The following is a 112,182-nucleotide window of genomic DNA, read 5'->3' as shown; positions in this document are numbered from 1 at the left end:
AGGGGGTGGCGGGCCAGGACCGCGTCCACCTCCGGCGCCGACGCCGCCGCCAGCCGCCGCGAGACCGGCAGGGAGTCGTCGCCCAGGGCCCGCGCCGCCTTCAGGACCGTGGTGCGGGCCCGGCCCCTCGGCACGCCGGCCGCCGCCCGCTCGTAGAGTTCCGCGCCCTCCTCCAGCACCGAGCCCACGTCGATGCCGGCCGGGATCTTGACGCGCGCGCGGTGCTGCCAGGTGGTGACCGGGTCGCTCCAGGCCTCCACCGTGTACGTCCAGCGGCCCGGCGCGTCCGGGGTCACGTCGGCGCCCCACTGGTCGGTGCCGGGGGCGAGTTCACGCATCGGCGTCCAGGGACCGCGGCGGCCCTTGGGGCCGCGCAGGACGACATTGGCCGCGACGGCGTCGTGCCCCTCACGGAACACGGTCGCCGTCACTTGGAACGTTTCCCCCGCGACAGCCTTGGCCGGGCGTCTGCCGCCCTCCACCGCCGGCCGCACCTCGCGGACCGGAATGCGGCCGATGACAGGGGTCGTGCTCATGGGTCTCACCTTCGTCGTGTTCCTCGCCCGGCCCGGAGCCCGGTCGGACCCGCGGTGCGTCACCGCGCGTCCGCCGGGCCCGCCGCCCGGCTCGTCGTGTTGTCCGCCGGGCCCGTCGCCCGGCTTCCGTTCCGGCATCCGGAACGGGACCGCTTCCTACCGCGCCGCCGCGGAGGGCCGGACCGTCGGCCGGGGCCGTACGTCCTGTTCCTGGAGGTAGGCGGCAGGAGTCGTCGAGCGCAGATAGCGTTCCGCCGCGTCCGCGGCCTCCCGCGCGCAGCGCTTTCCCATGAGCACGCACAACGTGTAGCCCGAGTCCTCGAAAGTGCCCCGCGCCGCGCGGTCCGCGGGGGACGCGAGCATGACGCGCTCCCACACCCGGTACCGCCGCAACTGCCGGGCGACCTCTGTCTTGGCCGGTAGCAGCATGACGCAGTTCACCTTCCGGTGGCTCGATGAATGTTTCACTCATGGTGCACGCGCCGACACCCAGCGTCTTGTTGGATCTTCAATCACCTCGGGAGTGCGCTCGTGTTGCACGAATGGACTAACGCCCGCACTGTGGGAGGTGACTCAGAAGCGATCAGCGCTCACCCTCCGTATTTTCGGCCCGTGAAGGCGTGCGGAGCGGGAGCCTCGCCGGTGAGGAGCCAACGACGATGAAGACCGCAGTTCCCTGCTACTACCACCTCGACGTGGACGTCAGTCCCGAGCGGGTCGGACAGGTCAGGCGCATCCTGGCCGCCCACCTGAGGTACTGGGACCTCGAGACACTGGTCGAACCGGTCTGCCGCGGCGCCGGGATGCTGCTCGAGGCCATCGACGAGCACGCCACGGACAAGCTCATCTCGATCGAGATGTGGTGGAACGGCCAGCACCTGATCACGGCCGTCGGGGGTGACGACCGCGAACTGCGCCCGGACCCCGACCTGCGCGCCTGCCTGGAACACATCGCCGCGATGAGCGACGGCTGGGGCTGCTGCGCCACCGGCACCGGCGGCAAGGTCATCTGGTTCTCGCAGCGGGCCCGCACCGGCGAGCGCGTCCCGCTGGTGCCGACCGCGCCCGAGCCGAGCCTGCGCGAGGTGCTGCAAGTGCCCCGCGACCTGCCCGTGGCCGCCCTGGCCGGCGCGCCGGGTGCGCACAACGGCGTTCTGGAGGAAGCCCGGTGACCTCACGGCCGTACCGGAAGGCAGGGGTGCCCGCCTGGAGCGGGCACCCCTACCCGTTGGGCGCCGACTTCGACGGACAGGGCACCAACTTCGCACTGTTCAGCGAGGTCGCCGAGCGGGTCGAACTGGTGCTCGTCGACGACGACGGCACCACCAGCGCGGTGCAGCTGACCGAGGTCGACGGCTTCGTCTGGCACGGCTATCTTCCGGGCGTCGGGCCGGGGCAGCGCTACGGATACCGGGTGCACGGCCCCTGGGACCCGGCCGCCGGGCACCGGTGCAACCCGGCGAAGCTGCTCCTCGACCCGTACGCGCGCGCCGTCGACGGCCAGGCCGACAACCACCCCTCGCTCTTCGAGCGTGCCGAGGACCGCCCCGACCCGGCGGACAGCGCCGGGCACACCCTGCTCGGCGTGGTCACCGACCCGGCGTTCGACTGGGGCGACGACCGGCCGCCCCGGCGGTCGTACGCCGACACGGTGATCTACGAGACCCATGTCCGCGGTCTGACCCGCACCCACCCCGGCGTCCCGCGCGCCCTGCGCGGCACCTACGCGGGACTGGCGCACCCGGCGGTCACCGGACATCTCACCTCGCTGGGCGTGACCGCGGTCGAACTGATGCCGGTGCACCAGTTCGTCCAGGACGGCGTCCTCAAGGACCGGGGCCTGTCCAACTACTGGGGCTACAACACCATCGGGTACTTCGCCCCGCACCACGCCTACGCCGCCCACGGCACCCGGGGCGGCCAGGTCACCGAGTTCAAGACGATGGTGAAGGCGCTGCACGCCGCCGGTCTCGAGGTGATCCTCGACGTCGTCTACAACCACACCGCCGAGGGCAACGAGAAGGGACCCACGCTCTCCTTCCGGGGCATCGACAACTCCTCCTACTACCGCCTGGTGGACGGCGACTGGTCCCACTACTACGACACCACGGGCACCGGCAACAGCCTGCTCATGCGGCACCCGTACGTCCTTCAGCTGATCATGGACTCGCTGCGGTACTGGGTGACCGAGATGCATGTCGACGGCTTCCGCTTCGACCTCGCGGCCACCCTGGCCCGGCAGTTCCACGAGGTGGACCGGCTGTCGGCGTTCTTCGACCTGATCCAGCAGGACCCGGTGATCAGCCGGGTCAAGCTCATCGCCGAGCCCTGGGACGTGGGGGAGGGCGGCTACCAGGTGGGCAACTTCCCGTCCCTGTGGTCGGAGTGGAACGGCAGATACCGCGACGCCGTACGGGACTTCTGGCGGGCCGAACCCCACTCGCTCGCCGAGTTCGCCTCCCGGCTGACCGGCTCCTCCGACCTCTACGCCCACAGCAGACGCCGGCCGCGCGCCAGCGTCAACTTCGTCACCGCGCACGACGGTTTCACCCTGCGCGACCTCGTCTCCTACAACGACAAGCACAACCAGGCCAACGGCGAGGGGAACCGGGACGGCGAGAGCCACAACCGGTCCTGGAACTGCGGGGCGGAGGGCGACACCGACGACCCGGCGATCCTCGCCCTCCGTGCCCGCCAGCAGCGCAACCTCCTCGCCACGCTGCTGCTCTCGCAGGGCATTCCGATGATCGGCCACGGCGACGAACTCGGCCGCACCCAGCGCGGCAACAACAACGCCTACTGCCAGGACAACGCCGTCTCCTGGATCGACTGGCGGCTCACCGACGGACAGCGGGAGCTGACGGAGTTCTGCCGGCGGCTGCTCGCCCTGCGCGCCGCCCATCCCGTGCTGCGCCGCCGCCGGTTCTTCCGCGGCGAGACCGTGACGCATGCCGGGCAGCCGCTGCCCGACCTGGTCTGGCTGCTGCCGGACGCCCGCGAGATGAGGGCCCGGGACTGGCACCGCGCCGACGCGCACAGCGTCGGGGTGTTCCTCAACGGCGACGCCATCGCCGAACCCGACCCGACGGGCCGGCCGGTCGTCGACGACTCGTTCCTGCTGCTGTTCAACAGCTACTGGGAGCCCGTCGTCTTCCGGCTGCCCGGCGCCGCGTACGGGGAGCGCTGGACGGTGTGCGCCGACACCGCCGAGCCGGAGGGCGGCCGCGACGAGACCGAGTACAAGGCGGGCGGCGAGGTGACGGTGGAGGCACGCAGCCTGATCGTGCTGTCCCGGCCGGCGCGCCGCTCGGAGTGAGAGCGGCGGTCAGGGTTCCCGGCGTGAGGTGACCGTGAACTGGGCGCCGTCGGGATCCCGCAGCACCGCCTCGTCCTCGGTCTCCTCCAGCACACTGCCGCCGTGCTTCTCCGCGGACCGCGCGCAGGCCGCGACGTCCGCGACGGCGAAGTGGACCTGCCAGTGCGGCCGGATCGTCGGGTCCGGGGCCGCCTCCAGCGCGCCCGACACGATCCGGGCGACGACATCACCCCGGCTGCGCAGCACCACCTCGCCGCCCTCGTAGTGGACCTCGCAGCAGCCCGGGCGGTCGGAGGCCCAGTCGAGGACCTCGCCGTAGAAGATCGCGGAGTCGAAGGCGTCGCGGGTGTGCAGCCGGATGAAGGCGGGCGCGTCCTGCCGCCAGGCCTCCCAGTTGCCGATCAGCTCGCCCTCCCAGACGCCGAAGGTGGCACCCTCCCGGTCGGCCAGCAGCGCCGCCCGGCCCGGCGGCAGCGAGATCGGCCCCACCGCCACGGTCCCGCCGCGCTCGCGGGTCCGGGACGCGGCCTCGTCCGCGCCGGGCACGGCGAAGTACGGCGTCCAGGCGACCGCCATCTGCCACATCGCGGCGACGGCGGCGACCCCGGCCACCGGCACGTTGCCGGCCAGGGCGGTGCGGAAGTGGTCGCCGAGCCTCCCCTTGCGCCAGGTCCAGCCCAGCACGGCGCCGTAGAACTCCTGGGTGGCCTCCAGATCGCGGCTGGTCAGACTCACCCAGCAGGGCGCGCCGAACACGGAGTGCGTGGAGACGGACTGCCGCGCGCGTCGCGCGGCGGAGGCGGATTCCGGGTGCTGGTTCATGGCGCTCGCGTTCCTGGTCTCTCGGTCGGCGGCCGGGCGTCTTCCCCCAGTGTCCGGCCGTGACCGGGCCGGGCGCCTGCCGAGTCACCCGGTGGCACGATGGAGGGGTGTCCCGAGTACCGCAAGGCCCTGACGACCAAACGGCCCGGATCTTCGAACTCGAGCGGGAAGTCGACCAGCTGAAGGAGGCGGTCGCCTCCCACGCCGTGGTGGACCAGGCGATCGGCGTCATCGTGGCCCTCGGGCGAGTACCGCCGGACGAGGGCTGGGTGATCCTCAAGGAGGTCTCCCAGCACACGAACATCAAACTGCGCCATGTCTCGGAACTGATCCTCATCTGGGGGCGCAGCGGTGACATTCCCGACGAGATCCGTGCGCTGCTGGAGATCCTGCTGGACCGGCACGGTCCCACGCAGATCCCGGGCGCACCCCCGTTGGAGTGAGTCCGGCGGGGTCAGGGGGCGGCTTCCGCACGCAGCCGGGCGCAGCAGCCGCTGAGCAGGCGGGAGACGTGCATCTGCGAGATGCCGAGCTGATCGGCGATGCGGCTCTGTGTCATGCCCTGGAAGAACCGCAGGTAGAGGATGGTGCGCTCGCGTTCCGGGAGCGCCCGCAGGCTCGGGGTCACGGCCACCCGGTCCACGACGGTGTCGTAGCCGGGGTCGGGGCCGCCGAGCGCGTCGGTCAGGGCGTAGCCGTCGGTGCCCGGCATCTCCGCCTCCAGTGACAGCGCGGAGAAGCACTCCAGCGCCTCCATGCCGGTGCGCACCTCGTCCTCGTCGAGCTGCGCGTACGCGGCGATCTCGGCGACGGTCGGGGCCCGGCCGGGTGTCGTCTGGGAGAGTTCCTTCATGGCGTGCCGCACCCGGTTGCGCAGGTCCTGGACCCGGCGCGGGACGTGCAGGGTCCACATGTGGTCGCGGAAGTGGCGCTTGATCTCCCCGGTGATCGTCGGCACCGCGTACGCCTCGAAGGCGCGGCCGCGGGCGGGGTCGTAGTGGTCCACGGCCTTGACCAGTCCCAGCGCGGCGACCTGGTACAGGTCCTCGAGGGTCTCCCCGCGGCCGCGGAAGCGGACGGCGAGCCGCTCGGACATGGGCAGCCACAGCCGGATCAGCTCGTCCCGCAGGGCCTGCCGCTCCGGACCGTCGGGCAGTCCGCCCAGCCGCACGAACGCCTGAGCGGTGTCCGGGGCGTCGTCGTGGGGGTGCTGCTTCGCTCTGACGGTGGTCGGCATGGTGCGCGCCTCCCGAGGGGGTGGGCCGGGCACCGTGGGACGGACGCGCGTTCGGACATGAGGCCGATCGTCCGGGGCGGCCCACTCGGACTGTCCCACGGGACGTGCCTCCGGTCCGAAGCACTTTCTAGCGGATGCCCGCTAAGCGAGGTTTAAAACAATTAGGTGCTTTGCCTGATTCATTTTGACTCGCCCTTGGGTCCATTACCTCTGAGTCAGAGGTAATCTCCCGGTGTGGAGGAGCAGGAGACCTTTCCCGAAGAGCTGGCCGACGCGCTCGTCGGCGTCCAGCGGCTGCTCAGGCGCCGACTGCGCGCCGGGCTGACCGTGCCCCGGCTGCGCGGCGCCGAGGTCGAGCTGCTGCGGCTCGTCGAGACCCGGCCCGGCATCGGTGTCTCGGACGCCGCCAAGGAGCTGTACCTCGCGGGCAACTCCGTCTCGACCCTGGTCAACCACCTGGTCAGGGACGGCTACCTGGTCCGCGGGACCGACCCAGCCGACCGGCGTGCCGTCCGGCTGCTGCTCACCGAGGCGGCCGAGACCCGGCTGCGCGCCTGGAAGGAGCGGCGCGCCGCACTCGTCGGCCGGCACGTGGCCCGGCTCGACGCCGCGGACCGCCAGGCCCTGCACGCCGCGCTTCCCGCACTGCGCGCACTCGCCGTCAGCCTGCACGAGGAGGCCGAGGAGACATGACCGACGCCATCGCCTGTACCGGACTCGCCTACGCCTTCGGCGACACGCGGGCCGTCGACGGGCTCGACCTGACCGTCCGCGAGGGCGAGGTCTTCGGCCTGCTCGGCCCCAACGGGGCCGGCAAGACCACCGCCATCCGCTGCGTCACCACCCTGCTCCCCGTGCCGCCCGGCATGGTCGCCGTCCTCGGCCACGACGCCGCCCGCGACCGCATGGCCGTCCGCCGGCTGCTCGGCTACGTCCCGCAGCAGCTCTCCGCCGACCAGGGCCTCACCGGCCGGGAGAACGTCTCCCTGTTCGCCCGCGTCTTCGACGTGCCCCGCCGAGAACGCGCCGCACGCGTCGCCCAGGCGCTGGCCGCCGTCGACCTCACCGACGCCGCCGACCGGCTCGCCGGCACCTACTCCGGCGGAATGGTCCGCCGCCTCGAACTCGCCCAGGCCCTGGTCAGCGCACCCCGGCTGCTGATCCTCGACGAGCCGACCATCGGCCTCGACCCGATCGCCCGCACCGGCGTCTGGGAGCACATCACCGCCGTACGCGAGGCCACCGGCATGACCGTCCTGGTGACCACGCACTACATGGACGAGGCCGACCAGTACTGCGACCGGGTCGGTCTGATGCACCGCGGCCGCATCCGCGCCCTCGGCACCCCCGTCGAACTCCGGCAGGGGCTCGGCGAGCGCCGGGGCGCGTCGGCCACGGACCCGCTGCCGAGCCTGGAGGACGTCTTCCGGGACGTCGCCGGCAGCGGCCTCGACGACACCTCAGGAGACTTCCGTGATGTCCGAAGCACCCGCCGCACCGCCCAGCGCGTCGGCTGACCGCGCCCACGCGCAGGGCATCGACCTGCTGCTGCGGCCCCCGGAGCCCCGCGCCGGCTGGCGGCTGCTGCCCGCCCGCGTCGGCGCCCTCTGCGCGGTCGAACTCCAGAAGCTGCGCCACGACCGCACCGAGCTGTACACCCGGGCCGTCCAGCCCGCCCTGTGGCTGCTGATCTTCGGTCAGACCTTCACCCGGATCCGGGCGATCCCCACCGGCGGCATCCCGTACATCGACTACCTGGCGCCCGGCATCATCGCCCAGTCCGCGATGTTCATCGCCATCTTCTACGGCATCCAGATCATCTGGGAACGCGACGCCGGGGTGCTGAACAAACTGCTGGTCACGCCCACTCCCCGCTCGGCACTGATCACCGGCAAGGCGTTCGCGGCCGGGGTGAAGTCGGTGGTCCAGGCGGTCGTCGTGATCGTCATCGCCGCCGTGCTCGGGGTCGCCCTCACCTGGAACCCGCTGAGGCTGATCGGCGTCGCCGTGATCGTCGTCCTCGGCTCGGCCTTCTTCTCCTGTCTGTCGATGACCATCGCCGGCATCGTTCTCAGCCGCGACCGGCTGATGGGCTTCGGGCAGGCGATCACCATGCCGCTGTTCTTCGCCTCCAACGCCCTCTACCCGGTCGCGATCATGCCGGGCTGGCTCCAGGCGGTCAGCAGGTTCAACCCGCTCACCTACGAGGTGGACGCCCTGCGCGGGCTGCTCCTGGGCACCCCAGCGCACCTCGCGCTCGACTACGGGGTGCTGCTCGTGGCCGCCGCGCTCGGCATCGCCGCGGCCTCCTCGCTGCTGGGCCGGCTCGCCCGCTGAGCCCGCCCGGACCACCGAGCCGATCTTGCCCGGCGACGTGATGTGCGGCACGCCCGCGCACCGCCTCCCGACGGCCTCGGACGGATTCTTCCTGCGCACGGCTTGATCAACGATCAAATGGGGTGAACCCCCTGGCCACAGCGCATTCCGCTCATTTGACAGTGCACTGAGCACACGGATAGGAAGCAGCCGGTAGAAGTCGAGAGGTGGACTGTGTACGAGCCGAACGTGGTCGAGGACTGGCAGGAGTACGACGAGCATGCCGGTCTGCGGGTCCGCGTCCACCGTCTGGAGCAGCACGAGCCGCCGCGCGGACGCGACGACGCCGCCGAGGGGCTGACGTACTTCTGTCTGCGGGTGACCGTCGAGAACCGGGGCGCCGGGCACTCGACCATCCACCTCGAGGACGGCCAGATCGACGTACGGATCGGTCCCGACGGCGAGAGCGCGTTCATCGACTGGCGCAATTCGCAGTTCATCGAGGGCTTCGACGTCTATCCGCTGCGCCGCGCCACCGCCGTGATCTACGCCGCCGGGCCCGAGGCCGCGCTGGCCCAGGTCGACGTCCAGGTACAGCTGCGGGTCGACGACGACTGGGCCGATCGCCGGCTGTGGACGGGCGGCATCGGACTGCACGAGGGGTCCGTGCCCGCCGGTGCGGGCCGGGAGAGCCTGGCCGGCCAGATCAGCAACTTCCTGCGCGACCAGGCCGAGGAGGGCACCGCCTGAGGCGGTGCCCGGCCCGGCGGGTCAGTGCGGGATGCCGTCGATGATCTCGCGGGCGCCCTGACGCAGCAGCGCGACCGCCACCGACGTGCCGAGGGTCGCCGGGTCCAGCCGGCCCGCCCACTCGTGGGCGTTCAGCCGGGTCTTGCCGTCCGGGGTGAACACACATGCCCGCAGCGACAGCTCACCGCTGCGGTCCACGTGGGCGAAGCCGGCGATCGGGCTGTTGCAGTGGCCCTGGAGCACGTGCAGGAACATGCGCTCCGCCGTGGCCTCCCGGTGCGTCTTGGGGTCGCCGAGGCCGCTCACCGCGTCGATGAGGTCGTCGTCGCCCTCCCGGCACTGGAGCGCGAGGATGCCCGCGCCGATCGGCGGCATCATCGCCTCCGGCGACAGCACCTCACTGATCACGTCCTGGCGTTCGATGCGTTCGAGACCGGACACCGCGAGCAGCAGCGCGTCCGCCTCGCCCGCCGCCAGCTTCTCCAGCCGCCGGTTGGCGTTCCCGCGGAACGGCACACACTCCAGGTGCGGGTGCGTGGCGGCCAGCTGGGCGATCCGGCGCACCGAGGAGGTGCCGATCCGGGTGCCGGCCGGCAGCTCGTCGAGGGTGAGGCCGCCCGGGTGCACCAGGGCGTCGCGGATGTCGTCCCGCTTCAGGAACGCGGCGAACACCGTGCCCGCGGGCAGCGGACGGTCCGCCGGGACGTCCTTGACGCAGTGCACGGCCAGATCGGCCTCCCCGGCCAGCAGCGCCGCGTCGACCTCCTTGGTGAACGCGCCCTTGCCCTCGACCTGGGACAGGTCGCCCATCCACTTGTCGCCGGTCGTCCTCACGGGGACGACCGAGGTGCGGACACCGGGGTGCAGGACGGCCAACTCGGCGCGGACGCGCTCCACTTGGGCCAGAGCCATGGGGGAGTCGCGGGAGACGATACGAATCAGTTCCGGGACGGACATGCGGGACACGATAGACCCTCGCGCCCCGACTGCCGTGCCGCTTCCCCCTTTCGGCCGCCGGTCCCGGCATGAAACGCCGACGGAAGGGGTAAGGGCCCGCGCCCCGGCCGCTCACGGTCGCTCGCCGAGCGGCCGAGCCGCCGGGTCACCGAGTCGACGAGCGGCCGAGCGGCCGAGCCGCCGAGTCGCCGTGTCGCCGGGCACCGGTCACGGTCCCACGCGCAGGCTGTACCGGCGCTTGTCCGTCCCCCGGGCGCCGAGGCGGTCGTAGAAGCGGATCGCGCCCTCGTTCCACGCGGGCGTCTGCCACTGGACCTCGGGCAGGCCCAGGACCCGGGCCTCCTCGGTCACGGCGTCCATCAGCAGGGCGCCGAGGCCCAGGCCGCGGTGGCCCGGGGCGAGGAAGAGGCAGTCCATGTGGAGGTACTCGCGGGCGTCCCAGGTGGAGACGACGGGGGAACAGGTGGCGTAGCCGACGACCTCGCCGCCGGGCAGTTCGGCGACCAGGGCGCGCAGCCGGGGTGCCGGGTCGTCGAAGAGCAGCACCGCCAGCCGGTCGGCGAGGCCGGGGACGGGCGGGGCGGCCTTCTCGTACTCCGCGTGCTGGGCGGCGAGTTCGGCGACGCGGGGCAGATCGGCCCGCCGGGCGCGCCGGGCGCGGGCGACGGCGGTCATCGGAGCTCCCCCTCGACCGTGTCCGCGCCCCACGCGGCCAGCCGGCCGGCGAGCGGACCCGTGCCGTCGAGGACATGCCGGGAGTAGGCGTCGCGCTCGTGGGAGAGGACGGCGGCCTCCCAGACGCAGGGCGCGAGCCCCGCCCGTCCGGGCCGCAGTTCCCGCGGACGTCCGGCCGGACCGGTGAACACGGCCAGGTCCGCCATGTGCCCCTCGATCCAGGTGTGGACCAGGACGTAGTCGCCGTCGCCGCCCGCGTGCACCAGGACGACGGAGAGCCCCAGCGAGCCGCGCAGCCCGCCGAGGGCGAGGTGACCGGCGGCGATCCGCAGCGCCTCCTCGGTGTCCGGACCGGTCACCGTCCGGCCCGGCGCCTCGATCGCGTACGCCTTGACCAGGTGCCCGGCGCACTCGTGGACGCCCAACGGGCGGGTGGCCCGGGTGTGATGGCCCTCGGCGAGGGCGAGCAGCGCCTGCGCGGACACCGCCGGCGGCAGTTCGTCGTGAAGATCCATCCGGCCATCATGGGCGCCGCGTGCGCGGGCGTCCATCGAGTACCGCCCGGTCCCGGGGCGCACCCCGGGACCGGAACCGCACCGTGGATCCGGCTACGCGTCGGGGTCGAAGGCGATCCCCGACGGCTTGGCCGTCGACAGGTGGCTGGCGAAGCTGCCGTCCTTCAGACCGAAGTGGGCACTGCCGAAGTCGTACGCGGTCAACTTGTCGCGCAGGCCCGCCGGGTAGCCGTTCCAGCCGACCAGCGGCGGGTACTGCCAGGTGCCCTTGTGGTTCTCCGGCGGCTCGTCGCCCGAGTTGGCCGCCCGGAAGCAGTGCGTGCTGATGCCGTCCTTGTGGTAGACGATCTTCGCGTGGGTGCCCTCGAACCGGATCGAGGACGCCGCGTGCACGGTGAACGAGCCGTGGTTGGACGTCGAGACGTACTGGACCTGGCCGTTCTGGACCCACACCACGACGTGCTCCCAGTCGTGCCGGTGCCCGCCGATGCTGGTGCCCGCGAGCGCCTGGTCCTTCTCGAAGTACAGGCCGTACAGGTACGCGCACCAGCCGTTGTTGCACTTGTAGCGCGAGTAGCTGTTGGTGTTGTCCAGGTCGGAGGCGTCGCGGCAATTGCCGTTGAGCGCGCCGGTCGGCTTCAGACCGCCGTTGATCGTGCCGTCGGGGCCTATCGCGGCGCTGGAGTAGCAGCCGTCCGTGTCGTAGTCGAACGCCGGCTGATACGTCAGCTCCGCGGCCTCGGCGTTCTGCGGCAGCGCCGGCGGAGGGGCGGCGAACGCGGTCGCGGGAACGGCGAGGACGAGGGCGGCGGCACCGGCGAGTCCGGTGAGCCATCTCCTGCGGTGGGCCTTGAACGTGGGTGACGACACTGCGTCCTCCTCGTGATCCGGGCGCAGCCGAACGGCTGTGGGGGAAAAGGGAGTTCAGCTTCCCGGGTTTTCACTTCGGCGCCAAGGGGCGCAGGTGTGTCAATGATGAAGGTCAGCCCAATAGTTGGGCTCCGGCGCGCCGGCTCATGGGGAACTGTCCGGAAGGTCCGCGTCCGCCTGTTCGGGCGTCAGGTCCGGCCGCAGCCGCAGCCAGGACGGCTGGCGCAGCAGTCCCGCCCGGGTACGGGTGCTGTAGCGCACCTCGCCGACCAGCCGGGGCACGGTCCAGTGCGCGCCGGCCCCCGGCGGCACGGTGTCGAAGGGGCACACATCGGTTGCCGCGGCCCGCAGCAGCACGGCGAGTTCGGCGCGCTCGGCCTCGCTCCAGCCGGTGCCCACGCTGCCGACGTACCGCAGGCCGCCCGCCCCGGTGCGCTGCCCGACGAGGACGGCGCCCGGCAGCCCGGTGAGCCGGCCCCGGCCCGGCGACCAGCCGCCGACCAGCACATCGGCCACCCGCATGTTGCGGATCTTGATCCAGGCCCGGGAGCGCACCCCAGGTTCGTACGCCGAGTCCAGCCGTTTGCAGACCAGGCCCTCCAGACCGTGGGCGCGGGTCGCCTCCAGTGCCTCGCGCCCATGGCCGACGAGCGCGCCCGGAGTCGACCAGAACCCGCCCTCCAGACCCAGCCCCTCCAGCAGCGCCCGCCGCTCCGCGTACGGCAGCCGCAGCAGCGAGCGCCCGCCGAGGTGCAGCACGTCGAACAGCACCAGGTGCACGGGGACCGTCGCCGCGATCCGCGCCGCCCGGGCCGGTGCGTGGGCCAGCCCCATCCGGGACTGGAGCAACTGGAAGTCGGCGCGCCCGTGTTCGTCGGGCGCCAGCACCTCGCCGTCCAGCACGGCGGGCGTGGTGCCGAGCGCACCGCCGAGGGGCCTCAGCTCGGGGTAGGCGCCGGTGATGTCCTCCCCGGACCGGGCCCGCAGGCCGATCGTCCCGTCACCGGCGAGGTACACCACGGCCCGCTGGCCGTCCTGCTTGGTCTCGTAGGCCCAGCGGGCGTCCTGGGCGGCGGGCGGCAGCGGGCCCGCGGTGGCGAGCATGGGCGCGATCAGCGGGAGGTTCACGGGGGAGTTGTCGACACGGCCGTGCCGGGCCACGCGCGCGGGCCGGGCGTTTCCCCTGAACGGACGTGACGGGGCGCGGGCCGGCCAGTGACCCGCCGACGGCGGGGGAGGCGCCCGCACCGGCCCCGACCGGTGGGCCATGACGACGAGTCGGGCCCGGTCGCGGGCGCTCAGCGTGGTCATGGCGCGGTGCGGTGCGCATGGGTGCGGACGGTGAGGGGGCAGCGCCGGGTCGGCGCGGACCGCGGAGCCGGGCGCCGGCCCCGGACCGGGCGGCCCGGTCGTCACCACGCGCACGGCAGCTCGACCTCGATCACCGTCGGCCCGCCGACCGGGCTCGTCACCCGCACCGTCCCGTCGAGGGCGGCCACCCGGCGCCGGATGCCCGGCAGCCCGGACCCGGCGCTGTCGTCGGCGCCTCCGCGCCCCTCGTCGCGCACCCGCGCCCGCAGCCCGGTCCGGGTGCGGGCGAGCAGGACCTCCGCCCGGTCGGACCCGCTGTGCTTCGCGGCGTTCGTGAGCGCCTCGGCGATCACGAAGTAGGCGGCCGCCTCCACCGCCGCCGGTGGCCGCGGCGCGTCCGGCAGGCCGTCGGCGCGCACGGTCACCGGCAGACCTCCTCCCCGCCCGCCCCAGCGCGCCGCGAGCGCCCGTACGGCCCCGGCGAGCCCCCGGTCGGTGAGGATCGGCGGATGGATGGCGCGCACCACGTGCCGCAGCTCGGTCAGCGCCTCCTCGGCCTGGTCCTGTGCGTCGGCGAGCAGCTTCCGCGCGGTCTCCGGGTCGGTCCCGTAGGCCCGCCGGGCCAGTCCGATCCGCATCGACAGGGCCACCAGCCGGGCCTGGGTGCCGTCGTGCAGGTCCCGTTCGATGCGGCGCAGTTCGGATCCGTGCGCGGCGACCGCGTCCGCCCGGGTCGCGGTGAGCCGCTCGACCCGCCGGGCGAGCAGGGCCTTCGGGGAGGGGCGCAGCAGCGCGGCCGACCAGCGGGCCTCGGCATCGGCCAGCCGGACGATCAGTGGCAGCACGAGCGCCTCGCGGCCCAGCAGCCCGCACCACACCCCGTCGACGACGAGCCCGGCCGGCCACAACGGCACCACCAGCACCGTCAGCCATCCGTAGCCGTAGTGCGCGGCCAGCCAGCGGGCGTCGGTGAGCGTCCCGGGATCCCGTACGGCCGTCCGCAGCCGCTCCCGCACGGACCCGGTGACGGGCAGGTAGGCCTCCGGGATCTCCCGGCCCGTCCGGGCGGCCGTCAGCCGTCGTTTGGCGCCCGCGATCCGGCGGATCAGCAGGACGGTCTCGGGCAGCAGCCAGATCCCGACCACCGTCACCGCGCCCGTGGCGGTGATCAGCAGGACGGTGACGAAGAGGTACGACCCGAAGGCCATGGCCACGGCCGGCACGAGGTGGGCCGTGGCCCGCGCCGCCCGTCGCACGGTCGTGCGCAGGGAGTCGCGCATGGGGTGCCGTTCCTGTGGGTGGGGTGGGACACGGGGGCGCCGGCCGTCGGGAGCTCCCGACGGCCGGCCCGCACGGTCAGTCGTCCAGCGTGACGACGACCTTCTCCGCCGCGCCCGGCGTCATCGTCAGCCCGAAGGCGCGCTCCGCCTCCGCGAACGGCACCCGGTGGCTGATCAGCCGGGCGAACCGCTCCTGGTGCTCCACGAGTTCGGGCGTGACCTCGAAGATCTCGGTGGGGTAGCCCTGGGAGGCGACGAGCGTCAGCTCGCTGCGCAGCATGCCGCCGAGGTCGATCTCGCCCTTCTTCTGTACGGCGACCATGACCAGCTTGGCGTGCCACTTGGCGTTGGCGACCACGGTGTCGAAGACGGCCGGGGCGCCGGCGGCGTCGAGGTAGATGTCGGTGCCGGGCCGGGGCTGGCCGAGGGCGTTGGCGGCCCGGCCGTGCAGTGCGGTCAGCCGCGCGGTGACGTCCTCCGTGGCGGAGTCGACGACGGCGTCCACGCCCACGGCCAGCGCCGTCTCCAGCCGGGAGGGGATGACGTCGACGACGACCACGTGCTTCACGCCGCGCAGCTTGAACCAGATCGCCGCGCCCAGGCCGATGGGCCCGGCGCCGAAGACCACGACCCGGTCGTCGGGCCCGGCCCCGGAGCGGTTCACGGCGTGCCGGGCCACGGCCATGGGCTCGTTGAGCGAGGCCACGTCGAAGGGCACGGTGTCCGGGAAGACGGCGACGCTCTTTCCGGCCTCGGCGTTCTCGATCAGCAGGAACTCGCTCATCCCGCCGTACTTCCCGCCGCAGCCGATGATGCCGGCCGGCGCGGCCTGCGGGTTGACCACCACCCGGTCGCCGGCCTTCAGGCCGGTCACCTCGGCGCCCACCTCGACGATCTCGCCGGCGGGCTCGTGGCCGAGCGGTACGGGCACCGGTTCGCCGCCCAGATGGGCGCGGGCGGGCATACCGCCCATGCGCAGGAACGTGACGTCGGTGCCGCAGATGCCACAGGCGCGGATCCGCAGCAGGACGTCCCGGGGACCGGGGGCCGGCCGCTCCACGTCCACGACCTCGATCGTGCCGATGCCGCCGGTCCGGACGGACTTCATGGTGCTCATGCGGGGTGCCTTTCTGAGCTGATCGGAGAGCGGCGCGCGGGACGAGGTGTCCGCGGGCCCGGTGCCGGTCGGGGGGAGTGAGCCGGCGGCCGGGCCCGGGACCGCGCCGTACCCCGTCCCCACGGGTTCGGCGCCGGGGAGCCGTCTCCGCTCGAGGCGGCTCCGGTCGGTGCGGCCGCGCTCTCCGCGCCGCGTTGCTTGAGTTAGGCAAGCATATGTGGATTACTTGAGTCAAGCAAGTGATGGAATTACTTGAGTCAGGCAAGTGGAAGAGTAGGGTGGATGTCATGTCCAGGACTGCGATGCGGGCACCACGGCAACCCCGGCGTGACGGCCGACGGGCGGAGCCCGATCCCGCCGGACCGTTACCCGGCCCGACCGCCTCGCCGGCGCCGGTCCCCACGGGCGGCGCCCCGGCCGGGAGGTCGTCGCTCGCGCGCGGCGCCGGACAGCACGTCCTGGTCGTGGCCTGCGAGGGCGGGGCCGGCCGTGATCACCGAGCAGGCGCGCACGGGCAGCCCGACGTCGCCGAACTGCTCTCCACCACGCTGGAGTTGGCCGGCTACCGGGTCAGCCTCGCGGGGGCGGTGCCGCAGGCGCTGGCCGCGCTCGACGCCCACCGATTCGACCTGCTGGTCGTCGACACCACCCTGCCGGACATGGCGGGATTCGCCCACGGGGGCCGCCCGGTGATCGCCCACCGCCCGCCGGTCCTCTACCTCGCCGCGGACGACACCCTCGGCGGCCTCCTGCCCGAACTCGGCCCGGGGGAGAAGGACTACGTCACCAAACCCTTCCGGGTGGCCGAGGTCCTCACCCGGCTGCGGATGCTGCTGCGCGGCCCCGGCCGCCCCGCCCTGCGCTACGCCGACCTCGACCTCGACGACACCCTGTGCCGGGCCCGGCGCGGCGCCCGCCCGCTCGACCTCACCCCGGCCGAGTACCGCCTCCTGCACCACCTCCTGGTCCACACGCACCGCGTGCTGTCCAAGGAGCAGATCGGCCGGTACGTCTGGGGCGACTTCCGGGGCGACAATGCGATCGAGCAGCTCGTCTCCCGCCTCCGGCGCAAGGTGGACCGCGACGGGCCCGCGCTCATCCACACCCGCCGGGGCTTCGGGTACTGGCTGGGCGGTGCCGGTACCGAGGGCTGAGCGGGCCGGGTACCCCTGCCGCGCACGTGATCCAGGTCACGTCAGGCTTCTGTCAGCGAACTGACCGGAAGACGTCAGTCCGCTCTGTTTGCCTGGACTCATCGAGGCCTCGACCCCTTCCCCCGGCGCTCCGGCCCCACCGGAGCCCCCACCACCGAGGAGAGCCATGGCCGACACCCTGACCGGCCCGGTGCCCGAAGTCCCGGACGCGATCCCCGAGTTCCCCATGCCCAGGGCGGCCCGCTGCCCCTTGGACCCCCCGCCCGCCCTCCGCGACCTCCAGGAGCGGGCGCCACTGACGAAGGTGCGGCTCCGGGACGGCTCCGAGCCCTGGCTCGTGACCCGCTACGCCGACCAGCGGGCGCTCCTGGGCGACCCCCGGGTCAGCGCCGACACCGACAGCCCCGGCTACCCGAGCAAGGCCGGCCCCGAGGGCGGCGAGGGCAAGCTCAGCTTCATCATGATGGACGACCCCGAACACGCCCGGCTGCGCCGGATGGTGACGGCGCCGTTCGCCGTCAAGCGGGTGGAGGCGCTGCGTCCGGCCGTCCAGCGCATCGTGGACGACCTGATCGACGGCCTGCTGGCCGGCCCCGCACCGGTCGACCTGGTGGAGGAGTTCGCGCTCCCCGTCCCCTCGCTGGTGATCTGCGAACTGCTCGGCGTGCCCTACGACGACCACGCCTTCTTCCAGGACAACACCAGGACGATGGTCCACCGGGACGCCACCCCCGAACAGCGTGGCCGGGCCGCCCGCGAGGTGGCCGGCTATCTCTCCGCACTCATCGGCAGGCGGATCGCCGACCCCCGCGAGGACCTGCTGTCCGGCATCGCCGCACGCGTCACCGCCGGGGAGATCGACCACGGGCAGGCGACGGAGATGGCCCTGCTGCTGCTCATCGCCGGCCACGAGACCACCGCGAACATGATCGCGCTCGGCACCCTCGCCCTGCTCCGGCACCCCGACCAGCTCGCCCTGCTGCGCGAGAGCGACGACCCCGGGCTGGTCACCTCGGCTGTCGAGGAACTGCTGCGCTATCTGCACATCACCCACCTCGGCCGACGCCGCGCGGTCACCGAGGACATCGAGATCGGCGGGCGGCTCCTGCGGGCCGGCGAGGGCGTGATCATGGTCAACGAGGTCGCCAACCGCGACCCCGAGGTCTTCCCCGATCCCGACCGCCTCGACCTCACCCGCGACGCCCGCCGCCATGTCGCCTTCGGCTTCGGCGTCCACCAGTGCCTCGGCCAGCCACTGGCCCGCATGGAACTCCAGGTCGTCTACGGCACCCTCTACCGGCGCATCCCGACCCTGAGTCTGGCCTGCTCGCCGGACGACGTCCGCTTCAAGCACGACGCCTTCATCTACGGCGTCCACTCCCTGCCCGTGGCCTGGTGAATCCCATGACCCGACCCATGAGCGGTCCCACGGTGGAACTGGAATCCGACAAGTGCGTCGCCTCGGGGCAGTGCGTGGTCGCCGCCATGCAGGTCTTCGACCAGGACGACGACGGCATCGCGATCCTCCTCGACGAGCGGCCCGCGCCCGCTCTCCTCGACGACGTCCGTGAGGCCGTCGCCGTCTGCCCCGCCGCCGCGATCCGCCTGGTCGAGCGGTGAGGCGGATCGTGGTCGTCGGAGCCTCCGCCGCCGGACTCGCGGCGGCCGAGACCCTCCGGCGCGAGGGCTACGACGCCGCCCTCACCCTCGTGGGCGACGAACCCCACCTCCCGTACGACCGTCCGCCGCTGTCCAAGCAGGTGCTCGCCTCCGCCTGGGAGGAGGACCGGCTCCGGCTGCGCCGCGCCGAGGACCTCGCCGCGCTCGACCTCGATCTGCGGCTAGGCGTCGCGGCCACCGGACTCGACGCCACGGGCCGCGTGGTCCGGCTGGCCGACGGCTCCGAAGTGCCGTACGACGGGCTGATCGTGGCCACCGGGGTGCGGCCGCGCCGGCTGCCCGGGGAGGGCGCTCATGTGCTGCGCACCCTGGGCGACGCGCTCACCCTGCGGGAGCGGCTGACGCCCGGACGGCGTCTGGTCGTGGTCGGCGCCGGGTTCCTCGGCGCGGAGGCGGCGGCCGTCGCCCGGCGGCTCGGAGCCCGGGTGACGCTGCTGGAACCGGCGGCGGTACCGCTGGCCCACGCCGTCGGCGACGAGGTCGGACGGGTCCTGTCGCAGGCCCACCGCGACCGGGGCGTGGACCTGCGCTGCGGGGTCACCGTCACCGAGGTGACCGAGGACGGCGTACGGCTCGATGGCGGCGAGATCGTCGAGGCCGACGAGGTGCTCGTGGCGGTCGGCTCGGTGCCCAACACCGACTGGCTGGCCGGTGGCGGACCGCGGGTCGCGGACGGCGTGGTCTGCGACGCGTACCTGGAGGCCGCCCGGGGGGTGTACGCGGCCGGGGACGTGGCCCGCTGGTACAACCCGCTGTTCGGCACGTCGATGCGGGTCGAGCACCGCACCAACGCGGCCGAGCAGGGCATGGCGGCCGCCCGCAACCTGCTCGCCGCCCCGCACGCCCGCAGGCCGTTCGCGCCGGTGCCGTACTTCTGGTCGGACCAGTACGACCTGAGGGTCCAGGCGTACGGACACCTGCGCGGGCACGACGAGATGGCCGTCGTCGAGGGCGACCTCGCCGGGCGCCGGTTCGTGGCGGCCTACCGCACCGGCGACCGGGTGAGCGGGGCGCTCGCGGTGGGGATGCCGCCGAAGGCGATCCGGCCGTGGCGGCAGGCGATCGCGGCCGGCGCGGCCTGGGGCGAGCGGGTGCCCGTCCCCGCCGGTGAGTGAGGGTGCCGCCCCGTACTCCCGCCGCGGGTGCCGGGGTGCACGCGGACAGTAACTTACTTGAGTTACGCAACAAGATGGTAAAGTGGGTCCCATGCCCACCGAACCGCTCCCCGTGCCCTCCGTCGCCTCCCCGGAGGTGATCGAGATCGAGCGCGCCCTCACGCGCGTCACCTATCTCAGCACCCGGGCCCGCCAGCACGACCGGCTGATGGCCGTGGCCGGGGTCCCCCTGGACCGCGCCGCCGTGGCCCTGCTGCGCCAGATCGCCGACTCCGAGCCGCTGCGCCCGGGGGAGCTGGCCCAGCGCCTCGGCGTCGAGGCCTCCCATGTGACCCGCACGGTGCAGCAGCTCCAGAAGTCCGGGTACGTCACCCGGGTGCCCGACCCCGACGACGGCCGAGCCCAGCGCATCCAGCTCACCGGCGTCGGCCGCGAGGCCGTCGACCGGGTCCGGGAGGCGGGCGCCCGCGGCATGCAGCTCGCCCTCGCCGACTGGTCCCCCGAGGAGCTGGGCCGGCTCGCCACGCTCTTCCACCGGATGGTCGACGACTTCCTCTCCTACGCCGTCGAGGACGAGCCCGAGCAGCCGCCCGTCACCGCCTGACCGCGACCGCGTCCGCCGGGGACGCGAGCGGGGCCGGGTCCGGTTCGCGCAGGCCGCACAGCAGGAACCAGGCCACCACGGGAGGGGCGAGCAGGGGCAGCAGCCCGGTCCGCAGGGAGGTGGCGTCCGCCAGCGCCCCGACGGCCGGCGCCACCGCACCCCCGATGCTGACCGTCAGTCCGAGGGTGACACCGCTCGCGGTGCCCGGATGCCGGGGCAGACAGTCCTGGCCCAGCGTCACATGCAGCGAGAACGGCACGTACAGCCCGGCCGAGGCGAGCGCCGCGAAGAGGTACAGCGGCGGTCCCGGCACGAGGAGCACCCCCACGACGGCGACCAGGGTCACCCCGTACGAGTGGCGGACCACCGGGAGCCGTCCGTAGCGCTCGGCCAGCCGGCTCCCGGCCAGCGTCCCCACCGCGCCGCCCGCGTAGAGCACGCACAGCACGGCCGTACCGACCGCCTCCCCGCCGCCGGTGCGCTCCCGCACGTACAGCGGCAGGAACGCGCTCAGGCCGACGAAGACGACCGAGCGGCACACCACGGCACCCGACAGCCGCAGGAACGCCGGCCAGTCGTCCCGGCCCGCCCCCTCCGCCGCGCCGCCGCCCACGGCCTGGGCGCCGGCCGCGCGCACCGCGGCCGCGCACAGCGCCACGCCCAGCAGCGCGGGCACGCCCAGCAGGGGAGAGGCCCGCAGTCCCCAGGGCGAGACCACCGCCCACACCAGCAGCGGGGCGCAGGCGAAGCCGACGTTGCCGCCCAGCGCGAACCAGCCCATCGCCGTATGACCGCCGTCCGAGGCGGCCCGCGCCACCCGCGCGGCCTCCGGGTGATAGGCGGCGACCCCGACCCCGGACAGGGCGACCGTCGCCAGGGTGAGCGGGTAGGAGCCGCCGACCCCGGCGAGGGCGACGCCCACGCCGGCGGTGGCCGCGGCGAGCGGCAGCAGCCACGGCAGCGCCCATCGGTCGGTCAGCGCGCCGAACAGCGGCTGCGCCACCGACGACAGCAGGGAGGCCGCCAGCACGATGCCGGAGGCGGCGGCGTAGGAGTAGGCACGCTCGGCGACGAAATAGGGGACCAGTGCGGCGACGGCCCCCTGGTGGACGTCCACGCACGCGTGGCCCAGGGACAACAGGGTGATGGCTCGGTTCTTCGGCACGTCAGCGATCGTCGCGAACGGCGGCGGTGTCGCACTTCCGATAATCTGCCTGGTTGTGTCGAACATCCGCCAAGACGGCGAGCCGCCGGAGGCCGACCCTCGTCCCGCCGAGCCGGACGACGACCCCCGTCCCGAAGGGCCCGCTCTTCCCCGTGCCACCCCGTCGGGCGTCCGGTACGCCCCGCAGGCCCCCACCCGCGCCCAGGTGCTGGCGCCCGGCGAGCGGATCGACGCCCACCGGCACGACGACCACCAGATCGTGTACGCGGGCTCCGGCGTCCTGGCCGTCACCACCGACGCCGGGACCTGGTTCGCGCCCGGCACCCGTGCCCTGTGGGTGCCCGCCGGGACCGTGCACGCCCACCGCGCCTACGGCCACCTCGACCTGCACCTCGTCGGCCTGCCCGCCGACGACAACCCGCTCGGCCTGGACACCCCCACCGCCCTCGCCGTCAGTCCCCTGCTGCGGGAACTGATCCGCGCCCACACGGGCGCGCCCGAGCGGCCCGGACCCGAGCGCGCCCGCCTCCTCGCCGTCCTGCGCGACCAGCTGCGCGTCTCCCCGCGGCAGCCGATGCGGCTGCCCACGCCGTCCGACCCCCGGCTCGCGGCCGTCTGCGCGCTCGTCCACGCCGACCCGGCCGACCGGCGCACCCTCGCCGCGCTGGGCGCCGCCACCGGCACCGGGGAGCGCACCCTCAGCCGGCTCTTCCGCGCCGACCTCGGCATGACCTTCCCCCAGTGGCGCACCCAGGCCCGCCTCTTCCACGCCCTGCGGCTGCTCGCCGAGGACACCCCCGTCACCAGCGTCGCCGTGCGCTGCGGCTGGTCCACCGCCAGCGCCTTCATCGATGTCTTCCGGCACACCTTCGGGCACACCCCGGGGCAGCACCGGCGGCTCCCCCAGCAGGCCCCCCAGCGACGGCCGGAGACGGGCGAGTTGGGCGCAGACCCCGCCTCCGGACGGCCTCCTACCGTCCAGTAATGTCGGCCCCCAGGTCATCAGAGGAGGAACCGTGTCCCGGTCCGAACGCTCACCCCTGCTGCTGGCGGGCCTGCTCGCCGGTATGGGCGTCGCCCACTTCGCCGTGCCGCGCCAGTTCGACGCGATCATCCCGAAGGCCCTGCCCGGCTCGCCCCGGACCTGGACGTACGCCAGCGGCGTCGCCGAGCTGGCGCTGGCGGCCGGAGTGGCCCTGCCCCGGACCCGGAAGCCGGCCGCCCTGGCCGCCGCCGCGCTCTTCGTCGGCGTGTTCCCCGCCAACGTCAAGATGGCGCTCGACTGGCGCGACCGTCCCACCCCCCTCAAGGCGGCCGCGTTCGGCCGGCTGCCCCTCCAGGTGCCCCTCGTGCTGTGGGCCCGCGGTGTCGCGCGCGGCGCGGAAGGAAAGTAGGAACCGTCATGACGAAGGCTCTGGAGACCGGTGACCTGGTCGAGGACTTCTCCCTGCCGGACGAGACCGGCACGGCGCGCAGCCTGACGGACCTGCTCGCCGACGGGCCCGTGGTGCTCTTCTTCTACCCGGCCGCCCTCACCCCCGGCTGCACCGCCGAGGCCTGCCACTTCCGTGATCTGGCCGCCGAGTTCGCGGCCGTCGGCGCGCGGCCCGTCGGCGTCAGCGGGGACTCCGTCGACCGCCAGCAGGAGTTCGCCGGCACCCACACCCTCGGGATGACCCTGCTCTCCGACACCGACGGAAGCGTGCGGGAACGCTTCGGTGTGAAGCGGGGCTTCTCGCTGGCCCCCACCAAGCGGGTCACCTTCGTGATAGCGCAGGACCGTACCGTCCTCGAGGTCGTGCGCAGCGAACTCCGGATGAACACCCACGCCGACCGCGCCCTGGAGGCGCTGCGCGCGCACCGCTCCTGAGGACCGTGGGGCCGGCCCCACGGTCGGCCCCTCGCGGGTTGATGCCCCGGACCAAAGGGACCATTCTGGACGGCATGGAGCATGTCGTCGCTGCGGCGGTCGTCGATGCCCGGGGCATCGTGACGGGCTGGAGCGAGGGTGCCCACCTGCTGACGGGCCATCCGGCCGAGGAGGCCGTGGGGCGGGCGGCGGCCGTTCTGTTCGCCGACGACCTCCCGCCGCTCACCGCGGACCCCTGGAGCCGTCCCGTCGTGGTCCGCCACCGCGACGGCCGCCCCGTCCCCCTCGCCGTCACGGCCTGCCCGGTCCTCGGCCCCGACGGCACACCGACGTGCTGGGCCCTCACCGCCGAACGACCCGCCGCCCCGGAACCGACCCTCGCCGGCCGCGCCTTCCAGCAGGCCTCCATGTCCATGTCCGTCTTCGACCCCCGCCAGCGCTATCTGCGCCTCAACGACGCCGCCTGCAAGGTCATGGGCGTCCCCGAGGACGTCCTGCTCGGCCGCCACTTCCCCGAGACCGTGGAGGACGCCGAGCACAGCCGCGGGTTCGCCTTCCATCTGCGTCAGGTCACCGAGACCGGCCGCCCGGTCCGCTACGAGAGCTTCACCGGCGCCCCCGCCCTCAACCGGGAACACGCCTGGAGCATCGAGATGTGGCCCGTGCGCGAGGACTCCGGGGAGGTGACCGGCGTCGCCCTGGCGGCCTTCGACAGCAGCGAGCAGTACTGGGCCCGGCGGCGCCTGGCCCTGCTCAACGAGGCGGCGGCCTCCATCGGCACCACCCTCGACGTGGTGCGCACCGCCGAGGAGGTGGTCGAGCTGCTGGTGCCGCAGTTCGCCGACTTCGCGAGCGTGGACCTCCTCGACTGGGTCCTCGGCGCGGACGAACCGCCCGCCGTCCCGGACGGCCCGATCGTGCTGCGCCGCGTCGCCCACGGCTCCCGGCACGAGGGCACCCCCGAGGCGGGCGTCCGTCTCGGCGACACCGACGCCTACCCTCCGTACAGCCCGCCCGCGCGGGCCCTGCGGGAGGGACGGGCCGTGCTCAGCCAGGCGGGTGAGCCGGACTTCATGCGCTGGACCGCGGAACGCGACACCGACACCCCCGAGGGCCGCCGCCACGGCCACGGCGTCCACTCGCTGCTCGCCGTACCGCTGCGGGCGCGTGGCACCACCCTCGGTGTCCTGGTCGGCATCCGCATCGCCCACCCCGACGACTACGAGGCCGACGACGCCGTCTTCTCCGAGGAACTCGCCAGCCGCGCCGCCGTCTGCATCGACAACGCCCGCCGCTTCGCCCGCGAACGCACCACCGCGCTCGCCCTCCAGCACAGCCTGCTGCCGCGCGGGCTGCCCGGACAGGCGGCCGTGGAGGTCGCCCACCGCTATCTGCCCAGCGGCTCCACGGCCGGCATCGGCGGCGACTGGTTCGACGTCATCCCGCTCCCCGGCAGCCGGGTCGCCCTCGTCGTCGGCGACGTCGTCGGCCACGGCATCCCCTCCTCCGCGACCATGGGGCGCCTGTGCACGGCCGTGCGCACCCTCGCCGACGTGGACCTGCCACCCGACGAACTGCTCACCCACCTCGACGACCTCGTCACCCATCTGGCGGCCTACGACGACGGCGCCGACGAGGTCGCGGAACTCGGCGCCACCTGCCTGTACGCCGTCTACGACCCCGTCAGCCGCCATCTCACCCTCGCCGCCGCCGGACACCCCGCCCCGGCCGTCGTCCTGCCCGACGGCACCGCACACCTCGTCCCCATGACCCCCGGCCCCCCGCTCGGCGTCGGCGGGCTGCCCTTCGAGGCGGTCGAGCTGGAACTGCCCGAGGGTGCCGTCGTCGCCCTCTACACGGACGGCCTGATCGAGGACCGCGACCGGGACGTCGACCGCTCCACGGGCGAACTGTGCAACGCGCTCACCGCACCGGCCGCCACCCTCGACGCCCTCTGCGACACCGTCCTCAAGGCCGTCCTGCCGGAGGAGCCCAGCGACGACGTCGCCCTGCTGCTCGCCCGCACCCGCGTGCTCGGCGCGGACCAGGTCGCCGCCTGGGACGTGGAGCCGGACCCCGCCCAGGTGGCCACCGCCCGCCGGGCCGCCACCGAGCAACTCGCCGCGTGGGGCCTGGAGGAGGCCGCGTTCGTCACCGAACTCGTCGTCAGCGAACTGGTCACCAACGCCATCCGCTACGGCGAACCCCCCATCCGGCTCCGGCTGATCCGCGACCGCAGCCTCATCTGCGAGGTCTCCGACGGCAGTTCCACCTCCCCGCACCTGCGCCGCGCCCATGCCTTCGACGAGGGCGGGCGAGGCCTGCTGCTCGTCGCCCAGCTCACCCAGCGCTGGGGCAGCCGGCAGACGGACCGCGGCAAGACGATCTGGGCGGAGCAGACCCTCGAACCGCGGTGAGCTGCCCGAAGGCCCGAACGGCCGGCCGCGGCGCCGCTCGCCGGGAGCGTTCAGAACTCCTCGTGGACCTGCGGATCCCCGCCCAGCCGGGCGTGCGCCCGGTCCGCTACCACGTCCATCTGGGCCGGGCCCAGCGAAAAGCCGAAGACGTCCAGGTTGGCGCGCTGCCGTGCCGGGTCGGACGACTTGGGGACGGGGACCGCGCCCAGCTGGACGTGCCAGCGCAGCAGCACCTGGGCCGGGGTGACCCCGAGCGCCTCGGCCACCGACACCACCAGAGGGTCGGCCAGCAGCGCGGAGCCGCGGCCCAGCGGGCTCCAGCTCTCCGTGACGATGCCCCTGGCCCGGTGGAAGGCGCGCAGCTCGGCCTGCGGGAACAGCGGGTGCAGCTCGATCTGGTTGACGGAGGGGAGCACCCCCGTCTCCTTCTCCAGCCGCTCGATGTGCCCGGGCGTGAAGTTCGAGACCCCGATCGAGCGGACCAGCCCCTCCTCGCGAAGCTTGATCATGGCCCGCCAGGAGTCGACGTACCTGCCGACCCGGGGCAGCGGCCAGTGGATCAGGTACAGGTCGACGTGGTCGACGCCGAGCCGCCGCCGGGACTCCTCGAAGGAGGCCAGCGTCTCCTCGTGGCCGTGATGGCGGCCCGGCAGCTTCGTCGTGATCACGATCTCCTCGCGAGGCACCCCCGCGCGCGCCACCCCACGGCCCACCCCGGTCTCGTTGCGGTAGTTCGTCGCGGTGTCGATCAGCCGGTAGCCCAGCTCCAGCGCCCCGGCCACCGCCTCCTCCGCCTGCGCGTCGTCCATGGGCCAGGTGCCCAGCCCCAGGGCCGGGAGCCGCGTACCGTCGTTCAGCGTGTGCACCGGGATGTCGCTCACCGTGGGACCTTTCCTCGGCCGTGTCGTCCCCTCCAGCCTCAGGGATACGGTGAGGATCGAACAACCGGACGACCATCGGAGCGTGCATGACGACGGGCTGGGACACGCAGGACGGGCTGGTTCGGGCGGCGGGGATCGAGGTGCACCCGGTCGCCGGGCACATCGGTGCCGAGATCGCGGGCGTCGACCTGGCCGACGGCCTCGACGACGCCCGGGTCGCCGCGGTCAGGGCCGCCGTGCTGCACTGGAAGGTGGTGTTCTTCCGCGGGCAGCACCTCGACCACGCCGCCCATGTGGCCTTCGCCCGCAGGTTCGGCCGACCGGTCGTGCTGCGCAAGCGGGGCAGCGCCTCGCCCCCGGACTTCCCGGAGGTCGAGACGACCGCCGACCGGCTGGAACTGGGCGGGAAGTTCGGCATGGAGCACGAGGAGTGGCTCCAGCGCCGCCGGCACACCCTGCTGCGCGGCTGGCACTGCGACCACGGCGCCCGGATCGACCCGCCGGCCGCGACCGTCCTGCGCGCCGAGACCGTCCCCCCGTACGGCGGCGACACCACCTGGGCCAACCTCGCCGCCGCGTACGCGGGACTCTCCGCGCCGGTGCGGCGGTTCGTGGACGGACTGCGCGCCGAACACCGGCTCGGCGTCGGCTACCAGCCCCGCCCCGGCGACGACGCGTACGTCCGCCACCTGCTGGGCCACCAGGTGGCGTCCCTGCACCCGCTGGTGCGCGTCCACCCCGAGACCGGGGAGAAGGTGCTCTACGTCAACGGCTACTACGTCGAGCAGATCGCCGACGTCTCGCGCGCCGAGAGCCGGGCCCTGCTCGACATGCTGCTGGAGCAGGCGGTGCGGCCCGAGTACACGGTCCGCTTCCGCTGGGAGCCCGGCAGCGTGGCCTTCTGGGACAACCGGGCCACCATCCACCTCGCGCCGAGCGACAACGCCCACCTCGGCTTCCCGCGCACCATGCACCGGGTGATGCTCACCGGGGACGTGCCGGTCGGCGTGGACGGCAAGCCGTCGGAGCCACTGACGGGGACGGAGCCCGGCCGCTGGTGACGGGGACACCGGGTCCGGCCGCCGGTGACGTCAGGCGGCCCGCCGCCATCCCAGGGCCGGGCCCAGCCGCGTCGCCATGTCGGTGAGGATCTGCACGTAGTCCTCGTGCGCGAAGGTGAAGGGCAGCGCGAACGCCACCTCGTCGATCTCACGGAACGCGGCGTGCGCGGCCAGGCGTTCGGCGATCTCCTCCGAGGTGCCGACCAGGTCGGGGGCGAACAGCAGCCGCCCCGGACCCTGCGGGGACCTGGTGCGCGGCAGCCGCCGGGCGGCGAACTCCTCGTACCGCGCGCGCTGTTCGGGCGAGGCGGAGTCGGTGGGGATCACCACGAGGCCCTGGGAGACCCGAGCGGCCTCGCCGTCGGGGTGGGCGGCGCGGAAGGCGCGCACGTGCGACAGCTGGATCTCGGCGAAGTCCCGGGCGTCGTCCGGGCCTTCGGCCTTGACGACGCTGCTGGTGAGGAAGTTCATGCCGTGCTCGCCCGCCCACCGCGCGGAACTCACGCTGCCCCCGCCGTACCAGAGACGCCGGCCCAGGCCGGGGGAGTGCGGCTGCACCCGGTCGGAGAACACCTCGAAGCCCTCCACCCCGCTGAAGTCCGAGGCGGACTTGCCGCGTACGAGGTCCAGCAGCCGCCGCACCCGCTCGTACCCGAAGTCCTCGGCGTCCGCCGTGTCCGGGTACAGGGCGTCCTTGACCTGGTCGAAGTGCATCGGCGGGCCCACGCTCACCCCCGGGTTGAGCCGGCCCCCGGACAGCACGTCGACCGTCGCCAGGTCCTCCGCCAGCCGCAGCGGGTTCTCCCAGCCCAGCGGGATCACCGCGGTGCCCAGCTCGATCCGGCGGGTGCGCTGCGAGGCGGCCGCCAGCACGGCGACGGGGGAGGAGATCCCGTACTGGAGATGCCGGTGACGCACCCACGCGCTGTCGAAGCCGAGCCGCTCGCCCAGCTCGATGATCTCCAGCGTGGTCTCGTGCCCCCGGGCCGGGTCGTCCCCGTCGAACAGGCCGATCGTGAGGAAGCCCAGCTTGCGCAGGGGGCGTGAGGTGGGTGGCACGGGCTCCTCCAGCGTGGTCGTACGGCGCTTCCCGTCCGATTGTCGCAGGCCGGCTCAGACCAGCGGGATCGTGACCTCGTCCTCGACCGGCGGGTTCAGCTCCTGCGCGAGGCCGCCGGTGGCGGCGAAGCACCGCAGCCGCACGGACCGCGGGGTGACGTCCAGCCGCAGGAAGCACTTGAAGAACGGCGGGCTGTAGGTGGCGTTGCCGGGCGAGAACAGCTGCGTGTAGATCTTGCGCACCGGGAGCCGCAGCCGCCTGCGGCGCTCCGGGCGGCTCCCCGTCCCCAGCAGCCCGGCCACCAGCCGGATCCGCCGGGTGACCCTGACCTCCGGCCCCGGGACCCGGGTGGGCGGGATGCCGAGCCGCTCGGCGACGACCGCCTGTGCCTCGGCCTCGCTCAGCGCGAAGAAGCGGCGCAGACGCAGCCGGCGCCCGTAGAGCCGGCCGTAGAAGGCGAGGGAGTCGCCGCGCAGCGGGTAGCAGCGGAAGTCCCGCTCGTCGACCCCGGCGACGGAGACACGGGGGATGGTGTGCGTGGCGTGCATGAAGGCGCCCCCGCCGCCCGAGACCACGTACTGCAGGGTCCTGCCGTCCGCCAACCGCACCGGATAGCGCTGGTAGTTGTGGATGTCGCCGCCTATCGCCGCCACGTAGTGGTGCTCGGGCGCGGTCACGATGTCGTCGACGGTGCCGCCCCCTTCGATGGCGCACGGGTGGTGCTCGCCGTCGACGTACAGCGGTGAGCCGGTGACCAGGATCTTCGGCCGCGGGCCCTGGGACACCTCGCGCAGCCAGGCGCCCTGTTCGGCGTCGAGGGTGCCCAGCAGACCGGTGTCGACACCGATGATCCGCACCGGTCCGGCGTCGATCGCCCAGTACGGCCCCGGCTGTACGGCCTGTTGGGCCGTCGCCGAGCGCAACTTCCGTGCCTCGTTCAGGTGTTGCCCGTCGCCCGGGCGGGGCCGGTGCCAGAGCAGTGAGCGCAGCCAGGCCCGGGTGAACCGGCGGGGGCCGGGCTCGGCGGGCAGCGCCGGGGCGTCGTCGCAGAAGACCCGCATGAAGGCGCCGAGATCCTCGTACCAGTCGTGGTTGCCGGGTATCGCGTAGATCGGTGCCCGATAGTCCTGGTACGGCCGGAAGAACTTGCCGTCGTAGTCGTCGGCGCTGCCGACCGGATAGATGACGTCGCTCGCGAGAACGGCGAACGACGTGTCCTGACTCGCCTTCAGAAAGCCCGGTACGACGGCGTACTGGGAATCGTCGCCCTCGCCCGTGTCGCCGATCACCATGAAGGAGAAGCGCTCCGGGTCCGAGCGCCGGATCACCTTGTCCGCGGGTGCGCCGGCCGCCGCCCGCTGCGCCACCCACCGGCCGCGCGTGCGGCCCGTCGGGTCGCCGAACCAGGAGGCGAGTACACCGTTGCGGGCCGCCCACAGCATCCGGGGGTCCAGCCAGGAGATCTTCTCGACCCGGCCCGGCATCAGCTTGCGGTAGGTGCCGGGTTCGGCACCGGTCCAGCCGGCGCCCTCGGCGGTATCGCGTGAGGAGTCAGACACGGGGTGCACCGTAGCAACGGCCCACGGCGCGACGGACGTCGGGTGACCGGCGGCCTCCGGGCGGCGGCCCGGTGACGGTCCGTCAGTGCCGGCTCCACGACCGGCCGGGCGGTTCCTTCCGTGCCTTCTCGTCCCGCCCCGGCCGGGCGGGACGGTTCCACTCGCCGTCGCCGAGCACCAGCAGCGGGTCGAACATCACGACCACGCCCGCCAGCAGCAGGAAGACGGCCGGTCCGATCAGCATCGGCAGCAGCAGCGAGGTGGGGGCGTCCCCGGCCCACGAGGGCGTCGACCCGTGCACATGGACGCTGACCGCGGCCATCGCCGTGAAGTGCATCCCGGACACGGCGACACCCATCGCCATGCTGGCGCCCAGGCTCGCCAGGAACCCGCGGACCGTGACCGCCGCCCACAGCGCGGCCGTCGCCGCGGCGACCGCGATCAGTACGGAGAGGACGACCGTCGGCGGGTCGTACCGGATGCTGCCGTCGAGGTGCATCGCCGCCATGCCCAGGTAGTGCATCGCGGCGACCCCGAGACCGGTGACGACGCCCGCGAGCGCCAGCGACGCGCCGCCCGCCCCCCGGTAACCCACCAGGAACACGCCGACGGCGACGACGGCGACCGCGACCGCGAGGCTGAGCACGGTCAGACCCACGTCGTACCCGATCCGGGTCTCCTCCACCTGGAAGCCGATCATCGCGATGAAGTGCATCGTCCAGATGCCGCAGCCGATCGACGCGGCCCCCAGTGCCAGCCAGCCGGGCTTCCAGGAGCCCGTGTGGAGCAGCGACCGCACGATGCAGCGCAGCCCCAGCGCACCTCCCAGACAGGCCATCACATAGGCCGCCAGCGGGGTCGCCACCCCGTACCGGAACCCGTCCACCGTGCCTTCCATCGCCAACTCCCCCCAGAGTCATGGCCGTTCGTGGAGGACTGTCTACGGGGCGAGACCGGGCGAAGGCAAGCCTTTCCCGTATGGCGGGACTCGGCCGGGACCGGTGGCGTCCTTCCCCCAGACGAACACCTCGGTGCTCGGCCGGCGTTCCGAGAACCGGCCCGCGGCGGAGGCCTCCCGCAGCAGCCGGCGCAGATCGGCCTCGAAGCCGTCGCGGCGCGGGCCGAACAGGTGCGGGGCCGAGAACGACATCGAGAACGCCCAGGCGGCGACGTCGTCCGGGGTCCGTTCCAGGGCCTGGCCGCCCGGCACGACAAGGCGCCGCGGACCGGAGAACCCCGCCCGGGCGAGCACCTCCGCCTCACCCCCGGGGGTCCCCTGCGCCAGCACGCCCCGGCCGGCCCGGCGGACCGGTCCCAGGTAGCTCCTGACCAGGTCGTCGATCGCCGCGTAGGGCACCGCCGGGTACGGCAGGCCGTCGACGGACCGGGTCTCCGTCTTCAGGTCCGAGATGTGCACCAGGAATCCGCCGGGCTCCAGCACGGCCCGGGTGGTCGCCGCCACCAGGTCGCGGTCCATCCAGTGGAAGGACTGGGCGAAGGCCGCCACGGTGAAGGTGCCCAGTCCCCCCGGCAGTTCCTCGGCCCGGGCCCGCACCCAGCGCGCCTTCCCGTCCAGGCCTCGCTCGACGGCCTCGCGGCCGGCCTCGGCGAGCATCTCCCGGTCCGGGTCCACGCCGACGATCTCGCCGAACAGGTGCGCCAGTTCCAGGGCGACGGTTCCCGGCCCGCACCCCACGTCGAGCAGGCGCCCGCGTCCGTCGAGCCGCAGCTCGCGGGCGAGCGCGGCGGCCAGTCCGGGAGCGTAGGGAATCCGCCCGCGCCGGTAGTGGGCGGCGGTGCCCGAGAACAACGTCTCGTCCCACTCCCAGCCGGCCACCATGCCCGCCCACCGCCTTCCCGCCTCCGCGACCGTCCGGCCGTCGATGATTCCACGGACGGGGCCGGGGCGAGGTCCCGCGGGGGCGCGAGGCGTGACCGGCGTCAGCCGGTGAAGGACTCGGGGCCGAAGCGGCCGCACGCGACGAGTACCGCGAGCGTCGGACAGATCAGGTCGAGCACCACGAGCGCATCCCGGCGCCCCGGCACGGGAAGGAGAGCCGAGACGAGTTATTCGAACACGTGTTTGCATCGCGAGCGAGGTGGAAGAAGCCCCTCGTGCCCATCGCCCCGCTGCCCGAACAGCTCGTCCGTACCGCCCGCCTCACTCGTGGCGCCCCGCGCGGCGCCACGCTCACCCGGGACGGCGGGACCGTCCTCTTCCTGCGCGGCCGTGCGGGCGACGACCCGGCGGCCTGTCTGTGGGCCCTGGACGTCGACAGCGGCACCGAACGGCTCCTGGCCGCTCCCCGCGAGGGCGTCGACTCCTACGCGACCGACCGCGCCGGCCGCCTGATCGTGTTCACCACGGCCGGCGCCCTGTGGACCGCGGGCCCGGAGCCCCGCCTCCTGCCCACCCCGCGCCCGGTGTCCGACCCGCGCCCCGACCCCGCCGGCCGGCACATCGCGTACGTCCACGAGGGCGCCCTGCGGCTCATCGGCGCCGACGGCACGGCGGACCGGGCGGTCGCCGCACCGGACGGCCCCGACGAGGAGTTCGCGTGGGCGCCGCACACGCACACCACCGCACCGGACGGCCCGCACGGACACTGGTGGTCCCCGGACGGCACCCGGCTGCTCCTCGCCCGCACCGACTGGACGCCGGTGCGCCCCGCCGCCCGGCCCGGCCGGCGCCCGGCCCCCGCCGGCACCCCCAACGCCGAGGTCACCCTGTGGCTCGCCGACCTCGACGGCTCCCGGGTCCCGGTGCCCTGGGACCGGTCCGCCCACGAGTACCTCGTCGGCGCGGGCTGGGACCCGCACGGCCCCTACGCCGTCGTCCAGTCCCGGGACCAGCGCGAACTGCGCCTCCTCGGCATCGAACCGGGCGACGGCGCCGCCCGCGTCCTGCACACGCAGCGCGGCGAACCCTGGCTGCACCTCGTGCCCGGCCTGCCCGCCCGGAGCGGATCCGGCACCCCGCTCACCCACCGCGACCTGCGCGGCACCCGGCACCTCCTGGACGACGGCGTGCCCGTCACCCCGCCCGGACTCCAACTGCGGGCCGTCCTCGCCGTCGAGGGCGACGAGGTGCTGTTCACGGCCTCCGAGGAACCCACCGAGACCCAGCTGTGGACCTACCGTCCGGGGTCCGGCTCGCGCAGGCTGACCGAACGGCCGGGCGTGCACCGCGGGGCGCGCCGGGGCGGCACCCTCCTGTCCACCGGTGAGGCGACCACCGTCCGGCGGGAGGGCCGCCCCGCGCTCGCCGTCGCCTCGTACGCCGAACGCCCGTCGCTCGACGTGCGTGCCACCGTGCTCCGGCTCGGCCCGCGCGAGCTGCGTGCCCGGCTCCACCTCCCGTCCTGGCACCGCCCCGGCGGCGACCTCCTGCCCGTCCTCGTCGACCCGTACGGCGGGGCCGGCGCGCAGCGGGTCACCGCGGCGACGGACTGGCGGACCCTGGTGTCGCAGTGGTTCGCCGAGCACGGCTTCGCGGTCCTGGTCACCGACGGGCGCGGCACGCCCGGTCGCGGGCCCGACTGGGAACACGCGGTCCACGGCGACCCGTTCGGGCCCGTCCTCGACGACCAGGTCACCGCGCTGCGCGAGGCCGCCCGCCATCACCCGGCCCTGGACCTCGGCCGGGTCGCCGTCCGTGGCTGGTCCTTCGGCGGCACCCTCGCCCTGTTCGCCGTCCTGCGCCGCCCGGACGTCTTCCACGCGGCCGTCGCCGGCGCCGCGGTGACCGACCAGCGGCTTCACGAGGCCCACCGGCAGGAGCGGGTCCTCGGCCACCCGGACGAGCACCTCGGCCGGTACGCGGCGGCCTCCCCGCTCCACGAGGCGCACCGGCTGACGCGCCCCCTGCTGCTCCTGCACGGCCTCGCCGATCCGGAGGTCCCTCCCGTGCACGCCCTGCGCCTGTCCGCCGTGCTGCGGGCCGCCGGCCGGCCGCATGAACTCGTGCTGCTGCCCGGCGCCGGTCACCAGCCGGTCGGCACGGCCCTCACCGTCGACGTGCTGAACCGTCAAGTGCGTTTCCTGCAGCGGAAGTTGGCGGTGACGGCGGCCGCCTCCGGGCCCCGCGGCCAGGGCGCCTCGTAGGGCTCGGGGCGGGCCGCCGTTGGCCGGTTCCGCACCCTTCCCGCGGTGCGTGACGTGGGGCCGCGTCCGCCCGCCCGGACAGCAGGCGCACAGCTCGTCCACAGGGTTGCCGGGGGTGATGCCCTCGGTCGTGCCCGGCACCGAGGGATAACCCTTGAAGCACTCCGGTCTGGCTGACATGCATCCGTCAAGCCTGTCATTCTCCCTCCCAGCCGTCGTACCCCACACGGCGGTTGCCTTCACCCTCTTTCGGTCCCGCACAGCTCGTCCCGGACAGCACACCCGTCTGCCCGGTCTGTCACCGGCCGTACCCCGCGGCCGCAGCAGGAGGAGAACGAGTGAGACCCAACCCCCGCAAGCGGACCGCGGTCGGAGCGGCACTGCTCTCCACGGCCGCGCTGCTGGCCGTCGGAGTCCAGACCGTTCCGGCGGTCGCGAAGCCCGCAGCCCCCCACCCCAGCCCCCTGCGCACCGGCGGTCTGCCCGCCGAGGTCACGCCCGCCCAGCGCACGGCACTGATCAAGAGCGCCGAGGCGAGGACGACGACGACGGCGGACACCCTGGGCCTCGGCGCCCAGGAGAAGCTGCTCGTCAAGGACGTCGTGAAGGACAACGACGGCACCGTGCACACGCGCTACGAGCGCACCTACGCCGGTCTGCCCGTCCTCGGCGGCGACCTCGTCGTGCACACACCTCCGGCCTCGCTGGCCGTCGGCACGGTGAGCACGACCTTCAACAACAACCGCCGTACCGTCTCGGTCAAGTCCACCACCGCCACGTACGGCAAGGCGGCCGCCGAGACCAAGGCCCTGAAGGCCGCGCAGGCGCTCGACGCCCAGGACCCCGCCGCCCAGAGCGCGCGCAAGGTGATCTGGGCCGGCGAGGGCACGCCCAAGCTCGCCTGGGAGACCGTGGTGAGCGGTCTTCAGGACGACGGCACGCCGAGCAAGCTGCACGTCATCACCGACGCCACGACCGGCGCGAAGCTCTCCCAGTTCGAGGGCGTCCAGACCGGCACCGGCAACAGCCAGTACAGCGGTACCGTCACCATCGGCACCACGCTGTCCGGGTCGACGTACCAGCTGAACGACACCACGCGCGGCACGCACAAGACGTACAGCCTCAACAACGGCACGTCCGGCACGGGCACCCTGATGACGGACGCCGACGACACCTGGGGCACCGGCTCCGGCTCCAACACCCAGACCGCCGGCGTCGACGCCCACTACGGCGCCCAGGTGACGTGGGACTTCTACAAGAACACCTTCGGGCGCAGCGGCATCAAGAACGACGGCGTCGCCGCCTACTCCCGCGTCCACTACAGCACGGCGTACGTCAACGCCTTCTGGGACGACGACTGCTTCTGCATGACCTACGGCGACGGCACCAGCAGCACCCACGCGCTGACCTCGCTGGACGTCGCGGGCCACGAGATGAGCCACGGCGTCACGTCCAACACCGCGAACCTGAACTACACCGGGGAGTCGGGCGGCCTGAACGAGGCCACCTCCGACATCTTCGGCACGGGCGTGGAGTTCTACGCGGCCAACTCCTCCGACGTCGGTGACTACCTCATCGGCGAGAAGATCGACATCAACGGCGACGGCACCCCGCTGCGCTACATGGACGAGCCCGACAAGGACGGCAGCTCCGCCGACAGCTGGTACTCCGGTATCGGCAACCTCGACGTCCACTACTCCTCGGGCCCGGCGAACCACATGTTCTACCTGCTCTCCGAGGGCAGCGGCAGCAAGACCATCAACGGTGTCACCTACAACAGCCCGACCTCCGACGGTGTCGCCGTCGCGGGCATCGGCCGGGCCGCGGCGCTCCAGATCTGGTACAAGGCGCTGACGACGTACATGACGTCCAGCACCACGTACGCCCAGGCCCGCACCGCCGCGCTGAACGCCGCCTCGGCGCTCTACGGCTCCAGCTCCGCCCAGTACGCCGGTGTCGGCAACGCCTTCGCCGGCATCAACGTCGGCAGCCACATCACGGTTCCGTCGACGGGCGTCACGGTGACCAACCCGGGAAGCCAGTCCGCCACGGTCGGCACCGCCGCGAGCCTCCAGATCACCGCCAGCAGCACCAACAGCGGCTCCCTGACCTACGCCGCGACCGGTCTGCCCACCGGGCTGTCGATCAGCAGCTCCACCGGTCTGATCTCCGGTACGCCGACCACCGCCGGCTCCTACAGCACCACCGTCACGGTGACCGACTCCACCGGCGCCACCGGCACCGCCTCCTTCACCTGGACGGTCAGCTCGACGGGCGGCGGCTCCTGCACCGCGACGCAGCTGCTGGGCAACGCGGGCTTCGAGTCGGGCAACACCACCTGGACGGCGTCGAGCGGAGTCATCACCAACTCCAGCAGCCAGGCGGCCCGCACCGGCTCCTACAAGGCCTGGCTCGACGGCTACGGATCGACCCACACCGACACGCTGACGCAGTCGGTGATGATCCCGAGCGGCTGCACCAACACCACGTTCACCTTCTACCTGCACATCGACACGGCCGAGACCACCACCAGCACCCAGTACGACAAGCTGACGGTCACCGCCGGGTCGACCACCCTGGCCACGTACTCGAACCTCAACGCGGCCTCCGGCTATGTGCAGAAGTCCTTCAGCCTCGGTTCCTTCGCGGGCTCCACGGTGGCCCTGAAGTTCTCCGGCGTCGAGGACTCCTCGCTCCAGACCAGCTTCGTCGTCGACGACACCGCCGTCACGACCGGCTGATCCGCACCCCTCGAACCGGCGTCCCGCACACGGGCTCCCTCCGTGTGCGGGACGCCGTCGCGCTCAGTTCAGCGGATCCAGCGTCAGATACGCCTGGAGCGGGGAGCCGTCATGGACGAGCGACTCCTGCTGACCGACGTCGTCGAACGCGAACGCGTACGCCTTGCCGTCGGCCGTCTGCGCGTGGATCTTGCGGGCGTAGTGGTTGGTCACCGCGTCCTGGTAGAAGTTCGCCGTCGTGGTGTCCGGCTGGTTCGGGTTGACCAGGAGCGTCGACCGGTTGAATCCCGCGCACAGGGTGCGGGAGATCGGCCCGCGGACGGCGTCGTTCGGGGCGTCCAGCAGCCTGTGGCAGCCGAAGATGCTGGCCGCGTCCGGCTTCTGGAAGCTCGTCACGACGGCTCCCGAGGTGTTGGTGAAGTTCATGACCCCGCCGGAGACCCGGCCGTAGTACTTGATGCCCGGCTGGTCGGCGAACGGGGTCACGGTGAGTGTCGTCGTGGCGTACTTCTGCCAGACGCGGTTGACGTAGTCGTCCATCACGCCCGCCGGCAGGGCTCCGGTCTCCACCCCGTACAGCGGGGAGAGCGCGCGCAGCACGGTGCCGTCCGACCGGCTCTGGATGAGGTTCGCCCAGCCGCCCGGCTGTCCGCGCAGGGCGCTGAAGAACCCGTTGTAGCCACCCGGCTTGAGGCGTCCGGTGCTGACCGTGCTCCCGTCGCCGCGCTGGACGCCGACCGCGTACGGCGCGGAGAACATGTCGACCTGGGTGCTGTTCAGCCACAGACCGGAGTCGTTGAGCGTGTACTCCGACCAGTTGAACAGGATGTTCCGGTTCGGGTCGCTCGGGTTCTGCACGGCCGGCTGCACCAGTCCGCCGGTGGTGAGCTTGAAGACGAGCTTCTGGCCGTACGAGAAGTAGATCCGGCCGGAGAACTTGGGGATCCGGATGGTCGCCGACTGCCCGGCGGCCGGGCCCGGGATCGAGGCGTCGGGCGCGGGGGTCGGCGGGTTGCCTCCGGCGGGCCAGGGGTGGAACGTGCCGCCCGCGTCCGCCCAGCCCTGCCGGCCGGTCGTCAGCTGGGTGCCGAGGTTGTAGACGTAGAGGGCGTCACCGCGCCCCGAGTTGTTGGTGATCTTCAGGGGGATGGTGTCGGGGACGGCCGCCGCGGCCGGGGTGGCCGGGGGTCCGAGGGTGAGAAGCGCGCCGATCAGGGCGGCGGCTCCCATCAGTCTGAAAGTGATCCTTGCGAGCACTCTCCACCTCCGTGCGGGAAGGTCTGTGGGGTTGACCTGTGGGGTTGGTCCGCACCGTCTTGGTCCGTACCTGCTTGAGAGCGCTCTCAAAGTCGCACTGAGGTGTGTGCATGTCAATGATTCGGACAGAAGAGAGCGCCCGGGCCGCCGCCGGGCCCGGGCGCCCGTGCCGTCAGAACGTCCGCTTCAGCAGGTCAAGCAGCGCCGACCAGTGACGCTCAGCGCCCTTCTCGTCGTACGCGGCGGTGTCGGCCTGGGTGAAGCCGTGGTGGGCGCCCTCGTAGACCTCGCAGCGATGGCGTACGCCGGCCTCGGTGAGGGTGTCGGCCAGGAGCCGGATCTGCTCGGGCGGCAGGGACGCGTCGTGGTCCGCGTGGCCGAAGTACAGCTCCGCGGTGATCCGGCCGGCCACCAGATGCGGGCTGTCCGGCGCGTCGGTCGCGAGCCGCCCGCCGTGGAAGCCGGCCGCCGCCGCCACCCGCTCCGGGTGGGTGCCGGCGGTCAGCAGCGCGAGCCGGGCGCCCATGCAGTACCCGGTCAGCGCGACCGGACCGTCCGTGACCAGCGGGCTCTCCTCCAGCCACCGCAGATACGCGTCCGCGTCCCGCATGGCCCGTTCGGTGGTGAGGGACCGGATGACCGGCGTCAGGGCGCCGAAGATCTCCGGCCGGGCCGCCGGGTCGATGAACTCGGGCAACTCCACGACCGGGGCGCGCCCGTGACGGTAGAACACGTTGGGGACCAGCACCGTGTACCCGGCCTCGGCGAGCCGGTCGGCCATCGCCCGCAGATGCGGGCGCAGCCCGAACGCGTCCTGGTACAGCAGCACACCCGGACGGGGCGACCCGTCGGCGGGACGGGCGAGGTAGGCGTCCGCGACACCGTCCTCGGTGCGGATGTCCACGGCTGATCCCTGTACGGAGGTCATGGGGGTGCCTCTCTGCGCGGTTCACGGCGGGCGGTGGTTCCGCCTGGCGATGCGGTTCCGCGCCCATCGTTGCAGGTACCACGGAACCGGTCGTGAGGACCCCCGTGCCTCACTCGAACCGTGAGGCGTCCCCCGCCCCGTGCCGCACGACCTCGGCCTCGCCCTCGGAGAAGTCGATCACCGTGGTCGGCTCGGTGCCGCAGTCCCCGGAGTCGAGCACGGCGTCCACCAGATGGTCCAGCTCGTCCTTGATCTGCCAGCCCTGGGTCATCGGTTCCTCCTCGCCCGGCAGCAACAGCGTGCTGGACAGCAGCGGTTCACCGAGTTCGGCGAGCAGGGCCTGGGTGACGACATGGTCGGGGATGCGCACGCCCACCGTCTTCTTCTTCGGGTGCTGGAGCATGCGCGGCACCTCCCGGGTCGCCGGGAGGATGAAGGTGTAGCTGCCGGGCGTCGTCGCCTTGATCGCGCGGAACACGTCGTTGTCCACCCGCACGAACTGGCCGAGCTGCGCGAAGTCCTGGCACACGAGCGTGAAGTGGTGCCGGTCGTCCAGCTTGCGGATGGCCCGGATCCGGTCGATGCCGTTCTTGCTGCCCAGCCGGCAGCCCAGGGCGTAGCAGGAGTCCGTCGGGTACGCGATCAGCGCGTCGTCCCGGATGGCCTGCGCCACCTGGGAGATGGTGCGCGGCTGGGGATTGTCGGGGTGCACGTCGTAGTACTTGGCCATTGGCCGAGCTTATGCCGTGGCGGGAACCGTACGGTCCCCGGCCGCTCACGGTGTCCGCCGCTCACCCGTCTCCCAGCAGCTGCGTCCAGCTGTCCGTGAGCACCCCCAGTGCCGTCGCCGGGTCCGTCCGCCAGCCGTGCCGCATCCAGTGCCGGCCCAGCTGGTCCAGCTGGGCGAGCGCCAGGAAGCCGCGGGTGCGCCGGGAGTCCGGATCGAACCGGCCCGCCTGGTCGAGGCCGGCCTCGATGTCGTGGACCACCCCGTCGAACCACCCCTCGACCAGCTCCCGCACCTCCGGATCCACGGCGGCGGCCTCGTGCGCGGCCAGGACGTACGGCCGGATCCGGGGCCACTGCCGGGAGACGGCGGTCAGCCAGATCCCGAACCCGTCGCGCTGTCCCGCGCGGACCACCGTGACCAGGTCCGCGGCCCCCTCCCGCTCCGCCAGCAACCGGTCGAGTTCCTCGAAGAGCGCCTTCATCAGCGCCGTCCGGGAGGGGAAGTAGGCGTAGAACGTCACCCGTGTGGTGCCCGCCGCCTTGGCGATGTCGTCGACCGTCGTCCCCGCGTAGCCGCGCGCCTCGAACAGCTCCAGCGCCGTCGACAGCAGCAGCCGACGGGTCATCTCCTTCTGGGCAGCGCGCAGATGGGCCACGGCGGGTGCTCTCCCGTTCGTCTGCGAAGGGCCGCTGACCTGCGAGGTCGCGGGCGGGCGGACGGAGTCATGGTACGTCCGGGACGGCCGGGCCGCCCAGACGTCCGGGCGCCATGCCTTCGCCCGCATATCTATGCCCACGCGCGCGCCGGGGCCGCCACCGGGGTCCGCCGGACCGCTCCGGCCCACGGGCCTCGGACCTTTCGGCCCGGTGAGGTAACGTCCCCGACCGAAATGACTGGTTCGGCCCGCGGGGGCCGGAGGGACGAGGAGAGCACGCGCATGACCGGCCGGGACGACGGGAACCGCGACACCGAGGTGACGGGCGCCGACCCGACGTGGGCGCGGGAACTCCTCGACCACCTGCGCCCCAGCAGGTCGGACCTCCGCAGGATCACCGACTGGCTGGCACGCACGCTCGACGCGACCGTGTGCCTGGTCGACGACACCGGCACCCCGCTCGCCGGAACGCAGCAGCCGCTCGACCAGGGCCCGGCCGCCGACATCCTCTCCGGCCGCATCGCCTCCGCCGCCTGGGAGGGCGACGGCCGCTTCGCCCGGCTGATCGGGGTCGCCCTGCCGGCCCCCGCCTCGACGGGCGTGCTCACCGTCTCCCGTACGGCTCCCTTCGACCGGCGCGCCGCCGACATCGTCACGCACACCGCGACCGTCCTCGAGCTGGTGCTGCGCGCCCGGCAGACCGCCGCCACCGGACACCGCCTCGCCCGCGCCACCTCCGACCTGCGCCTCGCCATCCTCCAGCTCCTCATGGTCGAGGACATCGTCGCCGCCCGCCGGGTCGCCGCCGGCCTGTGGCCCGGCCTGCTCGACACCGACACCGCCTGCGTCTACGTCGTCGAGAGCGCCCCCGCCGACCGCGACCGCCTCGCCGAGGACTGCCTCGCGGCCACCTGCGACGAGGCCCTCGTCGTCCGCTGCCCCGCCATGGACGGCCACGTCATCGTCGTCACCCCGGACGACACCTCGGCCGCCGCCCTGTGGGCCCTGTGCGACCGCACCCCCGACGCCTACCTCGGCGGCAGCACCCGGCACAGCCTCGCCAGCACCGCCACCGCCTACGGGCAGGCCGTCAGCGCCCTCGCCGTCGCCCGCTTCCGCCCCGACCACCGGGCCGTCTACGCCGAGCGCACCCATCCCGAGCGCCTGATGGATCCGGAGGTGCTGGCCACCTGGACGACCCGGCTGCTGCGCCCCCTCGACACCCTGCCGCACCACACCCGCGCCGAACTCCTCGCCACCACCCGGCTCGGCCTGGAGTTCACCGCCGTCAGCGCGGCGAAGGTGCTGGGCGTCAGCCGCAACACGGTCCGCGCCCGGATGGAACGGGTCGAGAACCTGCTGGGCACCGACTTCTCCGACCTCACCGTCCGGGCCACCGTCCATCTCGCCCTCAACACCCAGGTCGGCTTCACCGAGGAGCGCGCGGGCGGCGCGGCAGCGACCGCCCGGCTCGGCGACCTGCTCACCGGGCCCGCCCTGGCCACCTGGGGACAGGATCTGCTGGCCCGCCTGGACACCGACGGCCGCGACCTGCGCCGCACCCTGCGCACCTGGATCGCCGCGGGCGGCAACGCCGAACGGGCCGCGCAGCTGCTCGGTGTGCACGCCCAGACCGTGCGTGAGCACGTCCGCAGCGCCGAACCCGTGCTCGAACGCCAGCTCCTGGCCTCCGGCAGCGACCTCTACGAAGTCGTCCTCGCCCATCTGGCGACGCGTGACCTCGACCAGCCCGATCTGCGCGGAGCCCTCCGGCCAGGAGCGGAATAGGGCCTTCCGGACTCACCTGTGCACAGGTGAGTCCTCGGCGCCGCAGAACGGGCATCGACACGATTCACAAGCCGCTCGCCCGGCGCGTAGGTTCCAGCACGGCGGGGATGCGACCGGCACGGGGGACTGGTCGCACCCCCGCACCCGTATGCCCCCGCGCACCCGTGCCCCGCACCCGTGCCCCGCACCCGCGCGTCCCGGAACCCGCGCGCCCCGTGCCCGGAGCCACCGCCCCCTCGCGCCTCAGTCCCGCAGCCGGACCGGGATCTCCTGCCAGCCGAACGCGATGAACGACGGCACCTGGCGCAGCTCCCCGTCGGCCGCCCGCAGCCGCGGGAACCGCTCGAACAGGGCGGGGAGCGCGGTCAGCGCCTCCATCCGGGCCAGCGGCGCGCCGATGCACCGGTGCACACCGATCCCGAACGCCAGATGATCGTCCGCCCCGCGCGTCGCGTCGAACACGTCCGCGTCCGCCCCGTAGTGCTCCGGGTCCAGCCCGGCGGCCGCGTACGTCGTGATGATCGCGTCCCCGGCGGGAACGGTGACATCGCCGACCGTCAGGTCGCTCACCGCGAAACGCAGCGGCAGCGAGGCGATCGACGGATGCGCGCGCAGGGTCTCGTCCACCACCGCGTCCCAGCCGATCTCCCCGCGCCGTACGGCCGCCAGCTGCTCCGGCCGCCGCAGCAGCGCCACCACCGCGTTCCCGATGAGGTTCACGGTCGTCTCGAACCCGGCGCCGATCACCAGCAGCAGCGTGTACATGAGTTCCTCGCCGCTGAGCCGGTCGCCGTCCTCGTCGCGGACCCGGATCAGTTCGGTCGTCATGTCGTCGCCGGGATGCTCGCTCTTGTGGGCGATGAGCCCGCCCAGCACCGTGCCGATCCGCTCCTGCACGAACGCGGCGTGCTCCGGGCTCGGGTCCGAGGTGTCCATGATCGCCGCGATCAGCGCGGCGGTGTCGCCCCGCATCTCCTCGGGCACCCCGAACAGTTCGCAGATGATCCGCAGCGGCAGCGGATGCGCGAAGCCCGCCTTCAGGTCCACCACGTCACCGCCGGCGTCGAGACCCTCCAGCAGCTCCTTGGTGATCGCCTCGACCCGTTCCCGCAGCGCCTCGGTGCGCCGGTGCGTGAAGCTCGGCGCCACCAGTTTGCGCAGCCGGGCGTGGTCGGCGCCGTACGTGGACAGCATGTTGACCACGCCGACCCAGCCGAGGATCCAGCCCCAGGACGGGTGTTCGCCCAGCTCCGGCCAGAGCCGCCAGTGCTGCCGGGGGTCCTTGCTGACCCGCGGGTCGAGGATCAGCTCCTTCAGCGTGTCGTAGCCGGTGGGCGCCCAGGCCGGGATGCCGCCGGGCAGCTCCACGGGCACGATCGGGCCCAGGGCGCGCAGCCGGGCGCTCTCGGCGGGGATGTCGGCGCCCAGCGGGTCGAGGACGAAGCGGTCGGTCACGGTCACGACGGAACTCCTGGCTGGTCTGGCGGTTCGGATGCGGGGGAGCGAGGACTGAATCGGACCGGCAGCGCGGTCAGCGAGCGGTGGAACGGCCCCGGCCGCCAGCTGAGCCGCTCGCGCGGCAGCACGGGATCGAGGTCGGGCAGCCACTGGGTGAGCCGCTCGATCGCCTCGGTGACGATCAGCAGCGTGTGCTGCTTCACCGGACAGGAGTGCGGACCCGCGCCCCACGACAGGTGCGAGGCGTCGCCGGGATGCCGGTCAGGGGCGGCCTCCTGCTCGGCGAAGTGGCCGAGCGCCCCGTACGACACCACCACCGGCACCGTCTCGCGCAGCCACACCCCGTGGAACGACACGGGTCTGCGGGCGTAGTAGATGCCGTAGTTGGCCAGCGGTGTCTCGTGGTGCAGCACCTCGACGACCGCGTCCATGACCGGACGGGCGCCGCTGGTGAGGGTGGAGTAGTAGGCCGGGTTGCCCAGGATCCGCGAGAGGGTGTTGGAGAGCAGGTTCGCCGTCGGCTCGTACCCGGCGCCGAGGGTGAGGAACACCTGCCAGGTGACCTCCTCCTGGGTCAGCCGGGCCGGATGGTCGAGCAGCCGGCTCGGCAGGTCCTCCCCGCGCCGCTCGGCCTTGGCGGCGATCAGGTCCAGCACGTACCCCGCGTACTCCGCCTCGCCCTGCGCGGCCTGCGCCCCGCCCTCCATCATCTTGCCGAGGCCCCGGTTGAGCCGGTCGCCCTGGCTGTCCGGCAGCCCGAACAGGTCGTTGAGGACCAGCGCCAGCAGCGGCCGCGAGAAGTCCCCGACCAGATCGGCCTCCCCGCGCGGCCCGATCCGGTCCGCCAGCAGCCGCGCCGCCCGCTGCACCCGCGCCCGCAGGTCGTACGGCTCGACCAGGTCGAACACGTCGAGCAGCGTGGTGCGGTAGCGGACGTGGGCGGCACCGTCGGCGAACAGCGCGTTGGGCCGCCAGCGCATCATGCCGAGCACCGGGGAGTCGGCGGGGACGGTCTCCTCCCACGCCCGCGGGTCGTGCGAGAACGTCTCCTCGTCGTGCAGCACCTCCAGCGCGGCCCGCCGGTCCGTGACCAGGTAGGCCGGCACCCCGGGCGCCAGCTCCGCCCAGCCGACGGGGCCCTGGGCGCGAAGGGCGCCGTAGTAGTGCCGGGGATCCGAGGCGAAGCCGTCCTCCCACAGGCGCACCGGCGCCGAGCGCGAGAAGTCCCGCCGGTCCGGGGGATAGGTGGTCACCGGGCCTCCACGGGGTCACGGCTGATCAGATGGTCGACCAGCGCGAGCAGCGCGTCGATCGAGGAGTTCGCGTCCCGCGCGTCGCAGGTCACCATGGGCGTCCCCGGCTCCAGGTCCAGGGCGCGGCGCAGCTCTTGCACGCCGTGGTGCCGGGGCGCGTCCGGGAAGTCGTTGAAGGCGACCGCGTACGGCAGCCCGCTCTCCTCCACCAGCCCCAGCACGCCGAAGGACGCGTCGATCCGGCGGCTGTCCACCAGGACGAGCGCGCCGAGCGCCCCGTGGGCGATGTCGTCCCACAGCGCCCGGAACCGCTCCTGCCCGGGGGTGCCGAACAGGTACAGCACCACCCCGCCGGGCAGGCTGAGCCGGCCGAAGTCGATGGCGACGGTGGTCGTCGTCTTGTCCCGCACCCCGGCCAGGTCGTCCACCTCGGCGGACGCCTCGCTCAGGTGCTCCTCGGTGTGCAGGGGCCGGATTTCGGACACGGAGTCGATCAGGGTCGTCTTGCCCACCCCGAACGGCCCCGCGACCAGGATCTTCACCAGTTCGCGGGCGGTGTCCGGCAGATGGATGCCATGGGGGGAGCTTGCGCTAGGCGCGCTTGAGGGCGCGAAGGCCATCGGCCACTCTCTTCAGCAGGTCGGGGTCGAACCGTTCGGCGGGCGGGATCGGCGCACGGGCGAGGACCAGGTTCCGGTCGACGAGGTCGGCCGCCAGCACCCGCACCGCGGACACCGGCAGCCGCAGCAGCGCCGCCGCCTCCACCACCGCCAGCGAGCCGCCCTCCAGGGCGTCCAGCAGGGCGAGCGCGGCGGCGGGCAGTCCGGTGGGCCGGGGTTCGCCGCCGAGCGCCAGGACGGTCAGCCGTTCCATGTGGGGGCGGCTGGGCCGGGTCACTCCGCCGGTCGACAGATAGGCGGGAACCAGGGGACGGCCGGCCGGGCGGCCGGTCATGCGGGCGCGGTGTCGTCGGCTCCTCGGGGCGCGGCCGCCATGGCCTTCTCGCCCAGTCGTGCCACCTGGGAGTGGACCCGGTGCGCCAGCAGGTCCAGGCGCACCTCGCCGTCCCCGTACGCGGCGACACAGGTGCCGTGGTCGGTCGGCACGATCAGCACATAGCCGTGGTCGGACTCGATGACGATCTGCCGTACCTCGGCCTTCTCCCGGTCGGCGAAGGCGGCCGCCGCCGTCCGGCAGGCCCCCTGCACGGTGCTGGTGATGGCGGCGACCCGTTCGGCCGACGGCTGCGACAGCGCGTCGGTGTACCCCGTCACGAGCCCGTCCCGGGTCAGCATGACGGCGGCCACCACGTGCGGCACCTGGAGGATCGGTTCCAGCACCCATGCCGTGTCGCCCGTGTTGCGGCTGGTCATCGGGCCGCTCCCCCTTCTGCGTGGTCGGTCTGGTCGGTGTCGTCGTCGCCCGCCGCGGGGTACTCGGCCGCGCCCGCGCGGGCGGCGGCGGTCCCGGCCTGGAGGCCGCCGAGCGCGGCCGCCGCGTCCTGCGGCCTGCGGGCCGGCCGGACGGGCTCGGCGGCCGCCGGCGTGGCCTCCGCGGCGGCGGCGCGGGCACGGCGGCGGCGCTGCGGCAGCCCGTCGGTGTCGCCGGGTCCGTGGTGACCGGCCGGCTCCGGTCCGAGGCCCTCGCTCCCGTACGCGTGCGCGGGGGCGGGCCGTTCGGATGCGGGCCTGCGGGTCGTGCGCGGGGCGCTCGCGGCCGGGGGACGCTTCTCGGGGTCGATCCGGCTGAGGAGGTGGGCGTCGACCCGCAGGACCGCGCGCACCCCGCCGTACGGGGAGGGCGAGGAGAGGTCCACGCCCAGGTCGAACTGCCGGGTCAGCCGGCCGATCGCGGCCAGCCCCATGCGCGGCGGGTCGCCCAGATCGGTCAGCAGGATCGGTTCGTCGCCCGCCACCAGCCGCTGGGCGCGGTCGCGTTCGTCGCGGTTCATGCCGAGGCCGGCGTCGTCGACGGTCACGCAGACGCCGTGGTGGACGTGTTCCAGGCTCACCACGACGTCGGTGTCCGGGGAGGAGTGGCGCAGCGCGTTGTCGAGCAGCTCGGCGACGATGATGGCGACCGGCTCCACGGCGTGCGAGACCAGGGCCGTGCCGGCTTCGAGGTGGTTGTGGACCTCGACCCGCTGGTACCCGGCGAGCCGGGCCTGACCGCCGGTCACCGCGTCGACCAGGTGCGACTCCTCACGGGCCAGTCCGACCCAGGCCCCGCACACCACGGCGGCGACCTGCGCCCGGCGCAGCGACTGCTCGTTCTCGTGGTCCAGCCGGAAGAGGGTCTGCGCCAACTCCGGGTCGTCGTAGCGCTGTTGCAGTCCGCGCAGGGCGTCCTGGAGCCGATACAGAGCGGCCTGGATCTCCCGGGTGGCGCCCCGCATCCCGGCCTGCGCCGCGGCGTCCACCCGGGTGCGCTGGGCGGCCACCTCGGCCTGGAGCGCCAGCAGGACGTTCTCCAGCGCGATCCCGGTCGGCGTGCCGACGGTCAACGGCTGGAGCGGGCCCGGGACTTCCGTGTGCGGATGGGCGACCCGGCGCGCGGCCGCGGGCACCCGGCGGGCGGCGAGGTGCTCCACCTCTGCCGTGAACGCCCGTAAGGAGCCGTCGAGTTGGGTGCGCAGCGCGGCGGTCTCGGCGCGCTGCCGGATCTGTTGCCGTCGTAACCGCAGCATCCCGCCGGCGAGGGCGAGCGCGGACAGTGTGCCGGCGGCCAGACCGCCGACAGCCAGGTCCGGTAATTCGATCATCGATTCGGTTCCAGGAAGGTGGGCGTCGTTCCGGGCACGGGCATGTGCGGGGCGGAGGTGGGCAGGGCAGGGCAGAGGAGGGCCCGGGAGACATGGAGACCGGGCACCCGCAGCACAGTACACACCGTCATCGATCGATCCCGCACGGTTGAGCGATACTTCGCTCCGAAAGAGCCCGGCATCTGTTCGCTTCTGCGGTGAGTGTCTGAATTGCCGTGCACATCACGCGAGTTGAGTGACGATCGCGTCCCTGCCGGTCCGACGATCGGACCGGCGGGTCCGCCGAACGGGGGCTGCGCTCACCCGCTCCGGTGAGCGCCCGTGCCCGCGCGTACCGACGGTGCGGGGCGCGCGTTGCCCCGGCATGGACCGCCCCCTTCCCGTGCCGCCCGCCGGTGACTGCCCGGCCGGCCTGCTCCACGCCCAGTCCTCCGGCGGCACCTGGTGCCGTGCGCCCATCTACGCCCGGCTCGTCGCGGAGTGGCGGGCCCGGGGGCGGACCGTGCCCGCCCACCCGGACGTACCGTGGGTGCCCCTCGCCCGGGTCCCGGGCGGCAGGCGTCCCTGACACGCCGCATCGCGCCGCGAGCCGGACGGGGCTGCGCGGACGGGGTCCGGCGCCTGTCGGGGCGCGTGCCGCACTCCGTGACGCGCCGCACGGTCCCGAACGGCGGGCCCTACGCGTCGCACAGCGGCGTCAGCACGGCCAGCGTGCCGTTGGCCTGGCGCAGCGCCAGTTCCAGCGTCACCGGCGCGTGCAGGAAGCCGGAGCCGTCCGGCGGCACCAGCCACTCCACGAACCGCGCGGACCGGTACGGCGGCGGTACCGCGACCCAGGAACCCCGGCCCGCGTGGCGCAGCCCCGCCCCGATCCACCGGCTGCCCGGGTCCGGTGGCAGGAAGAAGCCCACCCGGTGGGCCGCGGTGTCCACCAGGGTGGGTCCCGGCGCGGGCCGGGACGACTGCCACAGCAGGTCCAGGGCCAGCATGCCCAGCCGGTCCGGCACGCTGAGCACATCCCAGTAACGGCCCGCCTCCAGCAGGGCGATTCCCTCGCCCTGGTCCCATTCGCGCTTGCAGACCCGAGGGTCCGTCGCCGCGGCGGCGAGCCACTCCACGCCGCGGTCCCACATCACTTCACTCATTGTCCGGCTCCGTCTGCTGTCCCCAGGTCCCGGCCGGACGCGGGTCGGCGCGTCGCCGGGGGTGCGCCGTCGGCCGTGTCCGGCCTCGGCACCTGCATGCTGGTAGATATTTCTACGTGGCGGAAGGGGTGGCGAGGCCTGGCGTTTTGGTCTGTTTCGTTCGACCTCCGCACTCCTGTTCGGAGCCGGCTTCCGGTGGGTGGGTCAGTGGTCGTTCTCCAGATGGAGCTTGAGGAGGTCCACTCCGTAGTCGCCGCCGTTGGGGGTGCGGATGATCGTGTGGATGTGCTGCTGGGTCGGCGTGCCGCCCGGCCCGCCCATGCCGCCGCCCCCGCCGCTGTCCTTGTTGCCGTAGGCCAGTGGGGACTGGGCGTCGTACTCGATGAGCACCACGGGGCTGTGCACGCGGTAGTAGAAGGCCGAGGAGTCCTCGGTCTCGCCGATCCAGGAGAAGTACGTGTCGTCGAGGTGGTCCTCGACCTCCCGCATCCTCACCTCGGCGTGCCCGTCGGCCAGGTTGCCGACGTAGACGCGCACCAGGTCGAGGAGGCTGTCCTTCTGTGCCGTGGTGAACCCGGAGGCGATCAGGCCCTGGTGGGCGAGCTTCACGTTGTCCTGGCCCGCGCCGGCCTTCAGGTTGTCGCCGGCCTTCGTCTCCGACGAGATCACCTTCTTGCGCTGGGCGTCGGTGAGCGAGCGCAGCAGGGTGAGACCGGCCGTGGTCTCCTTCGTGAAGAGGGTGATCTTCTCGCCCTGGTAGGTCGCCGAGGTCGGCTCGGAACCCATGAACGTCGGCGTCATGACGACCTGGTCCCCGAGCACGAAGTAGTTGATGGCCACATGGTGGCCCTCGTACTGGAAGCCCCAGGGCTGCGTGGTCGACGGGGTGCCCATGAACGTGAAGAAGTAGGCGCCCTCGGTGAGGGTGTCCCTGCCGCCGCCGCTGTAGTCGCCCAGGAACGCGTTGAGCTTCATGATGTTGCGGGTCCGGGTGAGCCCGTCGGCGGACAGGGCGGCGCCGAGCAGGGCGTATCCGAGGTCGCGCTGCTTCTCGGTGAGGTCGCCCATCCGGGCGCCCTCGCGCTGGTAGCCGTCGACGTTGCTCCAGGCCAGCCATTCGTCGTCGTCCACCTCGAAGACGGAGGCCTTGCGCTCCTTGGAGGTCAGCCCGTCCAGGAAGGCCTGCGCGGCCTTGACGACCTTGTCGGTGGAGACGTCCGTGCTGTGGATCGCGTACAGGTCGTCGACGACCTTGCCGTCGGTGGTGACCCCGACGAAGTCGGCGTACGTGACCTCGCTCGCGCCGGGGCCCATCCCTCCGGCCCCGCCGCCGGGTCCGCCGGAGGGCATTCCGGACGGCATGCCGCCGGGCGCGCCGGAGGACGCGGCGGTGTCGGCGGTGCCGGAGGAGTTCGACGAGCAGCCGGTCATGGTCGCCATCGCGGCGACTCCGCCGGCGAGCAACGCCTTGTTCATGAACCAGCGGCGGCTGTGCTCGGTTTCGGGGGTGCGTGGTCGGTGTCCGTGCATGCGGATCAACGTCCACGACGGACCTGAAGCGAACCTGAAGGCGGGGGACGCGGGGGCGGGGCCTTGTCGGGGCACCTTGTCAGGGCCCGCGTCAGGGGATGAGTTCGGCAGGGGTCTCGTCAGGGCTCTCGGCGGAAGTCTCGTCAGGTCCGGGCCCCACCGCCCTGCGCCACGGCGCCCTGCGCCACGGGGAGCTGCGGATCGGCCTGGCGCAGCTCGGCCAGCAACTCGTTCTGCCCGGCGAGGAGTTCGGTGAGGATGCGGCGGGCCGCCCGCAGCAGTTCGGCGACATCGCCGCCGGCCAGCGCGTAGCTGACCGTCGAGCCCTCCCGGATGGACACCACGATCCCGGAGCGGCGCAGCACCGCCAGTTGCTGCGAGAGGCTGGACGGTTCGATCTCGATCTCGGTGAGCAGGTCCCGCACGGCGACGGGGCCGCTCTGGAGCAGTTCGAGGACCCTGATGCGGACCGGGTGCCCGAGCATGCGGAAGAACTCGGCCTTGGCCTGGTAGAGGGGGACCTGCATGGTCAATCGCTCGCTCCCTGCCGCGTTCGATGGGTGGTGCTCGGCGGCGCGGCGGCCCGCCTCCGTAAGCCGCCGCGCGCGAGGTCCTGCGTCACGATCCTCGTGGCTGCGGGCTCCGCACATCCCGGTGATGCGCTGATCTGGATGTGTCGAGATGAAGAAATCTGCAAGTGATGGACATGCGAAGCCGAGGACCGTTCGGGCGTCTACACCTCGAGGTCGGCCTCGATCCGCTTGAGCTGGTGGCGGGCCATGGCCAGATTGGACCGGCCGCGTTCGAGGACGAGATAGATGAACAGCCCCGTGCCCTGGCGGCCCTGGACGAGCCGGATGAGGTGGTACTGGCTGCCCAGGGTGATCAGGATGTCCTCGATCTCGCCCTTCAGGCCCAGGTGTTCCATGGTGCGGACCTTGGCGCGGATCACGTCCGTGTTGCCCGCCGCGGCGACCCCCAGGTCGAGGTCCTTGCCGCCGCCCATGGTGCCCAGGGCCATCCCGCTGGTGTAGTCGACGACGGCGGCACCCACCGTCCCCTCCACCGTGGTCATGATCTCCTTGAGGGAGATTTCCACATTCGCCATGGCGTTCCTCCTGCCGGTCTGCGGGTCCGGGAACCTCCCGCCCCGCTCGTGTCCCGACCGTACGGAGCGCGTCCCGTGCAGAACCGACACGCTCCGGGACTGGCCCAGAAGGGTTCGAAAGACGAAGATCCGTGCCGTCATCTGACCACTGTCGTACGGGAGTTGAGCGAATCACCGGCTTTCCGTCGGTGCGGCCCGCCGCCGCGACCGCCGGTCCCGCTTGCGACGCGGCGGGGGAGCGGGCAGGGTTCGGTTCCGTGGCCACCTTGCTGATCGTCCATCACACCCCCTCGCCGAACTGCCAGGCACTGTTCGAGGCGGTCGTCTCGGGCGCGACGGCGCCGGAGATCGAGGGTGTCCGCGTCGTACGGCGGGCGGCCCTCGCGGCCACCGCCTCGGACGTCCTGGCCGCCGACGCCTTCCTGCTCGGCACCCCGGCCAACCTCGGCTACATGTCCGGCGCGCTCAAGCACTTCTTCGACCAGGTCTACTACCCGTGCCTGGACACCACCCGGGGCCGGCCGTTCGGTTACTGGGTGCACGGCGGCAACGACGTCACCGGCGCGGTGCGCGCCGTGGAGACCGTCACCACGGGCCTGGGCTGGCGGCGCGCCGCCGATCCCGTCACGGTCACCGGGGAGCCGGCCAAGCCGGACGTGCAAGCCTGCTGGGAGCTGGGCGCGACCCTGGCCGCCGGCCTGATGGAGTGACCCCCGCCGGGGAGGAGCGCCTCAGTTCCAGAGCGGGTACGACACGACCCGGTCGAACTGCGCCGGCCGCTCGCCGAGGTAGGTGAGCGTGATCCGGCCGTAGTGCTCCACGCGCGGGTGCTTCTTCCACGGCTCCGGCCGGTCGAGCCGCACGACGACGGCGTACGGGTGGAAGGTGCCGATCGCGCAGTACGGGTCGCAGTCGTTGACCACGTTGACGCCCGTGGCCCGCGCCGAGCGCGTGCCCCAGGATTCCCAGTGCAGGGAGACGAGCTGGCTGTTGCCGTCGCCGCAGGCCAGGATGAACTCCTTCGGCCGTGTCTGCGGATGCCAGAAGCAGTCGACGAGGACGGGATCCGGGGCCTTGTGCGCCACGGTCCGCTGTGCCGGCGGCGAGGCGGCGGGGGCCGCCGCGGCCGTGCCGATCGTCGCGGTGAGACCCAGTGCCGCACAGATCATGACCGCTGTTCTCGTCGTGTGTCGCATGTTCGCTCCCGCCCGCCCGTCCCGGGAGCCGTCTGCCGTCCATCGCCCGGGGAGGTGCTGTAACGACGCTACGACGGCGAGCGGGAACGGACCACTCGAACGGCCCACGGCCCGGCGCCCGGCCGAGGCCGAAAAGGTGCCCCGAGCATGCCGAATCCGCAGCCGCCCATGGTCATTTCCAGCCGTTGTCTTGGCATTCCCATGACAAACCTGTGGGCGCGATGTCAGGCTGCTTCCCGAAGTTCACCGTTCCTTCACGTGACTTCGCTCCCGTCACTCACCCCCACCTCCTTCCACCCGCCTGCCGTGCCGCGTGCCCGGACCTGCCGCACCCCGCAGGTCCGCCCCCACCTCGGCCCCCACCTCGGGCCGACCGTCGCAGAAGGAGAAATCGTTGCCCCGGCGACCCCGCCCCGCCTCCCGGCGCAGACGCGCCACCGTCCTCGCCCTCACCGCCGTCGGTTCGCTGCTGGCCCTCGGAGCCCCCACCGGCCTCGCCTCGGCGGCACCCGCCGATCCCGGCCCCGCCAAGATCAGCGCCACCCCCCGGGCCGGTTCCGCCCCGGTGACCCTGAGCCCGTCCCGCCGCACCTCGCTCCTCAAGAGCGCGCAGACCGCGTCCGGTGCCACGGCCCAGAGGCTCGGCCTCGGCGCCCAGGAGAAGCTCGTCGTCAAGGACGTCGTCCAGGACGCCGACGGCACCACCCACACCCGGTACGAGCGCACCTACGCCGGGCTGCCCGTCCTCGGCGGCGACCTGGTCGTCCACCTCAGGAACGGCCGGACCACCGTGTCCAAGGCCACCGGGGCGACCCTCGCGGTCCCCTCGCTGACCCCGAAGCTCGCCGCGTCCACGGCCACCGGCAAGGCGCTCGCCGCCGCCAGGCACGGCAAGGTCACCGGCGCCGAGACCGAGCGCGCGCCGCGCCTCGTCGTCTGGGCCGGCACCGGCAGGCCCGTCCTCGCCTGGGAGACGGTCGTCGAGGGCGTCCAGGCGGACGGCACCCCGAGCGAACTCCAGGTCGTCACCGACGCGACCAGCGGCAAGGAGATCCTCGCCGCCGAGAAGGTGCACACCGGCAGCGGCACCGGGCAGTACAGTGGCTCGGTCTCGGTGGGCAGCACCCCGTCGGGATCGACGTACCAGCTCGTCGACCCCGACCGCGCGAACCAGCGGACCTACGACCTCAACCAGGGCACTTCGGGCACCGGGACCCTCTTCACGGACGACAACGATGTCTGGGGCGACGGCACCCCGGCGAACCGGCAGACCGCCGGTGTCGACGTGGCCTTCGGCGCCGCCGCCACCTGGGACTACTTCAAGGACGTGCACGGCCGCAACGGCATCCGCAACGACGGCGTCGCCGCCTACAGCCGGGCCCACTACGGCAACAGCTACGTCAACGCGTTCTGGCAGGACAGCTGCTTCTGCATGACCTACGGCGACGGTTCGGGCAACACCCACCCGCTGACCTCGCTCGACGTGGCCGCCCACGAGATGAGCCACGGCGTCACCAGCGCCACCGCCAACCTGACCTACTCGGGCGAGTCCGGCGGTCTCAACGAGGCGACCTCCGACATTTTCGCCGCGGCCGTCGAGTTCGACGCCGGCCTCACCGCCGACGTCCCGGACTACCTCGTCGGCGAGAAGATCGACATCAACGGCAACGGCACCCCGCTGCGCTACATGGACAAGCCCTCCAAGGACGGCTCCTCGCGCGACTACTGGAGCTCCACCCTCGGCAGCATCGACGTCCACTACTCCTCGGGACCGGCGAACCACTTCTTCTACCTGCTCTCCGAGGGCAGCGGCGCCAAGACGGTCAACGGCGTGGCCTACGACAGCCCGACCTACGACGGCCAGGCCGTCACCGGCATCGGCATCGAGAACGCCGCCGCGATCTGGTACCGGGCGCTGTCGACGTACATGACCTCGTCGACCAACTACGCCGGCGCCCGCACCGCCACCCTGTCGGCCGCGGCCGACCTGTTCGGCGCCTACAGCCCCACCTACCTGGCCGTCGCCGACGCCTGGGCCGGCATCAACGTCGGCAACCGGATAGCCCTCGGCGTGAACCTCGCCCCGATCGCCGACCAGATCAGCGGCATCGGCCAGGCCGTCAGCCTCCAGGTGGACGCCTACACCACCAACACCGGCGCCGGCCTCGGCTACGAGGCGACCGGACTGCCCGACGGCCTGAGCATCAGCCCGAGCGGTCTGATCACCGGCACGCCGACCACCCTCGGCACCGGCGACGTCACGATCAAGGTCACCGACAGCACCGGGGCGTCCGTCTCGGACACCTTCGCCTGGCGGATCGCGTACGTCTACGCCAACGCCACCCGCGTCGACATCCCCGACAACGGGGCTGCCGTGGAGTCCGCGCTCACCATCGAGGGCCGCGACGGCAACGCCTCCGCCACCGCCTCGGTGTACGTCAACATCGTCCACACCTACCGCGGTGACCTGACCGTCGACCTCGTCGGCCCGAACGGCACCGTCTACTCCCTGCTCAACCGCAGCGGCGGATCCGCCGACAACGTCGACCAGACCTTCACGGTCGACGCCTCGGCCCAGCCGCTCAACGGCACCTGGAAACTGCGCGTCCAGGACCGCGCGTCGATCGACGTGGGCTACATCCAGCGCTGGCAGCTGACTCCCTGACCGGAGCGCGCCGCACACCGCCGCCCGGGCCCCGAGGGTCCGGGCGGCGGTGCCGCCGTGCCCCGCACCGAGCACCAAGATCCACGTTTGTTAGGCTCCGAAGGCCCCCCGCGGGGGAAGTCCGGTGAGAGTCCGGCGCTGACCCGCAACGGTGTGCGCGGCGAACCGTAGGTCCGCCGCGTGAGCCCGATCGCCCACGGTGGGTACGCGACCCGTTGACCGCTCGCCGTGGACTGCGAGAAGGGGGACCGCACGGCCGGCGGGCCGTCCGGGCCGTCTCCGTGCATCTGTGGCGGCCCCAGCCGAAGGACCGCCCCGCCCGTGCGCCGACCCACCACGGCGAACCCCAGCCGTACCCCCCTTGCCCCCGTCGCCGCAGGCCTCGGCCTCCTCCTGCTCGGCTCCCTGCTCTGCGGCGTGGCCCTCGGGGCCGCGGGCGTCGCGGCGGCCGACGTCCTCCGCTTCCTGTGGGCCGGACTCACCGGCGGCACCGTGTCCGCCGCGGACGGCGCCGCCTACACCATTGTCTGGGAGATCCGGCTGCCGCGCGTCGTGCTCGGCGCCGTGGTCGGCGCGGGGCTCGCCTCGGTCGGAGTGGCCGTGCAGGCCATGGTCCGCAACGCGCTGGCCGACCCGTTCGTCCTCGGCATCTCCTCGGGCGCGGCGGTCGGCGCCAACGCCGTCATCCTGCTCGGCGCGTTCGCCGGCCTCGGCGTGTGGGCCCTGTCGGTGTCCGCGTTCGGTTCGGCCCTCGCCGCCATGGCCCTGGTCTACGCGGCCGCCCGCACCCCGCAGGGCCTCACCCCGCTGCGGCTGATCCTGACGGGCACGGCCCTGGCGTACGGCTTCGAGGCCGTGACCACCGTGATGGTGTTCGGCGCGGCCCGGGGCGAGGCCGCCCGCTCCGCGATGATGTGGCTGCTGGGCAGCCTCGGCGGGGCCACCTGGGCCCAGGTGCCGATCGCCGCCGTCACCGTCGCCCTCGGCTGGGCCTGGCTGCGCCGGCGCGCCGAGGCGCTCAACGCCCTCGCCATGGGCGACGAGACCGCCGCCGCCCTCGGCGTCCGGCCGGACGTGCTGCGCCGGGAGCTGTTCCTCGTCACCGCCGCCGTGACGGGCACCGTCGTCGCGGTCAGCGGAGCCATCGGGTTCGTCGGGCTGATGGTGCCCCACCTGGTGCGCATGGTGGCCGGTGCCGACCACCGCCGGGTACTGGTGCTGGCCCCGCTCGCCGGAGCCGTCCTGCTCGTCTGGGCCGACCTGCTCTCCCGGCTGCTGCTCGCCCCGGCCGAGCTGCCCGTCGGAGTGATCACCGCCGTCGTCGGCGTCCCGGCCTTCCTGCTGCTCATGCGGCGCGGCGACCGGCCGCTCGGAGGCCGCTGACCATGACCCGTCCCGGAGGACACCATGCGTCTTGACCTCGACGCCGTGACGGTCGAAGCGGCCGGCGCCCGGATCGTCGACGACATCCGGCTGAGCGTGCCCGACGGACGGTTCGTCGGACTCGTCGGCCCCAACGGCAGCGGCAAGTCCACCCTGCTGCGGTGCGTCTACCGCGCCCTGCGCCCCGCCGCGGGCACGATCCGGGCCGACGGCGACGATCTGCACGCCCTGCCGCCCCGGGCCGCCGCACGCGTCCTCGCGGCCCTCCCGCAGGAGTCCTCGGCCGAGTTCGACTTCACCGTCGCCGAGGTCGTCGCCATGGGCCGGCTGCCCCACCGCGACCGCACCGCCCGGTCCGACGCCGAGATCTGCGCCCGGGCCATGGACAGCACCGGCGTCGCCCACCTCGCCGGCCGCGGCTTCCTCGCCCTGTCCGGCGGGGAGCGGCAACGGGTGCTCATCGCCCGCGCACTGGCCCAGCAGCCGCGTGTCCTCGTCCTCGACGAGCCCACCAACCACCTGGACATCGCCCACCAGTTGGAGATCCTCTCCCTGGTCCGCCGCAGCGGCACGACCGCGCTCGCCGCCCTGCACGACCTCAACCTCGCCGCCGCCCACTGCGATCTGCTGTACGTGATCGCCGACGGCCGGATCGTCGCCACCGGCACCCCGCACGAGGTGCTGCGACCGGCCCTGCTCGCCGAGGTGTTCGGCGTCCACGGCCATCCCGTACGCCACCCCGTCACCGGGACCGTCCAGCTCCTGTTCGACCTGCTCCCGTAAGGATCCTCCGTGCCCGTCCCGCGTTCCCTCGTTCCGGCCGCCGTCCTCGCCCTCGCCCTCACGGCCACCGGGTGCGGCGCCACCGTCGAAACGTCCCCGACCGCCGACGCGAAGTCCGTCACCCTCACCAACTGCGGCAAGAAGGTCACCTACGACAAGGTCCCCGAACGCGTCGTCACCAACGACGTCGGCATCACCGAGCTGATGTTCGCGCTCGGCCTGGAGGACCGCATGGCCGGCTTCGCCATGCCCGACGACAAGGGCGATCTGAGCGGCGTGCCCTGGAAGGACGGCTACGACGAGGTGCCGTGGCTGTCGAAGGACCAGCTCACCAAGGAGAACGTCCTCGACGCCCGCGCCGACCTGGTCTTCGCCGGCTGGAACTACGGCTTCCGCGAGGACGGGGGCTTCACCCCGGACGCCCTGAAGAAGCTCGGCGTCCCCTCGTACGTCCTCACCGAGTCCTGCCGCAACGGCCGCACCGACTCCTCGCGCGGCATCATGCCGCCCCTCGACGCCCTCTACACCGACCTCACCAATCTCGGCAGGCTCTTCGGCGTCGAGGAGCGCGCGGCGGCGCTGATCGCCGGCTTCAAGAAGCGGATCGGCGAGGTGCGGGCCGAGGCCCCCGCCGCCGGTGACCGGCCCCGGGTGTTCCTCTACGACAGCGGCCAGGACCAGCCCTTCACCTCCGGCCGCTTCGCCGCCCCCGAGCAGATCATCAGCGAGGCCGGCGGCACCAACGTCCTGCACGACGTCCAGGACTCCTGGACGACCGTCGGCTGGGAGACCGTCGTCGCGCGCGACCCGGACGTCATCGTGATCTGCGACTACGGGGACGTGAGCGCCGAGCGGAAGAAGGACTTCCTCCTCTCCTACGCCCCGCTGCGCGGCGTGTCCGCCGTCAAGCACCGCCGGATCTTCGTCCTCGACTACGTCGACCTGGTCGAGAGCCCCCGCAATCCGTCGGCGATCGCCCGTCTCGCCGCCTACCTGCGGACCGTGCCGCAGGCCGGCCGAGCGTCCTGAGGGTCAGGTGCGCGGGGGCGCCGCGGCCGCGCCGGTCACCAGCTGCGCCAGCGAGGTGCCCCGCGCCCAGAGCCGCAGCCGGGGCCCGTCGATGAGGAACGTGTGGCCCTCGCGCGCGGCCCACACCTCGTCGCGGTGGGTGAACGTGCCCCGGTGGACGACCAGCCGCAGCGGGGGACCGGCCCGTGCCCGCACCCGTGGACGGCGGCAGGAACAGGCCGCCTCCTCGTCCGGCAGCGGCTCGGCCACCGGCCGGAACGCCACGTCGAGCAGCCGCCCCCGGCCGTCCCGGGCGAAGAGATGGAAGGTGTCGTGCCGGGGCGGCGGGAGCACCCGCCAGCCGTCCCGGCGCAGCATCCGGCCAACGGCGACCACCAGCGCCGGCATGTCCAGCTCCGCCAGCTCCTCGGGCGTGTAGTGCCCGCCGCGCCGCCGGGCGGGCAGCCGGTTCCGCCGACGCGCCACCGCGACGACGACCGCCGACGCGACGACGAGCAGGGCGCACGCCAGGCCGCCGTGGGCGCGGGCGACGAACGCGAGCCCCACGACCGCGCCGCAGCCGGCCACCACCAGCACGGCGAGCTGGGGCAGCACCTCGGACAGCCCCGGCCCGGCACGCCCCGCCGCCCGTAACTCGCTCACCGTCCGCTTCCGCCGTGCCCGCGCCGACTCGCCCTCTAGCGCTCGCGCCCGCCTCCGTCTGCCTGCCATCCGGGTCGGCCCCCCCACCCCGTACGCGGTGATGTGCGCGTAGGAACGGAATACCCGCTGTGGCGGACGCGATTCGGCAAACGCCTCCGTGCGCCCCCTGCCGCCTCCGCCCGCCGCCGGGCGCCGTTGTCAGTGGCGGATGCGAAGCTGCTGGTCATGGACGAGGCTGAGTTCTTGCGGGGCCGGGTCTACGGCGCCGATCACGACGACGCGGGACCCCGCCCGGACCGCGCGTACGCCGAACTGGTGGGCGGCCCGCTCGACGGTCTGCTCCTGGACGTCACCGACCGCGGCGAGCACGACCTGCGCGAGGTGGCGCTGACCACGGAGATAGGCCGCTACGGCCCCGGCGGGCGCGCCCTGTACGTACGGCGCGGCGTCGACGGCCGCCGCTTCGACTGGCGGGGGGACACGCCGGGCACGCCCTGACGGCACCCGGCCCGGCGAAGGCGCGGCACGTTCGTTCGATCGTACGAACCTGGCTCCGATGGGGTGACTTCTGCGCTCCGTACTTGATAGGAAACTTTCCTGTCAGTTGCGGTGCGGATCCGCGGCGACGGCGCCCAGCGCCGGCTCGCCGCACGGTCCGCGGCACAACGGTTCAGCGACACAACAGATCCGCAGCACAACAGTTCCGCAGCACAGAGACACCCCACCCCCCACTCCTCACCTGGAGCCACTGTGGTGCACATATTCCGGGCGGCGGACGGCCCCGCCCCCGCCTCCCGCCGTACCTTCCTCACCGTCGCCGGTGCCCTGGCGGCCGTCCCTCTCCTCGGTTCCTCCCCCGCGACGGCCGGCACCGCCGCCGCCCGGGGGCTCGACGACCCGGCGAAGAAGGAGATCGCCATGAAGCTGGTGTCGAGCGCGGAGAACTCCTCGCTCGACTGGAAGGCCCAGTACCAGTACATCGAGGACATCGGAGACGGCCGCGGCTACACCGCCGGCATCATCGGCTTCTGCTCCGGCACCGGCGACATGCTCGACCTCGTCCAGCTCTACGCCGACCGCAAGCCCGGGAACGTCCTCGCCAAGTACCTGCCCGCCCTGCGCGCGGTCGACGGCACCGACTCCCACGCCGGACTCGACCCCAACTACCCCCGGGACTGGCGCCGGGCCGCCCAGGACACCGCGTTCCAGCAGGCGCAGAACGACGAGCGCGACCGCGTCTACTTCAACCCGGCCGTCCGCCAGGGCACGACCGACGGACTGCGCACCCTGGGCCAGTTCATCTACTACGACGCCATCGTCATGCACGGCGACGGCTCCGACCCCACCAGCTTCCGCAACATCCGCAAGCGCGCGCTGAACAGGGCGAAGCCGCCGGCCCAGGGAGGCAACGAGACGACGTACCTGAACGCCTTCCTGGACGCGAGGGTCTGGGCGATGCAACAGGAGGAGGCCCACAGCGACACCAGCCGCGTCGACACCGCCCAGCGCGTCTTCCTGCGCAACGGCAACCTCGACCTCAACCCGCCGCTGGACTGGAAGGTCTACGGCGACAGCTACCACATCGGCTGAGGGGCAGGGCGCGTCACTGTGACGTGCCTGTGACGCCTGGTGTGGCCTCCGTCACGGCTGGGGCGCGTTCCTGCGTCCAGGATCGGCGAGTGCCGTCCGGTCCACGACAGAAGGCGAGCCCCAGCCGTGTTGGTCCTCCTGGCCATGGTGACGCTGCTCGCGACTCCCGTGTGGTGCGTCGCGATCGTCGTCAAGCTGGTCTCCCTCGCCCTGCCCGGCCGGCGCCCGGGCAGGGCACGGCAGTTGCGCTGGTTCGCGGCGATGACCGCCGCGGGAGCGCTCGGCCTCTACCTGATGGCGGCCGGAGCCGTGGCGTACAACGTGCACGACACCCGGTCCGGCGCGGACTCCTCGCCCGCCCACGCCTGCCGGGACGGCTTCCCGCGCGACACCGTCGAGCACCTGGTCGGCCACCGTGCCTCCTATGTGCCGCCGCGCTTCGACTGCGTACGCGACGACGGCACGACCTACCCGAGCAGCGGTACCTACGCGTGGTGGAACCTGCTCACCGTCGGCTTCGCCGTCGTGGCCGCCGGGCTGGCGGCCGCGGCCCGGTACGTGCGGGCCCGCCGGCCGTCGGCGCAGGCCCGGGACAGCGGTCCGAGCGAGGCACCCGTGGGCGGGACGTCAGGGACGGCAGGGGCGCAGGGGTCCGGGGCGCGGGAGTCCGGGACGTAGGGGTTCCGGGACGTAGGAGTCCGGGCGTAAGGGTCCGGTTCGCGGGTAGTCGCGCCCTTATGAACGGGGAAGTGCGGACGCCATGAACGGGGAAGCGCGGACGGCCCGAAGGCAGCAGGCACCGCCCGCCGGCGCCTTGGTCGAGGCGACGGTGGCCCTGGACGGCGAGGACGGCTGCATCGCCCGGGCGCGGGGTCTCACCGGGGACTTCCTCACCGGGGTCCGGCGCCGGGACGGACGGTCCGTGCCGGCCCGGATCGTGGACCTCGCGCGGCTCGTGGTGAGCGAACTGGTGACCAACGCCCTGCGGCACGCCCCCGGCCCGGTCCTGCTCCGGCTGCGCGTCGCCGGCCCGGCCGTGGAGATCGTGGTGTGGGACAGCGACCCGGCCCTGCCGCGGCCCTGTGATCCGGATCCGGCGCGCGTGGGCCGGCACGGCCTGGAGATCGTCAAGGCCGTGGCGGACGAGTTCGACGCGATGCGGGAAGCGGTCGGCAAACGGGTCGTCGCCCGCCTCAGGCTGTGACGTCCCGCGTGTCCCGCGAGGTCTCCCGCGCCGGGACCGGCGGCGCCTCGACCACGGCGAACGTCGCCCGGCCGACCGAGAGGACTCCGTCCGACAGCGGGGTGCACCGCACGCCGCCCTTCGCGCGCAGGGCGCGCTGCGCCCCCGGTCCGACGGTGACGTCCATCCAGGCGCAGGGCCGCGCCGGACGGTTCACGGCGAACGCGACCGGACCGGCTCCGGTGTCCAGCACGATCGTCGAGCCGACCAGGGAGTCGACGTCGACGCCCCGCAGCAGGATGTTCCGGCGGGTCTCCCGCAGTCCGGCCGAGGCGTTGATGTCCCGGGGCAGGTTCTCCTCGGACATCAGGGTCACGGCGGCGTCGCGGTGCGCGGGGCGGCCGAAGTAGCGGTCCCCGACCAGCCCGAGGCCGGCCCGCACCCGCACCTCTCGCACCGGCTCGTCGTCCGGACCCGCCGACGGGCCGTCCGCGGGCCGCCCGGCGAACCGGTGCGACGCGGACACCAGCAACTGCACCACTTCCACCTCGGTCATGGTGTCCACCGTAGGCCCGGCGCGGTGGAGGCCGCCCGCCTCCACCGCGCCGCGCCGTCAGGGCCGCAGGGGAAGGGTCGCGCAGGTGGAGCCCGCGGGCCTGCCGTTCAGCCGGTCGGCCAGCCAGGAGATCGCGTCGCCCTGGTCGGTGAGCAGCGGCATGAAGTGGTTGATCAGCGCCCGGCCGAGACTCGGCAGGATCACCGGTTTGTAGGTGACGTCCGCGCCCTTGGCGCACCAGGCGACGGCGAGCGCCCGCGCCTGGGCGTGGGGCACGAGGTCGTCGGCGGTGCCGGTGGCCAGCCGGACCGGCGACGCGGGTGCGATCGTGCCGATGCGCTGGTCCTCCAGGAACGCCTTCAGGGCCGGCTCCGAGGCGATGACGTCGTTGAGGGACCGCCCGTCCTTGGTCCAGGACGTGCTGCGCGCCGAGTTGTAGGCGAGCAGGGCGTCGCCCACGCACATCGTGGACAGGTCCTTCAGCGCCGCGCGCCCGGTCGCGTTGAGGTGCGCGTCGGCGATCGGTTCCAGCGCGGGGTCGGACTGGAGGAAGCCGTTGACCGACCAGCCCAGCGCCCCGGCCAGGTCGCTGCCGTCGATGGCCCGGGTGACGGCGGCCAGATCGGCGGGCGGTGCCCCGGCGTAGGTCCCGGCGAGGGGGACGTCGGGGGCGTAGGAGGGCTGGAGCTCCGCGGCGGCGGCCGTCGCCCCGCCGCCCTGGCTGTAGCCGAACAGCGCCACCCGGGAGGCGGCCGTGAGCGACGTACCGTCCAGGGAGCGGGCGGCGCGTACGGCGTCGAGCACGGCGTGCGCCTCGTCGACCCGGTTGACGTAGGTGTGCAGCCGGTCCGTCGCGCCCAGTCCGGCGTAGTCGGTGACGACGACGGCGATGCCCCGGGCGAGCATGCGGTAGATCGCCAGGTCCTCGTAACCGACGGACAGGGTCTGGCCGTTGACGAGGAGCGGGTGTTCGAGGCCGAGGGAGGCGGCGCACTGGTCGCCCTGGCCCATGGTGCCCGGCGCCACCGCGATCAGCGGCCGTGCGCCGGCGCCCTTCCAGGCGGCCGTGGGTTCGAGGTAGGCGCCGGTGACGGCCACGGGCCGGCCGGTGGAGTCCGTGGACTTGTACATCAGGCGGGTCGCCCGGCCGGGGAGCGGGCCGTCGATGCCGGGCAGGCTCAGCGCGAGGGGGAGCGGTTCGCTGCGGACCAGGGCGCCGTCGGCCGCCGGGAGGGCGTCGGGCGGGTTGTAGAACGTCGGTATGGTGACGCCGCGCGAGACCACGGCGTCCGTCGGGGAAGCCGCTCCGGCGGGGGCGGCGGCGGTTCCGAGGCAGGCGGCCGCGGTGACGGCCGCGGCCAGCAGGCGGGTGGGGGTGGGCATGGCGGACCTCCGGTGAAGGGGGAGGCCGAGCCTTCGTCTACGGCTCGGGTGGGGTGCGAGCGCGACGAGACCGCGGTCGCCCACCGCTGCCCCGTACCGCTCTTAGACGAACTGTCAGGACGGTAGCGAGCAGCGGGTTACCTGCGGTAGCGGCTGGAAGGTTACGGTTCAGTAATATGCCTGCGCCGCAGCGGCCCCCGTCCGTCCCGGCGATCACTCCAAGGCAACAGGCGCCGGAAAACGGCCCATTGGCGAAAATTTCCGACAAGGCGAGATCGCGTCGTTCGCCGCCACTAGCGTGCTGCTCCTGTCGCACAGCCCCGTCGGCCACAGAAGGCAGCCCCGTCATGCACATCAACCGCACCGGCGCCGAACCAGCCGGCGACCACGGCGCACGGAACAACACCCACCTGCCGCCCCCGCCCGGCACCCACCACGCCACGTCCCAGTCGGTCACCGCCGGCGACAACGCCCGGATCACCCAGAAGAACACCCAGGTGAAGTTCTCCATCCCCGTCGTCGGCCCCCTGCTGACCATGGCCTGGGCCCATCCACTGATCGCCGGAGTCGCGGCCGTGGCGCTCGTCGGAGGCGGCGGGGCGGCGATCTCGCTGGCCCTGCCCGACTCCAGCCCCTCGCCGTCCACCGAACTGGTACGCGGCTTCGTCATGAAGACGGACAGTGAGAAGGTGCCCACGGGCTACGACTTCACCCACACCCCGCCGCAGGTGGCCGACTCCGGCACCGACGCCGTCTACGTCCAGGGCAACTCGATGTTCTCCACCAGCGGCAAGATGGCCCTGCTGGCCTCGTCCGACGCCCCCACGGCACAAGGCTGCCGTGACGCCGTCACCGAGAGCCCGCAGCGCCAGATCTTCATCAACGTCTCGTCCCTGGTGTGCTACCTGGACCGCAACGGCGACCCCGGCTACATCTCCGTCACCGCCTTCGACACGGCCTCCATCACCGTCGACACCGCCCATCTGCGCTGACGCGACCGGTCCGACGGGCCCGGAAGGCCGGTGTGGTTGACTACCCGCGTGCTGCACGAGTCGGTCCTGCGGACCATGGACCTGCCGGCGGGTGACCGGTTCGAGGCATGGGTGCAGCGCATGGGCGGCACCCACGCGCCGATGCAGCTCAGCAGCGACCACACCCCGGACTACCACGGCCATCAGCGCGTGATCGAGCTGGGTGACGTGACGGTGTGGCCCGCGACGTTCGACCCCCTGGTCTTCCGCCGCACGGCGAAACTGGTCCGCCAGTCCGACCCCGAGGTCTACCACCTCTCCCTCCTGCTGAAGGGGGAGGGGGCCGCGGACTGGGGCAAGGAGCGCGCGGCCTACCGGACGAACGAGTTCCACATCAACTCCTCGTCGCGCTGCTACGAGATCGTCACCGGCGCCGACCCGGTCACCATCGTCGGCCTCGAGATACCCCGGTCCGCGCTGGCCGTCCCCGGGCACCGATTCGACCGGGTCCTCGGGCACCGGATCTCGGCCCGTGAGGGCATGGGGGCGCTGCTCGCCCAGTTCCTCCTCCAACTGGTCGCGGACACCAGCCCGTACCACCCCACGGACGCGCCCCGGCTGGGCACGGTGGTCACGGACCTGGTCACGGCGGTCCTCGCCCACACCCTGGACAGCGACCTCCGGCTGCCGTCCGAGACCCACGGCCGCACCCTCACCCTGGAGATCAAGGCCTTCGTCCGCCGCCGTCTCGCCGACCCGGACCTGACCCCCGCCACGATCGCCGCCGCCCACCACGTCTCCCGCAGCTACCTCTACCGCCTCTTCCAGGCCGAAGGGCTCGGCGTCGCCTCGTACATCCGCGACCAGCGGCTGGAGCACGCGCGCCGCGACCTCGCCGACCCCCGGCTGCGCGCCCTGCCGGTGCACGCCGTCGCCGCCCGCTGGGGCTTCCCCCGCGCCGCCGAGTTCACCCGGGCCTTCCGCACCGCCTACGGCCACCCACCCAGCGCCGTACGCGAACAGGCCCTGGCCGGGACGTACGACGACGAGACGACCGACAACGGCGACGGCGCACACCCGACCTCCCGCCCGACGCCGGAAGTGGACGCTCCGCCAACCACCCGTGGACCGCACGCCAACGACACACCGGTGACCCCTGACGCATCCTGGTGATCCCCGTGGGCCCGAGCCCGTGGCCCTCCGGAGCGGTGCCAGGACCACCGGGGAGTCCTGGCACCCGCCCGGAGCGTGGGCGCGGGAACCCGGTGAATGATCGAGTGGTGACCGCTCCGGCGCGGGCGTACCGTCGGACGGGTGGAACGGACGGCTGGCGCGACCGCGCCCCGTCTCCTCCCGACAGCCCGCCCCCGAGCGCGCGACACGCCATGACCAGCACCCCGCAGCCGATCTCCGCAGCCGAGACCTCCGCCCGAAAGAACGGCGGAGGAGGAAACGCGATCGCTCTTCTGGTCATCGCCTCCTGCCAGCTGATGGTCGTTCTCGACATCACGATCGTGAACATCGCCCTGCCGGACATCCAGCGCTCGCTGGACTTCTCGACCACCAGCCTGTCGTGGGTCGTCAACGCCTACACGCTCACGTTCGGCGGTCTGCTCCTGCTCGGCGGCCGGGCCGGCGACATCCTCGGCAGACGCCGGGTGTTCATCGTCGGCGTGCTGCTGTTCGTGTTCGCCTCCCTGCTCGGCGGCCTCGCCCAGAGCTCCGGCCAGCTCCTCGCCGCACGCGCGCTCCAAGGCGTCGGCGGAGCCATCGCCTCCCCGACCTCCCTCGCCCTGATCAGCACGACGTTCCGCGAAGGGCCCGAACGCAACCGGGCCTTCGGGGTCTTCGCCGCGGTCTCGGCGGGCGGCGGCGCGATCGGCCTGCTCGCCGGCGGCATGCTCGTCGAGTGGCTCGACTGGCGCTGGGTGTTCTTCGTCAACGTCCCCATCGGCCTGCTCATCGCCCTCGCCACGCCCCGCTGGATCAAGGAGTCCGAACGCCACCCCGGCCGCTTCGACTTCACGGGCGCGCTCACCTCGACGCTCGGCATGGTCCTGCTGGTCTACGGCTTCATCCGGGCCGCCCAGGACGGCTGGAGCGACCCGCTGACCGTCGCCTCCTTCGTCGCCGCGGTGGTCGTCCTGACGCTGTTCGTCCTGGTGGAGCGGCGCTCCCGGCAGCCCATCACGCCGCTGCACATGTTCGCCGACCGCAACCGGGCGGGCACGTACGGCATCATGCTGTGCCTGGCGGCCGCGATCTTCGGGATGTTCTTCTTCCTGACGCTGTTCGTCCAGGACGTCCTGGACTTCAGCCCCCTGGCGGCCGGCCTGGCCTTCCTCCCGGTCAGCGCGGTGATCGCCGTGGGCGCGGGCCTGGCCTCGCGCTTCCTGCCGACGTACGGCCCGAAACCCTTCATGGTGGGCGGTGCGATCCTGGCGGCGGCGGGCCTGTCCTGGCTGACGCTGACGGACGTTCACTCCACCTACGCGGGCAGCATCCTGGGGCCGATGCTGGTCTTCAGCCTCGGCATGGGCATGGAGTTCGTGTCCCTCACGCTGATGGCGCTGTCCGACGTCCCGACCCCGGAGACCGGCGCGGCCTCGGGCCTGCTGAACGCCACCCAGCAGGTCGGCGGCTCGCTCGGCCTGTCCATCCTGGTCACGATGTTCGGCACGGCCAGCCGCAACGAGGCGGACGACCAGGTCGCCGACTTCCTGGCCCAGGCGACCCCGGCCGAACGCCTGGCCTTCCGGCGCACCGGTCAACTCCCCGCACCCTGGTCCGACGAGGTCCTCACCGCGGGTGTCTCGGCCGCCTTCGTCATGGCCGCGATCTTCACCGTCGTCGCCGCGATCATCGCGCTCGTCGTCATCCAGGTCCGCCCCTCCGACCTGGAACGCCTCAAGGGCGGTGCGGGCCCGCCGGGGTCGGTCTGAGGCGCAGGCGGTCGGGCGGGCACGCCGGGGTGGGGCGCAGCACGACGAGAGAGTCCTCCAGATTCGCGACCATCGCGAATGCGAAGCGATCGGGCTCCAGGCTGAGCCGGACGTCGTCGGGGTGGATGCCGCGGTAACCCCGGCGCACGCCGTCGGCGAGTTCCGCGGCGGCGCTCGAACCGGCCGCGCGTCGCACGTACGGCGCCGGATCCACCGCCCGTCCGGAGGTCAGCGAGGCGATGTACCGGGCGCAGGCGAGGTCCTCCTCGGCGTGTCCGCCGTCACCGGTCACGAGGTACGTGACACGCCGGGGGCGGTGCCGCAGCAGGACACGGGCGGTCGCCGCGGCCACTCCGAACCCGGCGCACAGCAGCAGCGGGGCGTCCCTGGCCGCCGCCGCCCCGGCGGTCCCGTTCGTGGTCTTCTGCACGAGGGTGCGCCCGGCGAGGTCCAGGGTGCGCACCAGGGCCGGTGAGTTGACGGTGTCGAAACCGGGGGCGGGCGGCCCGTCCTTGAGCGCGATCCAGTCGGGGTGACGGGCCTTGAGGGCGCGGGCCTGCTCCAGCGACTCCGCCAGGACGATCCGTTCGGCACCCCGGTCGAAGGCCACGGCGGCCGTGGCGAAGGCGCGCAGCACATCGACCACGACGACGGCGCACGGGCCGTCGCCCGGTTCGGCGACACCGGTGAAACGGGACTCCACCCCGGCATGATGACGCACCCCGGGCGCGCCGCGGGTCCTGCCGGGCGATCGGCCCCGCCCGTCCGTCCGCCCGTCCGCCCGTCCGCCCGTCCTCCCGCGTGCGCCGGGCCGGCGGCGGAATCGTGCGCCGACGACCTCTTGACCCCGGGCGTGGCCGGAGCTTAGCGTTCCGGCGTTTACGCGTGATTGAAACGATTCAATCGAGATCCGAGATCCCGGAGAGCACCCCTGTGCCTGAGAACGCCCTCTCGCGCCGCACCGTCCTCGCCATCGGCCTGACCGCGGGGGTCGTCGCGGCCGTCGGAGCCGGGCCCACCGCCCTGGCGTCGACGCCCGCCGCCGCGGACTGGTTCACCGACCCCACCGCGGCCCGGCGTCCGAAATTCCGCTGGTGGTGGCCGGACGGGCTGGTCGACCCCGACGAGATCGCCCGGGAGATCGACAGCATCGCGGACGCGGGTTTCGGAGGCGCCGAGATCGCCGCCGTCCACCACAGCGTCAAGGACAAGTCCGTCCTGGACACCGCGCACCACGGCTGGGGGAGCAGACCCTGGCGCGACGGCGTCGAGGCGGCCCTGCGCCGGGCCGTGCGACGCGGTCTCACCCTCGACCTCACCCTCGGCCCGAGCTGGCCCGTCGCCGTTCCCGGCGTGACGCCCGATGACGCGGCGGCCGCACAGGAACTCGCCCACGGCCGAGCCCAGCTGGCCGCGGGGGCCACCTTCGAGGGCCCGGTGCCGCCACCCGTCCACGCGCCCGCCTCCGGGGTGACCCGTCAGCGCCTCCTCGCGGTCCAGGCCGCCCGGACCGAGCCCGCGAACTCCACCCGCAAGGAGACCGGCCTGGACCCCGCCAGCGTCCGCGACCTCACGGCCACCGTCACCGACGGCACCCTGACCTGGACGGCGCCGGAGGAGGGCGACTGGGTGCTGATCTCCTACTGGCAGCGCGGCTCGGGCCAGCAGCCCGAGTCCGGCCCCCACTCCGCGCCCGCCGCCCACGTCGTCGACCACCTCAGCGCCCGGGGGACCGACGCCGTCACCGGCTTCTGGGAGCGGCAACTGCTGACGCCGTCCCTGCGCGCCCTGCTCAGGGCGGCGGGCGGCGCGTTCTTCGAGGACTCCGTGGAGCTGGAGACCGACGGCCTGACCTGGACCCCCGCCCTGCCCGAGGCCTTCGAACAGCACACCGGACGGCCCCTGCTGCCGTTCCTGCCGGCCGTGATCCTCGACAACGGCAACCAGGTGTTCGCCTTCGACGCCCAGCTGACCCGGCAGATCCGGCACGACTTCTGGGAGACGGTCTCCGGCCTCTTCAACCGTCACCACGTCCGGGCCCTGCGGGACTGGGCCCACGCCCTCGGCATGAGCCTGCGCGCCCAGCCCTACGGCCTCCAGACCGACGCCATCGCCTCGGCGGCCGTCCTCGACATCCCCGAGGGCGAGTCCCTCGGCTTCAAGAACCTCGACGACTACCGCTGCCTCGCCGGCGGCCGTGACATGGCCGGGCACACGGTGCTGTCCTGCGAGGCGGGCGCCTACAACGGGTCGGCGTACAGCACCACCTGGGACCGGTTCCTGCGGACCATGGGCGGTGCCTACGCGGCGGGCGTCAACCAGACCGTCGTCCACGGCTTCTCCTACGCCACCGTCCCGGGCGCGGCCTGGCCCGGCTTCGCCGCCTTCAGCCCCTACAACGGCGGTCCCGGCTACGGCGAGTCCTGGGGGCCGCGCCAGCCGACCTGGCGCCATGTGAACGACATCGCCGACTACCTGGGACGCGTCCACACGGTCCTCCAGTCCGGCACGGCCCGCGCGGACGTCGCCGTGTTGCGGCAGACCGGCTACACCGCCACCGGCATCGGCGCCTCGTGGTTCACCGCGACCGGCGTCCCGCTCGGCTGGACCCACCAGTTCCTCAGCGGCCCGCTGCTCGACCTCCCGAACGCCACCGTCTCCCGCGGCCGCCTCGCTCCGGACGGCCCCGCGTACAAGGCGCTGTTCGTCGAGGGCGACTTCTTCTACGGCTCCACGCCCACCCTCGCTCTGCGGGACGCCCGGCGGGTGCTGCGGCTGGCCGAGGCAGGACTGCCCGTCGTCCTGTTCGGCGCCTTCGACCAGGCACTGACCCCCGGAGTGCCCGACGAGGACGAGACCGACCGGCTGCGCGAGGTCCTCGGCCGGCTGCTCGCCCTGCCCACCGTCGTCCGCGTCACGGACAAGGCGGCCGTGGGCGACGCGCTCGCCCGCCTCGGAGTCACCGCGGACGTACGGCACGCCACCGCGTCCACCCTCCTCAACGCCCACCGTGCCACCCGGGACGCCGACCTCTACTACCTCTGCAACGGCAAGCACGCGGAGACCGTCAAGCCGGCCGTGGCAGCCATCGACCACGACGTCACCCTGCGCCGCACCCGCGGCGGCGCGACGGTCCCCTACCTGCTCGACCCCTGGACGGGCGAGGCCGCGCGGATCGCCCGGTACACCCAGGACGGCGACGACGTCACCCTCCGGGTCACACTCCAGCCCGGACAGGTGAGGATCGTGGCCCTCGGCCGCCCCGGCCTCTTCGCGGACCGCAACGGGAACCACCCCCACGCCGTCGCCACGGACGCCGCCGAAGCGCTGTTCACCGACCGGGGACTGGCGATCCGTACGACCGCACCGGGCACGTACACCACCCGCCTGTCCACGGGCCGTACCGTCACCACCGTCGTCCCGTCGGTACCCGAGCCCGTCACACCGGGCCGGTGGCTGCTGGAGGTCGAGGACTGGTCCCCCGGCTCCGGTCCGACCCTGACCGAACACGTGCGCCGTACGGTGACGCTCGACGCCCTGCTGCCGTGGTCGCGGATCCCGGACCTGGCCGACTCCGCGGGGATCGGCCGCTACCGCACCACGGTCGAGCTGCCGGCGGACTGGACCTCGTCGTACGACGCCCGACTGGAGCTGGGGCAGGTCAGCGACACCGCGCGCGTGACCGTGAACGGCACCCGCGCGGCGCCGGTCGACCGGCTGAACCCCGTGGCGGAGATCGGCGCCCTGCTACGGCCCGGCCCCAACGTGATCGAGGTCGAGGTCGCCACCCCGCTCGTCAACCGCCTCCGGGTGGCCCAGCCCGCGGTGTTCGGCGCGGTCGCCCGGCAGGACCACGGACTGATGGGGCCGGTCCGGCTGGTGCCGTATGCCCGGCGGGTGGTCGGGTCGTAGGAGGGCGTCGGGCGGCGGCCCGGCGGGGCGTGGGCGCGCGGGGGCTCTCGGCGGGTCAGCGGCTCAGCCGGTCGCGGCGAGCGGCCGGGGCCGGGCCGGGCGTGGGGCGGGGTGGGTCAGTGGCCGCCCCGCCCGCGGTCCAGGCGGTGCAGGACGGCCTCGGCCATGGCCGCCTCGCCCTTGGCGTTGGGGTGCGCGGGTGCAGCCGGGGAGGCCGGCCGAAGCGGCTCGATCCAGCGGACCTCCGGCGACTTGCACATGTCGTGGCCGACGGTCGGACCGTAGGTGTCCACGTACTCCGCGCGGCTCACCAGGGCCACCAGACGAAGCATCAGGTTGAGACGCTTTCCGGTGTCCCGCAGGTAGGGGAAGTCACCCGTCCCGAACGGCACCTGGGGCGCGCAGCCGCTGCCGTCGTCAGGCAGGAGGTCCGGATAGCCGACGACGAGGACCCGCGCGCGCGGGGCCCGGTCGTGCACCGCCCGCAGCACCTGCGCGATCTTGGGCGCGGTACGGGCGATCGTGACGGCCAGCTGGTCGACGCCGGAGGTGTTGTAGTGGCGTTGGCAGGGATTGCCGGTCGGGTCCTGGGCGTACAGCCCGGCACAGGTGCTGATGATGGAGCCGAAGCCGATGTCGTTGCCGCCGATCTGGACGGTCACGAGGTCGGTGTTCCTGCTCAGCGCGTCGAGCTGGGGGCCGGCCGTGCCCTGCGGCTTCCACATGTTCTCGGTCGTCGCCCCGCCGCAGCTGACGTCCTTGAACGCGGCCGTCCTGATCCGCCCGGACACGAGTGACGGGTAGTTGTGGTCGGAGCGGGCGCAGTTGGCGTCGACCTGCTGGGGGATGAAGGGTCCGGAGGTGTAGGAGTCCCCGAGCGCCACGTACGCGCGCGTGGCACCCGTGCCGTGCCCGCCGCCGTGCGCCGCGACGGGGGTGGCCGATGCGGCGACGAGGGCACAGCCGCCCAGGGAGGCCAGGAACGCGACCCCCTTGCGGCGGCGTCCGGCTCCGGCTCTCCTGCGTGCGTCGCGCTGCATCGCGGTCCTCCCCTTGAACCCACCACGCCCGTGACGGTGTCGTGGACAACCACCGCCCTGATGTTCGACTGGGCTTGTATACCGCCCGGTACGCGCGAGGGGCCAGAGTCGTGACGGCACGCGTTCGGGCAAGGCGCGCGCCCTTCTGATGCGGAGTGGCTCGAATACGCCCTCGGCCATGGCCGAAACAGCCGGAAGTGCCTATATTTCTTACCACCTGACCCCGACGTCCCCCCGCTGCTCCCTCGCGCACGGACAGGACAGGAAGGGCACCGGCGCATGAACTGGCGTGAGACGGCGGCCTGCCGCTCCGAGGACCCCGAACTCTTCTTCCCGATCGGCGACGAAGGTCTGTCCCAGCGGCAGATCGAGCAGGCGCGGTCCGTCTGCCGCCGATGTCCCGTGATGAGAGCCTGCGGGTCCTGGGCCGTGCGCCACGGTGAGAAGTACGGCGTGTGGGGTGCCATGACGGCCGGTGAACGCCGCAGCCTGCGGCTGGGACCCGGGGCCGCAAGCGGTTCCCGGGACTTCCGAAATCTCTCCTCCGATGCGTGAACCGTTCGAGGGCCCTCGTCCGATGAGGGGGTGACAGGCGGTTCGAGTCGGATGGGAACGGGAGAAGTCGCATGCTGAATCTGCTGCTGGGCGGTCTGGTGGTCGTGGTGGTGGCCCTGATCGTGCGGGCCATGGTCGATTGCGCCCGCACCCCGTCGGAGCGCGTGCGGTACGTACCGAAGGTGCTCTGGCTGCTGTTCATGCTCCATGCGCCGGTCCTCGGCGCCGTGGTGTGGGTGAACTTCGGCAAGCGGCCGGAGTCGGAGTGGGGCATAGCGACGTCCGGGCGGCAGGAGTCGGTGTTCGCCGGGGTTTCCTGACACCGGCCCCTTCCCCGGCACCTGCCCCGCCCCCGACTCCGGCGCGCTGCCCGCGCATCGGTCTATCCGGGGGAGTGCGTGAGCAGATGGTCGATGGCGTCCAGGACGTTCGTGACGCGGTGGTGGGGCACCGTGAGGCCCTCGGGCCAGGCCAGCCGGCCCTCGACCCAGATCGTGCGCAGCCCCGTGCGGTGGCCGCCGGCGATGTCCGTCTCCGGATTGTCGCCGGTCATCCAGTCGCCGGCGGTGAGCTGAGTGCCGCAGCGCGCCGCCGCGAGTTCGAACAGCCGCGGGTCGGGCTTGCGGACGTCGATGTCGCCGGAGGCGGCGATGCCGTCCACCAGATCGGCGAGCCCGGTGGCCCGTACCTTGGCGCGCTGGATGTCGGACGACCCGTTCGTGGCGACCCCGATGCTCCAGCCGCACTCCTTGAGCAGGCCGAGGCTGTGGAGCACGGCCGGGCGGCAGGTGACGGCCGCGGCCATGCGGTCGACGTACACCCGCCACAGGTGCTCGGCCGACTCGCCCAGGCCGAACTCCGCGCGCAGCCGCGCGAAGTCGCTCCGGTCGGCGTGGTCGGCGAGCCGGGTCAGCAGCCACGCCTCGACGTCGGGTCCGTACCGGTGGTCCCGGCACAGGCCGGCTATGGCGTCGGCGAAGGCGGCGGTGCGGTCGACCAGGGTGCCGTCCAGGTCGAAGAGGGCGAGGCGCATGATCGTGACCCTACCCAGGCGTCGGCGGGATCCGACCGGGCCCGGGGCGGTGCGGAGGGGGAAGGCGGGCCTTCTCCGGGTGCCGCACGGCCCGAATCCCGGTGTAACCGTGGGTTGTTCACTCGGACGGCTGGTTGTGGCGGCGGATTCACGGCGTGCCCGCATGCCCTGGTCATATGCGGAGCAGCATCGCCGCATGGAGAATCCCGCAAGCGACAGCCCGCTCTCCGCGAGGGGGTCAACGCCCGACCCCGCTGTCGTCTTCACGGCGGACTTCACGTCCACCCGCCAATGGGTGGCGGGGCGTTCGTGGGCGTATCCCCAGGGAGGCCCGGTCAATCCGGGCGACGACAAACTGGACTATCTGGTGGCGGACCCCGCCTACAGCCGCTCGGGAACCTTCCGGGCCACCCGTCGACGGGACGGACGGTGGAACACGGGCCTGCTCACCACGGAGGGAAGCGAGGAGGAGTTCACGGTCCGTGCGGGCGACGTGCTCGAGGCGCGGGTCCGGCTGCCCTACGAGGCCGGGGCCTGGCCGGCCATCTGGACCTGGCGGGACGGCGATCAGGAGATCGACGTCTTCGAGTACCACCCCGACAACCCCGACCTGCTGGAACTCACCAACCATGTCCGCGGCGGCAACCTCTACTACCGGGACCCGGCGATCCGGCCCGGCGCGTGGATCGACCTGCGCGTCGAGTTCGGTGTGCGGTCCGTGGTCTGGTGGGTGAACGGCGCCCGGGTGTTCGCCGACCGGCGGGGCGTCGGCCGCTCCTGGCACGCCTACCTGATCGTCAACCTCTCGGTGTGCGGCGGGCGCTACCACCCGCCACCCGCTCCCAAGACCACCGAGATGACCTACGAGGTACGCGACCTGGTGGTGCGGCGGCCGGCCACCGTCCTGGATCTGCTGGAGGACGACGACGAGGAGGGCGGCCTGGCGGTCCGCGACGGCGACTGACGGCGAACGCGACTGATGGTGAAGGCGACTGACGGCGACGACCGTTGACCGGTGTGCAGTCGGAGATCCGGACAACGCGAAGACCCCGCACCACCGAAGTGGTGCGGGGTCCGCATCCGAGCGCCGGGCAGGCCTTGCACCTGCATTTCCCCGCAGGAAGCGGAGCGTCTTTCCTTGGACCACCAACGCGTGACCGAGAACCGGAAGTTCCGGCTTCAGCTCTGACTAAAGCTTAGCGCATCGTGTCGGTGGTGAGATCCGTGCCCATGCCTCGTCCCGACATCGTGGACATGGTCAGCGGTACCCGGCCGCAGCGGGCACAATGCGATGATGTTGCCGACAGGGGTTTCACCCGCATGACCGTCAGGCGACGTCATGGCATCACGGATCCGCCTCGGCGGATCGGTCCGTGTGCCCGAAGCCGTCCACCGCGTTCGGCCACGCCGACCGACCACGAAAGCAGAGCCTTTTCTGTGTTCTCCGTCTTCGACGACACGCCGATCTACCACCGTCTGATCACCGAACGCGGCGATGTGCCCGCCCAGGTGCGCGGTGAGGCCGAACGTATCAAGCGCGACCTGGACCGTGTCATGTCCACCGGGCCCTCGCTCAACCCCGGACTTCCCGCCCAGCGGTCGTTCTTCGGCTGAGGCCCTCCGCTCACGGGCAGTCGTACGAGAACCGCCCGGTCGCCGTGTGCCGGGACGGCGACAGCACCTGCAGCTCGGCCTCCGCCGCGTGGTGACCGCGCCCCTGGAACGTCCACAGCAGGTGCACCCGCACCTCGTGGCTGCCCCGGGCGACGGTCGCGTGGAGGACGTCGGAGGTGGTGCCGTCGTTGCGCACCCAGCGGTACGAGAACTCGCCCGCACGGCCGTCGGTCCGGACGACGCCGACGACGTCCGCCGTGTCGTCGCATCCCGTGTCCTGCTCGACGGTCGTCACCGAGACGTCCCGCACCGAGAGGGCGGGCGCGGAGTGCCCCCGCCAGAACAGGAACACGAGTGCGGCGATCAGGATCAGCGCGGGCAGGGCGTGCCGCCGCAGCCGGCGGTGCCGGCGGACGGGCAGCGCCACGGGGGCCAGCGTGGTGTGCACACCGTGCGACAGGGCCGCGGTGGTGACACCCGGACCGAAACGCAGCATCGTGCCGTCCACCCGGCCGTGCGGCACCGTGGAGCCGGGAGCTTCCGGCACCGTCGCGGCCACACCACCGAGCGGCGCAGCGGAACCGGACGGGTCGAGCATCGTCGTGGCGTCGTCGGGGCGCTGGATCCAGTGGCTCTCCAGCAGGGTCGCGCTGTAGTCGTCGTCGTCCTCGACCCGGGTCTTCGCCAGGGACTCGGGGATCGTCGTGTCGCCGGGCTCGGGCCGGCGGTCGTGGGGTGTGGTCATCGGATGTCGCACCGCCGGGTCAGGAGCTGCTGGGACGCGCCGCCGTCGGCGGAGGCCGGCGTGGTGGTGGCTCGGACGGTCCAGTAGCAGCCATTGCCCTGGAAGGTGTGGTCGACCGTCAGCGTGTACTGGGTGGCGCCGCTGCGCCGGAAGGAGACGGGGGCGCCGTCCGCGGTCCCGGACTGTCCGGCGGCGTCGCCCGCGGACCAGCCGACGGTGACGGTGAGCGGGCCGGTCCCGTCCGTGGTGACCGTGATCGTCGCGGTGGCCGTGGTGACACCCGTCTGCCGGAAGCCGGACACGGTGACGTCCTTGACGGCCGGGGAGACGGGCGGCGGCGACACGCTCGGCGACGTACTGGGCGAAGCCGAAGGGCTGGGGGAACCCGTGGGAGTGCCGGGCGCGGTCGAGGTGACGGTGGGTGAGGCCGGGTCGGTGGTGGTGGCCGACGGTGACGCCGGGTCCGTGGACGCCGAGGCACTGGGGGAGGGCGAGCCCGACGCGGCGGACGGCGACGGCGACGGCGAGGCCGAGGGGAGGGCGCTCGCCTCCGACACCGGTGAGGAGCTGGTCGTCGCGACGGCCTGCGTGGGCTGCCCGGAGGCCGCACCGGCGCCCTGGCCGATGCCCTGGCCCAGGAGCAGCGCCACGAGCACGGCGGCCGTCGCCACCGCCACACCCGGCCAGGTGGGCCGCCACGGGTGCAGACGGCCCGCGCCCGGATCGCGACGGAGCACGGTGCGGGCCGTGTCGGTGGTCGTCCCGGACGCCGTCCCGGGCGCCGAGGGGATCAGGAAGAGCAGCAGCGCGACGAGCGCCGCCAGCCGGCCCCGGCCGCGCTCCTCCCAGGCCTCCCCGTACTCCGCCACGGCGGCCCGCTCCAGGTCGGCCACGAAGGCCGCCGCGTCCACGGGCCGCTCCGCCGCCGTCTTCGCCAGTCCCCGGCGCACCAGTGCCCGCACGGGCTCGGGCACCTGCTCGTCCGGGACGGTCCCCTCCACGTGCTGGAGCGCCAGCTGCGCCAGGTTCTCCCCCGAGTACGGTTTACGGCCGGTCAGGCACTCGAAGAAGGTGGCGGTCGCCGCGTACACGTCCCCGGCGGGCGAGGCCGGCGCGCCCGTCCACTGCTCCGGCGCCATGTAGGCCGGGGTGCCCGCCACCCCGGCACGGATACCGGAGTCCACGGCGATGCCGAAGTCGACGAGCTTGGACACGCCCTCCGGGGTGACCAGGACGTTGTCCGGTTTGTAGTCGCGGTGGACCACACCGGCCCGGTGCGCGTCGGCCAGGCCGAGCAGCGAGCCCTTGAGCACGACCAGGGCGGACTCCGGCGACAGGGGACTCTGCCGGGTGAGCAGGGTCCGCAGGGAGACGCCGTCCACCAGCTCCATCACGATGGCGGCGCCCTCCGGAGCCTCCACGTACTCGTAGAAACCGGCCACGTACGGGCTCTCCAGCCCGCCGAGCAGCTCCGCCTCGGCGCGGAAGCCGTGCACGAAGCCCGGCCGGGTGCGCAGGGACTCGCTGAGGTACTTCACCGCCACCGGCAGGCCGGTGGGCTCGTGCACGGCGAGAACCACCCGTCCACTGGCTCCGGAACCGAGTTCGAGCGACTCGGCGTATCCGGGTACGGCCCAGGTGCTCATCGCCCCTCCCCTCTGCCGTCCTGCCGTTGTGCGGCCGTGGCTCCGGGAAGTCCGGGCCACGGCAGCTGAGACACGTTTTCGGCCAGTGCGGTTGCAGGGCCCGGGGAGCGTCGTCCGTTCGGACGGTCTCGGGTGCGGGTTCCGACGACGGCCTGGGGAAAGTCACCTGCCGCGCGCCGGTGCGGAATTGTCAGTGCCATGTTGAAGAATGCGCGAAACAGAGATCAACTTCGCCGAATCGGGGTAGTGATCTTGCGAGTCGCTCCCCTGAAAGAGGTCACCTGCCTTGCCCGACGCCCGCTCCCGCGCTCAGCTGACCGCAGCCGAGGCCGACGTGCTGCGCATCGTCTGCGATGCGCGACGCCCCGTGTTCGTCACCGTGCACACGAACGGGCGCCGCAGGTACAGCTACTGGCGCCCGTTGGACTCCGGCACCGGCAAGGGCGGCTGCTACGTGGCGCTGCCCACGCAGGAGTGCGATCAACTCCACGCCGCCGGCCGGATAACCCTCGGCGAGCCCGTCACCGACCCCGCCAAGACGACCTACCGGGTCAGCCCGGTCCGCACACCGGCCGCGCCCCTGCGACTCCCGGTCGCCCGCGTGCCCGCGCCCGTCCCCCTACGGGCGGGCCGGCGCCGCGCGGCCTGAGTCGTCAGTAGACGGGGTCGCCCGGCGCGACGGGGAGCGTCTCCAGCCGCGGCGAGGCCAGCAGCTCGTCGATCAGCGCCCGTGACCCGCCCACGTAGGTGCTGACCAGGTCCACGTCGCCACCCACACACCAGGCGCGATCCTCGGGCCACCACAGGTCCGGCAGCTCCGCGAACTCGTCCAGAGCGACGGGGGAGACGACGTCGTCGAGGGACCCGGAGAGCAGCACTTCCTCCCGGCCGGGTGTCTCGAAGCCCGGTATCCCGTCGAAGTTCCAGCGCCCGTATCCGGCCCACAGGCCGAACCAGCAGCGCCCGGCCGTCCGGGTGTGCCGGGCCAGCAGCGGGACGAGGTCCCCGGCCACGCCGGGTGGTGTCGGCCCCTCCGCCGGGTGTTCGTCCCAGACGCCGGCCAGGCCGTATTCGGACGCGTTCTGGTAGAACCGCTCCATCCCGACCAGCCGGTGCCACTCCGCTCCCGGCTGCACCGTGCGTCCGTGGGCGGCGGCCACCGCCGACCAGGACACCGGGCGCTCCTCCAGCGACGCCGGATGCAGCACCCGTACGTACGCGGCGAAGCCCGGAGCGGCGACACCCGCGACCGTCCCGAAGTCGCCGTGCCCCGGCGACCGTTCGGTCAGCCAGCCGGCCGGCCCCAGATCGGTGCTCTCCACCCGCAGACGCCCGTAGAGATCGGGGGCGGGCGCACGAAACACCGGTCGATGGTTGTCCACCCGGCCCATTGTGCCTGGCCGACGCCTCGCGCCCGGCAAGCACCGCTGCGCGGCACCACCACGGGCGACGGTCACGGCCCGGCGGCCGGGCGGTCCGCCCGCCCGGTGCCCGCGTCCGGGGCCATTGTCAGTGGTGGCAGGCAGGATGAGAGGCATGACAACACCTGGTGCAGTGATCGTGGACGCCGTCGCCTACGCGCTGGCGGTCGAGGACGCGGTGAAGGCTTCCGCCGCCTACTACGAGGGCGGTACGTCGGCGCTGGACGACGACGCCTACGACAGGCTGGTGCGCTCCATCGCGGCGTGGGAGGCCGAACACCCCGGCCAGGTGCTGCCGGAATCGCCCACGGGGAAGGTCGCCGGCGGTGCGGTGGAGGGGGACGTACCGCACACGGTGGCGATGCTGAGCCTGGACAACGTGTTCTCGCCGCAGGAGTTCACCGCCTGGACCGCCTCGCTGGCCCGGCGCGTCGGCCACGAGGTGACCCGCTACAGCGTGGAGCCGAAGCTGGACGGCCTGGCGATCGCGGCACGCTACACGCAGGGCCGGCTGACACGGCTGATCACCCGCGGCGACGGGACGGCCGGGGAGGACGTCTCGCACGCGATCGGCACGGTCGAGGGCCTGCCGGAGCGGCTGACCGAGCCGGTCACGTTGGAGGTGCGCGGTGAGGTCCTGATGACGACGGCACAGTTCGAGCACGCCAACGAGGTGCGCACCGCGCACGGCGGCCAGCCGTTCGCCAACCCCCGCAACGCCGCCGCGGGCACACTGCGCGCCAAGGAGCGCGCCTACACGGTGCCGATGACCTTCTTCGGCTACGGCATGCTGGCCCTGCCCGACACCGGGACCGCGCTCGCCGCGACCCTCGCCGAGAGCCCGCACAGCGACCTGATGGCCCGGGTGGCGGGGCTCGGGGTGAACACACCGGCCACCACGGCCGTGGCCGGACTGACCGCCGACACGGCCGAGGACGTGCTGGCCCGGGTCCAGGAGATCGCCGCCCTGCGCGCGGAGCTGCCGTTCGGGATCGACGGGATCGTCGTCAAGGCCGACCTGGCGGCCGACCAGCAGGCCGCCGGATCGGGCTCGCGCGCCCCGCGCTGGGCGATCGCCTACAAGCTGCCGGCCGTGGAGAAGATCACCCGACTGCTCGGCGTGGAGTGGAACGTCGGCCGCACCGGCATCATCGCCCCCCGCGCCGTCCTGGAACCCGTCGAGATCGACGGCTCCACCATCACGTACGCCACCCTGCACAACCCGGCCGACATCACCCGCCGTGACCTGCGGCTGGGCGACCACGTCATGGTGCACCGGGCCGGGGACGTCATCCCGCGCATCGAAGCCCCCGTCGCCCATCTGCGTACCGGCGACGAGCAGCCCATCGTCTTCCCCGAGACCTGTCCCCGCTGCGGTGCCGACATCGACACCAGCGAGCAGCGCTGGCGCTGCGCCAACGGCCGCAACTGCCACCTGGTGGCCTCCCTCTCCTACGCCGCGGGCCGCGACCAGCTCGACATCGAGGGCCTCGGCCACACCCGTGTCGTCCAGCTCGTCGAGGCCGGACTAGTCGCCGATCTCGCCGACCTGTTCACCCTCACCCGCGAGCAGCTCCTCGGCCTCGAGCGGATGGGCGAGACCAGCACCGACAACCTCCTCGCCGCCCTCGCCACCGCGAAGGGCCAGCCCCTGTCCCGGGTGCTGTGCGCGCTCGGCGTCCGCGGCACCGGCCGCTCGATGTCCCGGCGCATCGCCCGCCACTTCGCCACCATGGACCATCTGCGGGCCGCCGACGCCGAGGCGATCCAGCAGGTCGAGGGCATCGGCACGGAGAAGGCCCCGTCGATCGTGTCCGAACTCGCCGAACTCGCCCCGCTCATCGACAAGCTCGCCGCCGTCGGTGTCAACATGACCGAGCCCGGAGCCACCCCTCCGCCGGCGCCCGGCACCGAAGCCGACGGCCCCGAGGGCGGTACGGCCGCCGCCTCGCCCGCCGGCCCGCTGGCCGGGATGGCGGTGGTGGTCACGGGCGGAATGACCGGCCCCCTGGAGAAGCTCAGCCGCAACGAGATGAACGAACTGATCGAACGCGCCGGCGGCCGCGCCTCCTCCAGCGTCTCCAAGAAGACCAGCCTGGTCGTCGCCGGCGAGGGAGCCGGATCCAAGCGCACCAAGGCCGAGACCCTCGGCATCCGCCTCCTGACCCCGGACGAGTTCGCCACCCTCGTCGCCGACTGCCTCGACACGGCGGAGAGCACGGCGCAGACCGTGGAGGCGGGCGGCCGGTGACCATGGCGCCGGCTCGGAGGGCGCCGGCTCGGAGGGCGCCGGCTCGGAGGGAGCCGGCTCGGAGGGAGCCGGGGAGCCGGAGGACGACCTGACGCCGGTGGCGACACCGGCGTGGGTGGTCTCCGCCGCCGGCTTGCGGAGACCACCCGACGACCCCGTCAGGCCTTGCGGGCGAGGCCGCCGTGCTCGGCGACGACCACGGGCGCGCCGGAGGCGGCCGCGGGGCGCCACAGCGGGACGGAGACGACCCCGGGATCGAGCAGCTCCAGCCCGTCGAAGAAGGACGTGATCTGCTCGACCGTGCGCAGGTTGTACGGGACCGCGCCGCTCTCGTTGTAGGCGTCCTGCGCCTGCTCGAAGACCGGGTCGACGCCCCGCGAGCCGTCGTTGATGGAGAGGTAGCTGCCGGACGGCAGCGCGTCCATCAGCCGGGTCGCGATGGCACGGGCCTGGTCGTAGTCGGCGATGTGGCCCAGGATGTTGCTGAGGATCAGGGCCGTGGGCCGGGTGAAGTCCAGCGTCTCGGCGGCGGCCGCCAGGATGCGGTCGGGGTCCAGCACGTTGGAGTCCACGTAGGCGGTGGCGCCCTGCGGAGTGGAGTACAGCAGGGCGCGGGCGTGCGCGAGGACCATCGGGTCGTTGTCGACGTAGACGATCCGGCTCTCCGGGGCGATCCGCTGGGCGACCTCGTGGGTGTTGTCGGCGGTGGGCAGGCCCGTGCCGACGTCCAGGAACTGCCGTATGCCCGCCTCGGCCACCAGGTACGTGATGTTGCGCTGAAGGAAGGCGCGGCTGCTGCGGGCGATGGTCACGATGCCCGGGAAGACGGCCGTGTACGCGTCGCCGGCCGCCTCGTCGACGGGGTAGTTGTCCTTCCCGCCCAGCCAGTAGTTCCAGATCCGGGCCGAGTGCGGCACCGACGTGTCGATCTTCTGCTGCGCCGCTGAGCCGGGCGTGGGGGCGTGATCGGTCATGAGCAGTGTCCGTCTTTCAGCCGAGTCATGGAAACTTCTACGCAGAACCTACGCGCCAACGACCCTACTGCGTACAACAGTTCACTTTCGTCGTGGGTACGCACCAAGAGCGCACGTGAACCCGCCTGCCGCGAGGGGTGCCGGGCGCCGGTGCGATGCCGGGGACGCCGGTGGATACTGCCCGCATGCATCTCGGGGTGGTCATGGGAATTCTCTACTGCGTGCAGTTCAGCCGCGAGCTGGGGGACGCGGAGGCCGGCCGGATCGCCGGCATGGTCCTGGAACAGCCGCTGTACGACCTCACGGTCGAGGAGCAGTACGCGGCGGTGGCGGACGCCCTCGCCGCGGATGCCTGGGACCAGGACCTGTCCTGGCAGCCGCACGGAGAACCGGAGGTCCGCGACTTCCTCCGGCGCGTGCTGGAACGCCTCGACGCGGCCCGCCCGTGGCGCGAACCGCCCCTGCGCGCCCTCGGATTCGACCGCTGGGAGCAGTACAAGCACGGAACGCTGCTCGCTCACGTCACGCTGTACTCCCTCTCCCAGGACCGGCTGCACGCCCGGCTGCGTACCGTGCCCGGGGATCCGGACGGACTGCGGGGTGTGGTGCTGCGGCTGCGGTCGGGAGACGAAGTCGCCCTGGTGGCACCTCCCTTGCCGGACGGCCACGACGCGGTACTTCTGGCCGTGACGCCGCACCGGCCGGCGGCGGAGGTGATCGAGGCATTCCTCACCCACACGGAGTACGAGCGGGAACGCGTCTCACCAGCGGCACGGCGGGCATGGTGGAGGAGGGGAACGGGACGGCCCCGCCCCCTGCCCCCTGGAGTACGGCCGGGTGCCTCCTGACGGCGGGTGCGCCGGTCGCGGCGGTGCCCGGGCCTGTCGTTCGGACCGGGTCGCAGACCCTGAGGTGACGCGGATGATGGTGGGCACCACGGAGACCCGGCTCGTCGTGTTGCGCGGCAACTCGGCCTCGGGGAAATCGTCCGTCGCGGCCGGACTGCGCGACAGATTCGGACGAGGGCTGGCGCTGGTCGGCCAGGACAACCTCCGGCGGACGGTCCTGAGGGAACGGGACCTGCCCGGCGCGGCCAACATCGGCCTCATCGACACGGTCGCCCGCTACGCGCTCGACGCCGGGTACCACGTCGTCGTCGAGGGCATCCTCTACGCCGACCGCTACGGCGAGATGCTCGCGCGCCTGCGCGCCGACCACCGCGGCCGGACCCACGCCTACTACCTCCATGTGCCCTGGCACGAGACCCTCGCCCGGCACGCGACGAAACCGATCGCCGACGAGGTCGCCGAGGCGCAGCTCCGTGACTGGTACCGGGAACTCGACCTGCTCCCCGACGCCCACGAAACGATCGTCCCCGCCCGGAGCACGCTCACGGAAACGATCACTCAGATCATGACGGACACGGGCCTGACGGACCTTCCGGCGAGGGACTGAGTGTCCGACGGACCGCCGACTGCCCCGACGGTCGCCGCCGGCAGGGGCAGGGCCAGGCGCCGGCCCGGGCAGTGTCAGTGGGGTCGGCGACGATGGCCGGCATGACCGAACACACCGGCGAGACCTCCCCCGAGCCTTCGGGTTCCGCTTCCTCCCCGCTCGACGACGTGGTCACCGCCGCGGAGTGGATCGCCCGTGCTCTGGAGAGCTCCGGCTACCGGGCCGACTTCACGCCCGGGAGTCTGGGGGACATCGAGCGTTTCATGACCGAGCACAGTGCTCAGGGCACCGCGGTGGCCGGTGGGCTGCTCGCGGTGGATCCGGGGTCGCGGCTGTTCGCCCTCGGCGCCTACCTGGGCGAAACCGTCCGGCGCGGGCTGGGCGGGACCTGGGAGGACGGCGGGGACCCGGACAGCCTCACGGACCTCGTCCTCCGGTTGCCCGACGGCGCGGTCGTCCGGCCCGTGCAGCGGGTGATCAAGCGGTTCCGGAACGGGAGCGAGGACAGCATCACCGGGTACGCGGTCGGCCTCGGGCTGCACCCGCCCGCCCGCCGACGGGCGTGGTTTCGCCGCGGTTGACCGGCGCAGGCGCCGACCCGGGAGTCACACAGAGTCATGGGCGCATGCGGGGTCACCGGGGGTCACGGGGTCGCCCTCGCCGGTTCGGCGGTGTCCGTCTCCGTCTCCGCTTCCCGTACCGGCCTGAACTCCACCGCCACCACACCGTCGACGTTGCGGCACAGCTCCTCCAGGACGGGTACGGCGACCCGGGAGGAGAGCAGTCCGCTGAGGACGACATGGCCGTGCGCCACGTCCACCTGGACGGCCGAGGGCGCTTCGCCCAGCGTCTTGACCAGGACTTCCTCGACGATCTCCGTACGGATCGCCTGGTCCTTGCGGAGGAACACGCGGAGCAGGTCGCCCCGGCTGACCACGCCGACCAGGCGCTGCTCGTCGTCGACCACCAGGAGCCGCTTGATGCCCTGCCGGGCCATCACGCGGGCGGCGTCGACGACGCTCCAGTCCGCACGCGCGCACACGGCGGGTGACGTCATCAGCCCGGCGGCGTCGGTCGCCCAGGCCTTGGCGGGCCGGGGTGCGACGCCGTCCTCCGCGGTGTCGTGCTCCGACCGCCCCCACATCTTGTGCAGCAGATCCGCCTCGGACACCACGCCCACCGGGCGGTCGTCGTCGTCCACCACGGGCACCGCCGTGATGTCGTACTCCTGAAGCAGATGGGCGATCTCCTTGAACGGCGTACCGCCCTGGACTTGCACGACCACGTCGCTCATGAGGTCGCGTACCTGCAGGTGGTTCATGGGGGCTTCCTCTCTCAGGCCACCGTCGTAGAAGGAAACGTCCGGCGGCGCCCCGGTGATCCCGACCTGACTCACACTTCCAATTGTGCCGGACTTATGCCGGTACGACCGCCATGGGGCCATCCGGAGCGGGAATCGCAAACCGATCGTTCTCCTCGGGGGCGGAACGGAGTTAGCCTCCCAGCATGACCACGGAAGCGAAGCCCGGTTCCCGCGACCGGCTGCTGGAGGCGGCCGCGTCCCTCGCCTACAGCGAGGGCGTCGGTGTCGGTGTCGAGGCGCTGTGCAAGGCGGCGGGTGTCTCCAAGCGGTCGATGTACCAGCTCTTCGAGAGCAAGGACGAACTGCTCGCGGCCGCCCTGGAAGGACGGGCCGCCGCCTACGCCGCCATGCTGCTGCCCGCGGCCGACGACTCCGGTTCGCCGCGCGAGCGCGTCCTGCACGTCTTTTGCCGGCTGGAGTCGCAGTCGACCGGGCCGGAGTTCCGGGGCTGCCCGTATCTCGCCGTCCAGATCGAGCTGAAGAACCCCGAGCACCCCGCCAGCCAGGTCGCGCGCGAGATCAAGCGCGGGCTCACGGAGTTCTTCCGCGCCGAGGCCGCCCGGGGCGGTGCGGGCGATCCGGAGCTGCTGGCCCGCCAGCTCGTGCTCCTCTTCGACGGCGCGAGCGCCCGCGCCGGCATCGGCGCCGACCACCTCGCGGACCTGGTCACACCGACCGCCCTCACCCTCATGGACGCGGCCGGCATGCGCTGAGCGGCCCCACGCGGACGTGGAGCACGCGAACGCGGAGAGCTGAGCGGCCCCCACGTGAGCCCGGAGAGCCGAGCGGTCCACGCGAAAATCCGGATGCCCGACCGCCCGCGACCTCAATAGCCTCCCCCCATGCCCCACGACACCGACACGGACACGCACACCAACACGCACACCGACGCGGCCACCGGCACCGCCCTCCTGAACGTCATCGACGTCGAAGCCACCTGCTGGGACGGGCAGCCGCCGCCCGGCTCGGTGAACGAGATCATCGAGATCGGCCTCACGGTCGTCGATGTGGCGGCACGGCGTCGTGTGTCCCGGCACCGGATCCTGGTCCGCCCCGGCCGGTCGAGGGTCAGTGCCTTCTGCACCGAACTGACCGGCCTGACTCAGGCCGAGGTGGACCGGGGCGTCTCGTTCGCCGAGGCCTGCCGGATCCTGGCCGACGAGCACGACGCGGCGCTGCGCCCGTGGGCGAGCTGGGGCGACTACGACCGCCACCAGTTCGCCCGCCAGAGCCAGGCGGACGGAGTGGCCTACCCCTTCGGCTACCCCACCGAACGCACCCACACCAACGCCAAGGCCGTCTTCACGACGGCTTACGGCCTGCGGCGGAAGCCCGGCATGAGCCAGGCACTCCGGATCGCCGGGCTCCCCCTGGAGGGACGCCACCACAGCGGGGAGGACGACGCGTGGAACATCGCCGCGCTCGTACTGGACCTGGCGACACGCGACGCCTGGCCGGCCACGGCGGTGACGCGCGACGCGGAGTGACCACCGGCGGCGCACACGGCGTGCGCGGCGCCGGGACGGGTCATCCGCGGGGCGGTGCCACCGCCGCCATCCGGAAGGCCGCGTCGTGGACGAGCCGGGCGTGCAGTTCGAACAGCGCCACCAGGTCGACGGTGTCGCCGATGACCTCCCGCTGGATGAACAGCCCGTCGGCGCCGGCGATGGCGTAGGTGGCGAGGGTGTCGACGGCGGCCTCGTCCAGGGCCGGGAACAGGGCGGTGATCACTTCGGTGATCTTCTGCCGGGAGATGTCGCGGACCTGGAGGAAGACCGTGCGGCCACGGGGTTCGGTGGGCCGGCGTTCCAGGGCGAGCATCAGGCCGAGGCGCAGGAAGTCGGGGGCGTCGACGAGGGACCTGGCCACGTTCGCCGCCATCGTCAGGACGCGTTCCAGGGGGGTGCCGGTCTCCTGGGCTGGGAGTTCGACGGCCGTGAGCCAGGTCTCGAAGCTGCGCTCGATGACCGCGGCGATCAGGTCGTCCTTGTCCTTGAAGTGCCAGTAGATCGAGCTGGCGGGCAGCCCGCACTTGGCGCTGACGGCCGCGATGGAGGTGCCGTCGTAGCCGCGCTCGCCGGCGATCTCGACGGTGGCGTCGAGGATGCGCTGCCGCGATTCCACACCGTTCGCCCGCTTCCTGCGTGACGTCCGCGGACTCGTCATGGGGCGCCTCTCCGGTTCGTGCACGACTCATGACCATGGGGGAACGGCCATCTGCTGTAGCGTCCACTCTAATTGGATCAGCGAGGTCGACGGACGACCGGGACTCGCGCCCCGGCGGCGCACGGGCGTCCGGATCCAGACCGTTGAGCGCACCCGCTCTCCCGGCGGGGGCGGAGGGTCACGGGGCTCTCATCGGGCTCCGGGCTGGAGGAGCTTGAAGACGAGGCGTGCGCCGGCTCGCTGCGCGGACTCGCGCAGACGTGCCGGGAGCGGACGCGCCGGGGCCGGTGCGGGGGCGGCGCCGGCCAGGCGGGGGAAGAGGGCCTCCGCGTTGGTGCGGTTGACGGCCGCGAGGGTGCCGGGGGCGACGCCGCTGTCCAGTCCGTTGGCGAAGTACTGTCCCGCGGCGCTCGGCGCGAAGGGCCAGTCGCTGCCGAACAGCACGCGTCCAGGCCGGGCGAAGGCGAGCAGGGTGGGCAGGGCGGCCGGGCTGGAGGAGAGCGCGGTGTCGAAGTGGAAGCCGCGGAAGTCGTCCAGGATGTCGCGGGGGCTGCGGCCGATGTCGCCGGCGATCGCGACGGCCATGCGGTGGGAGGCGTACGGCACGAAGCCGCCGCCGTGGCTGAGGACGAACCGTATGTTCGGGTACCGGCCCGGGATGCCGTTGCGGACCAGGAGGTAGGCGGCGCGGGTGGTGTCGAGCAGGAAGTCGGCGGCGAACGGCGGGATGCCGTCGACGGGCGGTGCGGGCAGCTCTGCCGGATGTACGAGGACGACGGCGCCGTGGTCGTCGAGGACCCGCCACAGGGCGTCCTCGCCCTCGGCGCCGAGATAGGCGCCACGGTGGTTGGCGAGCAGGGTGACTCCGTCGGCGCCGAGCGAGGTCAGGCACCGCTCGGCCTCGTCGGCCGACGCGTGGACGTCGGGCATGGGCAGTGTGGCGAACCAGCCGAAGCGGGTGGGGTGTTCGGCGGCGACGGCGGCCGAGAAGTCGTTGAGGCGCCGGGCCAGGCCGGCCGCCTCGGCCGGGTTCGTGAGGAAGGTGGTGCCGGGGGTGGAGACGGAGAGGATCGCCGTCTCGGTGCCCAGCAGGTCCATCGACTCCAGGGCCGCCTCGGGGCTCCAGTCGGGCAGGCTGCGGCCGCCCGCCTCGGTGATCCCCTTCCGGGTGAGGGCGTCGCGGTAGAGCGGCGGGACGAGGTGCTGGTGGACGTCGATACGGCGGGGTGCGGTGGTCATGCGACGGCCTCTGTGTCGTGTCGGGGTTGTTGAGGGAAGTCGGGAACGGGACGCGTCTACGTACGTTCTTCCCGGGCGTACGTTCTTCCCGGGCGTGCGGGCGGGCGTGCGGGGACGGGTCAGACGAAGATCACCGACACGGATCCGAGGCCGGTGAAGCGTGCCTCGACCTTCTGGCCGGCGCGGACGGGCGGGGCGGTGGTCATGGCGCCGGGCAGCACCACCTGGCCCGGCCGCAGGGCCGTACCGAGGTGGGCGAGGGTGTCGGCCAGCCAGGCGACCGCGGCGGCCGGGTGGCCGAGGACGTCCCGCCCGCTGCCCGACGTGACCTGCGCACCGTCGACGAACAGGTCGGCGGTGACGGTGTCCAGGTCGGGGGCGAGATTGAGAGGCGTCCAAGGGCCGCGGACCAGTCCGGCCGAGCTCGCGTTGTCGGCGATGGTGTCGGCCAGGGTGATCCGCCAGTCACGGATCCGACTGTCGACGATCTCCAGTGCCGGTGCGACCGCGTCGGTGGCGTCGAGGACGTCCGCCATGGTGACGTGGGGGCCGCGCAGCGGGCGGGCGAGACGGAAGCAGATCTCCGGTTCGACGCGCGGGGCGCAGTAGCGGGCGGCGCGGACGAGGGCGCCGTCGCGATGGACCATGTCGTCCAGCAGATGGCCGTGGTCGGGCTCGTCCACACCGAGCAGGCGCCGCATCGCGGCCGCGGTGAGGCCGACCTTGTGGCCGACGACGGTCGCGCCGCCGGCCAGGCGGCGGGCGATGTTGTCCCGCTGGACGGCGTAGGCGTCGGCCGGGTCCAGGCCCGGCAGCAGGGCCGACAGCGGGTCGATCGGGGTGACGTGGTGCTCGGCCATGCGCAGCAGCCACGCCGCCTCCGCGCGCTGCTCGACGGTCAGGCTCATCTCTCGCTCCCCGACGCCATGCGCACCGCCGCCTCGTGGACCAGCCGGGCGTGCAGCTCGAACATCGCCACCAGGTCGACGGTGTCGCCGCTGATCTCCCGCTGCACGAACAGCCCGTCGGCGCCGGCCACGGCGTACGTGGCCAGGGTGTCCACGGCGTCCTCGTGCAGGCCGGGAAGGAGCGCGCGGATCACCTCGGTGACCTTGCGGCGGGCGATGCCGCGGACCTGGAGGAAGGCGGCCCGGGCGGGGGGTTCGGTGGGGCGGCGTTCCAGGGCGAGCATCAGGCCGAGGCGCAGGAAGTCGGGGGCGTCGACGAGGGATCTGGCGACGTTCGCCGCCATGGTCAGGACGCGTTCCAGGGGGGTGCCGGTCTCCTGGGCTGGGAGTTCGACGGCCGTGAGCCAGGTCTCGAAGCTGCGCTCGATGACCGCGGCGATCAGGTCGTCCTTGTCCTTGAAGTGCCAGTAGATCGAGCTGGCGGGCAGCCCGCACTTGGCGCTGACCGCGGCGATGGACGTGCCCTCGTACCCCCGTTCGCCGGCGATCTCGACGGCGGCGTCGAGGATGCGCTGCCGCGATTCCACACCGTTCGCCCGCGTTCTGCGCGTCGTCGCCTGCCTGGTCATGGGGGTGTCCTTCCCGTGGTGCGGCACTTGACCGCCTCTGACGCCGAGCTTACCGTAGCGACTGTTCCAATTGGAGTAAACGCTACAGCAAGAGCCGCGACAGGAACGACAGTGAGGTGGCCTGGTGAGTGCGATCAGTGCCGGGAACAGAGCCGACGAAACAGCCGACGAAACAGCCGACGACACAACGGAGGACAGGGCGCGGGACAGCACCTACGACGTGGCGGTGATCGGCTACGGGCCGACGGGAGTGACCGCGGCGAACCTGCTGGGCGCGGCGGGCCTGAGGGTCGTCGTACTGGAGCGTGACGCCGAGATCTTCACCCGGGCCCGGGCGATCTCCACCGACGAGGAGGTCATCCGGATCTGGCAGCGCGTCGGCCTCGCCGACCGGCTGAAGCGGGACATGCTCGCCGAGCGCCCGCTCGACTTCGTCGACGCGCGCGGCCGCACCTTCCTCAGCGCCCGCCCCGCCCCGCGCGGCCACGGCCATCCGCCGCAGATGTTCATCCACCAGCCCGCGCTGGAACAGGTCCTGCGGGACGGCGTCGCCCGCTGCCCCACCGTGGAGGTGCTGCTGCGCACGGAGTGCCTGCGGCTGCGCCAGGACGCGGACGGCGTCGAACTGACGGTGGCGGACACCGAGGGCGACTCCGTACGACGGCTGCGCGCGAGGTACGTGATCGCGGCCGACGGCGGTTCCAGCCTCAGTCGTGCCCAGCTCAACGTGGGATACGAGGGACGGACGTACGAGGACCGCTGGATCGTCATCGACACCGAGATGATCGAGCCCTGGCCGGACCACGACCGGCTGCGCTTCCGCTGCGACCCGGCCCGCCCGGCGGTGGACTGCCCGACCCCGCTCGGCCATCACCGCTGGGAGTTCCCCGTCCTGCCCGGCGACGACGAGAAGCACCTCACCACCGACGACGCGATCCACGCGATGGTGTCCCGGTACGGCATCGGCCCGGAGCAGATCAAGATCCTGCGGGCCACCGTCTACAGCCACCATGTGCGCTTCGCCGCCCGCTTCCGGGTGGGCAGGGTCTTCCTCGCCGGTGACGCCGCCCACGCGATGCCGCCGTGGATCGGCCAGGGCATGGCCGCCGGTGTACGGGACGCGGCCAACCTGTGCTGGAAACTCGCCGCCGTGCTCCGCGGCGAACTGCCCGAGACGGTCCTCGACTCCTACGAGGCCGAACGCAAGCCGCACGTCAAGGAGGTCACCCGGCGGGCCGTGTTCGTCGGGCGGATCATCACCGAACGGCGCCGCGCCGTCACCCGGGTGCGCGACTCCGTCCTGCCGGTCCTCACCCGCGTGCCAGGCTTCAGCGACGTGCTGCAGGACGCGAACTGGATACCCGTCGCCCACTACGCCGACGGCTTCCAGGCCCGCCCGCGCACCAGGGCGACCGGGCACCAGATCCCCCAGCCCTGGGTGACCGCCGCGGACGGTGGGCGCGTGCGCCTGGACGACGCGCTCGGCAGCCGCTGGACGCTCCTGCACCACGGCCCGCCCACTCCCCGCTCCGCCTGGGACCGCCTGGGCGTGCCCTCACTGGCGGTCCTGCCGGCGGGCTCGCGGCCGGCCGAGGGGGCGATCGTCGACAGCGACGACGTCCTGCTGCCGTGGCTGACCCAGCACCGCGTGACCACCGTGGTCCTGCGCCCCGACGCCTATGTGTACGCCGCCGCACCCGCCGGCGCCCAACTGCCGCCGCCACCGGGCGGATTCGCCCCGGCATCGCATCAGACCGCCACGACCGCACGGTGAGGACCGCCATGACCACCCATCCCGAACTGCCCCGGATGCGGGAGCACCTGCTCGACGTCGGAGGCAGGACGATCTTCGCCGCGGAGACCGGCGACGGCCCGCCCGTCCTGCTCCTGCACGGCGGCGGCCCGGGCGCCTCCGGCGTCTCCAACTACTCCCGCAACATCACCGAACTGGCCAAGGAGTACCGGGTCATCGTGCCCGACCTGCCCGGATACGGCCGCAGCGGCAAGGGCATCGACCTCACCGACCCGTTCGGCGCCCTCGCCGCCGGCATCCGCGGTGTGCTCGACCGGCTCGGCCTGGAAAGGACCCACTTCGTCGGCAACTCCTACGGCGGTGCCTGCGCCCTGCGCCTCGCCCTGGACACCCCCGACCGGGTCGATCGCATGGTGCTCATGGGCCCCGGCGGCATCGGCACCACCCGCGCCCTGCCCACTCCGGGCCTCAGGAGCCTGCTCGACTACTACTCCGGGGACGGCCCCTCACGGCTGAAGCTGGAGAAGTTCATCCGCAACCACCTCGTCTTCAACGCCGCCCAGGTGCCCGACTCGGTGATCGAAGCCCGCTACCGGGACAGCATCGACCCCGAAGTCGTCGCGAACCCACCGCTACAGCGTCCGAAGGACCTGCGCGCCCTGTGGAAGATGGACTTCACGCGGGACCGGCGCCTGTCCCGGCTGCCCGTGCCGACCCTGGTCCTGTGGGGCGCGGCCGACAAGGTCAACCGGCCCTCCGGCGGCCGGATGCTGGCCGCCCGCATGCCCGACTGCGACCTCTACGAAGTCGCCAACACCGGGCACTGGGTGCAGTTCGAGCGCGCCGCACTCTTCAACCGGCTGTGCGCCGACTTCCTGGCAGGCCACCGATGAACGGCTCGGTCTTCGGCGCGGTCCACCTCGGCTATGTCGTCATCGAGACCAACCGCTTCGCCGACTGGCGCCGCTTCGGCACCGACGCCATCGGCATGCACCACGACGACCTCGACACCGGCCTGATGCGTTTCCGCCTCGACGACCAGGAGTGCCGCTTCCTGCTGAGGCGCGGCCCCGCCGAGGACGTCGTCGCCACCGGCTGGCACCTCGACGACCACACCACGTTCGAGCGGATCGAGGCCCGCGTCCGCGCCCACGGCGTCCCCGTCGTCGAGGGCACTGCCGAGGAGGCGAAGGCGCGCGGTGTCGAACGCCTGCTGCGCTTCCCCGGCCCGAAGGGCATCACCCAGGAGATCTACACCACCCCGCTGACCTCGCCCGAACCCCTGCGGATGCTCGCGTCCGGCTGGGTCACCGGCGACTCCGGCATGGGCCACGTCGCGATCACCTCGGCGAGACCCACCCTGATGCGCGGCTACTTCACCACCGTCTTCGACGCCCGCCTCACCGACTCCATCGACGAGACCATCAGCGGCGTCAAGCTCAAGATCCGCTTCCTCAGGGTCAATGAACGCCACCACTCCATCGCTGTCGCCGCCGTCCGCGGACTGCCCGTCGACCCGGTCCGCACCCGCGTCCAGCACCTCAACATCCAGGCCGCCTCCCTGGACGACGTCGCCCGCAGCTACCAGCGCGTGCACGAACTCGGCTTCGAGATGGCCCTCGCCATCGGACAGCACACCAACGACAAGGAACTCTCCTACTACGCCCGCACCCCCTCGGGCTTCGAGTGGGAGGTCGGCTGGAACCCGATCGTCGTCGACGAGACCACCTGGGAGCCGCGCACCCACCAGGGCATCAGCGTCTGGGGGCACACCCCGGTCGGTCAAAGCATCGTCGACAAGCTCGAACAGTTCCGCCTCGCCGCCCGGTCCCTCGCCCACCCGGAGAAGACCGTGCCCGCCCTGAGCGGCGGCGGAATACCCGACGACTGACCCCCGGCGCCGCGGCCGGCCCATGGCCAGGACGGCGGCCCGGAAAACCGGACGGACTCCGTGTCGCCGCTCCCGCCACGGGTACGCGGTGGGTCGACCCCGATCATCTGGAGGGAGACATGCAGCGAGGCAGTGACCGGCTGAGCGTGCACCGGGACGAGGAGATGAAGCACGAGCTCCAAGGCCTGCTTCGGTCCGGGCACCCCACCCGGTCCGAGGAATGGTACGACCCGGAGCCGTCCGCCGAGGACGATCCGCAGATCTGGGGCGGCCCGGTGGTGCCGGGCAGCTCCCGGGCCTCACTGGCCACGGTCCGCCTGGAACTCGGCCGCACCCTGGGACGCGGCGCCTTCCCGGCGAACCCGGGCGAACTGGCCAGGGACCTGAGCCGCAAGAACGCCGCGGACCAGCTCGTCGAGGCCGTACGGCGACTGCCGCACAAGGACCGCTACGCCAACGCGCAGGAACTCGCCGAGGCGCTGGTGGGCAGCGGCGGCGGATGACGGCGCCCCGGCCCCGAAGGGCAAGGAGCGTGCCGGGGGCCGCGGCCCCCGGCGTTCTCCACCGCGAACGGGGGGCATCCTCCTCGGAGCCGCCCACGCCCCCGGGATCCGGCGGCCCGTGCCACGTGCGGTGGGGCATTCCGCGACGGACTAGTGTTCATATATGGGTGGTTTTCGCTCCATGGGGTGGGGCGCCGCTCCACCGGAGCCGGACACGCGTCCCGGGCCGGTGGCCCGGCGGGCGCGGCCCCGGCGGATGCCTGACGACGCCCGGGAGACGGGGTGAGCCGGCCCATGGCCCAGGCCGATGCCGCCCCCGACGCGGTGGACGCGATGCTGCTGGAGGTGGTCCGGGACTGCGGGGCGTCCCGAGGGATGCTCTACGTCCTGCCGCCGTCCGGTGACGCCCTGTGGCTGGTGTCGGTCACCGGCACACCCCGCGAAATGGCCCTTCCCTGGGCCCGGGTGGGGCTGACCGAGCCCATTCCCGTGGCGGACGCCGTACGCGGCGGTGAGCTGGTGTGGATCGGCGACATGGAGGAGATGGCCCGCCGCTACCCGCGCACCTCTCTCGTCCTGCCGTACGCCTTCGCGCTGGCCGCCGCTCCCCTCGCCGGGCAGGGCGGCATCGTCGGCGGGCTGGTGCTGCTGTGGCCGGGCTCCCATCCGCCGCGGCTCGGGGACGACGAGCGGGAGGCCGTCGACATCGGCTGCCGTCGGCTGAGCCTGATGCTGCGGCGCACCGCCGGGCGCGACGGACTGCGCCCGCCGGACGAGCCACGGATCGTGCCGCACCCTTCGCAGGCCCACGCCGCTCCGGCCCGGTCGGGCGAGCTGGCCGAGTTCGTCGCCCGACTGCCGGGCGGGGCGTGCGCGCTGGACGTGACCGGCCGGTTCACCTTCGTCACACCCGAGGCCGCACGCCTCCTGGGCGCCGGCACCGCCGACCTGGTGGGCACCCTGCCCTGGGAGGCGCTGCCGTGGATGGACGTCCCCGAGATCGAGGACCGCTACCGGTCGGCCCTGGTGAGCGAGCAGCCCACCAGCTTCCGGGCCGTGCGTCCGCCGGACACTCCGCTGGTCTTCGAGCTCTACCCGGACCCGTCCGGGATCAGCGTCCGCATCACCCGGGGCGAACCGTGGGACGCGAACCCGGTCGGCCCCGCCCTGACGACGGCCGACCCGCCCGGGCTGTCCGACCCGTCCGGGGCGGACGAACCCCTCGCCGCCGGACCCGGCCGGGCCGGTCTCCTCTACCACCTGATGCACCTGGCCGCCACGCTCACCGAGGCCGTCGGTGTGAAGGACGTGGTGAACCAGGCCGCCGACCAGCTCATGCCCGCCCTCGGAGCCAAGGCCATGGCCCTGATGGCACCGCGGGACGGCCGGCTGAGAATCCTCGGCTACCGCGGCTACGACGCCGCGCTGATGTCACGCTTCGACGACCTGCCCCTCAGCGCGAACACCCCCGCCGCGCGCGTCATGGACACCGGCACCCCGCACTTCTTCACCAGCTTCGACGAACTGCGCGCGTCCTACCCCGAGGCCGTCCAACTGGACGACAAGGCGTCCTGGGCGTTCCTCCCGCTCGTCGCCTCCGGCCACGCCATCGGCTCGCTCGTCCTCGCCTACGACCGCCCCCAGCACTTCCCGCCCACCGAACGCGCGGCGCTCACCGCACTGGTCGGCCTGGTCGCCCAGGCCCTCGAACGGGGTCGCCTCTACGACACCCAGTACACCGTGGCCCATCAGCTCCAGGCCGCGCTGCTGCCCCGGCACCTGCCCTCGCTCCCCGGTCTGCGCGTCGCCGCCCGCTATCGGCCGTCCGGGCACGGGGTGGAGGTCGGCGGCGACTTCTACGACCTCATCCGCTTGGACGACACCACCGCCGCCGCCGCGATCGGCGACGTCCAGGGACACGACGTCGACGCCGCGGCGCTGATGGGACAGGTGCGTACCGCCGTCCACGCGGCCGCCGGGGCGTCCCCGGCCGACGTCCTCGGCACGACCAACCGCCTGCTCGTCGATCTGGACCCGGACCGCTTCGCGAGCTGTCTCTACGTCCATCTGGACCTGGTCCGCCGGATGGCGTGCCTGGCCAGCGCGGGCCATCCGCCCGCTGTGCTGCGGCACGCCGACGGCAGCACCGAGGTGCTCCGCGTCCCGCCCGGCCTGCTCCTCGGCATCGAGCGCCGGGCCGGCTACACGGCCGTCGAGTACCCCCTGCCACCGGGCTGCGTCCTCGTCCTGTACACGGACGGACTCGTCGAACGGCCCGGCCTCGACCTGGACGACGCCATCACCGCGCTCGCGCGCCTCGTCGCCCGCGCCGGCCCCGGCGACCTCGACGCCCTCGCCGACCACCTCATCCGCGGGGCGTCCCCGCCCGTCGACGACATCGCCCTGCTCGTCATCGGCGTCGGCCCGTTCGCCTGAGCCCGGCGCCGCCGAGGCGCGGCCGCATCCTTCGCCGGGTGTCGGGTACTCGGCGCCGATGAACACGACACTTGGGCAGACGGTGGCCGCGGGGTCGGGGGCGGGGACGGTCGCCGTCGTCGCCCTCGGGCTCCTCATCACGGCGATGCTGGTGTGGTCCGTACGGTTCGGCATCCGCGTACGGGGACGGGAGTCCGCCCCACCGCGGCGCAGGGACCAGCCCACACTGCCCGAGTCGGGGCCGGTTCACGAGGAGCGGCAGATGAGGGAGCCGAACGAGGTGCCCCGAGCCGCGGACGAGAACGGGCGACTCACCCCTCATCAGCTCGGGAACGACCCGAGCAGGCGCAGCGAGAACCAGTCCCGCCCCCGATGGGAGCGCGGCGGCGGCTCGTGAGCGCAGACGACGACGTGCCGTGAGCCGGACAGCGGGGACCGGCCCGGATCACCGGCCGAGAGGCAGCACCGGGCAGCCGTCCCGCCAGGCGCCCAGCAGCCGGGTCGCCAGCCGGTCCTCCAGGTAGCCCGTGGCACGGATCCCGAACACCACGTCGGCGTCCAGCCGCGGCTCGCTCTCCAGGAGCCCGCCGACCACGTCGTGGCGTACGACCTGTTCGTGTACGGCGTCCGCCTCGACGTGCTCGGTGTAGAACCGCACCGCCGCCGGGCCGGCCCCCACCCGGCGCAGGGCCTCGGCGAGGCGCCGCGAGGCCGGGGACGACGTCACCTCGACGGCGGCGAAGTGTCCGACCAGCGCGCCGCGCAGCGCCCGGTGGAGGCCGAACAGGGACATCAGGTTCACGGGGGCGAGGGCCTCGGCCGGCGCGGCGTCGACGTAGTGGCCGTACGCGGTGTCCAGCCGCAGGTCCTCCATCAGGTCGGCGAAGAGCTCCGCGTGGATCTCGTCCGCGCGGCCCGCGCCGAACTCGTCGAACTCGACGGCGACCATGGCCGCCTTGGCCCGTCCGTGCAGCCGGGGGATGACCCAGGCGTGCGGGTCCGCCTCCTTGAGGTGGTAGAGCGAGCGCAGTGCCGCGTACTCGCGCAATTGTTCGAATGTGCCCTCGTTCCGCAGGAAGTACGACAGGCCGCCGTCGTCGCCGACCGGTTCGATCTGGAGCGCGTCCAGTGCCTCCCCGGCCGTCCCCGCGCCGTCGGGCGGCACGTCGGTCCGCAGCGCGTCGAGGAAACGGTCCTCGATCGCGGCGCGGTGGGTCAGCAGACCGCCGTCCCACTCGAGCCGCTCGGGTACGCCCTCGAAGCCCCGATAGTGCAGCTCGTACAGGATGTACAGGGCCAGTTGCAGGTCGTCGCCGTAGACCGCGCAGTCCGCGGGGACCGGCGGGAGACCGGGCCGCCCCGGCCCGCGCAAGGCCGCCACCACCGCGGCGGAGACCGTGCCGCGCGGCTCGGGGAGTGGCGGCGGGAGGTGGCGCGTCCCACGAGGGGCGCGGAGGTTCGTCATGCCGGGCCCGCCCGGTGCCGGTCGCGGCAGCGGTGGCTGGTGTCGCACCAGGGCAGGGTCCGGCTGCGGCGGCAGGTGCAGACCGCCACCGTGAAGCGGTTCGACACGGTCACCTCGCCGTCCTCGCCCACCACTTCGACCGGGCCCTCCACCAGCAGCGGGCCGTTGCGCTGGACGCGGACGCGGCGCGGACGCTCAGGTGTGTTCGGCACGGATCACCACCAGTTCCTCGGTCGTACCTCTGGTCACCAGTCCGCGTGCGCGCAGCCAGGGAAGCCGTGACCGCAGGACGCGGCCGAAGGGCAGCCGTGCCCGGTCGACGACCTCCGCGCGCAGGCCGGCCGCCGCGAGACGGGCCACCGTGTCGTCGATGCCGCACAGGTGCGAGTGCACGACCAGCAGCGTTCCGGACGAGCGCAGGAGCGTCGGTGCGGTGTCGCAGATGCGGTCGACCAGCAGCCGGCCGTCCCGCCCCGCGTCCCAGGCCCTCGCCGTGCCTCGGGGCGGCACGGCGTTCGGCGCGGGAACGTACGGCGGATTGGAGACCACGAGGTCGAAGCGGCGGCCCGGCACGGCAGTCGCCAGGTCGCCGTGGCACACCCGGACGGACGCGCCGTTCAGCAGGGCGTTGCACCGGGCGGCCGTCACCGCCCGCCAGGAGATGTCCACCGCCGTCACCCGGGCGCCCAGCCGCCCCGCCTCCACCGCCAGCACACCGCTGCCCGTGCCGAGGTCCAGGACATCCGTCCAGGGTGTGATCGACTCGCGGCGCATCGCCCGCCGCAGGAGCCAGGTGTCGGTCTGCGGGCGGTAGACGCCCCGGGGGATCCAGAAGCGGAGCCGGGGAACGGGGGTGAGGGTCCAGGTCCCGGCCGTCATCGGATCACTCTGCCCACGGGGCGTCTCGCAGCCCCCTCGGGGGCGCCGGGCGGTGCGGTCGCCGGCCGGTAGCGGTGGGCACCCCGGACGGCTGCTTCGGCGTTCATGGCGGCCGAGTGCCCATTCGGCGCCGGGTGACGCGAGGCGGATGTGGCCGGAACCACGCCGTCGGGCGCGCTTCGGCCATATCCCCGCCGGCGTTCCTCGGGCTACCGTCGTTCCGTCCCCACCTCTCCTTCGCCCGGCAGCTCAGACGGTAGGCAGTGCTCACAGACCTCTCCCCGCTCATCGCCGCGACGACGCACTGGCTGACGGCCGCCTTCCCGCCGTACGGCGGGGCGCTCGCCTCCGCCCGGTGCGAGGCGCAGGCGCGACAGGCCGTGACCGTCGCGGCATGGCTGCGGTACCCGACCGCGCTCGATGCCGGGCTGGTGGCACTCGCGGGGCCGGGAGGATCGGTCCGGCTCGACTGGATCACCGGCGCGGACGGGGACCCGGGGGAGGGGGAGACCGCCTGGCGCACCTGGGTGGACGAGGTCGTGGCGAGCTGGGCGGCAGCGTTGCTGGCGGACCCGGACCTGGCCGGCCGTGCCGTGGAGGCGCTGGCGACAGGAGAGCACACGGCGACCGCGCCGGTCGCGTTCGGGCGCCTGCTCACCTCCGACGACGGCGACCGACGCGCGGCGGCCCTGCTGAGGCACCCCGACCTCCTCGCCCCCGTGGCCGAACTGCACCACGCCCCGCTCCTCGACCGCCTCGCACCCGGCCGCGCCGTCACCACCTGACCCGTGGTCCTGCGCCGAGGCGCGGGCGGGGTGGGGCGGTGGCGCGGACGCGGTGGAGCGGGCGCACAGGGGCGGGCGCTGCGGCGTGGACGCCGAGGCGACGCGGGCGCTGAGGCGGCGGGCGCCGGTCAGCTGGGCTTGCCCCGCCCCGTCAGCGTGTCCCGCAGGCGGTCGACCAGCCCGATGCCCGGTGCGAGCATCTTGTTGGCCGGCGGCTTGTCCGGCGCGGCAGGGTGCGGACGGGTCGGCGCGGTCTTCTTCGCCTGGCGGACCTTGTCGCCCAGGTCGTTCAGCGCGTCCGCCGGACAGGCGGCGCGCAGCCTCGGGAAGAGGTTCTCCTCCTCGTCGGCGATGTGCGCGCGGATCTCGCTCATGAGCATGCCCATCAGCCGGTCGAACCGGGGGTCGTCCGCCTCGCAGCCCTCCAGGTCCTTCATGATCCGCTCGGCCGTGGCGTGATCCTCGAGCTCCTCGTCGGCCAGCGCGTCACCACCCTCCACATGCTTGCGTACCGCCGGGTAGAGGTAGGCCTCCTCGGCCACCGAGTGCCGGACCAGCTCCATCGTCGCCTGGTCGGCGTGGAGCTTGCGGTTCTTGTCCCCGGGCGACAGCGCCTCGATCTTCCCGAAGATCTCCTCGACCTCCCGGTGATCGGTCATCAGCTCGTCGATGACGTTCCCACCATGTCCCATGTCCTGCACCTCCGGTCGTGTCTCGGCGGTCCGAACGGATCCGCCGTGGCCCCGAGTGCCCGGCACCGGTGGGCTCACACGAAACGCGGCAACGGTTCGGTTCCTCCCTAATGGCTGCCTATGGCTGCATTTCGACAGGCATTGGGGAGGTCTTCGTGCGGCTCACCCGGGTACCCGGTGCTGGGCAGACGCGCAGCGGGCCGACCGGCCCACAGCGGGCCGACCTGCCCGGCGCGAGCGACCGCAGAACGAGGAGGAACCGATGAGCACGGTCAAGGAAGCGGTGGACGTCGACGTTCCCGTCCGCACGGCGTACAACCAGTGGACCCAGTTCGAGGAGTTCCCGAACTTCATGGAGGGTGTCGAGGAGGTGAGGCAGCTCGACGCCCGGCACAACCACTGGACCATGAAGATCGGCGGGGTGCGGCGTGAGTTCGACACCGAGATCGTCGACCAGTTCCCGGACGACCGGATCACCTGGCGGTCCGTCGACGGCGACACCCGGCAGCGGGGTTCGGTCCGGTTCGAACGACTGGACGACACGCACACCCGCGTGGAGCTGACGATGGACATCGAGCCCACCGGCATGGCCGAGAAGGGCGCGGACATGATGGGCGTGATCGACCGCCGGGTGAAGGGTGATCTGCGCCGCTTCAAGGACTACATCGAGGAGCACGGCGGTGAATCCGGCGCCTGGCGCGGACGCATCCGGCCCGGGGACCCCGGCTCGCCCCTCTGACCACCGGCACAACCGCACGCGCCCACCGGCGCGACCGCCCCGGGCGGGGTCCGCGGACAGGCGGCCCGCCCGGGGCGGTCGCGTCCGCGCCGCCCGCGGGAGGAGCCGGCGGGGTCCGCGGACGCGACCGCCGACTGCCCGGCGCACGGCCCCGGCCGATCCTCTGAGCCTCCTCAAGTCGCTTGGCAGGCGCGGAGGATGACGGCCACGATGATCCACATGACAGGAATCGTGGGGCTGAGCAAGAAGCACAATGTCGTACTGGTCATCCGGGACGCGGACGTGGTCACCGCGGCCCTGGAGCAGGCGCTGGCCGAGGCGGCGCCCGAGGAGCGCCCGGGTCTGGAACGCGCCGCCGCGCTCGTCGCGTCCACCGCGGCCGCCACCGAGAACCAGCTGCGCGCCCGCTGGGTCCGCACCCGGCTGGAGGCCGTCGGCTTCACGGGGGACGTCGCCTCGGTCGCTGCGGTCAAGGCGCTGCGCCAGGCGGAGCCGAAGCTGAGCCTGCTGGCGGCGGTGCAGCTTCAGGCGGAGGCCGTGGCCCACCCCTGACCGGCACCGCCGGCGGCCCGGAGTTCAGGACGACCGGTAGACGCCCTCGGGATCGTCGTCGGCCCACGCCGCGTACTCCTCGAAGCCCAGGTTGCCGATGCTCAGGTTCGCGTGGACGTCGTGGACCCCGGCCGGGACGGTCCGGAACGCGCTCCCGTACTCGGTCAGTTGCGCGTAGTCCGCGTCGTCCACGCACTCCTCCCGCGTGAGTGTGGTGACCGCCAGCAGCGCGTGGTCCCCGGCCCGCAGAGCCGTCCGGTCGGCGAGGAAGACGACGGCCAGGTCCTCGTCGGCGCGAACCGCCGCCAGCACCTCGTCGACGGTCGCCTCCGCCCAGGCCGGGTCGTCGACGAAGTGGACGTGCGCGTCGTGCGGGCGGTCTCCCCAGGGCTCCAGCAAGGCCGCGGCCACGTCCCGCCACGCCTGCTCGTCGGCGTAGTCGGTCCTGACGACCAGGGCGGCGAACCCGTCATGACGGGTGACGGCGGGAAGCACTCTCATGGGTCTTTCTCCTCGATGGCGAACCGTGACGACGGTCCGTGTCCCGTGCCCGCCGTTGCGGAGGTTCTTCAGCTGTCCTCACGGCAGCGAACTGTACGGCCAGGGTCCGACAACGCGACGCCCGCGGCGCCCTTCACGATTCCCATACACCAGCAACACACGCTGATCACCTCGGGTAGGCTCCACACGCTCCAATCGCACCATTGAGGGGGGATTCCTCATGTCCATACGCCATGCCCTGGCCGCGACCGCCGCCGCGGGCACGCTCGCCGTGATCGCCGCCGCTCCGGCCCAGGCCGCCGAGTACTCGTCCGCGCTGAAGGTCAAGGGCGTCCAGTACGACGCCCCGGGCAGCGACTCCAACCGCTGCTCGGGTGGCAACACCAAGAACGAGTACCTGACGATCAAGAACTACTCCCGCACCGCGACCGTCAACCTCAAGGGTTACGTCGTCAAGGACGCCGTGGGCAACAAGTTCACCTTCACCGCGAGCCACAAGCTCGAGCCCGGCGACTACGTCAAGCTGCGCGGGGGGCGCGGCACCGACTCCGACGCCGGCAATGTCGTCTACCGCCAGAACTGCAACTTCATCTGGAACAACGACAAGGACACCGTCTACCTGCTCAAGCCCACCGGCGCCCGCGCGGACGCCCACTCGTACACCAAGCGCGCCGACGACGCGGACGGCAACGGCTACATCAACTACCACGGCTGACCGCACGGCGTCGTCCGGGCTCCGGGTCACGGCCGGCCGACGGACCGCTCAGCGGTAGCAGGTCGTGACCCCCGGCCGCCACGGGCAGGCGATCGCGGCGAAGCCGCCGTCGGCGACGACATCGACGGCGAGCACGTCGCCGCCGGCCAGTACCCGGCGGTCCCGGACGAGGCCGTCGGTGCCGTCGGTGCCGTCGGTGCCGTCCTCGATCGTCTCGACCAGCCATCGCCCCGGCCCCAGCGACAGCGGCACCTCGGCCGTGCGGGCGGCGCCGGCGTACACCCCGCCCAGGAACCAGCGGTCGCCGCTGCGGCGGGCGAGGACCGCCTCGCGCCCGGGATCCCCGGCGAGCAGCCGGGTGTCGTCCCAGGCCGCCGGGACCTGGTCGAGGAAGCCCCGGGCCAGGGGGCGGACGTCGTACGACTCGGGGGTGCCCGCGAACATCTGGAGGCCCGACTCGTAGGCCACCGTGAGTCCGACCTCGGCCGCGTCGGAGTTGGGGCGCAGGCCGACCCGGTGGAAGCCGCCGGGGGTGAAGTCCATCGAGCCGACGACATTGCGGGTGAAGGGCAGCGTGGTCAGGTGGGCGGCGGTGTTGGTCCGCTTCTCCTCCCCGCCGACCCCCTCCAGGGTCATGACGTGCGGCCAGGTGCGCTGGATGCCCTTGGGGATCGTCGAGCCGTGGAAGTCGACCAGGAGGTGGTGGGCCGCGGTCTCCGGGAGGATGGCGTCGTACCACTGGAGCATGGACCGGGCCTCGGAGTTCATGAAGTCGATCTTGACGCCCTTGACGCCCCACCGTTCCAGCGTGGGCAGCCACCGGGCGCGTTCCTCGGCGGTGTCGAGGTCGCGCTGATGGATCCAGACGATGATCCCGACGCCCTTGGCGCGGGCGTACGCGACGAGTTCCGGCAGCCAGCTGTTCGTCTGCCAGTCCGGGTCGGTGGTGTCCCACTCGTCGGCCTTGAAGTACCAGCCCGCGTCGACGGCCTCGTACGGCCAGCCCCGCTCGGCGGCGTAGTCGACGTACGCCTGCTGCGCCGCGAGGCTCTGCCCGGCCGGGCGGCCGCCGGCGAGCCAGGTCCACAACACGGTGCCGGGCCGGATCCAGGAGGGATCGGCGACCTCGGACGCGGGGGCGAGGTCGTCGGTGAAGGTGGACCGGGTGACGGTGGCGAGGTCGCCGGTGACCATGGCCCGCCAGGGCGTGGTGAGCGGGCCGTCGGTGGGGACGCGGTCGTCGGCGAGCTGGATCCGGTAGGCGCCGGTGCCCTGGGTGTGGGCGAGCCGGGCGCCCGAGTAGGCGCCCGTGAGATCGGACTCGGCGAGCAGGGTGTAGCCGCCGGGCGTTTCGAAGAGCGCCTGGTGGCCGTAGCTGCGGGTGGGGGCGGTGGCGGCGGTGTACTGGGCGAACTGCCCCTCGTTGTCGACCCGATAGGTGCTCAGCCAGGCGCCCGCGTCGGCCGGCAGATGGAACGCGGAGGTCTCGCCCAGCACGTCGCCGTAGGTCGCGGGCAGGACGTACCGGTAGGCGACACCGTCGGCGGAGGCACGGACGACGAGGTCGAGCCGCGCGCCGGCGGCGGTGGCGAACGACAGCCGGGTCTCGTTCATCCGGACCTCGCGGGCGAGCCGCTTTCCGGACATCACCCGATAACTCTGCGCGATCAGGCGATCCTTACGGTGCAGGAAGCGCAACCCCTGGGACAGATCGGCCTGTTCGGTGACGATACCGACGGGCGACGGCTCGAGGACCGGACGGCCGTCGCGGGACACCGACAGGCTCAGCGTGCCGGTGGTGTCGTCCAGGGATATCCGAGCGCGGGGTGCGTGGGCCGTCGCGGAGAGGGACCAGGTCCGCTCGTGCCGTCGTTCGGCCTGCGCGGGAACGGTCGTGCAGAGTGCGGCGACGAGCCCCGCGCAGAGCGCGGCGACCGCCGTTCTGATCGGAACAGCCATGAGAACCTTCCCTGTTGTGGGGGCGGGAGGGGACGACGGTCTTCTACGGCAGTCCCCAGGCCGCGCCGGGTTCGCCGACGGCCACGGGCGCGATGACGAGGTCGGGCCGGGACCCGGAGTGGACCAGCACCTCGCGGCCTTTGGGCAGGTCGATGCCGAGGGTGCCGTCGCCCAGGTCGTGGGTGCGGGCCGGGCTGCCGTCGTCCAGCACCGCGGTGACGCGGCCGGTGAATCCGTGCCGGAGCCTGAGCGGCTCGCCCGCCAGGCTCCGGATCCGGACGAACCGGGTCGCCCCCGCCTCGCGGACCGCGCTGACCAGGAAGGCGCCCTGGGTGCGGAAGTCGTGCAGGGTGACGTCCGCCCAGGCGGTCGGGACGGCCGGGAAGACGCGGATCACGCCGCCCCAGCTCTGGCAGAACATGTCGTGCAGCGACTGCGAGGCGGACAACGGCGTCTCGATGACCGGACCGGCCTCGGTGTAGTGCGTGTTGGGGCGGCAGGGGTAGCGGGTGGTGGGGTCGAAGAACTTCCGCAGGTAGGAGATCGCCGTGTCGCCGTCGCCCGTCATCGCGTAGAGCGAGGCGGCACCGGTGTAGCTGTAGCCCCGGTGGGCGCCGGTCAGCGCGTGCCAGTGGGCGACGGACCTCGTGATCAGGTCGCGGTTCTCGGGCTGGTCCCAGTTGACGAGATACAGCGGGTACACCATCAGCAGATGCGAGTAGTGCCGGTGGGACACCGCGTACGGAGTGTCCGCGCCGATCATGAAGCCGTTGGCGTCGACCGGGTACGGCGCGAGCTTCGCCAGCACCTCCTGCCAGCGCGGGGTCAACTCGTCGTCGACACCGAGGCGTTCGGCGGACTCGATCAGCGTCCGGCAGCCCCAGCGGATCAGCGCCAGGTCGTAGTTGGTGTCCTGCGGCGGCACGACCGGGTACTCGGGCGACAGGGTGCTCGGCAGATGCAGCCTGCCGTCGCCGCCCGGGGTGAGGAAGTGCAGGTAGTAGTTGATCGCCCGGCGCAGCACCGGGTAGATCGTGTCCCGCAGCAGGGACTCGTCCATGGAGTGCCGGTAGGACAGCCACACGTTGTGCAGCGCCCAGGTGAGGTCGCCGGTCTCGGCGCCGGTGCCCGGCCGGCCCACGGCCCGGTCGGCGAACATGTCGGAGCTGCGGCCGACGCCGGAGCTGTCCGCGCGGTGGGCGGCGGGCACGTTGGCGATCAGCTGTTCCTGGTTCTGCCGCAGGGTGGTGGCGAGCGCGTCGAGTTCCGGGTGGTTGGAGCCGTGGATGAGCCAGTACTCGAGCTGGACGTTGAGGTTCCACCAGACCGCGGGCCAGGGTGTGGGCTCCAGCCACGGCCCGGAGGTGGCCATGACGGGACCGCCCGCGCGGCTGGCGGAGGCGACCTTGTAGAGCTGGATCCAGTGGAAGCTCTGGAGCCGCTGGTCGGGGAACGACACGAAGCTCTTCCGGTAGAACGCGTGCCACCAGCGCAGATGCCGGCGGCGCAGGGCGGCGTACGACCCGGCGCGGCGGAGCGTGCGCAGCGACTCGGTCTCGGCGGCGGTGGTGGAGGGCGAGCTGTGCCCGACGCTGAGCAGCAGATCGTCGCCGGCGCGGCGGTACGCGGTGGCCGTCTGGCCGCCGGTGAGGGCCTGGAGCACCTGTTCGGTGCCGTCGGCGGTGGTCCGGGTGGTCCAGGGCGGGTTGACGGTGTACCCGGCGGGCGGCGCCTCGCTGATGCGGCGGGGGCTGAGGGCCTCCTCGGGACGGAAGGTCCAGACGACCCGTTCGCCGCCGGCGGCCCGTGCCCGGACGGCCAGGACCTCGTCGTGGACGAGGGCGGAGAGGGTGAGGGTGCCGGCGGTGGTGGTGACCGTGCCGGTGAGTTCGGCGTTCCACAGGCTCAGCCGCCAGTTCACGGCGGTGATCGTGCCGACCGGTTCGAGCGTGAGGTGCCCGACCGGCAGCCGGCAGGTGCCCCAGCCGCTGCCGAACTCGGGCCGGTGGTCCTGGACTCGGCCGTGCTGGACCGTGAAGCGGATCTGCTGGGACCCGGGCTCCTGGTAGATCATGCTGCCGAGCTGCCCGTCGCCGAGGAACGGGCCCTCGTACCAGAGCGTCGGCAGTCGGCTCCACAGCAGGTCCTGGCCGTGCAGGAACCGGTCCCAGGCGGCGTCGGTGGTCATGGTGTCGTGGAGTTTCCAGGGGCCTTCGCCGGGTCCGGTCACGGGGCTGGTGTCGGCGGGCGGGGGCTGTTCGGCGTGGGCCGTGCCGGGCAGGGCCGCGGCCGCCGCGCCGCCCAGCGCGCTGCCGAGCAAGGCTCTGCGGGGCAGGGGTGAGGGCTTCCCCGATCGTGAGGTCATCATCGTCCTCCAGATCTGACGGATCGTCGATTCAGCGGAGACATCGGGTGTATCGGGGACCGTAGGCAGCGTTCACCCACCTGTCAATGGTTCAAGTCCTTGACTCATCCGATGTGTTGCGGTTGCCTGCTGGCGTGTTCCCGACTCCGTCCGCGCACGGGAAAGGATCCGGGACGACGCGAGACGACCCGACAGGACCCGAGGTGACGCGAGGTGCGCCGGAGGCCGATGATCCTGCGTCACGCCCCCCGGCGGGCACGCCGGCCGCCGACGTCGTGGGTGACCCCTCCGGGCGGGCCCCGCCTGCCCGGATCAGGTGCTCTTGACGGGCGGGTGTCGCGGCCCGATGTCAGGCTGAGGCGACACGCTCCGTGAAAGGGAACCGCCATGATCACCACTGACTTCGCCCCGGGTAGCCCCTGCATGCTCGACCTCGGTGCGCCCGACGTCCAGGCCGCCGCGTCCTTCTACGGCACGGTCCTCGGGTGGCAGTACGAGCCGATGGGGGAGGAGGCGCCGGAGGGGGAGGAGATGGAAGGCGGGATGTTCAAGAAGGACGGCAAGATCGTCGCAGGGCTCGGCAAGCTCACCGAGGAGGGCGCCCGCTCGGCCTGGATGATCTACTACAGCGTCACCGATCTGGACGCCACGACCCGGACCGTCGAGCGCCTGGGCGGCACCGTCCGGGTGGCGCCGATGGACATCGAGCAGTGGGGCCGGATGGCCCAGTTCAGCGATCCCCTGGGTGGCCAGTTCGCGGCCTGGCAGCCGGGTACGGACCAGGGTGTGGAGCTGGTCGACGCGCCCGGCTCGCTGTCCTGGGTCGAGCTGTACACGACCGACGCCGCGGCCGCCAAGCAGTTCTACGGCGAGGTCTTCGGCTGGCAGTTCGGTGAGATGGATCTGCCGGGCGGCGGAGGTGCGTACACCCTCATCACGCCCGCCGGCCTGCCCGAGGCGCGTATGCACGGCGGCCTCATGCAGCTCCCCGCGGAGAGCCTCGCCCTCGCGGGCGGGCGGCCCTACTGGCACCCGGTGTTCGCCGTCGAGGACTGCGACGCCGCGGTGGCGAAGGTCACCGGGAACGGCGGCACCGTGCAGATGGGCCCCGACGACGCCCAGGGCGTCGGCCGCCTGGCCGTCTGTCTCGACCCGTCGAACGCGGACTTCGTGGTGCTGGCCCCGGAGGCGCGGGCCTGAACCTGGACGGGGCGAGCGGCACCCTTCACATTATTGCCCGCCGATGTGCAATTATCTCTGTGGTCGTGGTCCTGGACGCGTGGCGTGCCGGGCTGCCGGCCTCCGGCCGCGTGCGGCCGGAACGCCCGCCGGGATCCGCCCCGGGCCCGTGACCCCAGGGGAGACGCGCAGTGAACTTCGGTGGAGCAGACGGACCGACCTTCCCCGGTGAGGGATTCACCCCGGGCGGACATCCCGCCGGCCACACCACGGCCCAGGCGGACGCGGCCCACCGGCACCCGGCGCCGTTCGCGTTCGGCGGCCGCTACGAGCTGGGGCGGCTGCTCGGCCGGGGCGGCATGGCCGAGGTGCACCTGGCCCACGACACCCGGCTGGACCGTGTGGTCGCCGTCAAGACCCTGCGGGCCGACCTCACGCACGACGCGGACCTCCAGGCCCGGTTCCGCCGCGAGGCCCAGTCCACCGCCTCCCTCAACCATCCGGCGATCGCCGCGGTCTACGACACCGGCGAGGACCTGGGCCACGGCGCGGACGGCGGCGCGGTGGCCCTGCCGTACCTCGTCATGGAGTACGTCGACGGCATGCCCCTGAGCGACGCGCTGTTCGCGGAGCCGGCGCTCACCCCCGACCGCGTCCTGGAACTGACCGAGGGTGTCCTCCAGGCCCTCGCGCACTCCCACCGCCAGGGCATCGTGCACCGGGACATCAAGCCGGCCAACGTCATGGTGACCCGCACCGGCCAGGTGAAGGTCATGGACTTCGGGATCGCCCGCGACCTGCGGGACGCGGGCCTGACCCGGACCTCCATGGTGATCGGCACTGCCCAGTACCTCTCACCGGAACAGGCGCTCGGCGAGGAGATCGACGCCCGGTCCGACCTCTACTCGGTAGGCTGTCTGCTGTACGAACTCCTCACCTACCGCCCGCCGTTCGTCGACGAATCGCCGATGGCGGTGATGTACCGGCACGTCCAGGAGGCACCGCAGCCCCCGAGTCTGTTCAACCCGCTGGTCACCCCGGCCGTGGACGCGCTGGTCCTGCGCGCCCTGGAGAAGGACCGCGCCCACCGCCATCGGTCCGCCGAGGAGATGCTCGACGAGATCGGGGCGTGTCTCGGACGCCGCACCTTCGCCCCGGCCGTGCAGCCGCCGCAGCAGGAGGACGACTCGGGCGCCGACGACCGGGGCGGTCGGCGGGCGACCGTCGCCCTGCTCGTGGCCGCCGCGGCCGTCGTCGTGCTCGCGATCGGTCTCGGCTGGTTCATGCTCGGCCGTGGCCCCGCCGACGACGGCCGGGTGGACGTACCGGCTCTGGTCGGACAGACGCTCGACGACGCGCGGCGGGCGGCGGACAACGTCGGCCTCACGGTCACGGTCACCGCGAAGGAGCCGTGCGAGGACCAGCCGAAAGGTCACGTCTGCACCCAGAGCCCCGCCGACGGACGCCTCGCCGAGGGAGAGGCCGTCGCGCTCACCGTCTCCACCGGCTCACCCGAGGTGGAGGTGCCCGACGTCCTGGACAAGGACGAGGACGACGCGTCGCGGATCCTCGCGGACAAGGGGTTCCAGGTGACGACACGGCATGTGGAGTCCGCCGAGGAGACCGGAACCGTCCTCGACCAGGATCCCGACGGCGGCGAGAAGGCGGAGAGGGGCGGCGAGATCACCCTCACCGTGGCGAAGGAGGCGGCGAGGTCCACCGTCCCGGACCTGGTGGGCAGGACGGTGGACGAGGCCACCGAGCTGCTGGCGGAGCACGACCTGGAACTGGGCGACACCACACGGGTCGAGAGCGACGCCACCGCCGGCACGGTGATCGGGCAGAGCGAGCGCGAGGGTGCCGAGGTCGACCCCGGCACCACGGTCGACGTACAGGTCGCCGAGGCGAAGGAGACCGTCGAGATCCCCGGTGACATCGTCGGCGGCACACTCGCCGAGGTCCGCGGCGAGCTGGCGGGGCTGGGACTCGGGGTGAGCGTCGCGTCCGGCTCGTCCCAGGCGTCCGACGCCGTCGTCACGTCCAGCACCCCCACGGTCGGGAGCGAGGTCGCGCGGGGAAGCACCGTGATCGTCGTCACCGAGGAGACACCGTCCGGCGACGAGGAGAGCACGCAGGGCGCGTCCCCGTCACCGACGACCGGGACGACGGCACCGTAGGGCGTAGGGGCGGCCGCACGGACTCCCGCCCTGCCCAAGGGGACCTGGGCCGGGTCCGACCTAGAGCAGCCCCGCCCCCGCCAGGTACTTCGCCACCCGTTCGGTCTCCTCGGCCGACAGCGGGACCTGTGGTTCGGCGGTCGCCGGGCAGGCGATGACGCCCCGCAGGTGCAGGGCCGCCTTGAACGCGCCCAGCGCCGCCGAGGCGCCGCCCATCCGGGCCGGGTCGCCGACCGTCACCATGCCGAACAGGGCGCACAGCCGCTCCTGTTCGGCCCGGGCCCGCTCCAGGTCGCCCGACCGGCACAGGCGGTCGAGACGGACGTAGGCGTCGGGGTCGACGTTCGCCAGTCCGGGCACGGCCCCGTCCGCGCCCAGCGCCAGCGCCGCGTCCACGGTCAGCTCGGAACCGGTGAGCGTGCTGAACCCCGGAAGCGAGCGGGCGCCGGTGACGATCTCGCGGAAGCCCGCCAGGTCGCCGCTGGAGTCCTTGAGTCCGGCCAGCACCCCCTCGTCGGCCAACTCCAGCACGAGTTGGGCGGGAAGCTTGGTGTGCACGGCGACCGGGATGTCGTAGGCGACCACCGGGAC

112 protein-coding genes (1 of these 112 cut by a window edge) are annotated in these 112,182 nt (G+C 73.0%); 57 read left to right on the top strand and 55 right to left on the bottom strand.

The window, feature by feature from the left end; all coding sequences use genetic code 11:
* Together IE275_RS11505 and IE275_RS11500 are read right to left on the bottom strand one after the other, a co-directional pair.
* Positions 1-536 (bottom strand): maltotransferase domain-containing protein (locus tag IE275_RS11505; protein ID WP_189710476.1); only part of this gene is annotated, 536 nt, incomplete at its 3' end.
* Between the two features lie 156 nt (positions 537-692).
* Positions 693-965 (bottom strand): DUF5133 domain-containing protein, encoded by a 273-nt coding sequence (locus IE275_RS11500; RefSeq protein WP_189710474.1) that lies wholly within the window; start codon positions 963-965, stop codon positions 693-695.
* A 230-nt stretch (positions 966-1,195) separates the two neighbouring features.
* Here IE275_RS11500 and IE275_RS11495 point away from each other — a divergent pair, with 230 nt between their 5' ends.
* Both IE275_RS11495 and glgX read left to right on the top strand, forming a co-directional pair.
* Complete coding sequence (locus IE275_RS11495) at positions 1,196-1,708, top strand: pep a2 (protein WP_189710472.1); 513 nt, start codon at positions 1,196-1,198, stop codon at positions 1,706-1,708.
* Positions 1,709-1,734: 26 nt separating this feature from the next.
* Positions 1,735-3,852 (top strand): glycogen debranching protein GlgX, encoded by a 2,118-nt coding sequence (gene glgX, locus IE275_RS11490; RefSeq protein ID WP_189710534.1) that lies wholly within the window; start codon positions 1,735-1,737, stop codon positions 3,850-3,852.
* Positions 3,853-3,861: 9 nt separating this feature from the next.
* On the opposite strand, the gene IE275_RS11485 is transcribed toward glgX, so the two are convergent.
* A complete protein-coding gene (locus IE275_RS11485; protein WP_189710470.1) occupies positions 3,862-4,674 on the bottom strand; it encodes a VOC family protein in 813 nt (270 codons plus the stop codon).
* A gap of 107 nt (positions 4,675-4,781) precedes the next feature.
* On the opposite strand from IE275_RS11485, the gene IE275_RS11480 reads away from it, so the two are divergent.
* The gene (locus tag IE275_RS11480) at positions 4,782-5,117 is read left to right on the top strand and encodes an ANTAR domain-containing protein (protein WP_189710468.1); all 336 of its coding nucleotides are present in this window, start codon (positions 4,782-4,784) and stop codon (positions 5,115-5,117) included.
* Between the two features lie 11 nt (positions 5,118-5,128).
* Here IE275_RS11480 and IE275_RS11475 read toward each other — a convergent pair whose 3' ends face one another.
* Positions 5,129-5,911 (bottom strand): SigB/SigF/SigG family RNA polymerase sigma factor, encoded by a 783-nt coding sequence (locus IE275_RS11475; protein WP_189710466.1) that lies wholly within the window; start codon positions 5,909-5,911, stop codon positions 5,129-5,131.
* Positions 5,912-6,145: 234 nt separating this feature from the next.
* Here IE275_RS11475 and IE275_RS11470 point away from each other — a divergent pair, with 234 nt between their 5' ends.
* The 4 genes from IE275_RS11470 (at position 6,146) to IE275_RS11455 (ending at position 8,977) form a co-directional block, all read left to right on the top strand.
* A complete protein-coding gene (locus IE275_RS11470) occupies positions 6,146-6,604 on the top strand; it encodes a MarR family winged helix-turn-helix transcriptional regulator (RefSeq protein ID WP_189710464.1) in 459 nt (152 codons plus the stop codon).
* Positions 6,601-7,428 carry an ATP-binding cassette domain-containing protein gene (locus IE275_RS11465; protein ID WP_189710462.1) on the top strand — a complete coding sequence of 276 codons (828 nt, stop codon included), beginning with the start codon at positions 6,601-6,603 and terminating at the stop codon, positions 7,426-7,428. The genes IE275_RS11470 and IE275_RS11465 overlap by 4 nt, the downstream gene beginning before the upstream one ends.
* On the top strand, positions 7,388-8,248 hold the full coding sequence (locus IE275_RS11460) for an ABC transporter permease (RefSeq protein WP_189710460.1): 861 nt from the start codon (positions 7,388-7,390) through the stop codon (positions 8,246-8,248). The genes IE275_RS11465 and IE275_RS11460 overlap by 41 nt, the downstream gene beginning before the upstream one ends.
* A gap of 213 nt (positions 8,249-8,461) precedes the next feature.
* Positions 8,462-8,977 (top strand): hypothetical protein, encoded by a 516-nt coding sequence (locus IE275_RS11455; RefSeq protein ID WP_189710458.1) that lies wholly within the window; start codon positions 8,462-8,464, stop codon positions 8,975-8,977.
* A 21-nt stretch (positions 8,978-8,998) separates the two neighbouring features.
* Here IE275_RS11455 and hemC read toward each other — a convergent pair whose 3' ends face one another.
* The 7 genes from hemC to IE275_RS11420 form a co-directional block, all read right to left on the bottom strand.
* Positions 8,999-9,934 carry a hydroxymethylbilane synthase gene (hemC, locus tag IE275_RS11450; RefSeq protein ID WP_189710456.1) on the bottom strand — a complete coding sequence of 312 codons (936 nt, stop codon included), beginning with the start codon at positions 9,932-9,934 and terminating at the stop codon, positions 8,999-9,001.
* 207 nt (positions 9,935-10,141) lie between these two features.
* A complete protein-coding gene (locus IE275_RS11445) occupies positions 10,142-10,609 on the bottom strand; it encodes a GNAT family N-acetyltransferase (RefSeq protein ID WP_189710454.1) in 468 nt (155 codons plus the stop codon).
* Positions 10,606-11,124, bottom strand: coding sequence for a hypothetical protein (locus IE275_RS11440; RefSeq protein WP_189710452.1), 519 nt, complete (start codon positions 11,122-11,124; stop codon positions 10,606-10,608). Before IE275_RS11440 ends, IE275_RS11445 begins: the two co-directional genes overlap by 4 nt.
* 93 nt (positions 11,125-11,217) lie before the next feature.
* On the bottom strand, positions 11,218-11,994 hold the full coding sequence (locus IE275_RS11435; protein WP_189710450.1) for an NPP1 family protein: 777 nt from the start codon (positions 11,992-11,994) through the stop codon (positions 11,218-11,220).
* Positions 11,995-12,138: 144 nt separating this feature from the next.
* Positions 12,139-13,122 carry an ATP-dependent DNA ligase gene (locus tag IE275_RS11430; protein ID WP_444545878.1) on the bottom strand — a complete coding sequence of 328 codons (984 nt, stop codon included), beginning with the start codon at positions 13,120-13,122 and terminating at the stop codon, positions 12,139-12,141.
* Between the two features lie 284 nt (positions 13,123-13,406).
* A complete protein-coding gene (locus IE275_RS11425; RefSeq protein WP_189710530.1) occupies positions 13,407-14,573 on the bottom strand; it encodes a sensor histidine kinase in 1,167 nt (388 codons plus the stop codon).
* An 88-nt stretch (positions 14,574-14,661) separates the two neighbouring features.
* Entirely contained in the window at positions 14,662-15,702 is a 1,041-nt protein-coding gene (locus tag IE275_RS11420; RefSeq protein WP_189710448.1) for a zinc-dependent alcohol dehydrogenase, read from the bottom strand.
* A gap of 287 nt (positions 15,703-15,989) precedes the next feature.
* On the opposite strand from IE275_RS11420, the gene IE275_RS11415 reads away from it, so the two are divergent.
* From IE275_RS11415 to IE275_RS11395, 5 genes are all read left to right on the top strand, one after another.
* Positions 15,990-16,856 (top strand): response regulator transcription factor, encoded by an 867-nt coding sequence (locus tag IE275_RS11415; RefSeq protein ID WP_268255261.1) that lies wholly within the window; start codon positions 15,990-15,992, stop codon positions 16,854-16,856.
* Positions 16,857-17,022: 166 nt separating this feature from the next.
* The gene (locus tag IE275_RS11410; RefSeq protein ID WP_189710446.1) at positions 17,023-18,255 is read left to right on the top strand and encodes a cytochrome P450; all 1,233 of its coding nucleotides are present in this window, start codon (positions 17,023-17,025) and stop codon (positions 18,253-18,255) included.
* A 17-nt stretch (positions 18,256-18,272) separates the two neighbouring features.
* Positions 18,273-18,476, top strand: coding sequence for a ferredoxin (locus IE275_RS11405; RefSeq protein WP_189710444.1), 204 nt, complete (start codon positions 18,273-18,275; stop codon positions 18,474-18,476).
* The gene (locus IE275_RS11400; RefSeq protein ID WP_189710442.1) at positions 18,473-19,651 is read left to right on the top strand and encodes an NAD(P)/FAD-dependent oxidoreductase; all 1,179 of its coding nucleotides are present in this window, start codon (positions 18,473-18,475) and stop codon (positions 19,649-19,651) included. The genes IE275_RS11405 and IE275_RS11400 overlap by 4 nt, the downstream gene beginning before the upstream one ends.
* A gap of 91 nt (positions 19,652-19,742) precedes the next feature.
* Positions 19,743-20,255 (top strand): MarR family winged helix-turn-helix transcriptional regulator, encoded by a 513-nt coding sequence (locus IE275_RS11395; RefSeq protein WP_189710440.1) that lies wholly within the window; start codon positions 19,743-19,745, stop codon positions 20,253-20,255.
* Here the strand turns inward: IE275_RS11395 and IE275_RS11390 are convergent.
* Complete coding sequence (locus IE275_RS11390) at positions 20,245-21,402, bottom strand: MFS transporter (RefSeq protein WP_373299200.1); 1,158 nt, start codon at positions 21,400-21,402, stop codon at positions 20,245-20,247. The genes IE275_RS11395 and IE275_RS11390 overlap by 11 nt on opposite strands.
* Before the next feature lie 73 nt (positions 21,403-21,475).
* Between IE275_RS11390 and IE275_RS11385 the strand changes: the two genes are divergently transcribed.
* The 4 genes from IE275_RS11385 (at position 21,476) to IE275_RS11370 (ending at position 25,707) form a co-directional block, all read left to right on the top strand.
* Complete coding sequence (locus IE275_RS11385) at positions 21,476-22,405, top strand: AraC family transcriptional regulator (RefSeq protein ID WP_229870199.1); 930 nt, start codon at positions 21,476-21,478, stop codon at positions 22,403-22,405.
* Positions 22,406-22,436: 31 nt separating this feature from the next.
* Positions 22,437-22,814, top strand: coding sequence for a DoxX family protein (locus tag IE275_RS11380; protein WP_189710436.1), 378 nt, complete (start codon positions 22,437-22,439; stop codon positions 22,812-22,814).
* Between the two features lie 8 nt (positions 22,815-22,822).
* Positions 22,823-23,290, top strand: a complete 468-nt coding sequence (locus IE275_RS11375) for a peroxiredoxin (RefSeq protein ID WP_308435646.1) — start codon at positions 22,823-22,825, stop codon at positions 23,288-23,290.
* A 74-nt stretch (positions 23,291-23,364) separates the two neighbouring features.
* The gene (locus IE275_RS11370; protein WP_189710434.1) at positions 23,365-25,707 is read left to right on the top strand and encodes an ATP-binding SpoIIE family protein phosphatase; all 2,343 of its coding nucleotides are present in this window, start codon (positions 23,365-23,367) and stop codon (positions 25,705-25,707) included.
* A gap of 50 nt (positions 25,708-25,757) precedes the next feature.
* Here the strand turns inward: IE275_RS11370 and IE275_RS11365 are convergent, their stop codons facing one another.
* Complete coding sequence (locus tag IE275_RS11365; protein ID WP_189710433.1) at positions 25,758-26,588, bottom strand: aldo/keto reductase; 831 nt, start codon at positions 26,586-26,588, stop codon at positions 25,758-25,760.
* Between the two features lie 86 nt (positions 26,589-26,674).
* On the opposite strand from IE275_RS11365, the gene IE275_RS11360 reads away from it, so the two are divergent.
* Positions 26,675-27,649, top strand: a complete 975-nt coding sequence (locus tag IE275_RS11360; protein WP_189710431.1) for a TauD/TfdA dioxygenase family protein — start codon at positions 26,675-26,677, stop codon at positions 27,647-27,649.
* 30 nt (positions 27,650-27,679) lie between these two features.
* On the opposite strand, the gene IE275_RS11355 is transcribed toward IE275_RS11360, so the two are convergent.
* The 4 genes from IE275_RS11355 to IE275_RS11340 all read right to left on the bottom strand — a co-directional run bounded on the left by IE275_RS11355 (position 27,680) and on the right by IE275_RS11340 (position 32,108).
* On the bottom strand, positions 27,680-28,708 hold the full coding sequence (locus IE275_RS11355) for an LLM class flavin-dependent oxidoreductase (protein ID WP_189710429.1): 1,029 nt from the start codon (positions 28,706-28,708) through the stop codon (positions 27,680-27,682).
* Positions 28,709-28,762: 54 nt separating this feature from the next.
* A complete protein-coding gene (locus tag IE275_RS11350) occupies positions 28,763-30,268 on the bottom strand; it encodes a metallophosphoesterase family protein (RefSeq protein WP_189710427.1) in 1,506 nt (501 codons plus the stop codon).
* 82 nt (positions 30,269-30,350) lie between these two features.
* The gene (locus tag IE275_RS11345) at positions 30,351-31,166 is read right to left on the bottom strand and encodes an MHYT domain-containing protein (protein WP_189710424.1); all 816 of its coding nucleotides are present in this window, start codon (positions 31,164-31,166) and stop codon (positions 30,351-30,353) included.
* Positions 31,167-31,208: 42 nt separating this feature from the next.
* Positions 31,209-32,108, bottom strand: a complete 900-nt coding sequence (locus tag IE275_RS11340; protein ID WP_189710422.1) for a class I SAM-dependent methyltransferase — start codon at positions 32,106-32,108, stop codon at positions 31,209-31,211.
* 275 nt (positions 32,109-32,383) lie between these two features.
* On the opposite strand from IE275_RS11340, the gene IE275_RS11335 reads away from it, so the two are divergent.
* Positions 32,384-34,372 (top strand): S9 family peptidase, encoded by a 1,989-nt coding sequence (locus IE275_RS11335; RefSeq protein ID WP_189710420.1) that lies wholly within the window; start codon positions 32,384-32,386, stop codon positions 34,370-34,372.
* Positions 34,373-34,710: 338 nt separating this feature from the next.
* A complete protein-coding gene (locus IE275_RS11330) occupies positions 34,711-37,113 on the top strand; it encodes a M4 family metallopeptidase (RefSeq protein ID WP_189710417.1) in 2,403 nt (800 codons plus the stop codon).
* Between the two features lie 63 nt (positions 37,114-37,176).
* Here IE275_RS11330 and IE275_RS11325 read toward each other — a convergent pair whose 3' ends face one another.
* The 4 genes from IE275_RS11325 to IE275_RS11310 all read right to left on the bottom strand — a co-directional run bounded on the left by IE275_RS11325 (position 37,177) and on the right by IE275_RS11310 (position 40,683).
* The gene (locus IE275_RS11325; protein ID WP_189710415.1) at positions 37,177-38,343 is read right to left on the bottom strand and encodes a glycoside hydrolase family 64 protein; all 1,167 of its coding nucleotides are present in this window, start codon (positions 38,341-38,343) and stop codon (positions 37,177-37,179) included.
* A 199-nt stretch (positions 38,344-38,542) separates the two neighbouring features.
* Positions 38,543-39,298: a dienelactone hydrolase family protein gene (locus IE275_RS11320; protein WP_189710413.1), complete on the bottom strand. Its 756-nt coding sequence runs from the start codon at positions 39,296-39,298 to the stop codon at positions 38,543-38,545.
* A gap of 109 nt (positions 39,299-39,407) precedes the next feature.
* Complete coding sequence (locus tag IE275_RS11315) at positions 39,408-40,028, bottom strand: L-threonylcarbamoyladenylate synthase (protein ID WP_189710411.1); 621 nt, start codon at positions 40,026-40,028, stop codon at positions 39,408-39,410.
* 61 nt (positions 40,029-40,089) lie between these two features.
* Positions 40,090-40,683 carry a TetR/AcrR family transcriptional regulator gene (locus tag IE275_RS11310; RefSeq protein ID WP_189710409.1) on the bottom strand — a complete coding sequence of 198 codons (594 nt, stop codon included), beginning with the start codon at positions 40,681-40,683 and terminating at the stop codon, positions 40,090-40,092.
* A 282-nt stretch (positions 40,684-40,965) separates the two neighbouring features.
* Between IE275_RS11310 and IE275_RS11305 the strand changes: the two genes are divergently transcribed.
* Entirely contained in the window at positions 40,966-42,471 is a 1,506-nt protein-coding gene (locus IE275_RS11305; protein WP_189710407.1) for a helix-turn-helix domain-containing protein, read from the top strand.
* 243 nt (positions 42,472-42,714) lie between these two features.
* Here IE275_RS11305 and IE275_RS11300 read toward each other — a convergent pair whose 3' ends face one another.
* From IE275_RS11300 to IE275_RS11275, 6 genes are read right to left on the bottom strand one after another with little or no spacing between them, the layout of a single operon-like run.
* Positions 42,715-43,932 (bottom strand): cytochrome P450 family protein, encoded by a 1,218-nt coding sequence (locus tag IE275_RS11300; RefSeq protein WP_189710405.1) that lies wholly within the window; start codon positions 43,930-43,932, stop codon positions 42,715-42,717.
* Positions 43,929-45,182: a cytochrome P450 family protein gene (locus IE275_RS11295; RefSeq protein WP_189710403.1), complete on the bottom strand. Its 1,254-nt coding sequence runs from the start codon at positions 45,180-45,182 to the stop codon at positions 43,929-43,931. Before IE275_RS11295 ends, IE275_RS11300 begins: the two co-directional genes overlap by 4 nt.
* Complete coding sequence (locus IE275_RS11290) at positions 45,179-45,802, bottom strand: GTP-binding protein (protein ID WP_189710401.1); 624 nt, start codon at positions 45,800-45,802, stop codon at positions 45,179-45,181. The genes IE275_RS11295 and IE275_RS11290 overlap by 4 nt, the downstream gene beginning before the upstream one ends.
* Positions 45,774-46,136 (bottom strand): DUF742 domain-containing protein, encoded by a 363-nt coding sequence (locus IE275_RS11285; protein WP_189710399.1) that lies wholly within the window; start codon positions 46,134-46,136, stop codon positions 45,774-45,776. The genes IE275_RS11290 and IE275_RS11285 overlap by 29 nt, the downstream gene beginning before the upstream one ends.
* Entirely contained in the window at positions 46,133-46,555 is a 423-nt protein-coding gene (locus IE275_RS11280) for a roadblock/LC7 domain-containing protein (RefSeq protein WP_189710397.1), read from the bottom strand. Before IE275_RS11280 ends, IE275_RS11285 begins: the two co-directional genes overlap by 4 nt.
* Positions 46,552-47,943, bottom strand: coding sequence for an ATP-binding protein (locus tag IE275_RS11275; RefSeq protein WP_189710395.1), 1,392 nt, complete (start codon positions 47,941-47,943; stop codon positions 46,552-46,554). Before IE275_RS11275 ends, IE275_RS11280 begins: the two co-directional genes overlap by 4 nt.
* A 364-nt stretch (positions 47,944-48,307) precedes the next feature.
* On the opposite strand from IE275_RS11275, the gene IE275_RS11270 reads away from it, so the two are divergent.
* Positions 48,308-48,511: a hypothetical protein gene (locus tag IE275_RS11270; RefSeq protein ID WP_189710393.1), complete on the top strand. Its 204-nt coding sequence runs from the start codon at positions 48,308-48,310 to the stop codon at positions 48,509-48,511.
* 109 nt (positions 48,512-48,620) lie between these two features.
* Here IE275_RS11270 and IE275_RS11265 read toward each other — a convergent pair whose 3' ends face one another.
* The 4 genes from IE275_RS11265 to IE275_RS11250 form a co-directional block, all read right to left on the bottom strand.
* Entirely contained in the window at positions 48,621-49,088 is a 468-nt protein-coding gene (locus IE275_RS11265) for a hypothetical protein (protein ID WP_189710391.1), read from the bottom strand.
* A 204-nt stretch (positions 49,089-49,292) separates the two neighbouring features.
* Positions 49,293-50,618 carry a DUF3500 domain-containing protein gene (locus tag IE275_RS11260; protein WP_189710388.1) on the bottom strand — a complete coding sequence of 442 codons (1,326 nt, stop codon included), beginning with the start codon at positions 50,616-50,618 and terminating at the stop codon, positions 49,293-49,295.
* Between the two features lie 143 nt (positions 50,619-50,761).
* Positions 50,762-51,145, bottom strand: a complete 384-nt coding sequence (locus IE275_RS11255; protein WP_189710521.1) for an ArsR/SmtB family transcription factor — start codon at positions 51,143-51,145, stop codon at positions 50,762-50,764.
* 206 nt (positions 51,146-51,351) lie between these two features.
* Positions 51,352-51,726, bottom strand: a complete 375-nt coding sequence (locus IE275_RS11250) for a hypothetical protein (RefSeq protein ID WP_189710386.1) — start codon at positions 51,724-51,726, stop codon at positions 51,352-51,354.
* Between the two features lie 257 nt (positions 51,727-51,983).
* On the opposite strand from IE275_RS11250, the gene IE275_RS11245 reads away from it, so the two are divergent.
* Positions 51,984-52,436 (top strand): flavodoxin family protein, encoded by a 453-nt coding sequence (locus IE275_RS11245; RefSeq protein ID WP_189710384.1) that lies wholly within the window; start codon positions 51,984-51,986, stop codon positions 52,434-52,436.
* Between the two features lie 21 nt (positions 52,437-52,457).
* Here the strand turns inward: IE275_RS11245 and IE275_RS11240 are convergent, their stop codons facing one another.
* The gene (locus IE275_RS11240; RefSeq protein ID WP_229870198.1) at positions 52,458-52,922 is read right to left on the bottom strand and encodes a hypothetical protein; all 465 of its coding nucleotides are present in this window, start codon (positions 52,920-52,922) and stop codon (positions 52,458-52,460) included.
* Positions 52,923-53,316: 394 nt separating this feature from the next.
* Between IE275_RS11240 and IE275_RS11235 the strand changes: the two genes are divergently transcribed.
* The 4 genes from IE275_RS11235 to IE275_RS11220 all read left to right on the top strand — a co-directional run bounded on the left by IE275_RS11235 (position 53,317) and on the right by IE275_RS11220 (position 58,782).
* Positions 53,317-55,587 (top strand): M4 family metallopeptidase, encoded by a 2,271-nt coding sequence (locus IE275_RS11235; RefSeq protein WP_189710382.1) that lies wholly within the window; start codon positions 53,317-53,319, stop codon positions 55,585-55,587.
* Between the two features lie 321 nt (positions 55,588-55,908).
* Complete coding sequence (locus IE275_RS11230) at positions 55,909-56,970, top strand: FecCD family ABC transporter permease (protein ID WP_189710380.1); 1,062 nt, start codon at positions 55,909-55,911, stop codon at positions 56,968-56,970.
* A 24-nt stretch (positions 56,971-56,994) separates the two neighbouring features.
* Positions 56,995-57,753, top strand: a complete 759-nt coding sequence (locus tag IE275_RS11225; RefSeq protein ID WP_189710378.1) for an ABC transporter ATP-binding protein — start codon at positions 56,995-56,997, stop codon at positions 57,751-57,753.
* A 9-nt stretch (positions 57,754-57,762) separates the two neighbouring features.
* A complete protein-coding gene (locus IE275_RS11220) occupies positions 57,763-58,782 on the top strand; it encodes an ABC transporter substrate-binding protein (RefSeq protein ID WP_189710376.1) in 1,020 nt (339 codons plus the stop codon).
* A 3-nt stretch (positions 58,783-58,785) separates the two neighbouring features.
* Here IE275_RS11220 and IE275_RS11215 read toward each other — a convergent pair whose 3' ends face one another.
* Positions 58,786-59,424 carry a hypothetical protein gene (locus tag IE275_RS11215; RefSeq protein ID WP_189710374.1) on the bottom strand — a complete coding sequence of 213 codons (639 nt, stop codon included), beginning with the start codon at positions 59,422-59,424 and terminating at the stop codon, positions 58,786-58,788.
* 225 nt (positions 59,425-59,649) lie between these two features.
* Here IE275_RS11215 and IE275_RS11210 point away from each other — a divergent pair, with 225 nt between their 5' ends.
* The 4 genes from IE275_RS11210 (at position 59,650) to IE275_RS11195 (ending at position 62,218) form a co-directional block, all read left to right on the top strand.
* On the top strand, positions 59,650-59,922 hold the full coding sequence (locus tag IE275_RS11210; RefSeq protein WP_189710372.1) for a hypothetical protein: 273 nt from the start codon (positions 59,650-59,652) through the stop codon (positions 59,920-59,922).
* Positions 59,923-60,174: 252 nt separating this feature from the next.
* Positions 60,175-61,014: a chitosanase gene (locus IE275_RS11205; RefSeq protein WP_189710370.1), complete on the top strand. Its 840-nt coding sequence runs from the start codon at positions 60,175-60,177 to the stop codon at positions 61,012-61,014.
* Between the two features lie 126 nt (positions 61,015-61,140).
* On the top strand, positions 61,141-61,692 hold the full coding sequence (locus tag IE275_RS11200) for a hypothetical protein (RefSeq protein WP_189710368.1): 552 nt from the start codon (positions 61,141-61,143) through the stop codon (positions 61,690-61,692).
* A gap of 82 nt (positions 61,693-61,774) precedes the next feature.
* Positions 61,775-62,218: an ATP-binding protein gene (locus tag IE275_RS11195; protein WP_189710366.1), complete on the top strand. Its 444-nt coding sequence runs from the start codon at positions 61,775-61,777 to the stop codon at positions 62,216-62,218.
* Here IE275_RS11195 and IE275_RS11190 read toward each other — a convergent pair.
* Positions 62,208-62,753: a molybdenum cofactor biosysynthesis protein gene (locus IE275_RS11190; RefSeq protein WP_189710364.1), complete on the bottom strand. Its 546-nt coding sequence runs from the start codon at positions 62,751-62,753 to the stop codon at positions 62,208-62,210. The genes IE275_RS11195 and IE275_RS11190 overlap by 11 nt on opposite strands.
* Before the next feature lie 57 nt (positions 62,754-62,810).
* Complete coding sequence (locus IE275_RS11185) at positions 62,811-64,136, bottom strand: alpha/beta fold hydrolase (RefSeq protein ID WP_189710362.1); 1,326 nt, start codon at positions 64,134-64,136, stop codon at positions 62,811-62,813.
* A gap of 347 nt (positions 64,137-64,483) precedes the next feature.
* On the opposite strand from IE275_RS11185, the gene IE275_RS11180 reads away from it, so the two are divergent.
* The 3 genes from IE275_RS11180 (at position 64,484) to IE275_RS11170 (ending at position 68,049) form a co-directional block, all read left to right on the top strand.
* A complete protein-coding gene (locus IE275_RS11180) occupies positions 64,484-65,128 on the top strand; it encodes a hypothetical protein (RefSeq protein ID WP_189710360.1) in 645 nt (214 codons plus the stop codon).
* 48 nt (positions 65,129-65,176) lie between these two features.
* Positions 65,177-66,280, top strand: a complete 1,104-nt coding sequence (locus IE275_RS11175) for a helix-turn-helix transcriptional regulator (RefSeq protein ID WP_189710358.1) — start codon at positions 65,177-65,179, stop codon at positions 66,278-66,280.
* Positions 66,281-66,492: 212 nt separating this feature from the next.
* Positions 66,493-68,049 carry an MFS transporter gene (locus tag IE275_RS11170; RefSeq protein WP_189710357.1) on the top strand — a complete coding sequence of 519 codons (1,557 nt, stop codon included), beginning with the start codon at positions 66,493-66,495 and terminating at the stop codon, positions 68,047-68,049.
* Here the strand turns inward: IE275_RS11170 and IE275_RS11165 are convergent.
* The gene (locus tag IE275_RS11165) at positions 68,015-68,752 is read right to left on the bottom strand and encodes a 2-phosphosulfolactate phosphatase (RefSeq protein ID WP_189710355.1); all 738 of its coding nucleotides are present in this window, start codon (positions 68,750-68,752) and stop codon (positions 68,015-68,017) included. The two genes, IE275_RS11170 and IE275_RS11165, sit on opposite strands and share 35 nt — an antisense overlap.
* Before the next feature lie 230 nt (positions 68,753-68,982).
* Between IE275_RS11165 and IE275_RS11160 the strand changes: the two genes are divergently transcribed.
* A complete protein-coding gene (locus tag IE275_RS11160) occupies positions 68,983-71,961 on the top strand; it encodes a glycosyl hydrolase (RefSeq protein WP_189710353.1) in 2,979 nt (992 codons plus the stop codon).
* A 116-nt stretch (positions 71,962-72,077) separates the two neighbouring features.
* On the opposite strand, the gene IE275_RS11155 is transcribed toward IE275_RS11160, so the two are convergent.
* The gene (locus tag IE275_RS11155; protein ID WP_189710350.1) at positions 72,078-73,001 is read right to left on the bottom strand and encodes an SGNH/GDSL hydrolase family protein; all 924 of its coding nucleotides are present in this window, start codon (positions 72,999-73,001) and stop codon (positions 72,078-72,080) included.
* Positions 73,002-73,280: 279 nt separating this feature from the next.
* Between IE275_RS11155 and IE275_RS11150 the strand changes: the two genes are divergently transcribed.
* Positions 73,281-73,556 (top strand): WhiB family transcriptional regulator, encoded by a 276-nt coding sequence (locus tag IE275_RS11150; protein WP_189710348.1) that lies wholly within the window; start codon positions 73,281-73,283, stop codon positions 73,554-73,556.
* Between the two features lie 71 nt (positions 73,557-73,627).
* Complete coding sequence (locus IE275_RS11145; protein ID WP_189710346.1) at positions 73,628-73,876, top strand: PLDc N-terminal domain-containing protein; 249 nt, start codon at positions 73,628-73,630, stop codon at positions 73,874-73,876.
* 62 nt (positions 73,877-73,938) lie between these two features.
* Here the strand turns inward: IE275_RS11145 and IE275_RS11140 are convergent, their stop codons facing one another.
* On the bottom strand, positions 73,939-74,589 hold the full coding sequence (locus IE275_RS11140; protein ID WP_189710344.1) for an HAD family hydrolase: 651 nt from the start codon (positions 74,587-74,589) through the stop codon (positions 73,939-73,941).
* A 196-nt stretch (positions 74,590-74,785) separates the two neighbouring features.
* Here IE275_RS11140 and IE275_RS11135 point away from each other — a divergent pair, with 196 nt between their 5' ends.
* Both IE275_RS11135 and IE275_RS11130 read left to right on the top strand, forming a co-directional pair.
* On the top strand, positions 74,786-75,553 hold the full coding sequence (locus IE275_RS11135; RefSeq protein WP_189710342.1) for a LamG domain-containing protein: 768 nt from the start codon (positions 74,786-74,788) through the stop codon (positions 75,551-75,553).
* 473 nt (positions 75,554-76,026) lie between these two features.
* Positions 76,027-76,203 carry a hypothetical protein gene (locus IE275_RS11130; protein WP_189710340.1) on the top strand — a complete coding sequence of 59 codons (177 nt, stop codon included), beginning with the start codon at positions 76,027-76,029 and terminating at the stop codon, positions 76,201-76,203.
* A gap of 10 nt (positions 76,204-76,213) precedes the next feature.
* Here IE275_RS11130 and IE275_RS11125 read toward each other — a convergent pair whose 3' ends face one another.
* Complete coding sequence (locus IE275_RS11125) at positions 76,214-76,948, bottom strand: hypothetical protein (RefSeq protein ID WP_189710338.1); 735 nt, start codon at positions 76,946-76,948, stop codon at positions 76,214-76,216.
* Positions 76,945-78,594, bottom strand: a complete 1,650-nt coding sequence (locus tag IE275_RS11120; protein ID WP_189710336.1) for a serine/threonine-protein kinase — start codon at positions 78,592-78,594, stop codon at positions 76,945-76,947. The genes IE275_RS11125 and IE275_RS11120 overlap by 4 nt, the downstream gene beginning before the upstream one ends.
* Positions 78,595-78,880: 286 nt before the next feature.
* Here IE275_RS11120 and IE275_RS11115 point away from each other — a divergent pair, with 286 nt between their 5' ends.
* Positions 78,881-79,243 carry a hypothetical protein gene (locus IE275_RS11115; protein WP_189710334.1) on the top strand — a complete coding sequence of 121 codons (363 nt, stop codon included), beginning with the start codon at positions 78,881-78,883 and terminating at the stop codon, positions 79,241-79,243.
* 4 nt (positions 79,244-79,247) lie between these two features.
* Here the strand turns inward: IE275_RS11115 and IE275_RS11110 are convergent, their stop codons facing one another.
* Positions 79,248-79,976, bottom strand: a complete 729-nt coding sequence (locus tag IE275_RS11110) for a hypothetical protein (protein WP_373299198.1) — start codon at positions 79,974-79,976, stop codon at positions 79,248-79,250.
* Between the two features lie 145 nt (positions 79,977-80,121).
* Here IE275_RS11110 and ligA point away from each other — a divergent pair, with 145 nt between their 5' ends.
* Complete coding sequence (gene ligA / locus IE275_RS11105) at positions 80,122-82,266, top strand: NAD-dependent DNA ligase LigA (protein ID WP_189710331.1); 2,145 nt, start codon at positions 80,122-80,124, stop codon at positions 82,264-82,266.
* Positions 82,267-82,424: 158 nt separating this feature from the next.
* On the opposite strand, the gene IE275_RS11100 is transcribed toward ligA, so the two are convergent.
* Positions 82,425-83,240, bottom strand: a complete 816-nt coding sequence (locus IE275_RS11100; protein ID WP_189710328.1) for an SAM-dependent methyltransferase — start codon at positions 83,238-83,240, stop codon at positions 82,425-82,427.
* A 185-nt stretch (positions 83,241-83,425) separates the two neighbouring features.
* Here IE275_RS11100 and IE275_RS11095 point away from each other — a divergent pair, with 185 nt between their 5' ends.
* From IE275_RS11095 to IE275_RS11085, 3 genes are all read left to right on the top strand, one after another.
* Positions 83,426-84,088 carry a hypothetical protein gene (locus tag IE275_RS11095; RefSeq protein ID WP_189710327.1) on the top strand — a complete coding sequence of 221 codons (663 nt, stop codon included), beginning with the start codon at positions 83,426-83,428 and terminating at the stop codon, positions 84,086-84,088.
* A gap of 76 nt (positions 84,089-84,164) precedes the next feature.
* A complete protein-coding gene (locus IE275_RS11090; RefSeq protein ID WP_189710517.1) occupies positions 84,165-84,695 on the top strand; it encodes an AAA family ATPase in 531 nt (176 codons plus the stop codon).
* A 101-nt stretch (positions 84,696-84,796) separates the two neighbouring features.
* On the top strand, positions 84,797-85,276 hold the full coding sequence (locus IE275_RS11085; protein WP_189710325.1) for a hypothetical protein: 480 nt from the start codon (positions 84,797-84,799) through the stop codon (positions 85,274-85,276).
* 62 nt (positions 85,277-85,338) lie between these two features.
* On the opposite strand, the gene IE275_RS11080 is transcribed toward IE275_RS11085, so the two are convergent.
* A complete protein-coding gene (locus IE275_RS11080) occupies positions 85,339-86,016 on the bottom strand; it encodes a CBS domain-containing protein (RefSeq protein WP_189710323.1) in 678 nt (225 codons plus the stop codon).
* A gap of 185 nt (positions 86,017-86,201) precedes the next feature.
* Here IE275_RS11080 and IE275_RS11075 point away from each other — a divergent pair, with 185 nt between their 5' ends.
* On the top strand, positions 86,202-86,771 hold the full coding sequence (locus IE275_RS11075) for a TetR/AcrR family transcriptional regulator (protein WP_189710321.1): 570 nt from the start codon (positions 86,202-86,204) through the stop codon (positions 86,769-86,771).
* A gap of 129 nt (positions 86,772-86,900) precedes the next feature.
* Entirely contained in the window at positions 86,901-87,545 is a 645-nt protein-coding gene (locus IE275_RS11070) for a 3'-5' exonuclease (RefSeq protein WP_189710318.1), read from the top strand.
* A 40-nt stretch (positions 87,546-87,585) separates the two neighbouring features.
* On the opposite strand, the gene IE275_RS11065 is transcribed toward IE275_RS11070, so the two are convergent.
* The 4 genes from IE275_RS11065 to IE275_RS11050 form a co-directional block, all read right to left on the bottom strand.
* Positions 87,586-88,224, bottom strand: a complete 639-nt coding sequence (locus IE275_RS11065; protein ID WP_189710316.1) for a TetR/AcrR family transcriptional regulator — start codon at positions 88,222-88,224, stop codon at positions 87,586-87,588.
* Between the two features lie 189 nt (positions 88,225-88,413).
* The gene (locus IE275_RS11060; RefSeq protein WP_189710314.1) at positions 88,414-89,463 is read right to left on the bottom strand and encodes an amidohydrolase family protein; all 1,050 of its coding nucleotides are present in this window, start codon (positions 89,461-89,463) and stop codon (positions 88,414-88,416) included.
* 119 nt (positions 89,464-89,582) lie between these two features.
* A complete protein-coding gene (locus tag IE275_RS11055) occupies positions 89,583-90,371 on the bottom strand; it encodes a 2-keto-4-pentenoate hydratase (RefSeq protein WP_189710312.1) in 789 nt (262 codons plus the stop codon).
* Positions 90,368-91,000 (bottom strand): TetR family transcriptional regulator, encoded by a 633-nt coding sequence (locus IE275_RS11050; RefSeq protein WP_189710310.1) that lies wholly within the window; start codon positions 90,998-91,000, stop codon positions 90,368-90,370. Before IE275_RS11050 ends, IE275_RS11055 begins: the two co-directional genes overlap by 4 nt.
* A gap of 133 nt (positions 91,001-91,133) precedes the next feature.
* Here IE275_RS11050 and mhpA point away from each other — a divergent pair, with 133 nt between their 5' ends.
* From mhpA to IE275_RS11020, 6 genes are all read left to right on the top strand, one after another.
* Positions 91,134-92,774, top strand: coding sequence for a bifunctional 3-(3-hydroxy-phenyl)propionate/3-hydroxycinnamic acid hydroxylase MhpA (mhpA, locus tag IE275_RS11045; RefSeq protein ID WP_373299199.1), 1,641 nt, complete (start codon positions 91,134-91,136; stop codon positions 92,772-92,774).
* A gap of 8 nt (positions 92,775-92,782) precedes the next feature.
* Positions 92,783-93,646, top strand: coding sequence for an alpha/beta fold hydrolase (locus IE275_RS11040; RefSeq protein ID WP_189710308.1), 864 nt, complete (start codon positions 92,783-92,785; stop codon positions 93,644-93,646).
* Positions 93,643-94,644: a VOC family protein gene (locus tag IE275_RS11035; protein ID WP_189710306.1), complete on the top strand. Its 1,002-nt coding sequence runs from the start codon at positions 93,643-93,645 to the stop codon at positions 94,642-94,644. Before IE275_RS11040 ends, IE275_RS11035 begins: the two co-directional genes overlap by 4 nt.
* A gap of 119 nt (positions 94,645-94,763) precedes the next feature.
* The gene (locus IE275_RS11030) at positions 94,764-95,147 is read left to right on the top strand and encodes a DUF2795 domain-containing protein (RefSeq protein WP_189710304.1); all 384 of its coding nucleotides are present in this window, start codon (positions 94,764-94,766) and stop codon (positions 95,145-95,147) included.
* Between the two features lie 294 nt (positions 95,148-95,441).
* The gene (locus IE275_RS11025) at positions 95,442-97,583 is read left to right on the top strand and encodes a SpoIIE family protein phosphatase (RefSeq protein WP_189710302.1); all 2,142 of its coding nucleotides are present in this window, start codon (positions 95,442-95,444) and stop codon (positions 97,581-97,583) included.
* 58 nt (positions 97,584-97,641) lie between these two features.
* A complete protein-coding gene (locus tag IE275_RS11020) occupies positions 97,642-97,980 on the top strand; it encodes a DUF6479 family protein (protein ID WP_189710300.1) in 339 nt (112 codons plus the stop codon).
* A 48-nt stretch (positions 97,981-98,028) separates the two neighbouring features.
* Here the strand turns inward: IE275_RS11020 and IE275_RS11015 are convergent, their stop codons facing one another.
* Genes IE275_RS11015 through IE275_RS11005 form a run of 3 tightly spaced genes read right to left on the bottom strand, consistent with a single transcriptional unit; the run spans position 98,029 to position 99,927 of the window.
* On the bottom strand, positions 98,029-99,048 hold the full coding sequence (locus tag IE275_RS11015; protein ID WP_189710298.1) for an iron-containing redox enzyme family protein: 1,020 nt from the start codon (positions 99,046-99,048) through the stop codon (positions 98,029-98,031).
* Entirely contained in the window at positions 99,045-99,260 is a 216-nt protein-coding gene (locus IE275_RS11010) for a CDGSH iron-sulfur domain-containing protein (RefSeq protein WP_189710296.1), read from the bottom strand. Before IE275_RS11010 ends, IE275_RS11015 begins: the two co-directional genes overlap by 4 nt.
* Entirely contained in the window at positions 99,244-99,927 is a 684-nt protein-coding gene (locus IE275_RS11005; RefSeq protein WP_189710294.1) for a HemK2/MTQ2 family protein methyltransferase, read from the bottom strand. The genes IE275_RS11010 and IE275_RS11005 overlap by 17 nt, the downstream gene beginning before the upstream one ends.
* A gap of 263 nt (positions 99,928-100,190) precedes the next feature.
* On the opposite strand from IE275_RS11005, the gene IE275_RS11000 reads away from it, so the two are divergent.
* Positions 100,191-100,712: a hypothetical protein gene (locus tag IE275_RS11000; RefSeq protein WP_189710293.1), complete on the top strand. Its 522-nt coding sequence runs from the start codon at positions 100,191-100,193 to the stop codon at positions 100,710-100,712.
* 128 nt (positions 100,713-100,840) lie between these two features.
* On the opposite strand, the gene IE275_RS10995 is transcribed toward IE275_RS11000, so the two are convergent.
* On the bottom strand, positions 100,841-101,404 hold the full coding sequence (locus IE275_RS10995) for a hemerythrin domain-containing protein (RefSeq protein WP_189710291.1): 564 nt from the start codon (positions 101,402-101,404) through the stop codon (positions 100,841-100,843).
* Positions 101,405-101,666: 262 nt separating this feature from the next.
* Here IE275_RS10995 and IE275_RS10990 point away from each other — a divergent pair, with 262 nt between their 5' ends.
* Both IE275_RS10990 and IE275_RS10985 read left to right on the top strand, forming a co-directional pair.
* Positions 101,667-102,143 (top strand): SRPBCC family protein, encoded by a 477-nt coding sequence (locus tag IE275_RS10990; RefSeq protein WP_189710289.1) that lies wholly within the window; start codon positions 101,667-101,669, stop codon positions 102,141-102,143.
* Between the two features lie 219 nt (positions 102,144-102,362).
* Positions 102,363-102,695 (top strand): hypothetical protein, encoded by a 333-nt coding sequence (locus tag IE275_RS10985; RefSeq protein ID WP_189710287.1) that lies wholly within the window; start codon positions 102,363-102,365, stop codon positions 102,693-102,695.
* A 24-nt stretch (positions 102,696-102,719) separates the two neighbouring features.
* Here IE275_RS10985 and IE275_RS10980 read toward each other — a convergent pair whose 3' ends face one another.
* Entirely contained in the window at positions 102,720-103,196 is a 477-nt protein-coding gene (locus IE275_RS10980; protein ID WP_189710285.1) for a DUF6924 domain-containing protein, read from the bottom strand.
* Between the two features lie 220 nt (positions 103,197-103,416).
* Here IE275_RS10980 and IE275_RS10975 point away from each other — a divergent pair, with 220 nt between their 5' ends.
* A complete protein-coding gene (locus IE275_RS10975; RefSeq protein ID WP_189710283.1) occupies positions 103,417-103,911 on the top strand; it encodes a lamin tail domain-containing protein in 495 nt (164 codons plus the stop codon).
* A 48-nt stretch (positions 103,912-103,959) separates the two neighbouring features.
* Here IE275_RS10975 and IE275_RS10970 read toward each other — a convergent pair whose 3' ends face one another.
* Together IE275_RS10970 and IE275_RS10965 are read right to left on the bottom strand one after the other, a co-directional pair.
* On the bottom strand, positions 103,960-105,870 hold the full coding sequence (locus IE275_RS10970; RefSeq protein WP_189710281.1) for a glycoside hydrolase family 97 protein: 1,911 nt from the start codon (positions 105,868-105,870) through the stop codon (positions 103,960-103,962).
* 43 nt (positions 105,871-105,913) lie between these two features.
* A complete protein-coding gene (locus IE275_RS10965; RefSeq protein ID WP_189710279.1) occupies positions 105,914-108,235 on the bottom strand; it encodes a glycosyl hydrolase family 95 catalytic domain-containing protein in 2,322 nt (773 codons plus the stop codon).
* 387 nt (positions 108,236-108,622) lie between these two features.
* On the opposite strand from IE275_RS10965, the gene IE275_RS10960 reads away from it, so the two are divergent.
* Both IE275_RS10960 and IE275_RS10955 read left to right on the top strand, forming a co-directional pair.
* Positions 108,623-109,435 carry a VOC family protein gene (locus tag IE275_RS10960; RefSeq protein ID WP_189710277.1) on the top strand — a complete coding sequence of 271 codons (813 nt, stop codon included), beginning with the start codon at positions 108,623-108,625 and terminating at the stop codon, positions 109,433-109,435.
* Between the two features lie 311 nt (positions 109,436-109,746).
* A complete protein-coding gene (locus IE275_RS10955; protein ID WP_229870206.1) occupies positions 109,747-111,591 on the top strand; it encodes a PASTA domain-containing protein in 1,845 nt (614 codons plus the stop codon).
* A 60-nt stretch (positions 111,592-111,651) separates the two neighbouring features.
* Here IE275_RS10955 and IE275_RS10950 read toward each other — a convergent pair whose 3' ends face one another.
* Positions 111,652-112,182, bottom strand: partial view of a dihydrodipicolinate synthase family protein gene (locus IE275_RS10950; RefSeq protein ID WP_189710275.1) — the 3' portion only. 396 nt of this gene lie beyond the right edge of the window; 531 of the gene's 927 nt are visible here — the last part of the coding sequence; the start codon falls outside the window, past its right edge; the stop codon is at positions 111,652-111,654.

Origin of the sequence: Streptomyces phaeofaciens, from assembly GCF_014648915.1 — a bacterium.
Classification (GTDB): domain Bacteria; phylum Actinomycetota; class Actinomycetes; order Streptomycetales; family Streptomycetaceae; genus Streptomyces; species Streptomyces phaeofaciens.
This window is presented reverse-complemented; position numbering and strand designations above follow the sequence as displayed.

Coding starts and splice junctions, on each gene's coding strand:
- IE275_RS11260 (WP_189710388.1), bottom strand. CDS start 50,618: ATGCACGGACACCGACCACGCACCCCCGAAACCGAGCACAGCCGCCGC.
- IE275_RS11085 (WP_189710325.1), top strand. CDS start 84,797: ATGACCGAACACACCGGCGAGACCTCCCCCGAGCCTTCGGGTTCCGCT.
- IE275_RS11210 (WP_189710372.1), top strand. CDS start 59,650: ATGGACGAGGCTGAGTTCTTGCGGGGCCGGGTCTACGGCGCCGATCAC.
- IE275_RS11060 (WP_189710314.1), bottom strand. CDS start 89,463: ATGACCACCGCACCCCGCCGTATCGACGTCCACCAGCACCTCGTCCCG.
- IE275_RS11270 (WP_189710393.1), top strand. CDS start 48,308: ATGGACCGCCCCCTTCCCGTGCCGCCCGCCGGTGACTGCCCGGCCGGC.
- ligA (WP_189710331.1), top strand. CDS start 80,122: ATGAGAGGCATGACAACACCTGGTGCAGTGATCGTGGACGCCGTCGCC.
- IE275_RS10970 (WP_189710281.1), bottom strand. CDS start 105,870: ATGGCTGTTCCGATCAGAACGGCGGTCGCCGCGCTCTGCGCGGGGCTC.
- IE275_RS10990 (WP_189710289.1), top strand. CDS start 101,667: ATGAGCACGGTCAAGGAAGCGGTGGACGTCGACGTTCCCGTCCGCACG.
- IE275_RS11370 (WP_189710434.1), top strand. CDS start 23,365: ATGGAGCATGTCGTCGCTGCGGCGGTCGTCGATGCCCGGGGCATCGTG.
- IE275_RS11460 (WP_189710460.1), top strand. CDS start 7,388: ATGTCCGAAGCACCCGCCGCACCGCCCAGCGCGTCGGCTGACCGCGCC.
- IE275_RS11240 (WP_229870198.1), bottom strand. CDS start 52,922: ATGCGACACACGACGAGAACAGCGGTCATGATCTGTGCGGCACTGGGT.
- IE275_RS11290 (WP_189710401.1), bottom strand. CDS start 45,802: ATGGCCTTCGCGCCCTCAAGCGCGCCTAGCGCAAGCTCCCCCCATGGC.
- IE275_RS11185 (WP_189710362.1), bottom strand. CDS start 64,136: ATGCCCACCCCCACCCGCCTGCTGGCCGCGGCCGTCACCGCGGCCGCC.
- IE275_RS11285 (WP_189710399.1), bottom strand. CDS start 46,136: ATGACCGGCCGCCCGGCCGGCCGTCCCCTGGTTCCCGCCTATCTGTCG.
- IE275_RS11375 (WP_308435646.1), top strand. CDS start 22,823: ATGACGAAGGCTCTGGAGACCGGTGACCTGGTCGAGGACTTCTCCCTG.
- IE275_RS10985 (WP_189710287.1), top strand. CDS start 102,363: ATGACAGGAATCGTGGGGCTGAGCAAGAAGCACAATGTCGTACTGGTC.
- IE275_RS11125 (WP_189710338.1), bottom strand. CDS start 76,948: ATGACCACACCCCACGACCGCCGGCCCGAGCCCGGCGACACGACGATC.
- IE275_RS11410 (WP_189710446.1), top strand. CDS start 17,023: ATGGCCGACACCCTGACCGGCCCGGTGCCCGAAGTCCCGGACGCGATC.
- IE275_RS11195 (WP_189710366.1), top strand. CDS start 61,775: ATGAACGGGGAAGCGCGGACGGCCCGAAGGCAGCAGGCACCGCCCGCC.
- IE275_RS11265 (WP_189710391.1), bottom strand. CDS start 49,088: ATGAGTGAAGTGATGTGGGACCGCGGCGTGGAGTGGCTCGCCGCCGCG.
- IE275_RS11015 (WP_189710298.1), bottom strand. CDS start 99,048: ATGACGAACCTCCGCGCCCCTCGTGGGACGCGCCACCTCCCGCCGCCA.
- IE275_RS11485 (WP_189710470.1), bottom strand. CDS start 4,674: ATGAACCAGCACCCGGAATCCGCCTCCGCCGCGCGACGCGCGCGGCAG.
- IE275_RS11345 (WP_189710424.1), bottom strand. CDS start 31,166: ATGGAAGGCACGGTGGACGGGTTCCGGTACGGGGTGGCGACCCCGCTG.
- IE275_RS11280 (WP_189710397.1), bottom strand. CDS start 46,555: ATGACCAGCCGCAACACGGGCGACACGGCATGGGTGCTGGAACCGATC.
- IE275_RS11340 (WP_189710422.1), bottom strand. CDS start 32,108: ATGGTGGCCGGCTGGGAGTGGGACGAGACGTTGTTCTCGGGCACCGCC.
- IE275_RS11465 (WP_189710462.1), top strand. CDS start 6,601: ATGACCGACGCCATCGCCTGTACCGGACTCGCCTACGCCTTCGGCGAC.
- IE275_RS11055 (WP_189710312.1), bottom strand. CDS start 90,371: ATGAGCCTGACCGTCGAGCAGCGCGCGGAGGCGGCGTGGCTGCTGCGC.
- IE275_RS11080 (WP_189710323.1), bottom strand. CDS start 86,016: ATGAACCACCTGCAGGTACGCGACCTCATGAGCGACGTGGTCGTGCAA.
- IE275_RS11090 (WP_189710517.1), top strand. CDS start 84,165: ATGGTGGGCACCACGGAGACCCGGCTCGTCGTGTTGCGCGGCAACTCG.
- IE275_RS11475 (WP_189710466.1), bottom strand. CDS start 5,911: ATGCCGACCACCGTCAGAGCGAAGCAGCACCCCCACGACGACGCCCCG.
- IE275_RS11255 (WP_189710521.1), bottom strand. CDS start 51,145: ATGCAGGTCCCCCTCTACCAGGCCAAGGCCGAGTTCTTCCGCATGCTC.
- IE275_RS11440 (WP_189710452.1), bottom strand. CDS start 11,124: ATGGATCTTCACGACGAACTGCCGCCGGCGGTGTCCGCGCAGGCGCTG.
- IE275_RS11070 (WP_189710318.1), top strand. CDS start 86,901: ATGCCCCACGACACCGACACGGACACGCACACCAACACGCACACCGAC.
- IE275_RS11190 (WP_189710364.1), bottom strand. CDS start 62,753: ATGACCGAGGTGGAAGTGGTGCAGTTGCTGGTGTCCGCGTCGCACCGG.
- IE275_RS11275 (WP_189710395.1), bottom strand. CDS start 47,943: ATGATCGAATTACCGGACCTGGCTGTCGGCGGTCTGGCCGCCGGCACA.
- IE275_RS11415 (WP_268255261.1), top strand. CDS start 15,990: ATGTCCAGGACTGCGATGCGGGCACCACGGCAACCCCGGCGTGACGGC.
- IE275_RS11305 (WP_189710407.1), top strand. CDS start 40,966: ATGACCGGCCGGGACGACGGGAACCGCGACACCGAGGTGACGGGCGCC.
- IE275_RS11005 (WP_189710294.1), bottom strand. CDS start 99,927: ATGACGGCCGGGACCTGGACCCTCACCCCCGTTCCCCGGCTCCGCTTC.
- IE275_RS11065 (WP_189710316.1), bottom strand. CDS start 88,224: ATGACGAGTCCGCGGACGTCACGCAGGAAGCGGGCGAACGGTGTGGAA.
- IE275_RS10975 (WP_189710283.1), top strand. CDS start 103,417: ATGTCCATACGCCATGCCCTGGCCGCGACCGCCGCCGCGGGCACGCTC.
- IE275_RS11155 (WP_189710350.1), bottom strand. CDS start 73,001: ATGCAGCGCGACGCACGCAGGAGAGCCGGAGCCGGACGCCGCCGCAAG.
- IE275_RS10995 (WP_189710291.1), bottom strand. CDS start 101,404: ATGGGACATGGTGGGAACGTCATCGACGAGCTGATGACCGATCACCGG.
- IE275_RS11325 (WP_189710415.1), bottom strand. CDS start 38,343: ATGGGAGCCGCCGCCCTGATCGGCGCGCTTCTCACCCTCGGACCCCCG.
- IE275_RS11135 (WP_189710342.1), top strand. CDS start 74,786: ATGGAGAATCCCGCAAGCGACAGCCCGCTCTCCGCGAGGGGGTCAACG.
- IE275_RS11145 (WP_189710346.1), top strand. CDS start 73,628: ATGCTGAATCTGCTGCTGGGCGGTCTGGTGGTCGTGGTGGTGGCCCTG.
- IE275_RS11360 (WP_189710431.1), top strand. CDS start 26,675: ATGACGACGGGCTGGGACACGCAGGACGGGCTGGTTCGGGCGGCGGGG.
- IE275_RS11120 (WP_189710336.1), bottom strand. CDS start 78,594: ATGAGCACCTGGGCCGTACCCGGATACGCCGAGTCGCTCGAACTCGGT.
- hemC (WP_189710456.1), bottom strand. CDS start 9,934: ATGTCCGTCCCGGAACTGATTCGTATCGTCTCCCGCGACTCCCCCATG.
- IE275_RS11420 (WP_189710448.1), bottom strand. CDS start 15,702: ATGAGCACCATGAAGTCCGTCCGGACCGGCGGCATCGGCACGATCGAG.
- IE275_RS11395 (WP_189710440.1), top strand. CDS start 19,743: ATGCCCACCGAACCGCTCCCCGTGCCCTCCGTCGCCTCCCCGGAGGTG.
- IE275_RS11025 (WP_189710302.1), top strand. CDS start 95,442: ATGGCCCAGGCCGATGCCGCCCCCGACGCGGTGGACGCGATGCTGCTG.
- IE275_RS11320 (WP_189710413.1), bottom strand. CDS start 39,298: ATGACCTCCGTACAGGGATCAGCCGTGGACATCCGCACCGAGGACGGT.
- IE275_RS11050 (WP_189710310.1), bottom strand. CDS start 91,000: ATGACCAGGCAGGCGACGACGCGCAGAACGCGGGCGAACGGTGTGGAA.
- IE275_RS11040 (WP_189710308.1), top strand. CDS start 92,783: ATGACCACCCATCCCGAACTGCCCCGGATGCGGGAGCACCTGCTCGAC.
- IE275_RS11020 (WP_189710300.1), top strand. CDS start 97,642: ATGAACACGACACTTGGGCAGACGGTGGCCGCGGGGTCGGGGGCGGGG.
- IE275_RS11250 (WP_189710386.1), bottom strand. CDS start 51,726: ATGGCGAATGTGGAAATCTCCCTCAAGGAGATCATGACCACGGTGGAG.
- IE275_RS11075 (WP_189710321.1), top strand. CDS start 86,202: ATGACCACGGAAGCGAAGCCCGGTTCCCGCGACCGGCTGCTGGAGGCG.
- IE275_RS11140 (WP_189710344.1), bottom strand. CDS start 74,589: ATGCGCCTCGCCCTCTTCGACCTGGACGGCACCCTGGTCGACCGCACC.
- IE275_RS11500 (WP_189710474.1), bottom strand. CDS start 965: ATGCTGCTACCGGCCAAGACAGAGGTCGCCCGGCAGTTGCGGCGGTAC.
- IE275_RS11445 (WP_189710454.1), bottom strand. CDS start 10,609: ATGACCGCCGTCGCCCGCGCCCGGCGCGCCCGGCGGGCCGATCTGCCC.
- IE275_RS10965 (WP_189710279.1), bottom strand. CDS start 108,235: ATGACCTCACGATCGGGGAAGCCCTCACCCCTGCCCCGCAGAGCCTTG.
- IE275_RS11100 (WP_189710328.1), bottom strand. CDS start 83,240: ATGACCGATCACGCCCCCACGCCCGGCTCAGCGGCGCAGCAGAAGATC.
- IE275_RS11495 (WP_189710472.1), top strand. CDS start 1,196: ATGAAGACCGCAGTTCCCTGCTACTACCACCTCGACGTGGACGTCAGT.
- IE275_RS11315 (WP_189710411.1), bottom strand. CDS start 40,028: ATGGCCAAGTACTACGACGTGCACCCCGACAATCCCCAGCCGCGCACC.
- IE275_RS11035 (WP_189710306.1), top strand. CDS start 93,643: ATGAACGGCTCGGTCTTCGGCGCGGTCCACCTCGGCTATGTCGTCATC.
- IE275_RS11225 (WP_189710378.1), top strand. CDS start 56,995: ATGCGTCTTGACCTCGACGCCGTGACGGTCGAAGCGGCCGGCGCCCGG.
- IE275_RS11170 (WP_189710357.1), top strand. CDS start 66,493: ATGACCAGCACCCCGCAGCCGATCTCCGCAGCCGAGACCTCCGCCCGA.
- IE275_RS11030 (WP_189710304.1), top strand. CDS start 94,764: ATGCAGCGAGGCAGTGACCGGCTGAGCGTGCACCGGGACGAGGAGATG.
- IE275_RS11405 (WP_189710444.1), top strand. CDS start 18,273: ATGAGCGGTCCCACGGTGGAACTGGAATCCGACAAGTGCGTCGCCTCG.
- IE275_RS11095 (WP_189710327.1), top strand. CDS start 83,426: ATGCATCTCGGGGTGGTCATGGGAATTCTCTACTGCGTGCAGTTCAGC.
- IE275_RS11150 (WP_189710348.1), top strand. CDS start 73,281: ATGAACTGGCGTGAGACGGCGGCCTGCCGCTCCGAGGACCCCGAACTC.
- IE275_RS10960 (WP_189710277.1), top strand. CDS start 108,623: ATGATCACCACTGACTTCGCCCCGGGTAGCCCCTGCATGCTCGACCTC.
- IE275_RS11180 (WP_189710360.1), top strand. CDS start 64,484: ATGCACATCAACCGCACCGGCGCCGAACCAGCCGGCGACCACGGCGCA.
- IE275_RS10980 (WP_189710285.1), bottom strand. CDS start 103,196: ATGAGAGTGCTTCCCGCCGTCACCCGTCATGACGGGTTCGCCGCCCTG.